Below are 112,033 nucleotides of genomic sequence, written 5' to 3'. Positions count from 1 at the left end.
CGCGACCAGCAGATAAGGCTGCCACGTCGGATCGTTGTAGGTCTCCATACGGCGCGGCATGCCCTTCAGGCCGAGCAGGTAGAGCGGCATGAAGGCCAGATAGAAGCCAATGATCCAGCACCAGAAGGCGCCGAGGCCCCAGCCGCGGTTGAAAGCGAAGCCGAAGGCCTTGGGAAACCAGTACATGTAGCCGGCGAGATAGCCGAACAACACGCCCGGGATGATCATGTTGTGGAAGTGCGCGACCAGGAAGGTCGTGTTGTGCATCAGGAAGTCGGCCGGCGGGATGGCCAGCAGCACGCCGGTCATGCCGCCGATCACGAAGGTGACGATGAAGCCGATGCTCCACATCATCGACGGATGGAAGTCGATGCGGCCGCGATACATGGTCAACAGCCAGTTGAACACCTTCACACCGGTGGGCACGGCGATGATCATGGTCATCACGCCGAAGAAGGCGTTGACGCCGGCGCTGGAGCCCATGGTGAAGAAATGGTGCAGCCAGACGGTGAAGGACAGGATGCCGATCGCCGCCGTGGCATAGACCAGCGATTCGTAGCCGAACAGGCGCTTGCGCGAGAAGGTCGACACGACCTCCGAGAAGATGCCGAAGGCCGGCAGGATCAGGATGTAGACTTCCGGATGGCCCCAGATCCAGAACAGGTTGACGTAGTTCATCATGTTGCCGCCATGCGCATTCGTGAAGAAATGCATGCCGGCGAGGCGGTCGAGGGCGAGCAGGCCGCAGGCCACGGTGATTGCCGGGAAGGCGAAGGCCATCAGCACCGAGGCGACGAGCGCGGTCCAGACGAAGGGCGTCATGCGCATCAAGGTCATCCCCGGCGCGCGGCGCTTCAGGATGGTCACGATGAAGTTGATGCCCGACAGGGTCGAGCCGACGCCCGATATCAGGATGGCCCAGATCCAGTAGTCGACGCCGACGCCGGGATTGTACTCGATGCCCGAGTAGGGCGGATAGCCGGTCCAGCCGGCGGTCGAGAACTTGCCGATGACCAGCGAAACCATGACCAGTGCCGCGCCCGCCGCGCTCAGCCACAGGCTGACGGCGTTCAGCCACGGGAAGGCCACGTCGCGCGTGCCGATCTGCAGCGGCACAATGACGTTCATCAGGCCCGTCATGAACGGCATCGCCATGAAGAAGATCATGATGGTGCCGTGCGAGCTGAATATCTGGTCGAAATGCTCCGGCGGCAGGTAGCCGCCGGCGTTGAGCGCCATCGCCTGCTGGGCGCGCATCATAAGGGCGTCGACGAAACCGCGCAGCAGCATGATCAGCGCCAGCACGATGTACATGATGCCGATGCGCTTGTGGTCGACACTGGTGAGCCAGTCGGTCCAGAGATACTTCCAAGCTCGGAGCCAGGTGAGCACGATGGCCACCAGCAGCGCGCCGCCCACGGTGACGGCGGCGCCGCCCGCGGCGATGGGGCTGTAGAACGGCAGGGCGTCGATCGTCAGTTTGCCGAACATCCGCTATCTCCGGACCGGCGCGGCATGCGCGTGGCCGCTGTGCCTGTACTTGTCGATGATCGAGTCGAACAGCCTGGGTTCGACCGTCGAATAGTAGGTGATGGGGTTGGCGCGGCTCTTGGCCGCCAGGGCCGGGTAGGTCGTGGCGTCGAGCCGCATGGCGCCCTGCTTCGCGCGCGCAACCCAGGCGTCGAAATCGGCCGGGCTCATGGCCTGGACCTCGAAATGCTGGTCCGAATAGCCGCCGCCGCTGTACTGGCTGTTGCGCCCGACGAAGGTGCCGGGCTGGTCGGCCAGCATCTGCAGACGTGTCTGCATGCCGGCCATGGCATAGATCTGCCCGGCGAGCTGCGGCACGTAGAAGGAGTTCATCACCGTGTCGGAGGTGATGCGCAGGCTGACCGGCCGGCCGGCCGGAAAAGCCAGCTGGTTCACCACGGCGATCCCCTGCTCGGGATAGATGAACAGCCACTTCCAGTCCTGCGCCACGACCTGAACGTCGAACGGCGCCTCCTTCGATTCCAGCGGGCGGTAGGGATCGAGCCGGTGGGTGCTGCGCCAAAGCAGCACGGCGACGGCGATCACGATGATCGCGGGGATCAGCCAGGTGATGGCGTCGATCCCTACCGAGTTGGCCCAGGTCGGCGTGTAGGCGGCCTTGGTGTTCGAGGCGCGATACCTGTACGCGAACCACAGGGTCAGGACGATGACCGGAACGATCACGATCATCATCACGCAGAAGGCGTCGAAGAGGAGATTCCGCTCGGCGAGCGCGATCGGCCCCTTCGGATCGATCACGGCCGCCCGCTTGAGGTCGCAGGCGCCCGTCAAAAGGGCAAAGCCGGCGGCCAACGCCGCTCCCCGCCATCGCGTAACAGCCTGCCTCACCATCCCCCGCCCGACTTATTGAATTGTCAGGGCAGAGTGAAGCTAGCTCTTGTGTTGGGCAACGATTCTTTTGTTACGTTTAGGTCTTCGGATCAGGTCTTCTGGCCGCCCGGCGCGGGCGTCGCGGCCGGAGGCGCCTTGCCCGCGGGATCTTTTATCGTGCAGACGTCGGCGCGAAGACGATCCTTCAAAGCGGCGATCTGATCCTCGATCTGCTTGTTCGCGGCCTTCTGCTTCTCGATCTGCTCCTCAAGCGCCTTGACCTGCGCGGCATCGGGACCGGCTGGCGCGGGCGGGGCCGGCGGCGCCGGCAACTGGACGGCGACGTTCACGATCGGCCGGTAGAACAGATACCAGCCCAGCCCCAGTCCGGCGGCGAGCAGGAAGAAGCCGCCCACCAGACCGCCCATGATCCACGGCCAGCGCGGCGCCGGCTGCTCTTGGACCTGTCGTTCGGGAGGCGGAAGGGCGTCGGCCATGTGCCAGTGAGGCTCCTTTGAAGATGCCAGTCAACACCCGGGGCGCGGCAAAAATTGGGCGTCGGATGGGCCGCCCGGGGGCCTTGCGCCGTTCGGTGGGCGATATATGTGTATATGCACAGAATGGCGCCTCTCGACCCGTCGCGCGGTCGCGTCTAGGGTCCCCGCCACGAACCAAGGAGAGATCGCATGACCGCCTGTATCGTCGGTTGGTCCCACGGCAAATTCGGCAAGCTCGATGGCGAGACCAGCGAATCGCTGATCGTCAAGGCGGCTTCCGAGGCCATTGCCCATGCCGGCATCGAGCCCAAGGACGTCGACGTGATCTATGTCGGCAACATGAACGGCGGCTTCGTGCGCCAGGAGTTCCACTCCTCGCTGCCGCTGCAGACCCATCCCGACCTGCGCTTCAAACCCTCGACCCGGGTCGAGAACGCCTGCGCCACCGGCTCGGCCGCGATCCACATGGGCCTGAACACGCTGGCCGCCGGCAAGGCGCGCTTCGTGCTGGTGGTCGGCGTCGAGAAGATGACCGAGCTCAATTCCGCCCAGGCGGGCGAGGTTCTGATCAAGGCCTCCTACGTCGCCGAGGAAGCGACCATCGAGGCGGGCTTCGCCGGAATATTCGGCAAGATCACCTCGGCCTATTTCCAGCGCTACGGCGACAAGTCAGACGCGCTCGCCAAAATCGCGGTCAAGGCGCACAGGAACGGTGCCAGGAATCCCTTCGCCCACTTCCAGAAGGAATTCGCCTACGATTTCTGCCGCACGCCGTCGGACAAGAACCCGTTCGTCGCCGGCCCGCTGAAGCGCACCGACTGCTCGCCCGTCACCGACGGCGCGGCCGCTGTGATCCTGACTGACGTCGGCACGGCGCTGGGCATGAAGCAGGCGATCGCCTTCCGCGCCGCCGAGCACGTCAACGACTTCCTGCCCATGAGCCGGCGCGACAACATCAAGTTCGAGGGGCCGCAACTCGCCTGGCAGCGGGCGCTGAAGTCGGCACATCTCGACCTGCTCGATCTCTCGTTCGTCGAGAGCCACGATTGCTTCACTTCGGCCGAGCTGATCGAATACGAGGCGATGGGCCTCACGGCGCCGGGTGAAGGCGAGCGCGCCATCCATGAAGGCTGGGTCGAGCGCGACGGCAAGCTGCCGGTCAACGTCTCGGGCGGCCTCAAGGCCAAGGGCCATCCGGTCGGCGCCACCGGCGTCAGCATGCATGTGATGTCGGCGATGCAGCTCTCGGGCACGGCGCCGGAGGGCCTGCAACTGCCCAAGGCGAAGCTGGGCGGCGTGTTCAACATGGGCGGCGCCGCGGTCGCCAACTATGTGAGCATCCTCGAGCCGCTGCGCTAGAACGCGTGCACGCCGTCGGCCACCGCGAGAGCGACGCCATCCTGGGCGCCATGCGCCAGGTGGCGCTGGCCGGCGGGCACACGATCACCTACGCCGACACCGCGAGCATCAGGGCGGCGGCACACTATCTCCTGCGCCGCCACGATATCGTGGATATCGGCACCTTGCCGTCGGCCGAGCCGGCCGACCTGGTCGCGATCCTGACGGACCGGTCGCTCGCCGAAGAGGCGGTGAAGTATCTTGCCATCATGGCGATGGTCGACGGCTCGCTCGACCACGGCAAGCTGAGGCGCGTGCTGGAGTATTCCCGCGCGCTCGACATCGAGGCCGACTATCTCACCGATCTCGTCGAGGCGGCCTCCGGCCATCTCGCCTGGGCTGCCGCCGACATGTGGCGCAAGAACTTTGACAGCGTGCTGAGCCGCTCCTCCGAGGGCCTCGACCCCAACACGTGGATCCGCCCTTACGCGGGTGCCAATGCCGATCCCGCGCTGGTCGAACGCTACGAGGCGCTGGGCCAGCTGCCACAGAACAGTTTCGGCAAGGCGCTGTGGGACTTCGACAAGACGAACGGTTATCCCTTCCCCGGCGATCCCATGGCCCTCAACGCTGTGTTTGGCACGGCGCACGATTCGACGCACGTGATCTCGGGCTACGACACGAGCGCGCGCGGCGAGCTGCTCGTCTCGACCTTCACGGCCGGCATGCATCCGATCAATCCGATGAGTGGCCACATCCTGCCGGTGATCTTCTTCTTTCACTTCGGCGAGCAGATGAACGATGTCGGCCATGCCGGCAAGGGCGGCCTCGATCCGGACGAATTCTGGCACGCCTGGGCGCGCGGCGCCGAGATGACGGTCGACCTCTTCGATCCCAAGTGGAACGTCTGGGACTGGGTCGAGCACGACCTCGACAAGTTGCGCCGCCAGTGGAACGTGACGCCGCCGGGGAACCGGCGTTAGAGGCTTTCGGTTTTGGCCTTGTCCAAAATCACCTCATCCTGAGGAGCACGCTGAAAGCGTGCGTCTCGAAGGATGGGCAACAAACGCGGTGCGCGCGCCCATGCTTCGAGACGGCTGCGGCGCAGCCTCCTCAGCCTGAGGTCTATTTTGATCGTCCCGTTGGCTCACACCACCGGGCTCGCGCCGCCGTCGACGTTGATGGCGACGCCGGTGATGAAGGAGCCGGCATCCGAGCAGAGGAAGCAGGCCATGCGGGCGAATTCCTCAGCCTTGCCCATGCGGCCGAGCGGGATGCGGCCCTTGGCCATGCCGGCCAGGAACTCCTCATAGGTCTTCCCCTCGCCGGCCGGTCCCTTGTGGCGGCGCGCCCACTGGTCGCTCTCGATCAGGCCCACCAGCATCGCGTTGACGAGAATGTTGTCCTTGGCGAGTTCCTGGCTCATCGCCTTTGTGAGCGCGAGGCCGGCCGCGCGGCTGACGCTGGTCGGCGTCGAGTTGGCGGTCGGGGCCTTGGCGCCGATGTTCAGCACGTTGACGATGCGGCCCCACTTGCGCTCGCGCATGCCGGGAATGGCCGCACGGCTGAGGCGGATGGCGGCGAACAGCTTGAGGTCGAGATCGCCCTGCCAGTCCTCGTCGGTCACGGTCTCGAACGACTTGGCGTGGCTGATGCCGGCATTGTTCACGACGATGTCGACCTTGCCGAACTCGGCCTCGATCTTCTTGAACGTGTCGGCGATGGGCTCGGCCTTCGCGACGTCGCAGGAATAGGCCTCGATCTTGATGTTGGCCTTGCCGGCCGCCTTCTGCACCTCGGCCTTGGCGGCATTCAGCGCGTCCTGCTTGCGCGCCAGCAGCGCCACCGAGGCGCCCGACGCGGCGAACTCCTTGGCCATGGCGAGGCCGAGGCCGGTGCTCGCGCCGGTGATCACGGCCACGCGGCCATCCATACGTACGTCCATCTTGTCCTCCCGAAAGCTCGAAAATCGGACGACACCATATCCACCGATCAGCGGGGCAGCGAGTCCGGTGCGTATTGCTGGGCGAACTCGGCACTGGGCGGGATCGGCTTGATCACGTCGATGGCGATGCCGTTGGGATCCTCGGTGATGAAGTGCCGCTGGCCGAAAGGCTCGTCGCGCAGCGGCAGATGGATCGCGAGTCCCGAGGCCTGCGCCCGGGCATAGAGCGCATCGACATCGTCGACTTCGACGTTCACCAGCACGCCCGACGCCTTCTTGCGGAACGGCGCGGGAATCGTCTCGTGGCGATAGTCGAGGATGGCGAGGTTCGCCTTGTCCGAGACCGCGCCGGTCAAGTGAACGTACCACTCGGCCTCGAAGGCGCGGCGGAAACCGAAATGCTTCTCCCAGAAGGAAGCGGTGCCGGCGACGTCGTCGGTACAGAGCACCGTGTAGAACTCCCTGAGCTGCATTGCCCTCTCCTCTGTGGCCATTTACATACAATCTGTATGTGGCGATTTAGATACAAGGTGTATGTATGTCAAGACCGCGAACCCAGGCGGAGCGGCTGGCCGTCACGCGCGCGACGCTGCTGCGTGAAGCGCGGCTAATCTTCGCCGCCTCCGGCTACGACGCAGCGGCGACCGAGGAGATCGTGCAGCGGGCCAAGGTGACGCGCGGCGCGCTCTACTATCATTTCAAGGACAAGCGCGCCGTGTTCGAGGCCATCGTCGAGGAGGTGGCGAGCGAAATCGCGGCGGCGGTCGACGAGAGGGCCGCGCCCGCCGTCGATCCGTTGCAGGCGTTGATCGAGGGCACGCGCGCCTTCCTCGATGCCTGCCTCGATCCCGCCGTGCGCCGCATCTACCTGATCGATGCGCCCGCCGTACTGGGCTGGCACCGCTGGCGCGATATCGACGCCCCGCACGGCGTGCGCACGCTGCGCGAAGGCGTGGCCGCGGTACTGGCAGCGCGTCCCGATCCGGCGCTCGGCGTCGAGCCGATCACCTTCCTGCTCTCCGGCGCCTTCAACGAAGCGGCACTTTGGGTTGCCGAGGCCAAGGACGAGAAGGCCGCGCGCCGCGAGATGGACCGCACGCTGGTCCAGCTGCTTGAGCGGCTGTTCAGGCCCGCCGCCGCGCCCGCTCGACCGCCGCGAGCACGCGCTCGGGCGTAGCCGGCGCGTCGAGCCGCACGGCAACCTTTCCGTCGCCCACCGCGCCGATCGCGTCCTTGAGCGCGGTCCAGACGGCGGTCGCCAGCATCAGCGGCGGCTCGCCCACCGCCTTGGAGCGGAAGATCGTCGCCTCGCGCGAGGGCGCGTTGTCGAGCAGCTTCACGTTGAACACCGGCGGCACGTCGCGGCTCCCGGGGATCTTGTAGGTCGACGGCCCCGCCGTGCGCAGCCGGCCCTTGGCGTCCCACCACAGCTCCTCGCAGGTGAGCCAGCCCTGCCCCTGCACGAAGGCGCCCTCGATCTGGCCGAGATCGATGGCAGGATTGAGCGACTGACCGCAATCCTGGACGAGGTCGGCGCGCAGCACGCGGCTCTCGCCGGTCAAGGTGTCGATCGCGACCTCCGCCATCGCGGCGCCGAAGGCGAAATAGAAGAACGGCCGGCCGTGCATCGCGGCGGGATCCCAATGGATCCCGGGCGTTTTGTAATAGCCGGTCGCGGAAAGCGACACGCGACCGAGCCAGCACAGGCGGGCGAGTTCGCCGAAGCCCAGCACCTGGTTGCTGCCAGGCTTCGCGATGCGCACGGTGCCGTCGGCGAATTCGATGTCGGCCTCGGCCACGCCGAAATGTTCGGCAGCATAGGCCACCATGCGGCTGCGGATCGTGTTCGCCGCCTCCCAGGCTGCCCAGCCGTTGAGGTCCGATCCGGTCGACGCCGCGGTCGGCGAGGTGTTGGGCACTTCGGCGGTCGAGGTGGCGGACGGACGGATGCGATCGACATCGACCTGGAACACCTCGGCCACCACCTGGGCCACCTTGATGAACAGCCCCTGCCCCATCTCGGTGCCGCCATGGTTAAGGCGGATCGAGCCGTCGGTATAGACATGCACCAGCGCGCCGGCCTGGTTCATGTGCGGCAGGTTGAAGGAGATTCCGAATTTCAGCGGGAAGAGTCCCAGCCCGCGCTTCAGCACCGGGTTGGCCGCGTTGAAGGCAGCGATCTCGGCGCGCCGCCGCTCGATCTCGCCGCCGGTCTTCACTTCGGCCCAGCAGCGTTCCAGGTGGTTCTCGTCGACTTTCTGCCCGTAGGGCGTTTCGTCCCGGCCTTCGGCGTAGAAGTTGAGCGCGCGTATCTCGACCGGATCGCGACCGAGATGATGCGCAATCCGGTCGAGCGCATCCTCCATCACGACGACGCCCTGGGGCCCGCCGAAGCCGCGGAACGCCGTGTTCGACTGCTTGTTGGTGCGGCAGGCATAACCGACGGCGCGGAAGTGCGGGATCCAGTAGGCGTTGTCGGTGTGCGTGAGCGCCCGCGTCACGACGCCGGGAGTCATGTCGAGGCTCCAGCCCGCGTCGGCCGCCAGCACGGCGTCGAGCGCCAGCACACGGCCCTCGCCATCGAAGCCCACCGTGTAGCGATAGTCGAAGCCATGGCGCTTGCCGGTCGTCAGCATGTCGACCTCGCGCGGCAGGCGCAGCTTGACCGGCCGGCCGGCATGGTTCGCCGCGACCGCCGCCGCCGCCGCGACCCAGGTGGCGTTGCTCTCCTTGCCGCCGAAGCCGCCGCCCAGACGGCGCACGACAGCCGTCACACGATTGAAGTCCCAGCCCAGCACCCGGGCGCAGACATGCTGGACCTCGGTCGGATGCTGCGTCGAGGAATGGACGGTGAGGTCTCCATCCTCGCCGGGCAGCGCGAAGGCGATCTGGCCTTCGAGGTAGAAATGCTCCTGCCCGCCGACGCTGAACTCGGCGGTGAGCCGATGCGGTGCGGCGGCCAGCGCTGTCTCCGGATCACCGCGCAGGACGGTGGACGGCGCCTGCACATAGGATTCACGGGCGAGCGCCGTCGCGATGTCGAGGACCGGCTCCCCGGCCTCGATCTCGACGACCACCTTCCCCGCGGCGGCCCGTGCGACATCGAGGCTCTCGGCAACGACCATCGCCAGCGTCTGGCCTGCGAACTCGATCCGGTCGACCGCGAACAGCGGCTCGTTCTTGCCGATGGCTGCGATGTCGTTACGGCCGGGGATGTCCTGCGGGCCGAGCACGGCCACCACGCCCGGCATCGAAGCAGCAGAGGCCATGTCGAGCCGCACGAGCTTGCCGCACGCGACCTTACTCAGCACCAGGGCCGCATGCAGCGTGCCCGGCGGTTCGGGCATATCGTCGATATAGAGCGCCTGCCCGGTGACATGTTTCAGCGCGCTGTCGTGGCGGCGCGCGACGTGGACCTTGCCGCTCACAGCACCTCGACCTCCAGCACGCGCCCCGGCTCGGCAAGACGCAGTTCCAGCCGCCGCAGCAGGTTCGCCGCGACCTGCCGGCGATAGGCGGCCGAGCCGCGCCAGTCGTCGACCGGCTTGAAATCGCCTTCGACGGCGGCAATCGCGGCTGCGAAACCGTCCTTCAGCAGCGCCGCCTCGGCCGCGTGCGCGCGACGCGGCGTCGCCGCCATGCCGCCGAAGGCCAGCCGCGCATCCTCGATCCTGCCGTTGCGGATGCGCACGCGGTAGGCGCCGGCGACGGTCGAGATGTCCTGGTCGCGGCGCTTGCTCACCTTGTCGCAATGGAAGGTCTCGCCCTCCCACAGGCGCGGCATCGAGAGGCTCTGGATGATCTCGTCGGGCGCCAGCGCCTTCTTGCGATAGTCGAGGAAGAAATCGTCGAGCGGGATCTCGCGCGCGCCCCGCTTCGACACGAGTGTCAGGCTCGCTTCCAGCGCCAGCAGGACCGGCGGCATGTCGCCAATCGGCGAGGCCGTGCCGATATTGCCGCCGATCGTGCCCATGTTGCGGATCTGCCGCGACCCCAGGCGAGAAAGATAGGAGCGCAGCGCGGGAAAGGCCTCGACCAGGGTCGGCGCCGCTTCCGTGTAGGTTGCAGCCGCGCCGATCGTGATCCTGTCCGCGGTCGCAGAGATCGCCGCCAGTTCGGGCACGTGCATGAGGTGGATCACGGCCTTCGGGGGCTTGCGCTCGCGACTCGCCAGCAGGCCGAGATCCGTGCCGCCGGCCAGCAGCAACGCCTCCGGATGGGCAGCGCGCAGAGCCAGCAGCTCATCGAGGCTGCGCGGTGCGAAGAAGGCGTCCTCGAAGACGGTCGACGTCGGTCGCGGCGCTGCGGGAGAGAGTGCGGGCGCCGGCTCGACGGCAAGACCGGCGATCCGCGTCATCGCCTCGACGATCGGCCGGTAACCGGTGCAGCGGCAGAGATTACCTGCAAGAACTTCGTGGATTTCCTTCGGATCGGGTGTGCCGCCGCTGCTCGCATAGGCCAGTGCCGACATCACGAAACCCGGCGTGCAGAAACCGCATTGCGTCGCATCGGCTTCGGCCATCGCAACCTGGACCGGATGCGGTCCGCCATCGGCGCCGCGCAGCCCTTCGACCGTGCGCACCGACTGGCCGTCGAGCTGGCCCAGCAGGAGGATGCAGGAATTGACCGCGTCACGGCGGCCCTCGCGCTCCAGCACCACGGTGCAGGCGCCGCAATCGCCTTCCGCGCAGCCTTCCTTGGTGCCGCGCAGGCCGCGATCGTCGCGCAGCCAATCGAGCAGGGTCGTCATCGGGGGAACGCCGACGATCTCCACTTGCCTGTCATTGAGGGTGAACCGAACGTTATCCGCCATGCGAACAGGATGCTGGGCGTTGAAGTGCAACGCAACCCGTGTTGCACTCGGCATGCCAACCCAAGAAAGAAAGTCCCCGGATGGACCCCTATCGATTCGGCTATTCCCCCATCGTCGAGCGGCCGAAACTCTCCTGGCCCAACAATGCCCGCGTCGCGGTCTGGGTCTGCCCCAACATCGAGCACTACGAATATCTCCCGGCCGAGGTCCGAGTGCGCAATCCGTGGCCGCGCATGCCGCATCCCGACGTACTGGGCTATGGCGGCCGCGACTACGGCAACCGGGTCGGCCTGTGGCGCATGTTCGAGGTGCTGGACAAGCACAGCATCCGCTGCACCGTCTCGCTCTCGATGTCGGTGATCGAGATGTATCCCGATATCCTCGAGGCCATGGAAGCGCGGCGCTGGGAATATATGAGCCACGGCTATTTCAACACGCGCTATCACTGGGGCTACGCGCCGGAGGAAGAGCGCGAGGTCATCGAGCACAGCAAGGCGACGCACCTGCGGCTCACCGGCCGCAAGCTGCGCGGCTGGTTCTCGCCTGCCGTCTCCAACACGCTGAACACGCCCGACCTCGTGAAGGAAGCCGGCCTCGAATACTTCTGCGACTTCTATCACGACGACCAGCCGACACCACTCGCCACCAAGCACGGCCCGCTGATCCACGTCCCCTATTCGATGGACCTCAACGACGCGATGATCTACCGCCAGCCGGTCGAGGCGGAGGAATTCGCCCAGATGATCATCGACCACTTCGACACGGTCTATCGCGAGGGCGGCGAGAACGGCCGGGTCATGTGCCTCGCGCTGCATCCCTACATGATGGGTGCGCCGCACCGGCTGAAGCATCTCGACCGCGCATTGTCCTACATCCGCAAGCACAAGGATGCCTGGGTCTGCACCGCCGAGGAGATCCTCGACTGGTACACCGCCAACGGGCTGAAGCCCTACCAGCAGCATCTCGGGAAGGAGGCGTGACATGAGTACCGTTCCCAAGAACCCGCCGCCGCTGCCCGCCGGGATGGACAATCCCTGGTACGACTACGCGCCCTATCCGAAGCGGCCGAAGCTCAACTGGCCGCGCAACGCCCGCGTCGCCTTCTACGTCGTGCTGCATCTCGAATACTACGAGCTGCTGCCGCCCGAGGGCATCGTGAAGGACAGCCGCTTCACCGGCGAGTTCGGCACCTACCATCCGGACTACCGCACCTGGACGCAGCGCGAATACGGCAACCGCACCGGCATCTTCCGCGTCCTCGACGTGCTCGATCGCTACCAGATCCGCGCCGGCGTGGCCGTCAACGCGATGGCGGCGGAGCGCTATCCCTTCCTGATGGAGCAGTTCCGCAAGCGGAACTACGAGATCATCGGCCATGGCGTCTCGGCCAATCGCATGATCAGCTCCAAGATGAGCGAAGCCGAGGAGAAGGCCGAAATCGCAACGTCCATAGTGGCGATCGAGAAAGCCACGGGCAGCGCGCCCAGGGGCTGGCTCGGCCAGGAATATGGCGAGAGCCAGAGGACGCCCCAGCTGCTGGCCGAGGCCGGCCTCGACTATGTCCTCGACTGGCCGAACGACGACCAGCCCTATGCAATGCATGTCGGCGACGACCGGAAATTCGTCTCGCTGCCCAACCAGCCGGAATGGGACGACGTACAGCAGCTCTGGCTGCGGCGCATCAACACCACGCGCTATCCCGACATCGTGGGCGATGCCTTCGAGCTGCTGCATCACGAGGGCGGCCAGGTCTTCAACCTGTCGATCCATCCCTGGCTGATGGGCATGGCGCACCGCATCAAATATCTCGACGAGGCGCTGCGCCGCGTCGAGCGCTTCGGCAATGTCTGGCAGGCGACGCCGGGCGACGTAGCCAGGCACTATCGCGAAACGATGATGGGCTGATCGCGTGACCAGGTTCTGGCTCGATACGCTGGCGGAGTTCATCGCCGACTTCCGCCTCGAAACGCTGCAGCCCGCCACCGTCGAACAGACGCGCTATGTCATCCTCGACACGGTCGGCGCCATCGTGGGCGGTGCGGCCGAGCCCGAGATGCAGGCGCTGACCGCCCGACTCACCGTCAGCCCGGTCGGCGAGGCCTCCGTGATGGGTACGGGCAAGACGGCCGTGTCGGCCGCCGCCGCCTTCCTGAACGGCACAGCCGGCACGTTCCTGGAAATGGACGAGGGCAACCGCTTCGCCAAGGGCCATCCCTCGATCCATGCGCTGCCCGCCGTCTGGGCCATGGCCGAGATCAAGGGCCTCTCGGGCAAGGCAGCGATGGAGGCGCTGATCCTGGGCTACGAGGTCGGCGCGCGCATCGGAATCGCGGCCTCCCTGCGACCCGACATGCATCCGCACGGCACCTGGGGCACGGTCGGCGCCGCGGGCGCCGTGGCGAAGCTGCTGGGCTACGATGCGCCGCGGATCCGCGAGACGATCAACGTCGCCTCCTCGCTGACCCTCGCCAGCTCCAAGCGCACGATGCTGGAGGGCGGCACGGTGCGGAACGCCTATGCCGGCATCTCGAACCGCATGGCGCTGATGGCGATCGATCTCGTCGAGACGGGTTTCATCGGCGAGCGCGACGGACTGTCCAGCGTGTTCGGCAAGGTCGTGTCGGAGCGCTTCGACACGGCGCGCATGACCGACGGGCTCGGCCGCGACTGGCAGATCGATCAGAACTATTTCAAGCTCCATTCCTGCTGCCGCTACAATCACGGCGCGCTCGATGCGCTCGAGAACTTGCTCGCGCAGGAAGCCGTCGCCGCCGACGCGGTCGAGCGGGTGGATGTCGCGAGTTATCTCTACGCCGCCGAGCTCGACGACCAGGCGCCGCGCAACACGTTGGCCGGCAAGTTCTCCGTGCCCTTCGCGGTGGCCACGCGCCTCGTACGCGGCTCCTCGCGGGTCGAGAACTTCACCTGGGACGCGCTGCGCGACGAGCGGGTCCAGGCGCTGGCCAAGCGCGTTTTTGTGACCGAGGACAAGGCGATGACAGCGAAGCTGCCGCAGTTCCGCCCGGCGCGGGTCGATGTCCGCCTGCGCGACGGCCGCACGCTCTCGGCTTCCGTCGAGGCCAATCGCGGCGACGACCAGGATCCCTATTCGCGCGACGAGCTCACTGGAAAGTACTTCTCGCTGACGGCACGGATGTTGCGTCGCGAAGTCGCCGACGACATGCGCAAGAAGATTCTGGCTCTGGATAGCATCGCCGACATACGCTCGATCTTCGCTCGTTGATCTGCCGGGAGGTTTTCATGGCCAAGGAACGGACGTCTGGAGTTTCGCGTCGGCTTCTCCTTGCCGGCGGCGCCGCGCTGGCGACCGGCGCGATCGGCACTCCCGGCTTGGTCCGCGCCCAGCCCGCCGCGGTGAAGGTGGGCCTGATCCATCCCGTCACCGGCTTCGTGGCCTATAACGGCCAGCAGAGCCGGCTGGGCGGCACGATGGCCGTCGAGGACGTGAACAAGGCGGGCGGCATCAAGTCGATGGGTGGCGCGAAGCTCGAAGCGCTGCTGGGCGACAGCCAGTCCAAGGTCGAGGTCGGCGTCAGCGAAGTCGAGAAAATGAACGAGCAGGGCGTGGCGGCCTATATCGGCTGCTTCCAGAGCCCGGTCGGCATCGCCGCCAGCCAGGCCGCCGCCAAGTACGGCACGCCCTTCCTCGTGGATGTGGGCGCCTCCGACCTGCTGATGAGCCGCGGCCTCAAGAACGTGTTCCGCCTAAAGCCGGGCTTCGGCGTCTGCGTCGACGACGGCATCGCCTCGCTGGCTGCCCTCAACAAGGCCGCGAACAACGTCGCCAAGACAGCGGTGATCGTCCACGAATCGGGCGAGTTCGGCACCGGCACGGCCAAGCTGCTCGCCGGCAAGCTGCCCTCGATCGGCATCACGGCCAAGGAGCTGATCGCGCACGACAATCCGACGCGCAACTTCGACAATATCGCGCTGCGCATCCGCTCGCTGGCGCCCGACATCGTCATGATGTCGAACTACGGCAACGAATACATGCTGCTGGCACGCACGCTCTTCCAGCAGAAGGTGAACGTCGCGGGCTTCTTCTCGATCCTCGGCGGCGGCTTCAATTACAAGTTCGTCAAGGAGATGCCCGACGTCTCCCAGTACATGATGGACGTGAACCACTGGTACAATCCGAAGAGCCCGCAGGCCCAGGCGCTGAAGAAGCGCGTCGAGGCCACGGGCGCACTGTTCACCTTCGAGGTCTATCTCACCTACACCAACGTCATGCTGCTGGCCGATGCACTGGAGCATGCCGGTTCGGCCGACAAGGAGAAGCTGATCGCGGCGCTGGCCGCCTCGACCTTCAAGGCCGAGCTGATGCCCTACGGGCCGACGAAGTTCGTCAACGGCCAGAACCAAGGCGGGCGGCCGGCGACCATGCAGTCTCTCAAGGGCGACATCGAGGTGATCGCGCCCGAGGAGTTCGCCTCGGCCAAGGCGGTGTTCCCCAAGCCGAAGCTCTAAGGGCTTCCGCGTGATATCGAATCGTATCGGACTCCCCAACAAATACCGCACCCTGAGGAGCGAACGCAGTGAGCGTCTCGAAGGGTGGGCACGAGCACCGCGTCTGCTGCCCATCCTTCGAGACGGCCCTTCGGGCCTCCTCAGGATGAGGAGTAAACCCGAAGCCGAAAGAAGCTGAAGGCGTGTTCGATCCCGCCTTTCTCGTCGCGGGCGTCCTGAACGGCCTTCTGGCCGGCGGCATCTATGTTCTGGTCGCGGTCGGCCTCACCCTGATCTACGGCGTGCTGCACATCATCAACTTTGCCCATGGCAGCCTGCTGATGCTGGCCATGTACGCCGTCTTCTACCTCTGGCGGCTGATCGGCATCGATCCCTATGCCGCCCTGCCGGTGGTCATCGCCGGCGCCTTCGGGTTCGGCTTCATCCTCTACCGCGTGCTGATCGGCCGCTACAATCACGGCCGCGACGAGAACATCCTGCTGATCACGCTGGGCCTCTCGATCGTGATCGACAATGTCGCGCTGCTGTTCTTCGGCGGCGACACGCAGACCATCGACGTTCCTTATGCCGGCACCTTCGTCGAGATCGGTGCAGCCTTCCTGCCGCTGCCCAAGATCATCTCGTTCGGCGCCTCGCTGGTGATCTGCGCGGCGCTCGGTCTCTACATGGCAAAGAGCGACATGGGCAAGGCGATCCGCGCCGTCGCCAAGGAGAGGCAGGGCGCGCGCTTGGTCGGCATCGACGTCGAGAACGTCTTCGCCGTCTGCTACGGCATCGGCATCGCCTGCCTCGGCGCCGCGGCGTGCCTGCTGATGCCGACCTACTATGTGACGCCGTCGTCGGGACATGCCTTCGTCCTCGTGGCCTTCACCATCGTCGTGCTGGGCGGCATGGGCAGCTTCGCAGGCGCCGCCATCGGCGGCTTCATCATCGGCATCACCGAATCGCTGGGCGGGCTCTTTTTGGGCGAGCAGCTCGGCCAGATCGGCATCTCGCTGATCTTCATCCTGATCCTGCTGCTGAAGCCCACCGGCCTGTTCGGGAGCAAGGCATGAGCCGCGCTGTGCCCCTCTGCGTCGTCGGGCTCGCCGCGGCCCTGGCCTGGCCGCTGCTGGTGCCGAACTATCTCGTCACGATCGGCATGCTGGCCTTCTTCACTGCCTTCATCGGCCAGTCCTGGAACATCGCCGGCGGCTTCGCGGGCCAGACCTCGTTCGGGCATGTCGTATTCTTCGGCACCGGCGCCTATACCTCGACCATCCTGCAGGTGACCTATGGATGGAACCCCTGGCTCGCCTGGCTCGTGGCCATGGCGGCGGGCGGCGCTGTCGGCTGGATGATCGCCGTACTCTCCTTCCGGGCCGGCTTGCGCGGTTCCTACTTCGCGCTAATCACCTTGGCCTTCGCCGAGGTCTTCCGCATCCTCGCGAACTCGGTGCCCTTCACAAAGGGCGGGCTCGGCATGCTGATCAAGGCCGACCCGCGGCCCGAGAACTTCCAGTTCAAGGACCCGATCTGGATCTACTACCTCGCCCTGCTGCTCTGCATCGTCTCGCTGCTGATCGCCTGGCAGCTGACGCGCAGCCGCTTCGGCGCACGGCTGGTGGCGATCCGCGAGAACGAGGATGCGGCGCGGGCGCTGGGCATCGACGTCTTCGCCGAGAAGGTGAAGATGCTCACCCTGTCGGGCGCGATGTGCGCGGCCGGCGGCACCTTCTACGCGCAGAAGTACCTCTACATCGACCCCGGCATCGCCTTCGGCGTCGACAAGTCGGTCGAGATGCTGCTGGTCAGCATGGTCGGCGGCGCGGGCACGATCTTCGGGCCGCTGATCGGCTCCTTCACCCTGATGGGCATCAACGAGGTGACGCGCTGGCTGGCCAGCGTCGTGCCGGCCCTCAAGAACGTCCAGCCGCTCAGCCTGATCGTCTACGGCATCATGCTGATTCTGATCGTGGCGCGCCTGCCCGACGGGCTGATGAGCCTGTTCCGAAGAAAGCCGCGCCATGCTTGAGGTGCGCGACATCTCGAAGTCCTTCGGCGGCCTCAAGGCCGTGGACAACGCCTCGCTCGACGTGGCCGCGGGCGAGATCGTGGGACTGATCGGCCCCAACGGGGCGGGCAAGACGACCCTGTTCGCGACCATTGCCGGCTTCCACCGACCCGATGCCGGCGCGGTCTCCTTCGAGGGCAAGCCGATCACCGGCCTCGCCCCGCATCGCATCTGCGCCGCCGGCATGGTTCGCACCTTCCAGATCACGCAGCCCTTCGCGGGCATCAGCGTGCGCGAAAACATCATGGTCGGCGCCTACTTCCGTACTGCCGACCGTCGCCTGGCCGCGCGCGAAGCCGAGGCCGTGGCCGGCCTGGTCGGCATGAAGGACCAGCTCGACCAGCGTGGCGCCGACCTCACCGTCGCCGGCCGCAAGCGGCTCGAACTCGCGCGCGCTTTGGCGACCGGGCCGCGGCTCCTGCTGCTCGACGAGGTGATGGCCGGGCTCAATCCGACGGAAATCGTCGAGATCGTAGGCGTGATCAAGAACATCCGCGCCGCCGGCGTCACCATCCTGCTGACCGAGCACGTCATGCAGGCCGTGACCTCGCTCGCCGAACGCGTCTACGTGCTGAACCAGGGCCGCATGATCGCCGAGGGGACGCCGGCCGCCATTGCGGACAACGCATTGGTGATCGAAGCCTATCTCGGCCACGGCGCCGCCAAGGTTCTTCGTGCTTGAGGTCTCGGCCCTGCATGCCGGCTATGGCGCCATCGAGGTGCTGCGCGGCGTCGACCTCACCGTCGGTGCTGGCGAGATCGTGGCGCTGCTGGGCAGCAACGGAGCCGGCAAATCGACCCTCAACAACAATGTCTCCGGCCTCTACCGGCCGCGCGGCGGCTCGATCCGCTTCGACGGCAGCGAGATCGCGGCCGCCTCTTCCATGCACATCGTCGAGGCGGGTCTGGTGCAGGTGCCGGAAGGCCGCCGAGTCTTTCCCAACCTGTCGGTGCGCGACAATCTGGAGCTCGGCAGCTATCGACGCGGCAAGCCCAACCGAGCCGCCAATCTCGAGCGGGTGCTTGCGACCTTCCCGCGCTTGCGCGAGCGACTGACACAGTCGGCCGGCACGCTGTCGGGCGGCGAACAGCAGATGCTGGCGATCGGCCGCGGCCTGATGGGCGAGCCGCGGCTGCTGATCCTCGACGAGCCCTCGCTCGGCCTATCGCCGCTCCTGGTCGAGGAGATGTTCGGCCTGATCGGCCAACTCAACCGGCAGGGCCTCGCGATCCTGCTGGTCGAGCAGAATGTCGTGCAGTCACTGGCCATCGCCCATCGCGCCTATGTTCTGGAGAACGGCCGCATCGCGCTGTCCGGCAGCGCCACAGATCTCGCCCGCGATCCCGACCTGCGCCGCAGCTATCTCGGTCATTGAGACGAAATGACTTGAAGCGAGATCGACCTGAAACCCAATTGCTGAAAGCAAACTCCCGTCGTCTCGACCGGAGCCGAGCGCAGCGAGGCGAAGCGGAGAGACCTTCGCTCCACCAAAAGCCGTCAAATTGTAGAGAGGAGGTCTCTCCACTCCGCACCTACGGTGCTCCGGTCGGGACGACGGATGCTTTGAACCAAATCAAGCGATCTCACTCCACAATCGGCACGAATTGTCAGACGGCCTCGCCGGCGACCCAGCCGCTCGACCAGGCCCACTGGAAATTGTAACCGCCCAGCCAGCCGGTGACGTCGACAGCCTCGCCGATCGCGAAGAGGCCGGAGACCTTCTTCGCCTCCATCGTCTTCGAGGAGAGTCCGTCGGTGTCGATGCCGCCCAGGGTGACCTCGGCCTTGGCAAAGCCCTCGGTGCCGGTCGGCACGAAGGTCCAGACCTTCAGGCGGGTCGCCAGCGTCTCGAGATCGCGGTCGCGCTGGTTGGCCATGAGTCCTTCCGGCGCCAGGCTTTGGGAGAGCCGCTGCGGCAGCACTTCCGCCAGGACAGTCCGCAGCTCGGCTTTCGGCCGCGTGCGCTTGCGTTCTTTCAGGAACGATGCGGCGTCGAGGTCCGGCAGCAGGTCGACGACGATCTCCTGTCCCGGCTTCCAGTAGGAGGAAACCTGCAGAATCGCCGGGCCCGACAGGCCGCGATGGGTGAACAGCAGCGCCTCGCGAAAGCGCGCGCGGCCGCAGCGCGCTTCGACGTCGAGCGACACGCCGCTGATCTCCGGGACAGGCAAGGTAAGCGGCACCAGCGCCGGCCGCGTGTCGGTGACGCGCAGCCCGAAGTGGCGCGCCACCTCGTGCGCGAAGCCCGTCGCGCCCATCTTCGGGATCGAGAGCCCGCCGGTCGCCAGCACGACGGAGGCCGCAGAGAAATCGCCATGGTCCGTCGTCACCGTGAAGCGGGCGGGCTTCTCGACGCGCGTCACCTTGTGCGCGACCCGCACGTCGACGCCGACCGCGGCACATTCGTCGAGCAGCATCGCCACGATCTGGCGGGCCGAGCCGTCACAGAAGAGCTGACCCAGCGTCTTCTCGTGCCAGGCAATGCGGTGCTTGTTCACCAGATCGATGAAGTCGTGCTGGGTGTAGCGCGCCAGCGCCGACTTGGCGAAATGCGGATTGGCCGACAGAAAGGCCTCGGGGCGCGCGTCGCGGTTGGTGAAGTTGCAGCGCCCGCCGCCCGAGATCAGGATCTTCTTGCCGACCTTCTCGGCATGGTCCAGCAGAAGGACCCTTCGGCCACGCTGGCCCGCTCGCATCGCGCACATCAACCCCGCGGCGCCGCCGCCCATGACGACAACGTCGAAAGCCTGCGGCTGGCTCACGCCAGCGCCTTGCCCATGATCCAGAGCGCCGCCGCGAGGCCCGCGATCGCGCCGGCGACCGAACCGCCGACATAGAGCGCCGCCATCAGATATTCGTGCCGCTCCCAGAGGAGCACGGCGTCGAGCGAGAAGGCGGAAAAAGTCGTGAAGCCGCCCATCACGCCGGTCGCCAGGAACAGGCGAAGGTGCCCGGCCGCACCGACGCGCTCGGCGAACCAGCCGGTGATCAGGCCCATCACGATCGAGCCCAGGATGTTGATCATCAGCGTGTGCCAGGGGAAGTGCGAGCCCATCAACCGCGCCACCCAGATGTTCATCCCGTGACGGGCCGCGCCGCCGATGCCCGCGCCGACGAAGACGACCAGGTAACCCATCATTGCCGGCCACCTCCGAACTTGGTCTTCCAGTCGGGCACGGCATTCGGGAAGGGCAGCGCCGTTGCCTCGTAGACGCCGCGCGCCACCGCCCGCGCCAAGCAGTCGGCCGCGACGGTGCCGAGTTCCATGAGGACCCTCGGGTCACCGCCCGGCCCGGCCCGGCCCGTCGCCGCCGCGAACACCGTGTCGCCGTCGTTCGGCGCGTGCACCGGACGCAGTGACTTCGACAGGCCATCATTCGCCATGATGGCCAGCCGCTTGCACTCCGCCTTCGTAAGCGCGGCGTCCGTGGCCACGAGGGCGATGGTGGTCGCCGTGGCCGGCAGCGCCTGCCCCTTGAAGCGCAACTTCAGCGCATCCTCGGGCAACCGGGCCGGCCAGCCCAGGCCGCCGAACTCGTTTCCCTGCTCGTAGGCGCCCGCCCAGAAATGCGGACCATTGCCGATCATGGCCGAGCCCACGGCGTTCACAGCGACCAGCGCGCCGACGGTGAAGCCCTGGCTGGTCCGGGCACTGGTCGATCCCAGCCCGCCCTTCAGGCCCGCCGTCGTGGCCCCGACGCCGGCACCCGCCGTGCCGAGCGCAAATTCCTGCGCCGCCACCAGGGCGGCGTCGCGGCCGAGCGCCCAATAGGGAGGCTCGTGTTTGACCGGCTCGCGCATCCAGTCCTTCTCGCCGCCATTGATCAGGTCGAACAGAATCGCCTGCACCGCCACCGGAATGGCGAGGCCGCCGAAGGTGCGGCCCTGGCCGCGCTGGCAGAGCACCGCCGAGGCGCCGCCCGCGGCGTCGAGCCCATAGACCGAGCCGCCTGACAGGACGACGGCGTCGATTGCCTGGCCGACCATTTCCGGCTCGAGCGAGGTGCCCATTCGGTCGCCGGGCGCACCGCCCAGGGTCGCGATGCTGGCCACCGCGCCCTGGTCGAAGATTGCGACCGTGGCACCGGTGGCGGCGCGCATGTCCTGGGCGTTGCCGACCAGCACGCCCGGCACATCGGTGATCAGGTTTCTCATGTCAGGAACTCGCCGCCGTTCACGTGAATGGTCTGGCCGGTGATGAAGGTGCCTTCCGGCCCGACCAGCAGACGCACCATGGCGGCGATCTCCTCGACCGTGCCGAAGCGCTTCAGCGGAATCGGACGGTTCTCCGCCGGACGTGGGCCTGCCGCCGCGCCGCGCGTCGTGTCGATCGCGCCGGGCGCCAATGCGTTGCAGGTGATCTTGTGCGGCGCGAGCTCGACCGCCAGCGCCCGCATCAGCCCTTCGAGGCCCGACTTCGAGGCGGACACATGACAGCGGTTGGTCGTGCCGACATGGGTGGAGATGCCGGAGAGCGCCACAAAGGCGCCGCCACCGCGCGCCACCATCTGAGGCACAATCGCCTTGCCCAGTAGAAAGGCACCGTCGAGCGCGACCGACATGATCTCGCGCCACTCGTCGAACGACATGTCGAGGAAGGAGGTTTGGCGGCGCAGGCCGGCATTGCTGATCAGGATGTCGACGCCGCCGAATTTGGCGGCCGCTTCCGCAGCCAGGCGAGGCGGTACGGACGGATCGGAGACGTCGCCCATCGCGGCCAGAGCCTGGCCACCGGCGGCCTCGATCTCGGCGACGACGGAATCGACCGCTGCTTTGTCCGACCGGCCATTGACCACGATGGCCGCGCCATCGCGCGCTAGGGCCAGTGCGATCGTGCGGCCGATATTCTTGCCCGCGCCCGTCACGAGCGCGACCTTGCCTTGCAGGGGTAATGACATGCCTTCTCCGCCCAGGGTCCGGCGGGGACCCTAGCGGAGATCGTGGTCGAACTTAAGCGCAGCCGTCAGCCGGCGACGATGTAGGCCCGTAGCGCCTCGGTCTCGTGGTGGGCCTCTTCGAGACGCGCCTTCACCACGTCGCCGATCGAGACGAGCCCCAGCAATTCGCCGTGACGCACCACCGGCAGGTGACGGAAGCGGCCGCGGGTCATGAGCTGCATCACGTGATCGATCGAATCGTCGGGATCGCAGGTGACCACGTCGCGGGTCATGACCTGACGCGCCTCCAGATCGAGGGCGGCGGCGCCGTGCCTTGCAAAGGCGTGCACCAGGTCGCGCTCGGAAACGATGCCGGCAACCGAATCGCCGGAATCGAGGATGAGCACCGAGCCGATGTGGCGTGTGCTGAGTTGCTGGGAAATCTGGCCGACCGAGGTACCCGGTGTGACCGTGTGAACGAGACCGCCCTTACGCGACAGGATATCGGAGACGAACATGAGTTCCTCCTTCTGTGGTCGATGGGTCTGCTGAACGCCAACACTGTAGCGCGGAGGGAGGTTGCGGGCGATAAAGCCCCTCATGAACGATGCCCGATCTGCCCTCGTCCTCTTCTCCGGTGGACAGGACTCCACCACGTGTCTGGCCTGGGCGCTAGAGCGATTCGCGCATGTCGAGACGGTCGCTTTCGACTACCGTCAGAGGCATCGAATCGAGCTGGAACAAAGGCTTATCGTCCTCGCCCAGATCCGGCACCGCTTTCCGAGCTGGGCGGAGCGGCTGGGCGAAGACCATTTCATCGACATGGGCGTGCTGGGACAGATCAGTGACACGTCGCTGACGCGGGACGTCGCCTTCGCCATGGAGAAGGACGGGTTGCCCAACAGCTTCGTGCCCGGCCGCAATCTCCTGTTCTTCACCTTCGCAGCTGCCGTGGCCTGGCGGCGCAACATCCGCAATCTGGTCGGCGGGATGTGCGAGACGGATTTCTCCGGCTATCCCGACTGCCGAGACAACACGATCAAGGCGCTGCAGGTGACACTGAACCTCGGCATGGATCGCGCCTTCGTGCTCCACACGCCGTTGATGTGGCTCGACAAGGCCGAGACCTGGGGACTTGCAAACGAGTTGGGCGGCCCGCCGCTGGTCGAGCTGATCCTGGAGCACACCCACACCTGCTACGACAGCGTCCGAGGCACACGGCACGATTGGGGGTACGGATGCGGCGAATGCCCAGCCTGCGCCTTGCGCAAGCGAGGCTTCGCGGTATGGCGCGAGGGAACACCCTCGATTTAGCGAGGCGTCAGCGCCCGCCCGCGAGCTGACGCGCGCCCGTCAGGTTCTGCTGGATCTTCGGAAGCTGACCCTGGGCATAGCGGCGCAGCGCACCGTTGCCGCCGTCCTGCGAGTAGGCACCATACTGCGCATTGGCATCGATGTGCGCGGCGAGCTGGGCGTTGGCGTAGGCCGTGTCGAATTCGACGCCTTCCAGCACGTTCAACCGCTGCAGCGTGGCCGTCCAGCCCGGCGTGTTGCTGGGATCGGGCGCGTAGGAGACGCCGGCTTCCTGCCGCGCCTTGCTCAGGAACTGCGCCGCCTCGGTCTGATCGGCGACCATGCGGGCCGCGAAGCCGCGGACGTTCTCGTTCGTCGACCTGGCGAGCGCGAGCCGGCCCGAGGCGATCTCGAAATCGTTGAACTCCTGAGCGAAGCCCACGAAGCGGGCGTCGGGCAGCGCGTTGACGGCGAACGCGGCGCCGGCAGAGAGGGCCGACAGGGCGGTAACGCCGAACAGGATCGAGCGGCGGGCGATGGGCTGCATCAAATTGTCTCCTGGATTGTGCGTGTTCAACGCAACCATGGCGCGCGGGTTCCCCGGGGTTTCAGCGCCGCTGCGGACCTGCTAGGAGCGCGGGCATGAATTCGACCAAGCAGGCGAAGCTCGCGGGCCTGGCCTATTTCCTGGGTTTCATCGCCTGCATCCCGCTCGCCAACTGGATGATCGGCAATGTCGGTGCCGTCTGTGTGCCGCAGGGTCCCTGCCTGGTACCGGTCTGGCCGTGGGGCCCGGACGGCAAGCCGCTGATGGCGCCCTCCGGCGTCTTGATGATCGGGCTGGCGCTGGTCCTGCGCGACCTGGTGCAGCGAAGGCTCGGGCGCGGCGTCGCCGTCGGCGCCGTCGTGGCGGGCGCTGCCCTGTCGGGCGCGGTCGCGCCGCCGCAGCTCCTCATCGCCTCGGCCACGGCCTTCCTTCTGTCCGAACTCGCCGACTTCGCGGTCTATACGCCGCTGCAATCGCGCGGCCTCGTCCTGGCCGTGCTGGCCAGCGGCGTCGTCGGCCTGATCGCCGACAGCGTCCTCTTCCTGTGGCTGGCCTTCGGCAGCTTCGAGTATCTGGCCGGCCAGATACTCGGCAAGCTCTGGATGGTCCTCCTGGCCCTGCCCTTCATCCACTGGATCCGCAAACGCGAGTTGTCGACATGAGCCTTTCCCTCCTTCCGGTCGACGACCGGGTCTCCGTTTCCGGTCAGCTCAATCCGGGTGACATGAAGGCAATCGCCGCCGCGGGCTTCGTCGCTGTCGTCAACAACCGGCCCGACGGCGAGGCCTTCTTCGGCCAGCCGAAGACGGCGGACCTGCGCGCGGCTGCCGAGTCAGCCGGACTGAATTTCCTCGACCTGCCCTTCTCCGGTCCGCGCGCGACGCCCGATCAGGTGCGCGCCTTCGCCGACCTTCTTGCAGAAGGCGACGGGAGGGTCGTTGCCTTCTGCAAGAGCGGCATGCGGTCGGCGCTACTGTGGGGCGCCGCCTCGCTGGCCAACGGTCGTTCGATCGAGGAGGTGCTGCGCGGCGCGCGCAATGCCGGCCAGGAACTGGGCGGCGTCGCCGAACTGATGACCGGCCTCGCGCAAGCGGCCCGAAGCTGAGCCGCCGACCGAAAGACTTGACTTGCACCTGAGGCGCTGCCGCTTCTTAATCGCGCGTCCTGAAGATTCGTTGGGGGAGTTTCCACATGTTGAAGTCGATTCTGGCCGTGTCCGAAGGCGGTCCCGATGCCGCGATGTCATTCCGGCTGGCCGCCCGTGTCGCCGGCATTTTCGACGCCACCGTGGATGCGCTGCACCTGCCGGTCGGTCCGGCCGGTGGCGCTGTCGGCGGCCTCGCCATGAGCGGCGAGGCGATGCCGCTGATCATGAATCTCGACGACGAGCGGCTCGAGGAGCGCGCCAAGGAATCGGAGCGCGCCTACAAGGAACTGCTCGCGACCAATTCCGGCTCGACCTATACCGCCGCCGAGACCGCGACGCTCGACACGCTGGTCGCGATGGGCCGGTGCTCCGATCTGCTGGTACTGGGCCGCCCGGGCTCCGATCCCGAGAACGTGGCGCCCGCCACCGTCGAAGCCGCGATCCATGAATGCGCCCGTGCCGTCATGATCGCACCGCCGAACGCCGGCAGCGGCAGCTTCGGATCGATCATCGTCGCCTGGAACGGCAGCTTCCAGGCCGCCCGCGCCGTCGAATATTCCCTGCCGTTCCTGGCAAAGGCGAGCGCCATCACGATCCTGGTCGTCGGCTCCAAGGCCGACGATGTCGGCGCGTCCTATCTCGCACGCAATCTCGGCCGTCACGGCATCAAGACCACCATCGACGCCATCGATCCCGGCGCTGTCTCAGGCCGCGCGCGCGGCCGTGCCCTGCTCGACTACACGCACGGCAAGGGCGCCGACCTGCTGGTGATGGGCGCCTATGGCCGCGGCCAGGTGATGAGCTTCCTCGGTCTCGGCGGCGCCACCGGCAAGGTGATCTCGTCCTGCCGCGTGCCGCTGCTGCTGGCGCATTGATCTGATTGCTTCCCCTTTGCGGACTCCGCAAAGGGGAAGTGCCCTCGTCTTACGAAGGCTATGGGGTCATGACCCCTCCGCCCCTTCGGGGCACCTCCCCATTTGAATGGGGAGGAACAAGATCGGCGCTTGATTCACCTTTTCAAGGACAGGCGCCGGCGCCCTGGGTCACGACCTGCGGATCGCTGCACGCGCTGCAGGCGTTGCTGTAGGTCTTGCGCGTGCCGTCGCGCAGCTGACCGCAGGCCGGGCGATAGTCCTTGGTGCACATCTGCGGCCGCGGATCGGCGCAGGGGCCGCCGGCCACTGGCAGCGATTCGGGCGCAAGCTCGGCGCGGGTCAGACGGAACAGGAACGGCTGTGTCCGATAGTCGCTCAGCGTTCCGAACATGAAGATGTTCGAACCCACCGCCGGCAGGGGACTGAGCGGCCGCATCATCGTCACCTCGAGCTCGACGACGTTGCGCGCCCGGGCCTCGTCCGTGATCGCGCCTTCGATACGCTCGGGAGTGGCGGTGACCACCTTGAACGGCAGTTTGAGCCGCTGGCCGCCCTGCTGCCTGTCGCCGATCGCCTTCCACACGGCGTCGGCCGCGCGCTTGTTGGCCGGGCTGACATCGCGATGGCGCAGCACGAAAACCCACTGCGGCGGCGTCAGCTTCGCCGGCTCGTTGTCTTCCAGGATCTCCAGTGCCCGCTCGGGCGGCGTCATATTGCGCGGAATCGATTTCCTGAAATTGGCCGGCGGCGCATCCTCGTTGGCGACGCGCGTCACGATTCCATCCCATCCCTGCTCGCTGCCGCGATAGACGCTGTAGCGCGAGCGAACGTACCGATCGATATCCTGCGCCGCCGAATCGTTCTTCGCTGCCTTGGCGATGGCGATCGCTCGGGCGCCGTACCAGAAACCGAGCGCATCGACCGGCGAGCCTTCGAGCTGCACCACCGAATACTGATAGACGTCCTGCAGGTTGGTCGGGTCGGCCTCCACGGCCACGCGATAGTAGTCCCGCGCCTTGTCGTAGTCCTTGGCCTGCAGCGCCGCGAAGCCCAGAACGCCGTTGAAGATGCCGGCCATCTGTTCCTTCAGCTGTGCGAATCCGGCATCGTCGAGTAAGGCAGGCTTCTGCCACTTGGGCATCACGGCCAGGCCACGCTCGGAAGCCGTGACGGCCGCCGCCAGCGCCGCGGCGTCGCCGCCCGATGCCTTGAGGCGGCCGACATAGGCCCGGTTGGCCAGCGCGCGCACATTGTCGGGATCGACCTGCAGCAGGCGCGCAACAAGCACGTCGGCCTTGGCTGGCTGGTTGGCCGCCTGCCAGGCCGATATCGCCTGCTCATGGGCGTCCAGCCGCAGGACACTGCCCGGGTACCAGGCGATAAACACCTCCATGGCCTGCGCCCGCCGCGCCGGGTCCTTGGTGTTCAGCGCCGCCATGTAGCTGTCGTACTCGGCGGGATTGGCGAAGGAACTGCGTTGAGCCGGGCTGCCGGCTGAGGAAGCGGGCGCCTGCGGGGCTGTCTGTGCGGCAGCGTTGAACGACGCGACGGCGCACGCCGTCGCGACAACGATAACCAACCACCGCCATGCCGCCATTCCCGACTCCTCCCCGATCACACGTAATGTTGCAAGGCCCATCTCGACCTGAATTGCCGTGACGATTTGGGCGAATTAAGGCACTGTTCCACCGCTGTTTTGAGTGGGGACTCGACGATGAAATACCGACGTTCGACGGCATCGATGCTCGTCGCTGCGGCGCTTTGGGCTGCCTGCAGCGCGGCGCCGGCCCTCGCCCAGCAGCCCGGCGCCCCACCGCCCGCCGTGCTCGTCCAGGCCGCCGAAATGAAGCCGATCGCCGACCAGGCCGAATTCATCGGCCGCGCCGCGGCTGTCGACAAGGTCGAGCTGCGCGCCCGGGTAAAGGGCTTCCTGGGACCGCGCAAATTCGCGGACGGCGATCAGGTCAAGAAGGACCAGGTCGTCTTCACCATCGAACCCGAGACCTACCAGGCGGCCGTCGACCAGAAGAAGGCCCAGCTCGACGCCGCACGGGCAGGGCTGGCCAATGCCGAAACCCAGCTGAAGCGCGCCGCCGAACTGCTGCGCACCAGCACCGGGACCCAGGTGACCTACGACCAGCGGCTCGCCGAGCAGCTCCAGGCCAAGGCGCAGGTCGAGGACTCCAGCGCCCAGCTTCGCGACGCCGAACTCCAGCTCTCCTACACCGAGATCAAGTCGCCGATCGACGGCCGTATCGGCCGCGCCGCTTTCTCGCCGGGCAATCTCGTCAGTCCCGATTCGGGCGTGCTGGCCACCATCGTCAGCGAGAATCCGATCCGCGTGTTGTTCTCCGTGACACAGCGCGAGCTGCTCGACGCGCGGCGGGACCAGGCCACTGACCCGAACGGCATCGCGGTGCGCATCCGGCTGGCCGACGGCTCGATTTACAAGGAGAAGGGTAAGATCGACTTCATCGACAACACGGTCGATGCCAAGACCGACGGCCAGATCGTGCGCGCCACCTTCCCCAACCCCGATGGCATGCTGACCGACGGCCAGACGCTCCGGGTCATCATCGAAGGCGAGCAGGTGCCGACGTCGGTGGCTGTTCCGCAGGCGGCCATCGCCCAGGACCAGACCGGCGCCTACCTATTCGTCGTCAACGACAAGAACGTGGTCGAACAGAAGCGCGTCAGAACCGGCGTCTCTCGCGACGGCATGGTCGCCATCACCTCGGGCCTGAAGGCCGGCGAGAGGGTCATTGTCCAGGGCCAGCAGCGCGTGCGGCCGGGCATGACGGTCAATCCCAGCGTGGCGCCGCCTTCAGCATCGACGCAGAAGCAGTAAGCCATGACGATTTCGTCGCTGTTCATCCGCCGGCCGCGGCTGGCTTTCGTCATCTCGACCGTCATCACCATCGCCGGCCTCATCGCCATGACGGCGATGCCTGTGGCGCAGTTCCCCGACATCGTGCCGCCGCAGGTGCGCGTCACCGCGACCTATCCCGGCGCCTCGGCCCAGGCCGTCGAGGAGAGCGTGGCGCAGGTCATCGAGGCGCAGGTGAACGGCGTCGAACGCATGATCTACATGAAGTCGACGTCGGGCGGCGACGGCAGCTACGCGCTCACCGTCAGCTTCGAGGTCGGCTCGAACCCCGACCTCAACACCGTCAACGTCACCAACCGGGTCAACCAGGCGCTGGCCCTGCTGCCGCCCGAGGTACAGCGGCTGGGCGTCACCACCAAGAAGCAGTCCTCAGCGCTGCTGCAGGTCGTGGCGGTCTACTCGCCCAACGGCTCGCGCGACGCGCTCTTCCTGTCGAACTTCACGACCATCACCCTGCTCGACACGCTGCGGCGCGTACCGGGCGTCGGCGACGCCACGCTGTTCGGCGCGCTCGACTACTCGATGCGCATCTGGCTGAACCTCGAGCGCATGGCGAGCCTCGACATCACCCCCAACGAGGTGGTGCAGGCGGTCCAGGCCCAGAACGTCCAGGCCGCGGTCGGCCTGGTGGGCGCCGCGCCGCTGCTCGACGATGTCAGCTTCCAGCTCAATATCACCACGCAGGGCCGCCTCGTCACTGTCGAGGAATTCGAGAACATCGTGGTGCGCGCCAAGTCCGACGGCGCGCTGGTGCGGGTCAAGGACATCGCCCGGGTCGAGCTCGGCGCCAAGACCAGCGACCAGCTCGGCCGCTACAACGGCCAGGCCGCAGCCGGCATCCAGATCTACCAGCTGCCCGGCGCCAACGCGCTGGCCACCGCCCAGGGCGTGCGCAATGCGATCAAGGCACTGGAGCCGCGCTTCCCCGAGGATGTCGCGTACAACGTGATGTACGACACGACGGTCTTCGTGCAGGCCACGATCAAGAGCGTGATCAAGACGCTGATCGAGGCCTTCGTGCTGGTCGGCATCGTCGTCTTCATCTTCCTCGGCAATCTGCGCGCCACCCTGATCCCGATCATCGCAGTCCCGGTGGCGCTGATCGGCACCTTCGCCGTCATGCTGGCGCTGGGTTACTCGGCCAACACGATCTCGCTGCTGGCGCTGGTGCTGGCGATCGGCATCGTCGTCGACGACGCCATCGTCGTGGTCGAGGCGGTCGAGCACATCCTGGAACACGAGCCCGAGCTCACGGTCGCCCAGGCGACCGAGAAGGCCATGGGCCAGGTCACCGGACCGATCATCGCCATCACCCTGGTGCTGCTGTCGGTGTTCATCCCGACTGCCTTCATCCCCGGCATTTCGGGCCAGCTCTACGCCCAGTTCGCCGTGGCCGTTTCGGTCTCGATGATCATCTCGGCGATCAACGCGCTCTCGTTGTCGCCGGCGCTCTGCTCGCTGATCCTGCGCCACCGCAAGAAGCCTACCGGCGTCATCGGCTGGATGCAGGCTCGCATCGACAGGACGCGCGATGGCTACGCCAGGATCGTGACGCCGCTGGCGCGGCGCGGCATTGTAGCCCTCCTGCTGGTCGTGGGTTTCGCCGCCGCGACTGGCGGCATCGGCTCCATGGTGCCGTCGGGCTTCCTGCCCGACGAGGACCAGGGCGCCTTCATGGCCGAGGTGCAGCTTCCCGACGCCGCGTCGACCAACCGCACGCTCGCGGCCGTCGAGGAGGTCGAGAAGACCATCGCCGACAAACCCTGGAAGCAGAGCGTCTTCACCGTCTCGGGCTACAGCATGATCGACGGCCTGGCTCTGCCCAATCGCGCCCTGGTCGTGGTCGAGCTGAAGCCGTTCGACCAGAGGAAGGATCCCGCGCTCTCGGTGTTCCACGCCCTGAAGGAACTCAACGTCGCCTTCAGCCAGATCGCCTCGGCCAACGTCTTCGCGTTCAACCTGCCGCCGATCATGGGTCTCGGCAATTCGGCGGGCTTCGAGTTCGTGGTGCAGTCGCTCGCCGGCGCCTCGCCGACCGACCTCGCGGCCGTTGCGCGCGGTGTGATGATCTCCGCGCAGGAAGTGCCGGAACTCGCGGGCGTCTACACGACCTACAGCGCCTCGACGCCGCAGATCAACCTCAAGCTCGACCGCGAGCGCGCCCAGGCGCTGGGAATCTCGATCTCCGACATCTTCTCGGCGATGCAGACGTCGCTGGGCGGCGCCTACACCAACGACTTCAACCTGTTCGGCCGCACCTGGCAGGTGAAGGTCCAGGCCGACGCCTCGGACCGCAGCAAGGTGAACGATGTGTTCCGCGTGCGGGTGCGGGCGGCGAGCGGCGAGCTCGTGCCGCTACAGGCCGTCGCGAACATCGAGATGGTCACCGCGCCCTCCTCTGTCGTCCGCTACAACAACCTGCGCTCGGTGGTGGTGAACGGCGCGCCCGCGCCGGGCTATTCCTCGGGCGACGCCATCGCCGCCATGGAGAAGCTCGCGACGCGCACCCTGCCCGCCGGCTACGGCTTCGAATGGACGGGCACGGCGCTGCAGGAAAAGGCGGCCAGCGGCCAGACCGGCTTCATCCTGGGCCTCGCCGTCGTCTTCGCCTACCTGTTCCTGGTCGGCCTCTACGAGAGCACGGCGATCCCGGTAGCGGCGCTGCTGTCGGTCATCGTCGGCCTGTTCGGCGCGGTGACGGCGCTGCTGATCGCCGGCCTCGACAACAACATCTTTGCCCAGATCGGCATCGTGGTCCTGATCGCCCTGGCCGCCAAGAACGCGATCCTGATCATCGAGTTCGCGATGGCCGAACGCGAGAAGGGTGCCGACGTCGTCACCGCGGCGACGACGGCCGCCAGCCTGCGGTTCCGCGCCGTCATGATGACCTCGTTCGCCTTCATCCTGGGCCTGGTGCCGCTGGTCACCTCTTCGGGTGCGGGCGCCGCCACCCAGCGCGCCGTCGGCACCGCGGTGTTCGGCGGCATGATCGCGGCCTCATTCCTGGGCATCTTCGTGATCCCGGGCCTCTACGTGGCGTTCCAGCGCTTCCGCGAGACGGTGAAGGGCTGGATGGGCGTCAAGCCGACGACGGCTCCGACACCGGCCAAGTCAGAGCACTGAACGCTCATAGGAGCGCGCCACTCCAGTGGCGCAATCATGATCTGAGTGCCACTCGAGTGGCGCGCTCCTATGACGCCTTGGCGGTGAGCCAAGGCGGGCATGGTTCGGCCGAAGGCGCCGCCGGACGGGCGGCGATTTCGTCGGTCTCGGCGCACTCGCTCTCCGACAATATGCGATGCGCCGCGGTCGCTTGCCGCCACGTATCCCAATCAGACGTCTCGCGTCCATTCACCGAGTGGTGGTCGCGGACGACGTTGACCCGGACGAACCATAAGCCCATTGCCTGCGAACCATGCCCGAAGGCCATGGGATCGGCCTCGCCCGCACGACAACGCCGCCACGCTTCACCGGCGGTGATGAACATGTCGTCGGGCAGTTCCGTGAGATCGAAACCGATGTCCAGACGCGGCGCGATGATGGGATCGAGCTGGGCGTCCGCACGGCACCAGCGACCGTCATGCCAGTACTCGCAGATCCAGTGATCTTCCCAGTCCCTCTTGAAGTAGGCCGCAAAGCCGCAGCGCACGCGTGCCGGCACGCCTTGCTGGCGCAGCATGCCGCACAGCATCAACGCATAGTCGCGACAGGTGCCAACCGCACGCCGGTCCGGAGCCCGCTCCTCGGTCAGCGCAGACCCGTCGAGTTCGGCGATCTGCCGGAGCCGGCCGGCCATCGGCAGGGTCTCGCGCGACACGGTCTGGAACTGCGACTCGTCTACGCCATAGGCCGCGATCCAGTCCGAATGGATCAGCACGCCCTGCGCGATCCGGCAGAGCGCCGCAACATCGACGGGCAATCCGTCGAAGTTCAATGACCCTGCGCCGGGCGCCGACATCGGGCCGTGATTTCGCCAGCGCTCGGGACTTGCCATGGTCGTCATGCCGACCATGGTAGCAGGTCGGCCGGGAAGCCGCCCTCAGGCGGCGGCCTTTACCAGGCGGTCGCTGCGGCACTTCATCAGTGGCTGGATGTGCTGGCCGAACTGGTCCATGCCGGCCAGGAAGTCGTCGAAGGTGAGCATGATGCCCTTGGTCCCGGGCACGGTGGCGCATTCGTCGAGCATCTTCGCCACGCTGGCATAGGAGCCGACCAGGGTGCCCATGTTGAAGTTGATGGCGCCCTCGGGGGCGGAAATCGCCTTGGCGGTGCCGCCCTCGGCGGCATTGGGATCGGCATCGGCCTGGCCCGACATCCAGGCCATTGCGCCCATGTCCGCGCCCTCGTTGTAGAGCTTCCACTTGGCCATCGCCTTCTCGTCGGTCTCGTCGGCGATCACCATCATCAGCACATAGTTGCCCACGTCGCGGCCGGTCTTTGCCGCGGCCTCGACCATCAGCTGGTTGGTCGGCGCATGGGCGGTCGGCGTGTTCACGCCCTTGCCCAGGGTGAAGTTGTAGTTGCAGTAGGTCGCGCCGAACTCCATGCCGCGCGGGCTCTGGCCGGCGCTGACGATCTTGATCGGCTCCTTTGGACGAGGACTCAGCTTGCAGTCCGACATCTGGAAGTACTTGCCCTTGAAGTCGGACGTGCCGGTCTCCCAGAGTTCCTTCATCACCGTCACGAACTCGGTCGAGTAGTCGTAGCGGTAGCCGAAATACGCCTCGCCCGGCCACAGGCCCATCTGCTCATATTCGTCCTTGGCCCAGCCCGAGACGATATTGACACCGAAGCGGCCGTGCGAGATCGAATCGATGGTCGATGCCATGCGCGCGATGATGGCGGGCGGAATGGTGAGCACCGCGACCGAGGCATAGAGCCGGATGCGCTCGGTCACCGCGGCAAGGCCGGCCATCAGGGTGAAGGATTCGAGATTGTGGTCCCAGAATTCGCTCTCGCCGCCGAAGCCGCGCAGCTTGATCATCGACAAGGCAAAATCGAGCCCGTAGCCCTCGGCCTTCTGCACGATCTGCCGGTTGAGATCGAAGGTCGGCATGTATTGCGGCGACGTCTTGGAGATCAGCCAGCCGTTGTTTCCGATCGGAATGAACACACCGATGTCCATGGAGCCCTCCTTGCATACGGGCTCCCGGCAGCAAGTGGCATGCCAGCCTAACAGCCGGAAATGCGCCTCTTGAGCTCGGAATCGCGCAGGGTCGTGTCCTGGCCCGGCGGCGCGATGCGCACGGCATCCTCCAGGGTCATGGTCTGGCGCCATTCCTCGGCCGGCCGCGGACGATCGTCGGAACCGATCTGGTCGACGCCCCAGTAGAGTTCGAGATGGTGGCCGTCGGGATCGAGGAACTCGACCGAGACCTGGCAGCCGGCCCGGCGGCGGCCCTCGTAGACGATCTTGACACCGTGTGCCTTGAGGTGATCGCGGGCGCGGAACACCTCGTCGAGCGTGGCCAGTTCGAAAGCAAGGTGATGCAAGGTGCGCGCTTTGGCATCCGTCGCCGGCGCGCCTCCGACCAATGCCAGGCAATGATGGTCGCCGTTGGAGCGGAGGAACACCATGCCGCCCGGCATCATGTTGCCGGGATAGACATCGGAGACCTTGAAGCCCAGCACCTCGGTATAGAAGCGCCGCGACCGGTCGAGGTCGGCGACGTTCACCACCGCGTGGCCGAGCTTCTGGACCTTGAAGGGCAAACCCTGGGGCATGACGGCTACCTTTCCGTGCGGGGCTCGGTCATCATGCGCCCAACGAACTGAAAGGGGAACGAGCGCATGGCGAAATCGCCCAACAGACTGTCGGCGAGCGAGGCGGTCCTCCGCATGTCGCAGAAGCGCCTGAAGGCGCGCGACCTCGTCGAAGCCTGCCTCGACCGCATCGAGTTGCGCGAAGGCCAGGTCCACGCCTGGGAGGCAATCGACGCCGAAGGCGCCCGCAAGCGCGCCGACGTGCTCGACAAGCGCGCCAGGCCGGTGGGACCGCTGCACGGCATCCCGCTCGCCGTGAAGGACATCATCTCGACGAAGACCATGCCGACCACCTGCGGCTCGCCGATCTACCGCGACCATGTCGCGGGCCGTGACGCCGCCTGCGTGACACAGCTCGTGAACGCCGGCGCCATCGTGCTCGGCAAGTCGGTGACGACGGAATTCGCCGGCGCCCACGCCGGCAAGACGCACAATCCGCACAACCTGCGCCATACGCCGGCCGGGTCCTCATCGGGCTCCGCGGCCGCGGTCGCCGACACGATGGTGCCCATCGGATACGGCACCCAGACCTCGGGCTCGGTGATCCGTCCCGGCGCCTTCAACGGTATCGTGGCCTACAAGGGCACCTACGGCTGGGCCGACACGACGGGCATCAAGACCTACGCCAAGAGCCTCGACACGCTGGGCTTCTTCACGCGCACGGCCAACGACCTGGCGCTGATCCGCGCCGCATATGGCCATGCCCCGGCCGATCCGCCCCTGCACGCGCCGCGGATCGGCTTCTGCCGCACCCTGTGGTGGGACCAGGCCGAGCCGTACAACAGGAAGAACATCGAGGTCGCCGCCCGCACCCTGCGGGCCGGCGGTGCCAAGGTGCGCGAATGGGAAATGCCCGAGAGCTGGGCCCCGCTCATCACCGCGCACAACCGGGTGATGACCAAGGAAGCGACCCGGCACTACGGGCCGGAACGTGCCCGCTTCCCCCATCTCCTGTCGCCCAGCCTGACGGCGGTCCTGGAGACGGGCGACAGCGTCACGCGCACCCAGCTCGCGGATGCCAGGAAGCGCAAGCAGCGCGCGCTGACCGATCTCACACAGGTGTGGGAGCGCTTCGACTTCCTGCTGGCGCCCGCCGCCCGCGGCGAAGCACCGGCAGGTCTCGGTTATACCGGCGATCCGATCTTCAACCGCTTCTGGACCCTTTTAGGCACTCCCTGCATTGCCCTGCCCTTCAATGCCGGCCCGTTCGGCCTGCCGCTGTCGGTGCAGCTGATCGCGCCGCTGCGCGACGACGACCAGCTCATCGCCTGGGCCCGCTGGGTGGAGGCCCGCCTCTCGTGACGGCGAGGCCCGCCGTTCGCCTCGGCATGATCGGCTACGGCGCCATCGGCAAGCATGTCGAGGCGGCGCTGAAAGCCGGTGGCATCGAAAACCTCGAACTGGTCTCGGCGCTGGTGAAGCGGCCGAGAACCGGAGGCTTGCTCACTCACGAGCCCGACCGGTTCTTCGTCCATGACTTCGATGCCGTTGCCGAATGCGCCGGGCACGAAGCGGTCCGCGCCTACGGGCAGCGCGTACTGGAAAGCGGCGCCGACTTCTTCGTAACCTCCGTCGGCGCCTTCACCGACACCGCCCTGTTCGAGCGGCTGCTGGCGGCGGCTAAGGCCAGCGGTGCGCGCCTCATCCTGCCGTCGGGCGGCATCGGCGCGTTGGATATATTGAGCAGCGCCGCGGTCGGCGGGCTGGACAGCGTCACCGTCACGGTGCGCAAGGACCCCTCTGCCTGGAAGGGCACGGTCGCAGAGACGCTGGTCGATCTCGACGGGCTGACGGCGCCACACACGGTCTTCGACGGTCCCGTACGCGAGGGAGCCCGCCTCTATCCGCAGAACGTCAACATCTCCGCCGCCGCTGCGATCGCCGGCCTCGGCCTCGACAGGACCCGTGTCGTCATCGTGGCCGACCCCACGATCACCACGCACATCGTCGAGCTGGAAGCCAAAGGCGCCTTCGGCCGCTTCACCTTCATGGAGGATGTGACCGTCAGCGAGGAGAACCGCAAGACCGGCAAGCTGGTCGCCATGGCAATGGTGAAGTCGGTGCGCCAGCTGGCCTCGACGCTCGTGGTGGCTGCGTAAGAACAAGGAAACGCCCAATGGAAGAGTTCGACTACGTCATCGTCGGCGCCGGTGCCGCGGGCTGCGTGCTGGCCAATCGCCTGTCCGCCTCCGGGAAGAACACGGTCGCGGTGATCGAAGCCGGCGGCAAGGACAACCATATCTGGATCAAGGTGCCGGCCGGCTTCAACAAGACGGTCTACAACGACAATCTCAACTGGGGCTACGAGACCGCGCCCGGCCCGCACATCGACGGCCGGAAGATAAGATTCCCACGGGGAAAGGTGCTGGGCGGGTCGGGTTCGATCAACGGCCATCTCTATGTGCGCGGCCAGTCGGCCGACTACGACACCTGGGCGCAGCTCGGCTGCCGCGGCTGGTCGTGGGACGACCTGCTTCCCTACTTCAAGCGCGCCGAGAGCCGCGTCGGCGGCAGCGACGAGACACGGGGCCGCTCGGGCCCGCTCTTCATCGAGGATCAGCGCGACCCGCACGTGCTGAGCGACGCTTTCATGGACGCCAACGAAGCACTCGGGCTCAAGCGCTCGCCCGACTACAACAGCGGCGACCAGGAGGGCACGATGCTCTACCAGAACATGATGAAGGGCGGCCGGCGCTGGAGCCCGGTCGACGCCTATCTGCGGCCCGCGATGGGCCGGGCCAACCTCAAGGTGATCACCCACGCGCTGGTCGAGCGCATCGATCTCGAGGGAAAGCGCGCCACCGGCATCACCTATCGCCAGGGCGGCCAGACGAAACAGATCCGCGCCCGCCGCGACGTGATCCTGAGCGGCGGCGCCATCAACACGCCGCAGCTCCTGCAGATCTCCGGCATCGGCAATGCCGACGACCTTCGCGAGATCGGTGTGGCGGTGAAGCACGTCCTGCCGGGTGTCGGCCGCAACTTCCGCGACCATTACGCGGTGCGCGTCTCGGCACTGGTCAAGGGCGCGGGCTCATTGAACGAGAAGAGCCGTGGCCTGCCGCTGGTGGGCGAGGTGCTGCGCTATGCCGTCACGCGCAAGGGCCTGCTGACCGCGGCGCCGAGCCATGCCGGCGGCTACTTCAAGACGCGGCCGGGCCTCGCCACGCCTGACATGCAGCTCTACTTCGCGCCGGCCAGCTACATGCCCGGCCGCTACGGCACCTCCGAACTGGATCGCGTGCCGGGCATGACGCTCGGCGTCTCGCAGCTGCGGCCGGAGAGCACGGGACATGTCAAGGCGACCAGCGCCGATCCCACGGCCAAGCCCGAGATCCAGCCCAACTACCTCGCCGTCCAGCACGACCGCGACGCCTTGCTGGCGGCGATGAAGTACCTGCGCAAGCTGCTCGCCACGCCGCCGCTCAGCGGCTTCGTGATCGAGGAGAACCTGCCGGGACCGGCGGTCCAGACCGACGAACAGTGGATGGCCCACGCCCGCGCCACCGGCTCGACGACCTATCACGCGGTGGGCACCGCCAAGCTCGGCACCGACCCGATGGCCGTCGTCGATCCGCTGAGCATGCGCGTGATCGGCCTGGAGGGCCTGCGGGTTGCAGATGCTTCTTGCATGCCGACGATGGTGTCGGGCAACACCTACGCCGCGACCAACGCCATCGCCGAGAGGGCGTCGGACCTGATTTCTGTGACGTAGTCTTTCAACGGAGCGCGCCACTCCAGTGGCGCAATCATGATCATGAGCGCCACTCCAGTGGCGCGCTCCAATGAATCACACGTACCCAGGCCCCTCGATGACCGGGTGGGCGATCAGGAACTGCTCGTCGATCTCGACGCCGATGCCGGGCTTGTCGAGGGGGCGGACGTTGCCGTCCTTGCCGATCTCCCACGGCGCGCTGCCCAGCTCGTCGCGGAACTTGTTGGCGACCGAAAGATCGGCCTCGAAGTAGCCGCCATTGTCGATCGACGCCAGGAAGTGGATCGACACGGCGTGATTGATCCCGGTCATCGAGCTGTGCGGATGGATCGGCAGCTTCCACATCGAGGCCGCGGCCGCGATGCGCTGCACCTCGGTGATGCCCCCGCTCTTGGAAAGGTCCGGCTGCAGGATGGTGATGTTGCCATCCTCGATGATCCGGTGAAACTCGAAGCGTGTGTAGTGGTTCTCGCCGGCCGCCAGCGGCGTCACGCCCCAGCCCTTGGCCATCGCATAGGAGCGGTGGTCGTGTGCCGGGAACGGCTCCTCCAGCCAGGCGATGCCCAGCTCGTCCATCGCCGGCATCACACGACGGACATCCTCGACCGTGTAGCCGGTGTTGGCGTCGGTCAGCAGGACCATGTCGTCACCGAAGCGCTTGCGCACCGCCGTCATGCGGGCGATGTCGTTCTTCACGCTGTCGCCGACCCTGAGCTTCAGCGCCTTGTAGCCCGCCGCCACCATGGGCCCGGCCTCGTCGGCCAGCGACTCCGGCTCCTGGTATCCCAGCGAGATGCCGCCAGCATAGGCCGGCACGGGCCTGTTAGAGCCGCCCAGCAGTCTGTAGAGCGGCCAGCCGACGGCCTTGCCCTTGATATCCCACAGCGCCTGATCGAGGCCGCTCATCGCCATGGCGGTGGCCGCGCCCATACCGTGGCTGCCAAGCTGGAATTTGTAGATCTTCGCCCAGATACCGACGGTGTCGGTCGCATCCATGCCGACGACGAAGCCCTTCAGGGTCGTGTTGATCAGATGCCCGATGCTGCCCGGCGAGCGCGCATGATGGCTCTCGCCCCAGCCCACGATCCCATCCTCGGTCGTCACCTTGACCATCACGCAGTCGCGCTTGGTCATGGTGCCGATCCCCAGCGACACCTGCAGTTCCTTGGGCACGCGATAGCTGGTCGGATAGGCCTTTACGTCGACGATCTTCATGGATGTACTCCCCGCTGGGGGCGCGCCACTCCAGTGGCGCGTCGTTGTTGCAGCAAGCGAAGACGCGTCACTGGAGTGACGCGCCCCCAGCCTAAGCCACCTTGTATTTCTTCAGCACCTCGCGATCGATCTCGATGCCGAGACCCGGCCCCGTCGGAACCTTCACGATGCCCTTCTTCTGCTCGATCGGCTCCTGTGCCAGGTGATCGCGCAAGGGATTGGGCGTCTGCTCGAACTCGAGCATCGGCGGCATCGGGCGGAAGGCCGGCGGCTGGTCCGGCAGGGCGGCGAGGAACTGCACCGTCGCCGCGAGGCCGATCGCCGAGCCCCAGGCGTGCGGCACACATTCGACGCCGAAAGCCGAAGCGAGCGTCGCGATCTTGCGGCACTCGGAAAAACCGCCGGCGGCGCAGAGGTCGGGCTGCACGATGTCCATCGCCTTCCGGGCAATGACGTCGCGAAAGCCCCAGCGGGTGAAATCGTTCTCGCCGCCGGCCACCGCCATGTCGAGGGCGCGCGTCACCTCGATGTAGCCGTCATGGTCCTCGGGGCTGATCGGCTCCTCGAACCAGAGGATGTCCTGCTCCTCCAGCATGTGGCCGAGCTTGATGGCGTTTGGTACCGAGAAGCAGTGGTTGGCGTCGACAGCGAGCTTCACGTCCGGCCCGATTGCCTCGCGTACCGCGGTCACACGCCGTGCGTCGAGCTTCAGGTCGCCCAGCCCGATCTTCATCTTGATCGCCTGGAATCCGTCGTGCTTGAACTCCAGCGCTTCCTCGACCGCCTCGTCGATCAGGCGCTTCATGTCGATGAAGTAGAGGCCGGTCGCGTAGGGAATCACCTCCGTGCGATAGGCGCCGCCGATCAGCTTGTGCACCGGCTTGTTCACGGCGCGGCCCATGATGTCCCACAGCGCGATGTCGATGCCGGAGATGGCCGAGATCGCCATACCGGTCGTGCCGTAATCCTTGATCCTGTTGTAGAGATCTTCCCAGATCGCCTCGACGTCGAACGGATCGCGATCGACTACGCGGGCCTTGAACTGCGTCTCGATGAAGGTCTTGGCGACGGCGGCCGGTCCGTAGCACTCGCCCCATCCGGTGATGCCCTCGTCCGTCGAAATCTCGACGAGGCAGGTCGAGCGCGTGCCATAGACCCAGCCGCGCGCCGAGACGAACGGCTTGTCGACCTTGCAGCTCAGGATGTGGCAGACGACGTCCGTCACCTTCATCTTCGTTTCCTCCGGATTTTTTCGTTAGCCGACTGATATCAGCAAATTGCCGAGCCTGTCCTGCCGGACCTTGTCGCCCGGTTCGACGACGGTGGTGCAGTCGAGCTGCTCGAGGATCGCCGGGCCTTCGAGCGTGGCGTCGAGCGGCAGCTTCTCGCGGGCGTAGACCGGCGTGTCGTGCCAGCCGTCGCTGAACCAGACGCGGCGGGTGCCGAGCTTCGCGGCGGCGAGCGTCGGCGCACGGTCGGTGGCGGCGAGCGCTGCGAGCGAGATTTCCGGCCGCACGCCGATCACCGCCGTGTGCAGGTTGACAAGCACCGGCGGAATCTCCGGCAGCTCGATGCCGAAACGCCGGAAATAGGCGGCGGCAAAGGCCTTGTGCAGGCCCGCGACGCCGATCTCGGCGCTGTCGACGCCGACGGAGAGGATGTGGCTCTGCCCCTGGAACTGCATGTCGGCTGAGAGCACGCGGCGCAGCTCGCGCACCGGCACGCCCTCGCGCGCGATCGTCGCCTCGCCTTCGGCCGCCTGCTCGGCATAGATGCGCGCCACCGTGGCGTCGTCGACCGCAGAGAGCGGCTTGTTCACCGTGCGCACATAGTCGTGGCGCAGGTCGGCCACGACGCAACCCAGCGCATTGGTGATGCCGGGCCGCACCGGCACCAGCACGGTCGGGATACCGAGCTCGCGCGCCAACGCCGTCGCATGCAGCGGACCGGCGCCGCCGAAGGCGAACAGCGCGAAGTCGCGCGGATCGTGGCCGCGCGACAGCGACACCAGGCGCACGGCACCTGCCATGCGGTCGTTGGCGATGCGCAGGATGGCGGCGGCGGCGGCCTCGGCGTCGAGGCCGAGCCGCTGGCCGACCTTCTCGAGCACCAGGCCGCGCACATGGTCGAGCGTCACCGGATGGTCAACACCCAACAGCTTGTCGGGATTGAGCCGGCCCAGGACCAGGTTGGCGTCGGTGATGGTGGGCTCCGAACCGCCGCGGCCGTAGCAGATCGGACCGGGCCGGGCGCCGGCGCTCTCCGGGCCGACGCGCAGCATGCCGGCCGCATCGACCGAGGCAATGGAGCCGCCGCCCGCGCCGATCGTGTGCACGTCGACCATCGGCACGTGGATCGGCATCGCATATTCGAGCTCGAGCTCGCCCGAGACCTGCGGCACGGCGTCCTCGATCAGGCCGACGTCGGTCGAGGTGCCGCCCATGTCGTAGGTGATCAGGTTGGGATGGCCCGAGGCGCGGCCGGTATAGGCCGCGGCCATCACGCCCGAAGCCGGGCCGGACATCACCGTGTTCACTGCCGCCTCGGCGATCAGCTGCGAGGAGATGGTGCCGCCATTGCCCTGCATCACCAGCAGGTCACGGTCGAAACCCTTGGCCTTCAGCTCCGTGCGCAGCCGCGAGAGATAGCGGTCGAGCACCGGCTGGACCGAGGCGTTCACCGCCGCGGTCACGCCGCGCTCGTACTCGCGATACTCCGACAGGATGACGTGCCCGGCCGTGACATAGTCGTTCGGCCACTGGCCGCGCACGATCTCGGCAGCGCGGCGCTCGTGCACCGGGTTGATGTAGCTGTGCAGAAAATGGATGACGACGGCCTCGCAGCCCGCCGCGCGCAATTTCCGCGCGGCGTCGGCGACCGCTTCTTCGTCGAGTGGCGTCAGCACCTTGCCGTCGGCATCCATGCGCTCGGGCACTTCGAGCCGCACCTCTCGGTCGATTACCGGTGTGAAGGTGCCGCGCAGGCCATAGGGCTGCGGCCGCGTGCGGCGGCCCAGTTCCAGGACGTCGCGGAAGCCCTTGGTCGTGATAAGTCCCACTTTCGCGATCTTGCGTTCGAGCACCGCGTTCGTCGTCGTCGTCGTGCCGTGCACCACCGCCTGCAGCAGCGCCGGATCGAGTCCCGCCGCCGCCAGCGCCGCCATGAAGCCGATCGCCTGGTTGTCGACGGTCGTCGGCACCTTGGCGAGCTTCACCTCGTCGGTGGCCGGATCGATCGCCAGCAGATCGGTGAAGGTGCCGCCGACATCGATGCCGACGGTGAAGCTGCTCTTGGACGCCATGGGTTCAAACCGAAAGATATTGTTCGCGGAGGGAGTCGTTGGCCGCCAGCTCTTCCATCGAGCCGCCGAAGCGGATCTGGCCCTTCTCGATGATGTAGGCGCGGTCGGCGACGCCCAGCGCGAAATGCAGGTTCTGCTCGCACAGGATCACCGACACACCCTCCCCCTTCAGCGCCCGGATCGAGTTGGCCATCTCCTCGACGATGATAGGAGCCAGTCCTTCCGACGGCTCATCGAGCAGCACGCAGCTCGGATTGCCCATCAGGGTGCGCGCGATGGTGAGCATCTGCTGCTCGCCACCCGACATGCGCCCGCCCGGTCGCTCACGCATGCGGGCGAGATTGGGAAAGAGTGCGAACAGTTTCTCTTCCGTCCAGGTCGGCACGCCGGTCCGCGCCGCCTGGCGTCCGACTTCGAGATTCTCCATCACCGACAGTTCGGTGAAGATGCGCCGCTCCTCCGGCACGTAGCCGAGGCCCAGCCGCGCGATGCGATAGGGCGGCAGGCGCTCGATGCGCTTTCCGCCGAAGCTCACCATGCCGCGCGCAGGCGGCACCAGCCCCATGATCGCCTTCATGGCCGTCGACTTGCCCGCGCCGTTGCGGCCGAGCAGCGCCACGACCTCGCCCGCGCGTGCCTCCAACGAGATGCCGTGCAGGATGTGGGCGCGGCCATAGAAGGCATGCAGATCGGCGACCTGCAGCATCAGTGGGCACTCCCGAGATAGACCGCGCGCACGTTGGGGTTTGCACGCACTTCGGGCGGCGTGCCGCCGGCGATCAGCACGCCGCGGTCGAGCACGATGATGCGATCGGCTTGGCTGAAGACCACGTCCATGTCGTGCTCGGTGAACAGGACAGCGATGTTGCGCGCCCGCGCCAGCCGCGCCGTGAGCTCCATCAGCGCGACGCGCTCTTTCGGCGCCATACCGGCCGTGGGCTCGTCCATCAGCAGCAGGCGCGGCTCGTTGGCCAGCGCGATGGCCAGCTCCACCCGCTTCAGGTCGCCATAGGCCAGCACGCCACAGGTCCGCTCCGCCTGGTCGAGCATGCCGACCTGGTCGAGCAGCGCATCGGCTTCCCCTCCGAACGCGGCGCCGAAGCGCGACAGCAGCGAGCGCAGGCGGCCGGCATGCGAGTAGAGCGCCATCTGTACGTTCTCGCGCACGCTGAGCGAGGCGAAGGTCGCGGTGATCTGGAAGGTGCGGCCGACACCCAGCCGCCAGATGGCGCGCGGGCGCAGGCCGACGATGTCGCGGCCTTCGAGGCGCACGATGCCGGAGTCGGGCGCGAGCTGGCCGTTCAGCATGTTGAAGCAGGTGCTCTTGCCGGCGCCGTTCGGCCCGATCAGCGCCAGCATCTCGCCGGCCGAGATGGCAAAGGAGACGTCGGCCACCGCCTGGACGCCGCCGAACGACTTGTGCAGTCCCTCGACCTGGAGAACGGCCCGGCTCATGCCCGCTGCTCCCTCCAGCGCACGACCAACGCCTTCAGGCCGCCCACGAGTCCCTGCGGGAACAGCAACACGATCAGCAGGATCACGCCGCCCATCACGGCGCGCCAGAACTCGGTGTTGCGGGCCACGACGTCGCGCAGCCAGGTGAAGATCGCCGCGCCCACCACCGGGCCGGTGAGCGTCTCGACGCCGCCCAGCAGCACCATGATGAGCCCGTCGGTCGACTGCGCGATCGAGATGCTGGAGGGCGAAATGCTGCCCTTGGAGAAGGCGTAGACCGCACCCGCAAGGCCGGCCAGCGCACCGACCAGCGCGAAGGCCGCCCACTGGAAGCCGCGCAGGTCGATGCCGATCGCCTCGGCGCGCAGCGGTGAGTCGCGGCCGGCCCGCAGCGCATAACCGAAGGGCGAGAACAGCACGCGCCACAGGAACAGGATGCCGGCGCCGCAGAGGACCAGCGCCAGATAGTAGTAGGCGGTCTTGTCGGACAGCCAGGCCGACGGCCAGACGCCGAACACGCCGTTGCTGCCGCCGGTCATCGAGTCCCATTGGAAGACGACCGACCAGCTGATCTGCGCGAAGGCCAAGGTCAGCATGGCAAGATAGACGCCCGACAGGCGCACGCAGAACCAGCCGTAGACGATGGCGAACAGCCCCGCGATCAGCGGCGCCAGCAGAAGTGCGGCCTCCATCGGCAGGCCGAAGCGTTTCAGCAGGAGACCCGCCGCATAGGCGCCGATGCCGAAATAGGCGGCGTGACCGAACGAGACCATGCCGGCCGGCCCCATGATGAAGTGCAACGACACGGCGAACAGCGCGAAGCAGACGATGTCGGTGAGTAGGATCGTGGTGTAGCGGTCGGCCGCCAGCGGCACGAGCGCGAGCAGCGCCAGCCAGACCAGGGCGAAGGTCCAGGATGGGACCTGCAGGCGCGGCGCCGGTTCGGCCGCCCGCTGCGCGGCCTGCGGCTTGCCCAACAGCCCGTAGGGCCGCACGACCAGCACCAGCGCCATGATCAGGAACTCGACCACCAGGGTGAGCTTGGAGAAGGAAACCTCGAAGCCGAACCAGGTCACGGAGCCGATGCCGACGCAGAAGGCCTTGGCGACGCCGATGACGATGGCGGCCAGGAAGGCGCCACCGATGCTGCCCAGCCCGCCCACCACCGTGATAACGAAGGCGTCGGCGATGATGGCGAGGTCGAGTTCGAGATTGGCCGGCTCGCGCGGAATCTGCAGCGCACCGCCCAATCCGGCGAGGACGGAGCCGACGAAGAAGACGGAAGTGAAGAGCCTGGCCTGGTCGACGCCCAGCGCCCCCACCATCTCGCGATCCTGCGTCGCCGCCCGCACCAGAGCCCCCCAGCGCGTGCGCGTGAGCAGCAGCCACAGGGCCCCCAGCACGACCGGACCGATCGCGATCAGCACCAGGTCGTAGGCCGGGATGCGCCTGCCCATGATCTCGACCGCCATCGACAGGCCGGGCGCGCGCGGGCCGACCAGATCCTCGGCGCCCCAGGTGAAAAGCGCGATGTCCTTGATCACCAGCACGACGGCGAAGGTCGCCAGCAGCTGGAACAGCTCCGGCGCGCGATAGATGCGCCGAAGCACCAGCACTTCGATCAAGATGCCGACGAGCCCGACCGCAAGGGCGGCCAGCACGACGGCGCCCCAGAAACCCAGCGGCGTGCGACCGAAGAACTGGATCAGCGAATAGGCGCCGTAGAGCCCGAGCATGTAGAGCGAGCCGTGCGCGAAGTTCACGATCCGCGTCACGCCGAAGATCAGCGACAGGCCGGCCGAGACGAGAAACAGCGACGCGGCCGCCGCCAGCCCGTTCAGCAGCTGGATGATGATGGAGGCAAGAGTCATGCGGGTGGCCTTCCCCCTCCGGCCCTTCGGGCCACCTCCCCCGTCAGACGGGGGAGGGTTGGGGAGGGGGCAAGCAACAGACGCGCTATCAGTTCTTCGGCCGCATCTTCTGGACGTCGGCGTCGCTCGGCAGGGCATCCTTGCCGTCGACGAAGCGCCAGTTCTTCATGTAGCCCTTGCCATCCTTCACGCCGATCTGGCCGACATAGGCGCCCATGGTCGACTGATGATCGATCGGCCGGTACTCGATCATGCCGAACGGCGTGATGAGCTTCAGGCCGCTCATCGCGGCGACGAGCTTGTCCTGGTCGAGCGAACCGGCCTTCTTGATTCCCTCGACAGCCGACATCACGGTCGCGTAGCCGACCACGGAGCCCAGCCGCGGATAGTCCTTGAACTTGGCCTGATAGGCGTTGAGGAACTTGGTGTGTTCCGGCGTCTTGAGCTCGCTCCAGGGGTAGCCGGTGACGTACCAGCCGTCGGGCGACTCCTCCTTCAACGGATCGAGATACTCGGGTTCGCCGGCCAGCAGGTTGAAGACCTCGACGCCCTTGAACAGGCCACGGGTCTGGCCCTCGCGCACGAACTTGGCGAGGTCGGGACCGAACAGCGAGGAGAAGATCGCGTCGGGCTTGGCGTCGGCCAGGGCCTGCGCCACGGCGCCGGCGTCGATCTTGCCGAGCGGCGTCGCCTGCTCGGCGACGAACTCGACGTCGGGCTGCTTCTCCTTCAGCAGTTTCTTGAAGGCGGCCGTCGCCGACTGGCCGTACTCGTAGTTCGGATAGACGATCGCCCAGCGCTTCTTCTTGAGCTTGACGGCGTCGGGAATGAGCATCGCCGTCTGCATGTAGGTCGAGGTACGCAGGCGGAACGTGTAGGCGTTGCCCTGGTCCCAGACGATCTTGTCGGTCAGCGGCTCGGCGGCGATGAACAGGACCTTGCGCTGCTTGGCGAAGTCGGCGACGGCAAGGCCGACATTCGACGGGAAGGTGCCGATCAGGAACGAGGCACCCTCGCGGCTCAGCAGTTCCTCGGCGACTCGCACGGCGTCACCGGGATTGCCGTTGTCGTCACGGCTCACGACCTCGATCTTGCGGCCGAGCACACCGCCCGCGGCGTTGACCTCTTCCACCGCCAGCTCGATGCCCTTCTTGTAGGGTTCGAGGAAGGCCGGAAAGACCTTGTAGCTGTTGAGTTCGCCGATCTTGATCGGCGCCTGCGCGGCAGCCGGTCCGGCGAGCGATAGCGCCACCAGCGCGGCTGCGCCGGCCAACAGGCGATTGCGAGTCAGCATGACATCCCCCTCTTCAATGAGTGAAAACACTCCCTGTGAACCGACCCTAGCGAGGCCAGCCCCTCTCCCACAAGCGCTCCGTCGGCGAAGCTCGACCGTGCCTGCATCCTTCGGTGACCGTCCTGGTTCCTCATCGTTGCCCGTCGCCCAGCTTGATCCCGTCCGGCGTCAACCCGCCCACTCTCGCATGGGGCCGCCCTCCGATCGAGGCGGCGACGATGAACACGATCTCGTCCGGGCGCGGCCCGTCGGGCACGCAGAACTCGATGGCGTCGAAATGGCTGCGCACATAGGCCGCCGTCACGTGATGCAGCGGAATGTCGATGCGCGCCCCGGCGGAAGCGACCTTCACGGTCGAGGGTACGATCGACTTGGCGCCGCCCATCGCGTGGCGGATGCCGAAGCCACTGGGCTGGTGCCACAGCGCGGCATGTTCCAGTTCGCCGTTCAGGCCGACGATGGCGCCCTTGCCATAGGCCTCCAGCTCGGAGCCTTTGACACCCAGGATCTTTATCACCCGTTCGGTCAGGTCAATTGCCAGTGGCTCCAGTGCCTTCATCATCGGCTGGATGTCGACCTCGTGCCGGCCGGCATACGGGTTGGCGATGACACCGCCGACCACCGCCTTGGTCACCGGTCGCGCCAGCGCCGGTCCGAAGTCGTGGAGCGTCTCCTCGACCGTCGCCACGTATTTGCGGATTTTCACCAAGTCGCTCATCCCGCCTCCGACAGAGCAAGCGGCGTGCCGCCTGCTTCGATTAGCCAGTGACCCCGCAACGACAGCGCCGCGCTGTCGATCAGACCGCAGAGCCTCAGCCGCCGCGCCTCCGCCGCGCCGCGATCGAGCGCCGCGTCGATGATCTCCTGTGGCAAATCACCGACCGCCACCGTCACCAATAGCTCGCCGAGATCGCTGTCCGGATCGAGCGAGTATGCGGGCCGGCGCTCGATGGCCGAATGGTCGGCGTTCACTTCGTTGGCGATCATCGTCGCTGCCGCGTCGGCCGCGGCGGCCGTCGAAGCGAGCACGGTCACAGAGTCGGCGATACCCAGCGAGAAGGATCGCCCGCCCCAGCCCGAGGTCGCGATCCCGCGCACCGGCCGCTCATGCGTCAGCAGCGCGGCGCCATCGAGTTCTTGCGCGAAAATGCCGGCGCGCAGCGACTGGCCCGGGGCGAGATGGATCGCGATGTCGCCGCCATCATTCACATAGGCCTTGTCGAGCGTGCGGCCGTGGACGAGCGCCTGCAGCATCTCGTCGGCGACGGCGCCGGCAACGGCGGCCATCGGCGTGATGAACGCAGCGCGGTGCGGCCACACCGCCTCGGCCATGCGGCGCGCCACCGGACCCTGCAGCAGCGGATAGGCCTCCGCCACCGGCCGGCGCAGCACGGCAAGCTCGCCAACGAGGGTCGGCAGGATGTCGCCGAAATGCTCGACGGCCTGCCGGCAGGCACACTCGACTTCGTCCGCCGCGCCGAACGCCTCGATGATGAGATCGATCGGACCGTGCTGCAGGTGCAGCCGTCCGTCGGCGAAGCGGGCGGCGACAACGCTCATTCGACCCGCACCTTGTGGCGGGCCAGCACGTCTTCCAGGGTAACCGCGCGCGAGGCGTAGCCGCCCAGCGCCGCGTAGTCGTCGGCGCGCAAGGTGAACTCGATGGGCGCCACCAACGCCGGAGTCGGCACATAGCCGAAGGATTTCTCCGGCATGCGCGCCACGTCGACCATCAGGGTGATGCCGCCGCCCGGCCAGATGAAGGCCGGTGCTCCTCCCAGCGTGACTTTCGTAAGCGTGTCGCGCACCGAGCGCGTGAGACGCACCGGGTTCTCGGTGACACCGGCTCGCAGCGAGCCGCCGGCGCCGGCCATGAACAGAACGGTGCAGAGAGCGGGCTCGCAATTCTCGGCGATGCGCTCAACCACATGACGCACCGGCGCCGGCATCTCGGCCGGCTGCGGCTTCAACTGATCGTCGAGCGTGAACCAGGCCGAATGCTCGCCGGTCGTCGAAACCATCAGCAGCTTGAGCCCCGGCCAGGCCTGCCTGGGATCGATCTTCTCGATGATCTCCAGCGGGTCGCTGACATTGGTGCCGCCCCAGCCCAGTCCCGGCTCGGCGACCTGGAAGTAGCGGCCCGGCGTCGAGCGGCGGCCGCGCACGCGGATGCCGGCGGGTTTCATGTCGAGGAAAACGCCGCCCTGATGCTCGCTCAGCACGCCGGTGATGTGGTCGTCGACTACGATCACCTCATCGACATGGTCCTTCCACTGCGGCGCGAACATGCCGATGGCGGCCGAGCCGCAGCCGACCCGCATGCGCTCTTCGAGTGCGCCGTTCACGACCGGCGGACGGTCGGCCTGCACCACCACCGTCGAGCCGCCGTCGATGCTTAGTTCGACGGCCTCGCGATTGCACAGCGCCAGCAGCGCGTCGCAGGTGACGACGCCCTCCTTCTTGCTGCCGCCGGTGAGATGATGCACGCCGCCCAGCGACAGCATCTGCGAGCCGTACTCGGCGGTGGTGACATGGCCCACCGCCTCGCCCTTCATCCGCACCGTCGCCTGCTCGGGCCCGAGATAGCGGTCAGTGTCGATCTTCACCTTGACGCCGCAGTAGCTGAAGATCCCCTCGGTCACGACCGTGACCATGTCGACGCCGTCATGCTTCGAGGAGACGATGAAGGGCGCCGGCTTGTAGTCGGGATAGGTCGTGGTGGCGCCGATGCCGGTGACGAAGGCGCCTTCTCCTTTGCCCAGCTCACCGCGCCAGGCTTCGCTGCCTTCAATGAAGGCGACGCGCGCGAGATCGGGCTTGGCCAGCAGGACCAGCGGATCGACCCGCACCAGCGCGCCATTCTCGTTGGCATAGCGGTCGCAGGCGCCGGCCCTGCCCGGACGGATGCGGCACAGGACGGGACAGGCGTCGCAGCGCACGATGCCGGCGCTGCGTTCGGCCTCCGAGAGCGAGATGTCTTCGCTCATTGTGATTTTCCCTTCAGAGCGACAATGCCCTCGTGCAGGCGGTGCGGCAGCAGGGGGACGCGATGGACGCGCACGCCGGTCGCATGATGGACCGCGCCCAGGATGGCCGGCGCCGTCGGCACGAGGGCCGGCTCGCCGATGCCCTTGGCGCCCGAGGGACCCAGCGGCTCGCGATCCTCGATAAGGAGGCACTCGATTTCGGGAATGTCACCCACGGTGGGGATGAGATAGTCGTGCAGGTTCTCGGTGCGGCCCGGCAGATACTCTTCCATCAGCGCGAGGCCGAGCCCCTGCGCCACGCCACCCTGGATCTGGCCCTCGACCAGGGTCGGATTGATCGCGCGCCCGACATCGTGCGCGGCCACGATGCGCAGGACCTTCACCGTGCCCAGTTCGGTATCCACTTCGACCTCGGCGAGCTGGGCCGCGAAAGCATAGGTCGCATAGGGCACGCCCTGTCCGTCGGCATCGAGCGGCGTCGTCGGCGGATCGAACGTCCCCTCGCCCATCAGCGGGCCGGCGGTGGCGAGGTCGATGGTGCGCACCTCGGCGCCATCTCGGACCGAGAGCGTCGCGCCGTCGAGCGACAGGACCGCATCGGGGCCGGCATTGGCCAGCCGCAGGATCTGCTGCCGCAGGTCCTGTCCTGCCTTCTCGGCCGCCTTGCCGGACACGAAGGTCTGGCGCGACGCCGAGGTCTTGCCGGCATCGGCCGTGAGATCGGTGTCGCCCGTCACCAGCGCGAACTGCGACGCCGGCAAGCCGACCGCGTCGGCGGCGATCTGCACCATGATGGTGTTGCTGCCCTGCCCGATGTCGAGCGCACCGCTATAGAGCGTGAGCGTGCCGCCGGGCGACAGGCCGACCCGCATGCGCGACGGATTCGACATCGAGGTATTGCCGATGCCGTACCACATGCAGCCGATGCCAATGCCGCGACGGCGCGAACCGCCCGTCGCGTTGAAGGCGGCAATCTCCTCGTGCGCCTTGCGCCAATGCGGCCGCAGCGCGTCGAGGCACTGTGCGAGACCGGCGGAATGGGTGAGCGTCTGGCCGGTCGCCGTCGTGTCGCCGGCGCGCAGCGCGTTGCGATGGCGGAACTCCAGCCGATCGATGCCCAGCCTGTCCGCGAGTTCGTCCAGCATCGCCTCGTGGGCGATGGCGGCCTGCGGCACGCCGAAGCCGCGGAAGGCGCCGGCCGGTGGACCGTTGGTGAAGAAAGCCTCGCCCCAGGTGCGCACGTTCGGAATGGCATAGGGGCCCATCGCATGCACCGGCACGCGGTTGGCGACGGTCGGCCCCCAGGACGCGTAGGCGCCGGTGTCGAAGAGAGCGGTCACGTCGCAGGCGAGGAGCTTGCCGTGGGCATCGCAGCCGAACCGCGCTCTCACCCTGGCGGGATGGCGCTTGGTGCTGGCGGCCATGCTTTCGGGCCGCGTGTAGACCAGGGCCACCGGTCGTCCCAGAGTCCACGCCGCGACCGCGATCAGCGGCTGCACCGAGAGATCGAGCTTGCCGCCGAAGCCGCCGCCGCAGGCGGTCGGCACGATGCGCACCGCCTCGGGCTTCAGCCGCATCAGGTTGGCGATCTCGTCGCGATCCATGTAGGGCGTCTGCGTCGTGGCGTGGATTTCGATGCGGTCACCGATCCGCCGCGCCCAGCCGGCCTCGGGTTCGATATAGGCGTGCTCGACGAACGCGGTCTCGAACGTGCCTTCGGCCACGGCCGCGCAACCCTCGAACGCGGCGGCCATATCGCCGCGCTTCACGCCACCCTTCAGCAGCAGGTTGCCCGGCCTGTCGGCCTGGACCAGCGGCGCGTCGTCGGCCATCGCGGCATCGACGCCGAACAGGGGCGTCTCGGGCATCCAGGCGATCGGCACCTCGTCGTCGCAGATCGCCATCACCTCGGCCCGCTCGCCGACAAGCGCCACGACCGCCTCGCCGCGATAACGGACCAGCCCGTCCGCAAGAACCGGCTGATCCTTGATGTCGGGATAGATGCCGTAGCCGTTGAACGGCACGTCCGCCGCGGTCAGGACGGCCGCGAGACGCCGGCGCAACGGTTCGAGATCGCCCAGTTCGAAGCGCGCCCGTGCATGGGGCGAGCGCACGACGCGGATCCAGAGTGCGTCCCCGGGGATGCCGTCGGCGCCGAACAGATCGCGGCCCGTGACCTTGGCCGGACCGTCGACGCGGACGATACGCGCACCGACGGCTTCGCCCGCCGGCGGTGCGGTCACCGGCGCCGAGGCGACGACATCCATCACCGCATCGACGATCTTGCCGTAGCCGGTGCAACGGCACAGCACGCCGCCCAACGAGTCCTCGACCTCGGTCCGGGTCGGCTTGCTGTTCCGCCGCACCAGCTCCTGGGCGGCCATCAGCATGCCGGGCGTGCAGATGCCGCACTGGGCCGCGCCATGATCGAGGAACGATTGCTGGAGTGCGGCGACAACCTCTCCGTCGGCGGAAAGACCCTCGACCGTTTCGACGCTGCGGCCTGAGACCTGGCCCATGGCGACGAGGCAGGAGCAGACCTGGCGCCCGTCGAGCAGGACCGTGCAGGCGCCGCAATCGCCGGCATCGCAGCCGATCTTCGTTCCAGTCAGGCCAAGATCGTCGCGCAAGGCCGCCGCCAGCCGCGTGACCGGCGGGCCGTCCCAGCTCGCCGCGTTTCCGTTGAGAGTGAATTCGAGCTTCATGCGGCCACCTTCGACAGGAGCCGCCGCAGCAGGACCAGAGCCACGTCGCTGCGATAACCCGCACTGCCACGCACATCGTCGATCGGCGACAGCGGCGCCAGGTGGGAAGCGGCGACCCGTTCGCCGAGGCGCGCGTCGAACCGAGCGCCCGTCAGCGCTTGCTCCAAATCCGGCAGCCGCTGCGCAACGGGAGAGCAGGCACCCACGGCGATACGCGCCGCCGCAACCTTTCCATTCTCGACTTCGACCACGACCGAAGCCATGGCGATCGAAATCACGAGGTAGCGCCGTGCGCCGAGCTTCAGGAACGCACTCCTCGCGTCGTTCAGGGGACGCAGCACATGGAGCGCCACGACGAGTTCACCCGGACGCAGTTCGGTCTTGCGCACCCCTGTGATGAAGGCGGAGAGCGGGATCCGGCGCGTGCCATGCCGACTGGCAAGCTCCACCTCGGAATCGAGCGCCAGCAGGGCCGGCACTCCATCGGCCGCCGGCGAGGCGTTGCAGATGTTTCCCGCGATCGTGCCGGCATTCTGGATCTGCCGGCCGCCAACCTCGCGCGCCGCCTGCTTCAGCCCGTCGAACAGAGGCGGCAGGAGCGCTTCGCCCAATTCGGCCCAGGTCGTGGTAGCTCCCAGCCGCCAGCCACTCTCCGTCTCGGAAATCCCGCGCAAAGTCGCGATTCCCGCAATGTCGAGAATATCCTCGGTGACGGAACGCCCCACACGTGCAGGATAGAAGTCGGTGCCGCCGGCGAGCACCGTGAAAGGCCGGGTCAGTGCCTGGAGCGCCTCTTCAAGGCCTCGGGGTCGGAGATAGTCGCCCATATCGTTCGTGTACGTACGATGACACAGGCCGCGTGCGAGTCAAACAAATGAGTCGGATTCAGATGATCCGTGACAGGAGATCGAGGAGCTGCTTCTGCTCCTGGGCATTGAGCGGCTTCAAGGTCTCGCGCGAGACGGCAGGCCCGTTCAGCAGCAGCTTGCCGACCAGTCTCTGCCCTTCAGTCGTCAGGCTGAGCAGCGTGCGGCGCGCATCACCGGGATCTGGACGCGAATCGACGAGGCCGCGTTCCTTCAGCCGGCGCACCACGCCCTGCATCGTGGCCTTGTCCATGCCGACGAGCCGGCCCAGCAGGTTCTGCGACAGTTCGGTATATTCGTCGAGCTTGGCCAGGCTCGAATACTGGGTCGGCGTAATGTTGGGATCGCCGATCCCGCCCTGGAAGATGGCACTCGCGCGCTGATGAGCGCGGCGCAACAGGTAGCCGATCTGGTCTTCGATGCGATAGGGCCTGGATGCCGCACTCGACGCAGTCTTCGACTCAAGCTGCTTCTTTGCAACGTTGCTTCGCATCGCCCCCCCGGCTTGCTGCTCCTTCGCTACACCGCCAAAGCGCGTCGCACAACGGCCACATAACACTCTTTGCCGAAGGTGAATGAGCGCAGCTCCTGACTCCCGGACTCGGAATCTGAAAGCGCGAACTTCTCGTGTCGTTGCAACCTCGCGCCCTCATGATCGAGGAGCCCATCGCAACCATCGGGCATTATCTCGCGGCTTCAAGGATTTCCGGCAGCGTTTTGCGACGCAATGGCAAGGACGATGACGAGCGGGCAAGGCGATGGCAGTGTGATCGGACACAGCCACGACACAGGACAAGGCAATGCCCGGCGCGCTCGAAGGCATCAGGATCGTCGACCTCACCAACATCATCCTCGGCCCCTACGGCACGATGATGCTGGCCGACCAGGGCGCCGACGTCATCAAGGTCGAGGCGCCGGAAGGCGACGCGGTGCGTCACATCGGCAAGCCCGGCAGGAACCCGGGCATGGGACCGACTTATCTGTATGTAAACCGCAACAAGCGCTCGCTCTGCCTCGATCTCAAGAACAAGGACGCGCGCGACGCCCTGCTCAAGGTCGTGGCCACGGCCGACGCCTTCGTCCACGCGTTGAGGCCGCAGGCCATCGAGGCGCTAGGGCTGGGCTACGAGGAGATCCGCAAGGTGAAGCCCGACATCGTCTATGTCGGCGCTTACGGCTATTCGGCCGACGGTCCTTACGGAAAACTGCCGGCGTACGACGATGCCATCCAGGCCCGCTTCGGCATCGCCGACCTGATGGGCCGCGCTGCCGGCGACGACGTCCCGCGCTATCCGCCGACCATCATCGCCGACAAGACGGTCGGCCTCACCTTCGCCTTCTCGACTCTTTCAGCGCTGATGCATAGACAGCGCACCGGCGAAGGCCAGTTCGTCGAAGTGCCGATGTTCGAGACCATGTCGGCCTGGCTGATGGTCGAGCATATGTGGGAACGGACTTTCAGCGACAAGGGCGAGGTCGGCTACACGCGCCTGCTCGCCCGCACGCGCAAGCCCTACCGCACGCTCGACGGCTGGATGGCGATCCTGCCCTACAACGACAAGCACTGGCGCAACTTCTTCGAGCTGGTCGGCCGCTCCGAGGTGCTGCAGGACCCGCGCTATTCGACCATCAACGCGCGCTCGATGCATATCGGCGACATGTACGCCATGGTCGAGGCGCTGGCGCCGTCGAAGACCACGGCCGAATGGGTGAAGCTGCTCGACCAGGCGCAGATTCCCAACGCCCCGGTCTCGAAGCCGGCCGACCTGTTCGAGGACCCGCACCTCGTCTGGCGCAAGCTTTTCAGGATGTATCCGCACCCGTCGGAGGGCGAGATCATGATGGTCGAGCCGCCGATGACCATGAGCAGGACGCCGCCGTCCATCCGGTCCCTGGCGCCACTGCAGGGACAGGATTCGCGCGCCGTCCTGGCCGAGGCCGGCGTCAGCGCCGACGACATCGAGGCCCTGAAGTCGTCGGGCGCGCTTATCGAGCCGTAGCTTCGACCGCCATTTCCACGGCCAGCTCGGCGGCAGCGAGATCCTCGAGCGCCGCGCCGACCGACTTGAACAGCGTGATCGAGGTGACGTCGCCAGCCGCACGGCCGGCCTGCTGGCCGCGCGTCAGTTCGAACAGGTCGGCGATCACGTGGGCATCCGTGATGGCGCCGCTGCCGATCGGCTGGACGATGTCGCCCCCCTCCTTCAGCGCCCCGGCACGGGTATCGACATAGAGGCGGGCCCGTTGCACGGCCCGATCGTCGCTTTCGCGCATCTGCAGCGTGTAGGCGCCCACCAGGTCGACATGCTGGCCCTCGCGCAGCCATTCGCCCTCGACCAGGGGGGTGTTCGAAAGCGTGGCGCAGGAGATGATATCGGCGTCGCGCACGGCAGCCGCGCGGTCGCCGACGGCACGGACGGTGATGGGTCGACCGATCGCTTCGGGTAGCGAAGCCGAGAGTCTTGCGGCAAGCGCCTCGGCCTGGGTGGCCGTGCGGCCCCAGATCGCCACCTCCTCGAGGGGCCGCACCTTGGCATGCACGCGGATCAGCTCGGGCGCCAGCGCGCCGGTGCCGATCATCAGCAGCCGCGCGGCGTCGGGGCGCGACAGGTAGCGCGAGGCGAGGCCCGAGGCGCAGGCGGTACGCCGCTTGGTCAGCATCGTGCCGTCGAGCAGCGCCAGAGTCGCGCCCGTGCTGCCGTCGAGCAGCAGGTATTGACCGTAGATCGAGGGCAGCGAGCGCTTGCCGTTGTCCGGGAACACCGTCACGACCTTGACGCCGACGCGGCCCGAGGAGCCCCCCGACTGGCCCGTCGTCCAGGCCGGCATCAGCAGCAGCATCGCATCGGCCGATCCGGGGCCCAGCGGCTCCCGGATCGGATGATGATGCCGGATGGGCATCTCGCAGCCCGCGCGGAACAGCGTATCGAGCCGGTCGATCAGCGCGAGGTCGTCCAGGGCGGCGTCGATCTCGGCCGCCGACAGGACCTTCATGAAAACGGACCCCGCCGGGCCTGCGAGCCGAGTTCGGGTGCCACCAGGGCGCTCTGCCGCTCAAGGGCACGCTGGTCGCGCGGCGCAGGACCGGCCGGCGCCGGCTGTTGCACCGCCTGCGCGGCCTTGAGGCGTGCGACTTCCCGATCCAGCCGCGCCGCCTCTCCGCCGGCCTCGCGAGCCCGGCGGCGATGATGCCGCCCGGCCCACCAGCCCATGCCGAGCCCCGCCAGGACGCCCAGCATCAACATGGCGATGACCAGGAGATAGACCGGCATCACGATGATATGCGGCAGCGGCCACAGCGCGAGCTGCACGAGCTGCGCATTGCTGACCGCGACCAGGACGCCGATCAGGATGAAGAGCAGGAAAAGGACACGGGAAAGGATTTTCATGCGGGGCGGAGCATGCCACACCACGCCCCCGCGACGCGAGGCGGACAATCGGTCCGGTGCGCTACTTCTTGCCGTCGTCAGCGGGTTCCGGCGGCAGCAGGCCGGCCGCGCGCGCGGCCTCCTTGTTCAGCCGGTCGCGCAGATCCTTGCCGGTCTTGAAATAGGGAACGCGCTTTGAGGCGACCGCCACCTGCTCGCCGGTACGCGGATTACGGCCCGTGCGTGGATCCCGCTGCTTCACGGAGAACGCGCCGAAGCCGCGCAATTCTACGCGATGGCCGGTTGCGAGAGCCTTGGAGATCTCGTCGAACACGGTGGCGACGATCCGCTCGACGTCCCTCTGGTAGAGGTGCGGATTCCGGGCCGCCAAGCGGGCAATCAGCTCGGACTTGGTCATCGCGTTTCCATGAACGGGGCGATTCAGCCCCTGAGCACAATGATTAAGTCTTTGATATTAAACCGGATAACGGGTTCGTCAAGCCTAACCCCTTGAAACCAAAAGAAAAGGCCGACCCTTGCGGGCCGGCCTTTTCGTAAACCTTGATGAAGACGGCTTACTTCTCGTCCTCGTCGGCCTCGGCCCTCTTCTTGAGGGCCGCGCCCAGGATGTCGCCCAGGCTGGCGCCGGAGTCGGACGAACCAAAGTCGGCCATCGCCTTCTTTTCCTCGTCGAGCTCGCGAGCCTTGACCGACAGCACGACCCGGCGCGAGGCCTTGTCGATGTTGGTGATCTTGGCATCGAGCTTGTCGCCGATCGCGTAACGGTCGGGACGCTGCTCGGAGCGGTCGCGGCTGAGCTCCGTCTTGCGGATGAAGCCCGGGATGCCGTCCTGCACCGTGACGTCGATACCGTTGTCCTGGATGCCGGCCACGATGACCGTGACCACGTCGCCCTTCTTGGCGACCGCCCCGACCTTCTCGAACGGATCGTTGGCCAGCTGCTTGATGCCGAGCGAGATGCGCTCCTTGTCCATGTCGACGTCGAGGACCTTGACCTTGACCTGGTCGCCCTTCTTGTAGTCGCGGATCGCCTCTTCGCCGGCCTTGTCCCAGCTCAGGTCGCTGAGATGGACCATGCCGTCGATGTCGCCGGGCAGGCCCACGAACAGGCCGAACTCGGTGATGTTGCGGACCTCGCCCTCGAGCTCCGTGCCCGCCGGATACTTGTCGGCGAAGCTCTCCCACGGGTTGGCCATGCACTGCTTGAGGCCGAGCGAGATGCGGCGCTTGGACATGTCGACGTCCAGCACCATCACTTCGACTTCCTGCGAGGTCGACACGATCTTGCCGGGGTGCACGTTCTTCTTGGTCCAGCTCATCTCGGAGACATGGACCAGACCCTCGACGCCCGGCTCCAGCTCGACGAACGCGCCGTAGTCGGTGATGTTGGTGACGCGGCCCTTGAGCTTGAGGCCGACCGGGTACTTGGCGCCCGCGCCGTCCCACGGATCGCTCATCAGCTGCTTCATGCCGAGCGAGATGCGCTGCGTCTCGGGATTGAAGCGGACGACCTGCACCTTGACCTGCTGGCCGATGGTGAGGGCTTCCGACGGATGGTTGATGCGCTTCCAGGCGATGTCGGTGACGTGCAGCAGGCCGTCGACGCCGCCCAGATCCACGAACGCGCCGTAGTCGGTGATATTCTTGACGACGCCGTCGAGCACCTGGCCCTCCGACAGCGCGCCCATCAGGCGCGTGCGGTCCTCGGCGCGGGTTTCTTCCATCACGGCGCGGCGCGACACGACGATGTTGCCGCGGCGGCGGTCCATCTTGAGGATGGCGAACTGCTGGGCCTGCCCCATCAGCGGGCCGACATCGCGCACCGGGCGCACGTCGACCTGGCTGCCCGGCAGGAAGGCCACGGCGCCCGACAGGTCGACCGTGAAGCCACCCTTCACGCGGCCGAAGATCGTGCCCATGACACGCTCCTGGTCGGTGAACGCCTTCTCGAGAACGGTCCAGGCCTCCTCGCGGCGAGCCTTGTCGCGCGACAGGACGGCCTCGCCCTCCTTGTTCTCCATGCGATCGACGAAGATGTCGACCACGTCGCCTTCCTTGACCTCGGGGGCGCCGGTGCCACCGTTGGCGAACTCACGCAGTGCGACTCGGCCCTCGGACTTGAGACCGACATCCACCACGACGAAATCGTTGGCTATGCGAATGACGCGGCCCTTGACGACCGTGCCTTCGAAGCTCGACGAACCGCCCAGCGATTCATCGAGTAGTGCTGCGAACTCGGCGCTTGCGGCGTCGTTCGGGGTACGCAGGGCGCTGCCCTTGGCCATTCAAACTCTCCTTCATCGATCCCGGGCGAAACGCTGCCGCCCGTCGGCCAACCGGTTAAGTCCGGCGGATCCACTGCCTTGAAACACCGACGCAGGGACGACTCGTCCCGGCGCAGTCGCCGCTGGAAGTCTTCGATCCGCCGGCGGCGACTTACGGCCCGGAGGATCGAAAGCCCTTGCGCTCGATGAACGCCAAAGCGGCGGCGAAGGCCGCGTCGGCATCCATGTCGCTGGTATCGAGGTGGTAAGCATCGGGTGCGGCTTTGAGTGGTGCTGCCGCCCGTTCGCTGTCGCGACGGTCCCGCTCCGCCATCTCGGCAAGAACGCGCGGCTTTATAGTGTCGACACCCTTGGCGCGCAACTCCCGGTACCGGCGTTCGGCCCGCGCCTCGACACTGGCCGTCACGAATAATTTCACCTGCGCGTCGGGGCAAATTATGGTGCCGGTATCCCGCCCGTCCAGGACGGCGCCTGCCGCCTGGGCGGCGAATTTCCGCTGGAAATCCAGCAGGTTGGCCCGAACCTCCTGAATCACGGCGACTTTCGACGCGGCCTGGCCCGCCCCGTCGGTCCGGAGTTCGGGATCGGCCAGGTCCGACGGCTCCAGTCCGGCGGCGATCTCGACCGGCGAGCGGCCGGTCTTCTCCGCCTTCAGGCCGACCGCCCGGTAGAGCAGGCCGGTGTCGAGATGGGGCAGGCCGAAATGGTCGGCCAGCCGGCGGGCGAGCGTGCCCTTGCCGGCTCCCGCGGGCCCATCGATGGTGATGACCGGCCTTCTGGTCACGCCGCCTCTATCCTCGCCCCGAGCGCGCCCATCAGCCGGGCGAAACCCGGGAAGCTGGTGTCGATCGGCGAGCCGTCATCGACCGCCACGCCGTCGCGCGACGCCAGTCCCAGCACGAGGAAGGACATGGCGATGCGATGGTCGAGGTGGGTGACGACCGTTCCGCCACCGGCCGGCGCCGCGCCGGTGCCGTGCACGAACAGCGTATCCGCGCCCATCTCGTGGCGAACGCCGTTTGCTGCCAGTCCCGCCGACACGCTGGCCAGCCGGTCGCTTTCCTTGGCCCTCAGTTCGGCCAGGCCCAGCATGCGCGTGGTGCCGCGCGCGCAGGACGCGGCGACGGCCAGGATCGGATACTCGTCGATCATCGACGGCGCCCGCTCCGGCGGTACCTCGACCCCGGTCAGTTCGCCGCCCCGGACGCGCAGGTCGGCCACCGGCTCGCCGCCGACCTCGCGCTGGTTCTCCAGCGTGATATCGGCACCCATCTCGCGCAGCGTGTCGTAGAGGCCGGCACGCAGCGGGTTGAGGCCGACATTCTCGACCGTCACGTCGCTGCCCGGCCGGATGGCGGCCGCCACCACGGCGAAGGCCGCCGACGAGGGATCACCCGGCACGACGATGTCGCGCGCCTTGAGCTCGGGCCAGCCGACGACGGTGATGCGCTTGCCGCCGCCCTCGGCCGGCGCCACCCGCACCTCGGCGCCGAAGTGCCGCAACATGCGCTCGGTATGGTCGCGCGTGGCCTCGGGTTCGATCACGGTCGTCTCGCCCGCGGTATTCAGGCCGGCCAGCAGGATGGCGCTCTTCACCTGCGCCGAAGCGACCGGGAGGCGGTATTCGATCGGCACCATCTCGTCGGTGCCGACGATGGCGAGCGGCATGCGGCCACCCTCGCGCGCCTCGAAGCGGGCGCCCATCTGCGACAGCGGCGCGATGACACGCTGCATCGGCCGGCGGCGCAGCGAGGCGTCACCGGTCATGAAGCTGGTGAAGCGATGGCTGGCCAGGATGCCGGACAGCAGCCGGGCGGACGTTCCGGAATTGCCGAGATCGAGCACATTGTCCGGCTCGCGCGCGCCACCGACGCCGAATCCGCGCACGCGCCATGCACCGCCGCCTTCATGCTCGACCTGAGCGCCGAGCGCGCGCAGGGCGGCGGCGGTCGCGAGCACGTCCTCCCCTTCCAGCAGACCGGTGATCTTGGTTTCGCCAAGCGCAAGGGCACCGAACATCAGGGAGCGATGGGAAACGGACTTGTCGCCGGGCGCCCGGACGCGGCCCTGCAACCGGTCCACGGGGCGGGCGATGAACTTCGCCGGAGCGGCATGAGCGGACAGGGCGGTCTCCACGGCAGAAGTAGGGAAAGGGCGGTTGCGGCGCGGCGCCCTCGTAGCATGCCCGAATTTGGTTTTGACAGGGTGAAAGACGCGTGACATACGCGCTCCCTCGCGGCCCGTTCGGCCGATTCCAGCTTATTTGCAGGAGATTCAGCGTGGTCAAAGCGAGCTGGGGCACCAAACGCACCTGCCAGAGCTGTGCAGCGCGCTTCTACGACCTGAACAAGAGCCCGATCAAATGCCCCAAGTGCGGGCGTGAGCACGATCGCGAGGACTTCGTGAAGGTTCGCCGGGGTCGCGGTGCGGCGGCCGCGACGGCAGCAGCGGCGGCGGCCGCAGCAGCCGCGGCAGCCAAGGCGGCAGCGGCCAAGAAGAAGGTGGACGATCTGGACGGCGACGAGTTGCCCGACGTGGACGGCGACGAGGCGCTGGCGGCGGACGATCTCGATGACGACGAGGACGATATCGAGGTCGAAGTCGAAGTTGACGACAAGGAGGAGGGTGACCGCTAGAGGCTGTTGCCAGCGCGCGAGGCAGGAACTATAACCTCGCGCCTTCCCAAGGAATTCGGGGCCATAGCTCAGCTGGGAGAGCGCTACAATGGCATTGTAGAGGTCAACGGTTCGATCCCGTTTGGCTCCACCAAGTAACCCAAGGGCTTTATGCCCTTGGGAAGCTGACTAGGTAGCACGCAACTAGAACGCTGCTCCTGGTTGACGACAGGTCCAAGGTGTCCGCCGCCAAGCAAGGCACCGAGGTCCGACCAGTACGCTGAAACCGCCCGGACCACCCCGCGAAGGTGCTCCGGGCGATTTTTTGCGTAACCTTCTGTAGTCCTGTAGCCGGTCGAGTGTCCAAGGAAGCCGGACAGCTCCCATGGCTGGACACCGCGGCCGCGCAGTTCCGTCGCGACGGTGTGGCGCAAGGTGTAGGCGCTCACCGTCAGCATGGCGTCGGCCATCTCCTTGGCCTGCTGCAGGATCTTCGCCGCGCCAGACTTGTCCCCAGCACGCCACGCCGCCAGGACGCGGCCAGCGGCATCGTGCCGGATCATCAATCGGGCGCGCTCGCGGACGCGCTCGATCGCCGACCGGATCGACTTCAGCGGCTTGTCGTTGAACAGGATCACCCGGCCAGGCGGGACGCTCACCAGGAAGGGCACCAGGAAGTCGGCCATGGGAATCGCCGGCCGGTATTTCTTGTTCTGGCGGCGGCCAGGCGGGTTGAGATCGATGACGCCGGCTTCGAAGTCGAGTTGGCGAAAGGTCGACAGCTCCAGGATCGAGCTCGGCCGCGCCGCGGTGCCGAACGCCAGCGCGACATACAGACGGACATGCGGGAGATCGTCGGCCGCGGCACGGATGAACCATGCCGCCTCCATCATGGTCATCGCACGCGATCGCGCCTCACCATCGGCCGGCAGCTTCACGAAGGGCGCGCGATCCAACAGCTCTTCCTCGACGGCCCAATTCAAGGCGCGCTTGCCGATGGCGAAGATGCGGCGGATGTAGGCGTCCGAATAGCCCTCGCCGTGCAACGCCTTGGCGAAGGTGCGCAGCGATGCCGCGTTGACCTCAGACACCAGCGCACCCGGAAACTGATCGGACCATTTGGCGAGGGCGTAGCGATTCGGAACGGCGCTGGCCTGCAGCCTGCCGACGGCATTGAACCACCGCACCAGGATCGTTTCGAGCAACACCGCCTGCGGCTTCTCGCGATCCATCTTCGCGTTCTGCTGCACCCATGCCGCTAGCTCGAGCTTCGCGGCTTCAAAGTCTGCTGCGCCAAGCGATGCGCGGCGTGTCTGTCGAGACTGACTATCGAACCAGGTCCGGCACCATGCCGGGCTGTTGGGCCGCTGGCTGAGCCAGAAACCTCCGATTTCGAAGCGCTGTTGCTTTCCACGTCTCGACATGAAGGCACCCGGATGGACTCGACATAACCGGCGAGATCGCCGGCAGTGTAGCGCACGCCGCGCCGCATCTTGCGATAGGCGATGCGGCCGGCCTTTCGTTCGCGGGCCAGCGTGTAGATGCTGAGCCCCAGCCTGTCGGCCGCCTCGGCTTCGGTGAAGAGCTGCGGCAGCTCGACGATGTCAGCCAACAGCGGCCTCCGTAGGTGTCGGCGCCGCCGGCTTCTCGGCGAAGGTGTCGCCGTCCGGCCGCGCGTTGTAGCCCTCGGTTTCGCGGACTTCGTTTGGCGTCAGGATCCTCGCGTCCACCGCGATCTTGTGCGCGTTCCAGCGCGCCGCATAGTCGCCGCGGGTCAAGCCGGAGAGATCGATTTCGAGCGAGTAGCCGGAGCCCAACACCGCACGGGCGAACTCGGTCTCGACCTTCCTGATCCAGGGCGTCAGCGTGAAGATGGCGAACCACCGGCCGGCCGTCTCCGAATTCGTGAAGGACGAGTGATCCCAGATACCGACGATCGGCGGCGGCACGTTGAAGAGCCGGGCCAGTTCCTCCGTCGTGAAGCGCCGCGACGCCAGCAGCTCGGCATCCTCGGGGCTGACCGAGATCGGATTGAACGTGCCCTCCTGGTCGAGGATCAAGGTCTTGGCGGCCTGGTCGGGGCCGACGAAGAGTTGCTTCCACATCTCTTTGACGCGCGCGAGCTGGTCGCTGTTGAGTTTCGACTTGAAGCTGAGCACGCCCTTCGGGGTGGCCTGGTTCGCATAGGTGGAACCGGCGAAGGTCTGCACGGCAAGGGCGGTGCCGATCGTCTCGCGCGCGCGGGACAGCCGCGACCGGCCAAGCACGCCGTCGTCGGACCTGTCCTTGACGTGCACCACCTCGGAATTCAGCAGCCGGCGCATGACGCCAGGTGCGCCGCGGGTCCCGTAGGTATCCGTCCAGTCGAAGACCAGCCGACCGGAATTCAGCAGCCGCGGCGATACCCATGCCCATGGCACACCATGAAGCTCGCGAAGCCGGCCGCGATCATCGGCGACGACTTCAGCGAGGCCGTTGCCGCGCAACAGCGCGTTGGCCAGCAACGATTCGAGGAAGTCGGGCCAACTCTCGCGATCATTCACACCGTCGCGGATCAGCCGGGAAAGCGGATGGTCCGGCGCTTCCTCGCGACCATCCTCGGTCTTGCGATAGACCAGCGCCGGCAGGCTCGCGATGCCGGCGGTGATGGCCTGCACGCAAGCGAACAGGGTCGACAGGTTCTCCGCCGTCATCGGTGTCACCGTGGCGCCGGACGTGCTGCGGATAACACCGAAGGCCTCAGCGAGGCGAGGATCAAGGCTGCCCCATTCCTCGCGCTGTTCCGGTTTCCGCTTGCGGTTCCAGAAGGCCATCAACGCGCCTCCGCATAGTAGCGCGACCACACCGCCGGCAGCATCGGCCGGGCTGCATCCAGGGAGCGGCGGGCGACACTGGTGTCAGGATAGGCCGGCAGGGGCGTGACGGTGATGTCGAGCAGGTCGACATCCAGAAGCTCACGTTGTGCGGGCCCATCCTTCGCGAAGGTCCATCGGTCGCCGCCCTTCGGCGTGGTGAAGGCGAAGCTGGCGCCGGCGACGTCGCCCCGCTCGACGCTGACCAGCAAGTCGCGCGCGGCCGATGTCGGCGGCAACTGGACATCGAAGAGCAGGCCTTTGCCGTCTTCGCTGACGGTCAGTGTGCCGGCGCCGGTGCGGCCCAGGATCATGCGGGTATCGTGGGATACCAGGGCGATGACATCGGCGCCCGCGGCCAGGGAACGCTTGAAGGCACCCGGCCGCACGAACTCGACGAAGCCGCCGAGATCCCGTGACGGCTTGTCGAATACCGCGGCATATCCCACCAGCCGGGGCTTCTCGCCCGAGACGGCGCGCAGCTCGAATGCCGCGCGCCTCTCCGTTCCGGGTGCCGTCACCATCAGACCACCGCCGCCGCGCCGAAGCGCTGCGTGATCGGTCCCCGCGCGTCGCCTCGCATCAGCAGGGCCGCCACGCCGCCGTTACCGGTCGACGTGATCTTGCAGCCGATGTGGGTGAAGCCGGCGGACAGCGGCAGGCCGTCGAGGTCGACGTAGGCCTGTGCCTTCGTGGTGGCGATGGTGAAGGTGCTCGCCGCACTCGAGGCGGTGATCGTCGTCTCACCGGGCACGGTCGACTTCAGGGTGATCGTGCCGGTGCTTGCCGTCGCCGTGATGCCGGGGACGCCGTAGGTCTCGTCATTGATCAGGCCGGCGAGCGCGGCAGCATCGGCGGTGTTGTCGCCATCGATCGCGAATTGCCGGCTGGCGGGTGTCGTGGTGTCGGTATGCGCCGTGAAGACCACGCCGTTGATGGTGATGGCCTCGCCGTTCGCGACCGACGCCAGCGCGATCGTCATTTCGCTGACGGCGGTGTTGGCCGCGATCGTCGCCGCGGCGCCGGTGATGAGCTGGGCACCGGTGCCGGCGGCATCCTGCGCTTCGAAGACTTCGATCTTGGCGGTCTTCGTTGCAGCCAGGGCGCCGACCTGCAGGACGGCCAGGGCGCGGCGGTAATCCTTCGCCGCGTAGAAGCTGCCGGTGACGTTGGAGTTGTTCAACGTCTGCGGCACGACGCCAAGGTCGACCTTGGCCGATTCGATCATGCGTTCCATGTGGGTGATCTCCTCTTAGGCCTTGATGCCGACGATCTTGGTGAAGTGAGACGGACGGAAGACCGCGACATCCGCTCGGAGATACGCCCTCACCAGGACCTGCATCTTGGAGAAGGTGCCGGTTCCGCCGACGCGGGTGGCTTCCATGGTCAGGCCGGTGCGGAGGGCGATGGCCATCTGCGAGAAGTCGCCGACGAAAGCGGTCGACGTCGCATTGGACGATCCCTGCACCAGATTGTTCGGCACCTGGTTGGACACCAGCCGCTTCAGCGCAGTGAAGTCGGCCGGCGGAACCAAGGGCGTCTTGTCGCCGGAGAGGCCGGTCTTCAAGCCGGCCAGGGTGCGCTTTGTGCGGGGCGAGTAGATCGCCGCGCTCGCGACGCCGTTGTTGTTCTCGATCGCGGCGATCGCGTCGAGATATTCGTCGTAGTCATCCGGCGTCGCGCCGTTCGTGCCCATGCTGACCACGTTGACGCCATCGGTGTTGAAGAGGCCGCGGGGCTCATCGGTGCCGGTGCCGAAGAGGGCAACACGATCGAGCCCGAGCGCCAGGCCGGCCGCGATGATCTCTTCCACCTTGGAGCCCGCCTGCGGTGCATCCTCGAGCAGCTCGACACTGAAACGGGAGAGCGTGGCGATCACCATGGCGCGGAGCTTGATCGGCCCGAACGTCGCCTCGGACTCGGTGATCTCCTGGTGCTCGCGGCGCCACATCGGCGACGGCTCGGTCAGGACCTTGATCGCGGTCATCTCGGAGGTTTCCATCGGGATCGTCAGCGCGCCGGCCGGCACGATCACCGACTTGTTGCGGGCCAGGTCGATCAGCGTGGCGCTCGTCACCGACGGCACCATGAAGCCGCCGAGCGATCCGGTGTTCTCGCCCATGGCGCGGCGCTCAACGTCGGCGCCCTCCCAGTTGCCGAGCACCATCCCGCGCAACATCTTGGCGGTGTTGGGTCGCGGCCCTTCGTGCTGGACGAAGCTCGCCATGCGCTGTTCCGGCAGCAGGGCGCGGACTTCACCCTCGCCGAGCTGGCGATGCTCGTTGAGCTCGCGGCCCTCTTCGCGGCGCTCGCCTTCCTCCGCGGCCTCGGCATCGGCGATGCGAGTGGTGAGCGCGTCCTTCTCGGCCTTCAGGCCGTCGAACTTGGTCCGCTCCTCGGCGTTGAAGTCGCGGTTTTCGGTGGCAAGGCCGTCCACCATGGTCTGCATCGTGGTCGACAATTCGACCCGACGCGCCTTCAGCTTGTCAGACAGTTTCATGGATAAGCTCCATCAGAGGGAAATTGCCGTCATCGCGACGGTTAGCGGTCCATCGGGCCGGCTGTTTACGGCTCGGGGATATGCCGCCTCACGGCGGGAAAAGGTGTCGTCTCGCCACGTGCACTTGCATCCGTGCGCAACGGATGCGCCACCATCCCAGGACGAGACGACAGGCCGGACTTGGCCGTTCGGGTCGTGGTGGATCGCTGAATTCACTTGTCCGCCTTGACTTCGTAGCGGATGACCGGGCCACCGGCCTTTTCGACGATGAGCCGAGCAAGGTTGTAGCAATCGACCACCGCCACGATGGGCCGCACTTCCTCGTCCAGCCTCGCTTCCAACGTGGCCAGATCGTCAGTGCGGCAAACGTCGTATTCCCCCCTCCCGAAGGAAGCGAGGAATCGCCCGGCGGTGTGCGAAGGATGGGTCGTTCGGACGGTTGCGGACCGAACGCGCTCCTTCTCGGTCTCGCCGATGTCGTCGCCGTCGAACTCCACGGCTTCGTCAATCAGCGCGAGCGCACTCATAGTTGGCATCAGCGCCATACCGGCGATGGTGGTGGTGCTGGAAACCTCCATCCCCGCATCGGAGAAGAGCTTCATTACACTGAGGCTGATGATGTCGGTCAGCGACCAGCGGGTCCATTTTCCCTCTGAATTGGGTTCGCCCTGGACGATCTTGCGACGGCGCCAGTCGCGCTGCAGGGCCGTCGATACCCCCGTGATCGCGGCGGCCTCAGCCGGCGAAAACTCACGACTAACTGTCCTTACCGAGAATCCCATGGGCGCACCCCGTTTCTACCGTGAGAGATAACACGGTCCGGGAAGCGCGGCAAGTCTCACGCTATCCCGGGGCGAGCACCGCGCCCGCCCCGGTCGTCGTCTTGATCAGCAGTCCCTGTTCAGGACCTCGACGCCGAGCGCGTCTGTGACCTTGTCCAACTCCTCCTTGGCCACGATCTCGAGGTGCGTGGCGGTGGTGGCGTCGTCCTTTCGGGCTCCGTCACGCTCGGCAATGCTGGCCAGCGCCACGATGAACGCCCGGACCTTGCCGAGCCGATGCTCTACGGTTTCGGCGCCGCTCATGCTGCACCTTCCTTCAGGATCGCCGCAGCCTTCTTCCTGAGTTGGAACGCCTCTTCCGTGAAGCCACCCGCCTTGTCGGCGTAGTCGTCGATCACCTGCGCGCAGAACATGAGCCGGTCGAAAAGGTCCTCCGGGATGTTGGCGCCGGTCGCCGTATCGATCACGATGTCGGCCGCGCCTTTGATCTTGCCGAGGCAGCCGTCGATATCGTCGATGACGGCGTCGAGCGTGCGTTCCTCCGTCATGATGCACCACCTGTCGCCGCCGCAGGCTGTGTCCCGTGGATGCTGCCGGTGTTGACAAGGTTCCGGAGCTCCTGTGCGCGCAGATACAGCTTGTAGGTCAGGCGATCGCGAGCGCACGCGAACTCAGCCGGAGAAGCATCGTGCTTGCCGCCATCATCCTCGATGAGGAGCAGCGACATAGCGAGGGCGAAGACGTCGTCGGCGGCACCGCTCAACTCGACTTCGCAGATGTCCGGACGATGGGCGACGCTCATCGTGCACCGCCTTCCGGCCGGATCAGCACGAAGCCGCGCTCGACGGTCGCCGCCCAGGCGCCGCCGTGCGCCTCGGTCAGCATGGCGGCCAGCAGGTCCGCCTGTCGCCGGATGACGTCGAGCGGGTCGGGAGCCGGAATCCGGCTCGGGACGGTGGCGATCGTCGGGATGCACAAGGCGCCGGCAAAGGCAGCCAGGATTTCCCGGCGGATTGCCGGCGGTGATGACGCTGTTCGTGTTGTAGACTTCGAAGTAGCCATGATCCCGTTCCTTTCAGGGTGTCGGGTTTGTGGTCAGAGCCGAGCGGGAGTTGCACCTTCCGTTCGGCTCGCCTTTACGGTAGAACCTAAATCATGGCGAAGTCAATAAAGGTTCAACCTAAAAAGCGCGGCCGACCAGCGACGGGAAAAGACCCGCTTGTAGGCGCACGTTTTCCACAAGACCTCATCGATGCGATAGACGCATGGGCGGCCAAGGCGGGCGACGATGTCTCGCGCTCCGAGGCGATCCGCCGGCTGGTCGAGATCGGCCTGAAGGCCAAGGGAGGGAAGCGATGAACGACGTAGCGGAGTATCTGACAGCGGCTCAAGAGTTCGCGAAAGCCCAGAAGAAGGTGCACGAGTTCTACAGGCTGGTGTCACAAGTTCATTTCTCCCTCGATGCGAGTCGTCGTTTCGACTTTGCAAAGCGGTAGGCGGGCGACCGCCTTGTTGTCGCCAGCCCCTACAGTCCCAAGGAACAGTACGCTGACTGGCCCAGCGAGAGCGAACTTCTTGAAGCACTGAAGAGCTACCGCGAGGCCGCTGAAAAGGCGCTGGACCTGTTCAACAAGATCCCTGCGGAGTCGAGAGCGGGCCTCAAGAGGATCGACCCATCGGGCAAACCCTAGGCGCTGACCACCAGCGCCCGGTCGAAATCCAGCGTCACCGGCGCCGGCTGCCGCGCGTGTAGCCCCACCGCCATCGTCAAGGCCACAATTCCGTCAATGCGACTTGCCGACTTCAGTTTCGAAGGCTTCCGGGCTCCGCTCGGATCGATCTCGGCGACGGTGTTGCGGGCATGCCACCGCAGCACCGGGTGCGCGCCATGCCGAAGCTTGCCGGCCAGGATCACGGTCTCCAGGGCGTCGACCGCCGGTCCCATGGAAATGTAGCCCTGCCCAAAGTCCGCCATGGGCAGCTCGATCCCCTCGTCATCCAGGAGCTTGCGGAGATCCGCCATTCTCCACCTGTCGAAGGCCAGGGCCTGCAGGTCGAAGGCCGACGCGATCTTGGCGAGCTGCATGACGATCGCCCGCTTATCGATCGCGCGACCGCTGGTGAACGTCACCAAGCCCTTATCGCGCCACTCCCGATACGGCACCCTCTCGCGCTCTTCGCGTTCGGCGATCTGGTGATCCGGCAACCAGAACCAGGCCAGCACGGCGCCGTTATCCTCCGGGAAGTACAACACCAGCGCCGTCATGTCGGTGGTCGACGACAGGTCAAGCCCGCCCCAGCACGGCCGGCCGCGCAACTTCGTGACGTCGACCTCGCCGGCGCATGCCATCCAGTCGGCCGGGGCGAACAACGCCGCCTGCAGGTCAACGGGCTGGTTCAAGAACAGCAGCCGGAAACTTGCCTCGAGGGCTGGCGTGCGTCTTGCTCGAGCTGCCAGCGCCCGCATGTCTGCCAGGCTGCGGAAGTCGCCCAAGGCAGGATTGCAGGCCCGCCACGTCGCCTCGTCCCAAGGATCCGCTTCCATCGGCGCGGCGTAGATTGTCGCGTGAAAGGTCGGGTCGACGATGCTGCCGTCGATCACGCCCTCGCCGTATCGGACCAGCTCGGTCATGACGCTATGCGGGTCGGCCGACTGCGTCGAGATCGCCAGCAGTAGCGGCTCGCCGCGACCACCCTGCGACGTCGCCAGGGCATCGTAGAGCTGCCGGCCGTGCCACTGTGCGACCTCGTCGGCGATGACGACGGACGGGCTCAGTCCATGGACCCTATGGGCATCACTGGCCAGGGCCTCGTAGGTGCTGCCGGTCTCCAGGTCTTCGATCTGCTTCGCGTGCCTGATTATGTTGCAGCGGTCGACCAGGTCATCGTCGGCCAGGATCATCGCCACCAGCTCCTTGAACACGATGGCGGCCTGGTTCCGGTCCGCCGCGGCCGAAACGACCTGCCCGCGCGATTCGGCCTCGGGGCCGACCAGGTGTGTCAGCGCCAGCGCTGAGGCGAGGGCCGATTTGCCCTGTTTCCTCGGGAACGTCAGGAGCGCGGTCCGCACGACGCGGTGCCCGCCGTCGTCGGTCCGGTAGATCGCCCGCACGATGTCGCGCTGCCAGGGCCGCAGCTTCAGCGTCCGGCCGGCGTGCATGCCGGAGGTGATCTTCAGCGTCTCACAGAACGCGATGACGCGATCGGCGCGGCTCAATCCGGGCTTCAGCCACGGCGGGCGACGGCGCTTGGCCTTCTTGCGTTCCGGCTCAGCACGCCGCAGCGGCCGGGCGCCGGGTCCACGAAGGCCCATCAGCCGCCCCGCCCGTTCCGAAACTTACTCTGAGCGACTACCCCCGCACGGTCTGCCGCCCCCGACGCTGAGAGATTTTCCGTCGTCTCGTGCCAGGGGTCGGCGGGGTCGAGCGGCCGGCCTTGGGCATCGCAGCCCACCGCCCGCAGCTCCCCATTGCGGCCACCAGCCGAGCGCCTGTTGTGGCAGCTCGTGCATAGGCCTCGGCAGTTATCCGCGGTGTCGGCGCCGCCTCGGGAGCGCGGCACGATGTGGTCGGCGTGGGTGGACGGCCGCCCGCAACCCCTCGTCTTGCACACCGGATCGCGTGCCAGGACGGCCTTGCGCAGCGCCCGCCACGCTGCCGAACGGTAGAAGCTCGAACTCATGCCGCCGCCCTCATTGCCTGCAGGTCCCTCGCCATCCCGTCGCGCATGTTCTCCATGGCGTAGGCCGTGGCCGGGATACGCCTCGCCTCGGACACGATGCGGTCGAGGGCGAGCCCGGTATCGAAGCCCCGCTCAACCAGGCCGCCATGCCATTCGGCGATGACTGCCACGAACTCGGCCTCGGCCTTGCCCGTCGTCTTCGACAGCACCCGCAGGTGACTTGCCAGGCGAGGCGGCAGCTTGGCGACCGCACCTTCCTGGTTGGCCTCATGCTGGGTCTGTGCCCCGGTCTCGGTGGCTGCCCTGACCTTCCCGATATCCCCTTCAGCGTCATCTGATGCAGCAGCGGCACGCGCGAGCGTGCCTGCTTCAGCAGAAGGATCATTCAGTGGGTTAGAACAGGTGGGATAGTTAGGGTGACACTTGGTGTCACCGGGGTCGACACCATGTGTCACCCCTCCCCCGACATCATGTGTCACCCCTCCCGCGGGCGTTCCGGGGCCGTTCGCGACATCATGTGTCACCCCTCGACCTTCAGGGGTGACATCATGTGTCACCCCTGCGTCAGAGGCCATTACAGGCCCGCCAGGCGCTTTCTGGGTCCGGCTGGCCTCTTCCTCGGTCTGGGGCGCCGCCTCCCTATCAGCAAGGGCCGGCACGTCGCCGTAGAGCACGTAGTACTGATTGCTGGTCTGCCTGCCGGTCGCCCGGTTGCGGCGCTCCACCACCACGACGTGGCCGCACTTGATCAGATCGGCCATGTGTCGCTGGACGGACCGCGCCGAGACCCCGAGGTCGAGCGCCATCGTCTCGATGGCCGGATAGCACTCTCCGGTCTTCGTGTTTCGGTATTTGCACAGCCACGCCAGAACATGGAGGGGCGTGCACTGACCGAGGGAACGATCGCAGACCGCGGCAGCGGGCAACATCGACCAGGTGCCGGGCCGGGGCTGAGTCAATGTCTCGATGCGCTGGCGAGCCGCAGCACTGCCGTCGAAGCCTCGCGCCTTGGGCTGCGGCCGGGGTTTCGGCTTCTTCATGCCCGGCCTCCCTCAAGACGGCGGGCCAGGATCAACAGCTCGCAGGCGATGTCATCTTTCGCCGTGGCGATGGCCTCGGGATCGTGCCGGAGGCCGTCCCCGATTCGCCGCACATCACGGGCAAGGGCGCGCAGCCGATCGGCCGGCCGATGCTGCGGGTCTTGCGCCGCAGCTCGCACGCAACTAGAACGCATGGATAGCTAACTCCAGCTAGGAGCTGCCTCCAGTTGCGCGCTTCGGCCTAGCCAAGCTCTTGGAATCATTGCCATTTCGAGACGATGGCATTGTAGAGGTCAACGGTTCGATCCCGTTTGGCTCCACCAATAAAAACAAGGGCTTAGCTGGAAACGGCTAGGCCCTTTGTTTTTTGGATCGCCGCAGACCTAACAGGCTGTTGGAATAGGTTTTCAGGAGTACCGGCAATCAACGTTGATTCGTCAACGGTCAACACGACACATGATTCAGGAATCGCCGTTTTTCGATTCGTCTGATTCGTTTACTTCGTTTGTTTCGTTTACTCGCCAGAATTTCGACTATTTCAACGGCCTGCCAGAGCCCAACCCTAGTCGCCCAAGATGGGATCCTGGGTCACCGTATGGGCTCGTGCCTGAGGCTTCGAAGCTGCGGTCAGGCTTTCGACCCACTGATCGTCGTTCTCGTATCCAAGCGTCTGCAAGGCGTCAGGAAAGCGGCAAAGGAAATCATGTGCCAGTTCCGGCGTGAACTCGCGCTTCCACTGTGCCACCTCGCCGGAACGAGCATGACGCCGATTGGTCCGGGAGGCCTTGCCGAACAGGCTGTGCTCCCAGAAGCACTGTCGACACACCTCCAGTTCGGAACCTTCGAAACCCAGGAACGATGCAATGTCCGACCAGCGAGACAGGGATCGGTCGACCCACAGGTCTTCGTAGCGGACCTCCAGGCAGTTCGCCCTGTCATATTGCCAATCGAGCATGGCTTCTATGGTGTCACCGGTCGCATTCTCCAACTCGAACATGTATTGTTCGTGCGGTGTGGCGAGCGAATTGAGCCTTTTCTGGTACGGGACATCCTTGCTGCCCGATACCCTTTCATGAAGCCAGGGTTCGCCGGCCTTCTTGTGGTAGTGCATGGCCGAGATGAGCACGTCCCGCGGGTCGCGAATGAGATGAAGGATTCGAACGTCTTCCCGGCGAAGCTCGTTCGCATGCCGTGAAAATATCGAGTTGTGATTCAGAAGAATGAATGGCGTCTTCAGAACGCGATCCAGCCGTCCATAGTGTGACCAGAAGTCGAGGTAGTTGGCGCCCAGTCTTCGAGCGATCGCCCTGAACACTGTGGACATCCAGACGGTGCCGGTCTTGTGATGCGTCGCGACCACGATGTTCTGCTTCACGCTATTCTCCCAGCTCGGGCGACGACCCCAAGAATGTGCCAGCGAAGGTCATGCCAAGTTCGCGGCGGCGGCCGCCAGCGCACGACAGGACTGGACGTCCTGCCCGGAGGCCTCTCCTCCGCTCGACGATTCAGAGGCACACGATTGAAGGCAACTATGCACTGCCGGAAGTGGTTGCATCCGCCTGAAACGCTGCCGCTGCTGGCGGTGCCTCGAAATACGCCGTGTTCACGCCCATCGAAGCGAGCAAGGCCAAGGCCTCGCGGCGCAGGGTCGGATCCCTGGCGGCCTTGACGACCGACTCCGGCACGGACCATGTCGCAGTCCTGCGGCTGGCGCGGGAACCGGTCAGGCTCCGCCCGAGTTCCCTCTCTACAGCCATGATGTGCTCGCGCCGCGACAGGTCGACAACGGCGTCGATCATAGCCGTTTGCCAGCGATCGAGCCTCAGGTGCGCCAAGATCGAAGACAGGACGCGAACAGGCTCCGCTCGCAGGACGTCTTCTGCCACGATGTGGACCGCTCCCGGTACCGCCTCCGCCATTGCCTGATAGGAAATGATCAGTTTGGCATAAGAGGGTAGTGCTTGCTGAAACACATACTCGTCGAACGGCAACTCCACCGGCCGTCTACCGGGTCGGTTGTAGGCGCGTCGGATTTCATTCTGACTGTAGCTGAAACAGCCGACCGCTTGTTCGATGGGGTCGCCGTAGACGAGGACCATGCGCTGTCCGGCGTGGGTCCAGGCGGCGGCATCGACATCGGCGACAGACACCGGAACAAAAGCGTGGGGCGCCAGATCGACCGGCACATGCCCGTAGTTCATTCCATCGTGGAGATAATCATACCCCGGCGCGGAAAACCTGGTGCTCGCCCACCAATCGAACTTCGAGGAGAGTCTGTCGAATCCAGGACAAACCGTGTGTCCGATGAAAAGATGGCGCGACGGCACCAGATCAGGCGCCCAAAGGAGTGGCCCGCCGCTCATATGGTCGAAGTTGAACGAAGGACCTGCGGAATTGCCGATACGCCGTCCGCTCAGCCGGTCGACGATATGGCCGCCTTGCTGAAGATGCGACAGGAACGCGAACGTAAAGCGAAGAAACCAGACATCAGTGCCCGGCACGCTGGCCACCACCGGAAGTATTTTGACAGGACGATGAGCATGTCGCGTTAGAGCTTGCAGCATCCGTTCGAGCATTTACACCGACCACTACTTGGCAGGTCTCAAAGCATTGATTGCAGGAGGTGACCATGTCGCTCATAGAAGCCACATGATGCGGGCGGTTGCAATCGGGCAGGGTTCTCACTTTTTCTTTGGTTTTGGGCGCCTCCGACATGCGGAGGCAACGACAAAAGGGGGGGGGGCTGCCGTACAGGCAATGGTCACTCGATGCCCGCAGCGTCAACGGTCCGCCGTCTTCGTCAGGAGCCGCCGGTTGACGAGTTCGCGCAGGACGAGATCCGCCACCGTGCGATTGCCCTCGGCCGAATGGTGGTCGGAGCGGTAGAGCGCGTCGGCGCCGCGGGCGTCGACGGCCGTCTTCAGCGTATCGGACAGATCGAACGGGATGAGGCCCGCGGCGGCCGCACAGCCCAGCACCTTCTGGACGGCGCGATGATCGGCGGTCCCGTACAGCCCGTTGTCCTTCCAGTAGCCGCGGCTGTACTGTGCCATGACGACAACCGGCACGCCGAGGGCGGCGAGCCTCGGCATCAGCAAGCAGGCGATCGCCTCGCCGCTGCCGGCCGGCGCCCCCCGGACCTCGCTGAAATACCAGCCCTGCTGCAGGCCGAGCCGGTCGACCACGAGTTCGGCCAAGGCGGACCGTCCGAGCCACTCGGCCGCGACGGGAAAGCGGATCGGCTCGCCCGGCTTTCCGGGGACCGGCACGTTATGCAGATCGAGCCTGCCGTCCGTCGCGGTGAAGTATGGCTTCTCACGGCTCCAGGCGACCTTGAGTTCCGATCGCTTGATATCGCCGGGCGTGAAACTGGCGACGACGAAGAGCGGCTTCACTTTCGGGACGAGCTGCTCGGTGCTGAGCACCATCTGGTCGAAGGCGTATCCGCTCACGCCCGCATTCACGACCTTCCGGCCGACCATGTCCTGAAGATAGGCAGGCCACGTCTCATCATCCTTCACCTCGTCACCCTTGGCGAAGGACGAACCGGTGACGAGGATGGGCGGCTCGGCGAGGGACGCCTGCGGAGATGAGCGGCGGAATCCGTCAGAATCGGAATTGTAGGGAGCCGACACGCAGTTCGCCGGCGCAGTCCAGCCGATTGCTGCACTATAGACGTACTGGCACCTTTCGCCGCCCGGGCCGGTGCCCATGCGCCGGTGAGCCAGGTTGGGCCAATGCACGAGCCCCTCGGAGCCCCACAGGACCAGCCGGTACCCCACTTCGAGCAGCGCCAGCGACACCAGGACCGAAACGGTCACCAGAGCGATGCGTGCCACCCAACCTGTTGTTTTCGAACGGAGCTCTCGCTCGCCTTTCGGGACAGCACCAGCTGCCTCTCGATCGACGCTCATCCTTACCCAACCTCCAGACGCGCCAGTTTATCATCGGGGCGCGCCGAGGGGGATGTGACGCTGCGTCGTAGAAATCCGAGGACCGGAACGCGGCACCGGGCCGTCGAAGGTCCATGATCGTCAGATAGGGAACGGACGACGTGACCGCCGCAGCTCGGACAGGTTCCAGTGATTCTCAGCGACGGACGATCGGGCCCGCTGCCTCCTCGAACGGTATCGCATGCAGACAGGCGAAACCCTCATCCGTGAGCTGCGGATAGTCGCGGTTTCCCGTGACAAGGCCGAGCCTCGCCAGTTGCGAGAAGTCCTGCCGGACGCCGAGGCCGCTCAGCGACAGGCCGAGGGCCAGTCGTCGAACGATGATCTGCTGGGGAACGCTGAGTTCGGAAAGCGTCATGGGCATCGAGACCCTAGACGCCCTTGCTTACGCACCCCTGACGGACCCAGGACTCCAGGCATCGGCGCGCGACTCCTCAATCGCCGCGACGCGCCAGACGTGCCGCTGTCGTCGCAAGCGCCCCGTCGGGCGCCTCGAGTTCGTCCATGATGGAGAAGTGGTTGAGTCCCGCGAGTGGCAACAACTCACTCGGGAGCCCCGCCTCGCGACGCGCCTCGTGATAGGCGACCGACTGGCGCTGCAGCTCGGGCAGCTCGCCGGTTCCATAGGCCAGGACGACCGGCGCGCTTTTCTTCGGCAAGTGCAGGATCGGACTGGTTTCCGCCGCCTGCGCCGCGGTGAGCAACAGCTTGTCGTTGAGATAGTTCAAGCGACAGGGCTCGACGTCGTAGATGCCACTGATGGCCAGGCCGGCATCGACCTCGTCCATCGCCAGCGTCGTCGCTGTCAAGTGCCCGCCTGCCGACCAGCCCGAGACGACCAGCCGATCCTGCCCCACGCCATGGCGCGGCCCTTCCCGGCGCAACCAGCGCACGGCTTCGGCGATCTCCGCGACGATGGCCGGCAGGGTAGCCTCGGGTGCCAGCGTGTAGCCGAGGAACGCGACGTCCATGCCGTTTGCCAGGGGCCCCGCCGCCATGCAGGCGAACGTCTCCCTGGCGTTGCGCTGCCAGTAGCCGCCATGAATGAAGGCGAACAAGGGCGCCTTGGCCGCGCCGCATCGGAACAGGTCGAGCTTGTTGCGGGGCAACGGCCCATAGGCGAGGTCGAGGCTTTCGGCGTGGCTCGCCCGGAAGCGTTCGCTGCGCGCGATCCAGCCATCGCGGCGCGGGCCCGAATCGGCCACTGCGTTGGTATTGTCGTAGGCCTTGTCGAGTTCAGCCCGCGTCATGCCGCGCCACACGATCTCACTCATCGCCGAATCTCCCGTTGCAGGCCTCCCCTGTACCACACCCCTTCCCCGCTTTGCCGTTCGGTGCGAACGTCGGCTCGATGTCTTCCCCCAACCGACCGACCGCCATACGCGGCCCGGCCCTCACCTTCACCGGTGATCCGTTCCGCGACGGAATCGAACGGACACTGGTCCACGAACCCGATGCGATCGTGGCCATGCGGGACGGGCGCATCACGCATTTCGGACCGGCCGCCCAGGTTGCCCCGCTGCTGCCCACGGGCATCGAGATCAGGGATTTCGGCAAGGACGCGCTGATCTCGGCAGGCTTCATCGACACCCATGTGCATTTTCCGCAGACGCCGATGATCGCGAGCCATGGCGCCCAGCTCCTCGACTGGCTCGACCGCTACACTTTTCCGACCGAGCTGAAATTCGCCGACCGCGCCTATACGCGGCGCGTGGCCCGTGCGTTCCTTCAGGAGAACCTGCGCAACGGCATCACGACCAGCTGCGTCTACTGCACCGTGCATGCCCATTCCGCCGACATCCTGTTCGAGGAGGCGGAGGCGCTCGGCCTGCGGCTCGCCGCCGGCAAGGTGCTGATGGACCGCAACGCGCCGGACGGGCTGCGCGACGGCGCCCAGTCCGGTTACGACGATTCCCTGGCCCTCATCCGCAAATGGCATGGCCGCGGCCGCCTGCTCTACGCCATCACGCCGCGCTTCGCCGGCACGAGTTCACCCGAGCAACTCGCCGCCGCCGGCGCCCTCTGGCGCGCCCACCCGGACTGCCTGATGCAGACGCACATCGCGGAAACCCAGGCCGAGGTCGCCTGGATCAAGGAACTGTTTCCGGAGCGCTCCGGCTATCTCGACGTCTACGATCATCACGGACTTTGCGGCAAACGCGCGGTGTTCGGCCACGGCATCTGGCTGGGCGACGACGAGCTGGAGCGCCTGCACGCCGCCGACGCCGCGATCGCCCATTGCCCGACCTCGAATTTCTTCCTCGGCAGCGGCATGTTCGACATCGCGCGCGCCAAGCACGCCGACCGGCCCGTCCGCGTGGGCCTCGGCACCGATATCGGCGCCGGCACGTCCTTCTCGATCCTGCAGACGCTCAACGAGGCCTACAAGGCGGCGCAGCTCAACCGTAACCCGCTGTCGGCCGCCCACGCCTACTACCTCGCGACGCGCGGCTCGGCCGCGGCCCTGCATCTCGAAGACAAGGTCGGCAGCATCGCGCCCGGCATGGAAGCCGACCTCGTGGTGCTCGACATGCGCTCGACGCCCCTGATCGCCTTCCGCATGGACGAGGCAAGGGACTTCGCCGAACAGCTCTTCATCCAGATGATCCTGGGCGACGACCGGGCGGTCCAGGCGACCTATGTCGCCGGCCGGAGGGTCCACGGAAGTTGAAGACGGATTGCTTTCCCTAGGGTGAATTTTCGGCGACAGACCATAAATATGGTGGCCGAGGGGCCAAATTGGGACTAGGCTTTCTTTGGTAACTGAGGGAGGGTTTTTATCCGTTCGAGGACATGTCCCCCGACGGAAACTGGTTCACCGGTGGAGTATCCGCCGCGTGCCCTATCGGCCTCACCCTTCAGTCAGACCACCGATCGCCAACGCCTCCGCTCGCCGGGGGCGTTTTTGTTTTGGGCGATCGCTCCCGCTCCTCTGACCATGACACCGGAGTACGAATATGGCCAAACGCGCCGCACGCCGAGCCAAGCTGCACGCTATCGATAGCGCCCGTATTCACAGCGTCGTTTTCGACCAAACTCCGGCCAACGATCGAGACCAGAGCTACATCAAGAAGATCCGACCGAGGAGCGACAACCAGCGGGTATTGATGGAGGCGATCGAGGCGAAACCCCTCACCGTGGCCCTCGGACCCGCCGGCACCGGCAAGACCTACCTGGCGATCGCCGCTGCCGTCGAAGCCTTGGAGAACGGCACGGTCTCGCGGATCGTGCTGTCGCGGCCGGCTGTGGAAGCCGGCGAGAACCTGGGATTTCTCCCGGGCGACATGCGCGAGAAACTCGACCCCTACCTGCGCCCGCTGTGGGACGCGCTGAACGACCGGATGGGCCCCAAGCGTCTTGCCCAGCACCTCGACGATGGCACGATCGAGATCGCCCCGGTCGCCTTCATGCGCGGCCGGACACTGAACAATGCCTTCGTCCTGATCGACGAGGCCCAGAACTGCACCTATGGCCAGCTCAAGATGCTGCTGACCCGGCTCGGCTGGCACTCCACCATGGTTATGACCGGCGATCCGGACCAGACCGACCTGCTGCCGGAACTGTCCGGACTGGCCGCGATCGGGACCCGGCTGGAGGGGCTCGACGACGTCGCCGTGGTGCGACTCACGCAGGAAGACGTGGTTCGCCATCCGCTCGTCGGACGCATGCTGTCGGTGCTGTAAAGCCACCGAATTTATCCACATATCGAAGCGCGGCGGCCGATTGGATCGAAAAGGGAACAAAAAGGTTGGCCAGCTTTTTCTGACTGAAGCCAACGCCGCCAAAAAGCAAATCGGAACAGCAGGTTGAGCGAGGGGTGGCGGGCGACTGCCACCCCTCCTACATTGAGTCAATATAATGACTCTGGCATAACGGCCGCGCGACGTACGGCTTCTGCACAGACTTCCCCACATGCCCCTGATCGCCTTGTGCAGACGCCCGGGCGGGGCCATTTTCCGCGTCCCAGATGACCGACGAAACCGACACCGACCTGCCTCCCAGCGAAGGTTCGCTCTCCGACGGAATGCGGATCATCGCGGACTTCGTGCGGACCCTGCCGCGCAAGCCGGGCGTGTACCGCATGATCGCGGCCGACGGCGAGGTTCTGTATGTCGGAAAGGCGCGCTCGCTGCGCAGCCGCGTCGCCGCCTATACACAGCCGACCCGGCTGGCCACGCGCCTGATCCGCATGGTCTCCGCGACGCGGACCATGGAATTCGCCGTCACCGACAGCGAAGCCGAGGCGTTGCTTCTTGAGAACAACCTGATCAAGCGCTTCCGGCCGCGCTTCAACGTGCTGCTGCGCGACGACAAGTCGTTTCCCTACATCGTCATCCGCCGCGACACAGACTGGCCGCAATTGGCCAAGCATCGCGGCACCCGCGAGCCGGCCAACGAATATTTCGGACCCTTTGCCTCGGCCACCGCGGTCAACCGCACGCTCTACGCCCTGCAGCGCGCCTTCCCGCTGCGGTCCTGCTCGGACGGCGTCTTCTCCACCCGCACGCGGCCCTGTCTGCAGTACCAGATCAAGCGCTGCACGGCGCCCTGTGTCGGCCGCATCGGCAAGCCCGAGTACGATGCCATCGTCGAGGACGTGCGCGGCTTCCTCGGCGGCCGCAACCGCGAGATCCAGCAGACCCTGTCGCAGCGCATGGAGCAGGCTTCGGCCAACCTTGAATTCGAGGCCGCCGCCATCCTGCGCGACCGCATCCGCGCGCTCGCCCACATCACGTCGCACCAGTCGATCAGCCTGCCGTCGATCGACGAGGCCGACATCTTCGCCGCACATGCCGAAGGCGGGCAGATCTGCATCCAGGTGTTCTTCCTGCGCGCCGGCCAGAACCTGGGCAATCGCGCCTACTTCCCGAGTCACGGCAGGGAGCTCGACGAGGCCCAGGTGCTGGAGGCCTTCATTGGCCAGTTCTACGAAGCCCGGCAGGCGCCGAAGCTGATCCTGACCAGCCACGACGTGGCCGAGCGCGAGCTGATGGAAAGCGCGCTCGCTCTGTCGGCCGGCCACAAGGTCGAGATCCGCCAGCCCAAGCGCGGCGACCAGAAGGACGTGCTCGACCAGGCGGTGAACAATGCGCGCGAGGCGCTGGCCCGCCGCATGGCCGAGCGCGGCACGCAGCGCACCCTGCTCGAAGGCGTGGCCCGCGTGTTCGGCCTCGATGCGCCGCCCGAGCGCATCGAGGTGTACGACAACAGTCACATCCAGGGCACGGCGGCGATCGGCGCGATGATCGTGGCGGGTCCGGAGGGCTTCAACAAAAACGCCTACCGCAAGTTCAACATCAAGACCGAGGGCGCCGCGGGCGACGACTTCGCCATGATGCGCGAGGTGATGACCCGCCGCTTCGGCCGTGCGCTGAAGGAGAATCCCGAGCGCGACGACGAGCATTGGCCGGACCTGCTCCTGATCGACGGTGGCCAGGGCCAGCTCGAAGCGGTGCGCCAGGTGATGACCGAGCTCGGCCTCGAGGACATCGCCCTGGTCGGCATTGCCAAAGGACCCGACCGCGATGCCGGCCGCGAGCGTTTCTTCATGACCGGCAGGCCGCCCTTCTCGCTCGAGCCGCGCGATCCCGTCCTCTACTTCCTGCAACGGCTACGGGACGAGGCGCATCGCTTCGCGATCGGCACTCATCGCACGCGTCGTGCGGCAGACATGACGCGCTCGGCGCTCGACGAGGTTCCCGGCATCGGCGCCGGCCGCAAGCGTGCACTGCTCAATCATTTCGGCAGTGCCCGCGCTGTTTCGGGCGCAACCTTGGAAGACATCAAATCGGTGCCGGGAATCTCCGATGCACTCGCCCAGAAAATCCATGACCACTTCCGGGGCGGCCGGTAATGTCCGGGTCGATGCTGTTCAACCTTCCCAACATGCTCACCCTGTCGCGCATCGTCGCGATTCCGCTGGTGGTCGCGTGCTTCTGGCTCGATCGCGGCTGGGCGCAGTGGCTATCGATGGCGCTGTTCGTGGCCGCCGCGGTGACCGACTGGTTCGACGGCTATTTCGCGCGGCGCTATCACCAGATCTCACGCTTCGGCCGCTTCCTCGACCCGATCGCCGACAAGCTTCTGGTCGCCGCCGCCCTGGTCATGCTGGTCGACAACAGCACGCTCGCCGGCCTGAACGTGCTGGCCGCTCTCATCATCCTGGCGCGCGAGATCCTGGTCTCCGGCCTGCGCGAGTTCCTGGCGGAACTGCGGGTCGGCCTGCCGGTGAGTGCGCTCGCCAAATGGAAAACAGCGGTGCAGATGGTCGCGATCGCGGCGCTGCTCGTGGGCGACGCCGCGGCGCACTGGGTGACGCAGGCCGGCATCGTGCTGATCTGGATCGCCGCCGCCCTCACGCTCATCACCGGCTACGACTATCTGCGCACCGGCCTGCGCCACATGGCAGAGGACGCCCCTTCATCGGGTGGGCAGAAGTGAAGATCCGTTACTTCGCGTGGATGAAACGCACCGTCGGGGTGCCTGAGGAAGAGGTCACGCCCCCGGCCGACATCGACACAGTGGGCGACCTCATCGTGTGGTTGCGCGCACGCAGCCCCGGCCATGCCGAGGCGCTGGCCGAAGGAGCTGCCTTTGGCGCCGCGGTCGACCAGCGCACGGCAACCTTCGACGTGAAGCTGGCCGGCGCGCGCGAAGTCGCCTTCTTCCCCCCCTTCACCGGCGGCTGACACCATGACGGTGCGCGTCCAGGAAACCGACTTCGACATCGGCGCCGAGCTGGCCCATCTCACCGACGGCAACAGGCGGATCGGGGGGCTCGCGGTGTTCGTCGGCCTCGTGCGCGAGATGCATGTGCGCGAGGGTTATCATCGCGACCGCATCGACGCGCTGACGCTCGAACACTATCCGGGCATGACCGAAACGGCGCTGCAGGAGATCGAGACCGAGGCGAACCGGCGCTGGCCGCTTGAGGCAACCTTGATCGTGCACCGCTACGGCCGCATGGAACCGGGCGAGCGCATCGTGCTGGTGGCCGTCGGTTCACCGCACCGCGAAGCCGCCTTCGAAGCCTGCGAATTCCTGGTCGACTGGCTGAAGACCAAGGCACCCTTCTGGAAGCTGGAAGACACGCCGAAGGGCGAGCAGTGGGTCGGCGCCCACGAAGGCGACGACGCAGCGGCGGCGCGCTGGGAGAAGAAGTAGGTCCCCAACCATCAAAGCCCGTCGTCTCGACCGTAGCCGCGCAAAGCGCGGCGAAGTGGAGAGACCTTCTCTCAACAATCAGCTGGCTTTTGGTGGAAAGAAGGTCTCTCCACTCCGCGCCTTCGGCGCTCCGGTCGAGACGACGAATCTAATGACTATTGCTTCCTCTCGGCCGCCTCGTTTATCGCCTCCAGCACGCCGTGGATCTGGGCAACCACGTTGGCGCCTTCGCCGATCGCCGCGCCCACGCGCTTCACCGAGCCGTAGCGCACGTCGCCGACCGCGAAGACGCCCTGCACGTTCGTCTCGTAGGCGAGCGGCGGACGCTCGGGACAGGGTGCCTCGACGTCGGTGCCTGTGCGGATGAAGCCGGTGCGGTCGACGTCGATGCCGCAATCCCTCATCCACTCCGTCGCAGGTTCCGCACCCAGGAACTGGAAGACGTGGCGGATCGGCCGGTGCGTATCGTCGCCGCTGGGACGGTGACGCCACTTCACGCCGCGCAAACCGGTCTGCTCTGAGCCGACGAGCTCGACGATCTCGGTTTCCGCCAGTACTTCGACGTTCGGCGCCGATGCGATGCGATCGATGAGATAGCGCGACATGGTCTCGGCGAGGCCGGGGCCGCGAACCAGGACCCAGACCTTTGCGGCATGGCCCGACAGGAAGACCGCCGCCTGACCCGCCGAATTGCCGCCGCCGACGATGACGACCTCGGCATTGATGCACAGCTTCGCCTCGATCGGCGAGGCCCAGTACCAGAGGCCGCGATTGAGGAAGTGATCGAGGTTGGGCAGCGAGAGCTTGCGGTAACGCGCGCCCGAGGCGATCACGACGGTCTTGGCCTGCACCTTCCAGCCGTCGGTCATTTCCAGGGTCATCGGCCGCTCGAGGCCGCCACCGCAATCGAGCCGCGCCACTTCGAGCGGGATGACGAACTGCGCGCCGAACTTCTGCGCCTGCACGAAGGCGCGCGCGGTCAGCGCCTGACCCGAGATGCCGGTCGGGAAGCCGAGATAGTTCTCGATGCGGGCGCTGGCGCCGGCCTGGCCGCCGAAGGCGCGGGTTTCGACGACCAGCACCGACAGGCCTTCGGAGGCGGCATAGACGGCCGTGGAAAGACCCCCGGGGCCCGAGCCCACGATCGCGATGTCGTAGATGCGCGGCTCGGCGCTTTCCTGCAGCAGGCCGATGCAGAGGGCCAGCTCCTGCTCGCTGGGATTGCGCAGGATCGTGCCGTCGGGACAGACCACCAGCGGATAATCCCCGGCATCGGGCGACAGGCGCTCGATCATCTTCGCCGCGTCGGGATCGGTCTCGGGATCGAGGATGGTGTGCGGCTGGCCGTTGCGCGTCAGGAATCCCTGCAGGCGGATCATACCCGGCTGGGTGAGTTCGCCGACCAGAATCGGCCCGACCAGATTGACCTCGATCAGGCGCACGCGGCGCAGGATCAGCGCCCGCATGATGCGCTCGCCGAGTTCCGCCTCGGCGACCATCAGGGCGCGCAGCCTGTCGTGCGGCACGATCAGGGCCTCGACATCCTCTTCGGCGCGGACGTCGACCATCGCCGGCTGGCCCGAGAGCTCGGCCAGCTCGGCCGCGAAATCGCCCGGTCCCATTTCGACGATGGGCGAGACATGACCCAGACCGTCATGGCCGAGGATGGCGATCCTGCCGGACAGGATGACCGACATGCCGGGACTGTCCTCGCCCGTGCGCGCCAGCAACTCGCCCGCCTTGAAATGCTGCTTCCTGCCGAAGCGTTCGATGCGCTTCAGCTCGGCCATCGTCAGCATGGGATACATCTGATGGCGGCGAGTCTCTTCCATCGTCGGGGGAACGGGATTGGCCACGCCGGAGCTCCTCTGGTGCGGGGCCAGTTTGACTTCCCTAGCCCAAGGCCACCAGCGCAAGATTCGTGACACCCCGTTCGCGCAGCCGGTCGGCCGCCATCAGCGCCCGCTGTCCGCTGCGGCAGGCCAGCACGACCCGGCCCTCGGGCGTGCCCAGCTCGTCGATCGTATCGACGACCAACCTTCGCGCGCCGGCGAAGGGTGAGACCGGTGCCTCGTCGAGGCCGCGCAGGTCGACCACGATGTCGTCGGATTTCACCTGATCGGGCGCGATGAACGCCACCTGTTCGTCGGGCTCGGGACTGCCGGCAAAGCCGAAGCCGCCAAAGGCTACGCGCTTCGCATCGAAAGTGACGACGCGGCCCAGCACCGAAGGTTCAAGACCCAGCAGATGATGAAGCGTGAGATGCGCCTGCAGGCCACCCAGCACCGCGACCGCCGTGCCGATCACGCCCACCGTGGCGCAGGTGCCGCCATCGACCGAGACTTCGGGGAACACGGCACGATAGCTCGGGCCGCCGCCGCAGAAGGCGCCGGCATAGCCGGTCATGCCGATCACCGAGGCGCTGACCAGCGGCTTGCCGACGGCGTGGCAGACGTCGCTCAGCATGTAGGTCACGGCAAAGCTGTCGGCGGCATCGACCACGATGTCGGCATCGGCGATCAGCGTCGCGGCATTCTGCGGCGTCAGCCGCTCGGCGACCGTGTCGACGCGAACATGCGGATTGAAGCGCTGCAGCGTGGCGCGCGCCGCCTCGGCCTTCAGCTTGCCGATGTCGGCCATGCCGTAGAGCGGCTGGCGATGCAGGTTCGTCTCCTCGACCGTGTCGTGATCGACGATCGTGAGCCGGCCGACGCCGGCACCGCTGAGATACTGCAGCACCGGACAGCCGAGGCCGCCGGCGCCGACGACCAGTACCGACGCGGCGGCAAGGCGCGTCTGCCCCTCTTCGCCGATCTCGGGCAGCACGGCCTGGCGGGCGTAACGGGTGGTCATGGCTTTCTCGTCGCCGCGATCCAGGCCTTCGCCTGACCGATCGGATCGGCATGGTTCACGATGTCGCCCACCACCGAGGCGATGTCGGCGCCGGACTTCAGGCACAGCAGCGCGCGTTCGAGCGTCAGTCCGCCGATCGCGACCAGCGGCCGATTGCCTACAAGCTTCTTCCATTCGGCGAGACGCTCGGTGCCCTGCGGCGCCCACGGCATCTGCTTCAGCACGGTCGGCCAGATCGGGCCCAGCGCGACATAGTCTGGATCGATGGCCAGACCCTTGTCGAGTTCGGCATGGTCGTGCGTGCTGACACCGATCCTGATGCCGGCGCGGCGCACCGCCTTCACGTCGGCATCGACCAGGTCTTCCTGGCCGAGATGGACCCACGAGCAGCCCTCGTCGATCGCGACCTGCCAGTAATCGTTCACGATCAGGTCGGCGCCATGCTGCGCGCAGACGGCTTTCGCCTCGCGCACCTGGCGGCGGATCTCGGTTTCGGGCTGGTCCTTGATGCGCAGCTGGATGAGCTTCGTGCCGACCGGCACCAGCTTCAGCACCCAGCTCGAATCGGGCACCACGGGATAGAATGGATCGAGCATCTCTCTAATCTCCAAGCGCGGCCTTGCCGATCACCGGCGTCGACGGCACGGCCATGTCACGCGGTTCCATCGGCCGCGCGAGATAGGCGGCGCGGCCGGCTTCGACGCCGAGCGCGAAGGCGCGCGCCATCTCGACCGGATCGCCCGCTTCGGCCACCGCCGTATTGAGCAGAACCGCGTCGTAACCCAGCTCCATCGCGGCGGCGGCATGCGAGGGCACGCCCAGTCCGGCATCGACCACCAGCGGGATGTCGGGGAAGTGCGCGCGCATCGACCGCAGGCCGTAAACGTTGTTCAGGCCGCGCGCCGAACCGATCGGCGCGCCCCACGGCATCAGCACCCGGCAGCCCGCCTCGACCAGCCGCTCGGCCACCACGAGATCCTCGGTCGTGTAGGGGAACACCTCGAACCCGTCCTCGGAGAGGATGCGCGCAGCTTCCACGAGACCGAACACGTCGGGCTGCAAGGTGTCGGCTTCACCTATCACCTCGAGCTTGATCCACGGCGTGTCGAACAGCTCGCGCGCCATGTGGGCGGTCGTCACCGCCTCCTTCACCGAGTGGCAACCGGCCGTGTTGGGCAGCACGCGCACGCCCATCGACTGGATGAGAGACCAGAAGCTCTGGCCGGCCCGCCCCGCGCCGCTCTCACGCCGCAGGGAGACGGTCACCACCTGCGCGCCTGACGCCTTGACCGCGCGTTCGAGGACCGCCGGCGAGGGATAGCGCGACGTGCCGAGCAGCAGCCGCGACTTCAGCTCGACGCCATAGAAGGACGACATGATCATCCTCCCTGCATCGGCGCGACGACTTCGATCCTGTCGCCGTCGGCCAGCTCGGTGCGAGGTCGCGCGGCCGCGGCGACGAAGCGGCCGTTCACCGCCGTCGCAATCTTGCGGCCACCGAAGCCCAGCGTTTCGAGCGCCGCGGCCAGGGTGCCTGGCGCGACCTCATGCATGTCGTCGTTCAGGAATATCCGCATCTCTCGTCTCCAGAAGTACGGTATCGGCCACCTGCCGTGCCAGCCAGGGCGCGAGCAGGAAACCATGCCGGTAGAGCCCGTTGGCGTGCAGTACACGGCCCGTGCGCCTGACGCAGGGCAGGTTGTCGGGAAAGGTCGGCCGCAGATCGGCACCCAGCTCGACGATCTCGGCTTCGCCGAAGGCCGGATGCAGCGTGTAGGCCGCATTCAGCAACTCGACCGCCGAACGCACGCTGACGGCGCGGCGTTCCTCGCTCTCGATCATCGTCGCGCCGATCATGAAGACCCCGTCGCCGCGCGGCACGATGTAGAGCGGGATGCGCGGATGCAGCAGCCGCACCGGCCGCGACAGCGACACGTCGCGGGTCCGCACCACCAGCATCTCGCCCCGCACGCCGCGCAGCTCGGGCAGCGCGTCGCGGGCGGCCATGCCGCGGCAATCGACGACGAAGTTCGCGTCGACTTCCGACGTTTTGCCCTCCACGCCGAACCGGATCGGAACGCCGCGCGCTTCGAGACCCGCGGCGAGCGATGTCAGCGCCTTGCGCGGATCGAGATGCGCCTCGTCGGCAAAGAAAAGCGCACGGCGGAACCGGCCGGCGAGATCGGGTTCGAGGGAAGCGATGCGGTCGCCGTCGATCCAAGCGTAGCGTTCGGTCCGTGCGGCGAAACGCGTGAGGTCGGCGGCATCGCGCGGCGGCGTGAGGACCAGGCTGCCCTGGCTGACGGTCCCGGGAAAATGACGCCGCCACCAGTCGATCGACGGCTCGCCCAGACGGGCGACGATCTCGTCGGTGGTCGCCCGCTCGCACCACGGCGCCAGCATGCCGCCGGCCATCCACGAACAGGCGCTTTCGCCCAGTTGACCGGCGCGCTCCAGCAACTCGACGGCGACACCACGCTCGGCAAGCTCCGTGGCGCAGGCCAAGCCTGCGACCCCGGCTCCGATGATTGTTACGACAGGTCGATCCAACACCGCTGACTCCCGTTCCTTCGCCGGCATGACCCGGATCAGGTTCAAAGGGTTCAGCCGTTAAGGCTGTCTCAGCCCGTCTCCCGCAGGAAGATCAGGCACCCCTCGGACGCCATCGAGAAAAGGGGATTGCGGACCCCGATGTCAAGACATCCCGGTCACGCCGCCAGCGACGGGGCCGGCGTCATGAGATGCGTCGCCTCGCCGAAGCCTTCGCTGTCGGGCTCCCGCACCAGCGTCTGGAAGTCGGCCATCAAGGTCTTCGCGATGGGGCCGGCCTGGAAGTGGTGCTGGTCGATCGAGCCGACCGGCACGATCTCGGCCGCGCTGCCGCACAGGAACACTTCGCTCGCGGCGCCGAGCTCTTCGGGCATCACGTCGCGTTCCTCGACCGTCCAGCCACGCTTCTTCGCCATGCCCATCACCGCGCGGCGCGTGATCCCGTCGAGGAAATTGTGCGGCGTCGGCGTCACCAGCTTGCCGTCGATCACCAGGAAGATGTTGGCACCCGTCGTCTCCGCGATGCGGCCCTTCCAGTCGAGCATCAGCGCATCGTCGAAGCCGGCCTTGAGCGCGCGGTCCTTCTCGATGCCGCAGATCACGTAGAGACCAGCCACCTTGGCATGGCCCGGTGCCGTCTCGGGCGAGGGCCGGCGGTATTTGGCCATGGTCACGTTGATGCCGGCATCGCGCGCCTGCACCGACAGGCGGCCTTCCTGAGCCCAGGGGGCGATGGCGAGATGGACCGTCGTGCCGATCGCCGACACGCCCAGCACTTCCGAGCCGCGCCAGGCGATGGGGCGGATGTAGCCGGCAGTGAGATTATTGGCCTTCACCACGGCGCGGGTCGCCTCGTCGATCTCTTCGCGCGACCAGGGCAGGTCGTAGTCGAGCAGATTGGCCGAGCGGATCAGGCGCGCGCTGTGGGCGGCGAGGCGGAAGACGCGGCCGTCATAGATGCGCTCGCCCTCGAAGACGGCCGAGCCGTAGTGCAGCGCGTGGGTCAGCACATGCATCCGGCTCTCGCGCCACGGCACCAGCTTGCCGTCCAGCCAGATGAAACCGTCTCGGTCGTCCATGGTTAAGGACATTGCGATATCCTTCATAGATTGATTCCAAATAGGTCTCTGAGGCAATCCCCAGAACAACTATCTGGCTTGATAGGTCAATATTATTGACCTTGTCAATTGCGCTGACCTTGCGCGCTTTTCGCCCACCGGGTTTCAGGTGAGGAGAAGGGGCATTCCCGGGTCGCCCTTCTGCATTGCCCGCTGGTAGGCAGGACGGGCCGCGATGCGCTGCAGGTAGGCGCGAATCGCCGAATAGGATGCGAGATCGTAGGGCAGGAAGTAGCGCATGGTCGTCAGGGAGAAGACGGCCATGATGTCGGCTGTCGTGAACTCGGCCCCGGCCAGGTTATCGGCTTTCCCTAGGCGCGCCTCGACGAGACCGAGGGCCAGATCGAGACGGCCCTTCATCGCGCGAAGTATGGGATTTTCCGCCGGGAGGTCGAGCCGGCCCAGGATCATGTTGCGGCCCGTCGCCGGCTGGAGCGTGCCGTTCGCGAAATGGAACCAGTAGAGGAACCGCGCGAAGTCGGGATGGTCGGGCGCCAGCACCAGCCGGCCCTTGCCATAGCGGGCGACGATGTATTCGACGATGGCCCCCGATTCGGCCAGCAGAACGTCGCCATCCTGGATCACCGGCGCGGCCCCGAGCGGATGCAGGGCCTTGTACGCCGGCGGCGCGAGCCGTGTGACGGCGTCGCGATCATAGATCTTCAGCTCGTAGGGGATGCCGAGTTCCTCGCAGAGCCAGACGATCCGCTCGGACTGCGACATGCCGAGATGATGGACGGTGAGCATGGAGCCCTCGCATGGTTTGAGAAAATTTCCGAAGGGAGTTCGCAAGGCCAGACCGGGTCGCACGGGGTGTCAACGCAGCCCGCCCGCACTATAAAGGATGGCGTGGAATCCAGAGCCCCTGCCAATCCCCTGTTCCTGCGCGACGAAGAGCTGCGCCAGGGCATCGAGCTGATGTTCTATGCCTATCGCGACTTCACCTTCGAGTCCGACCAGCAGCTCCGGCACTACCAGCTCGGTCGCGCCCATCACCGCGCCCTCTATTTCATCGGCCGCCATCCCGGGCAGACGGTCGGTCACCTCCTGTCGATCCTGAAGGTCACCAAGCAGTCGATCAGCCGCGTGCTGAAGGACCTGCTCGAGCAGGGCTATGTCGAGCAGAAGAGCGGTGCACGCGACCGCCGCGAGCGCCTGCTGTGGCTCACACCCAAGGGCCAGGAGCTCGAGCGCGACCTGACGGACCGCCAGAGCCAGCGTTTCGCGCGCGCCTATCGCGAGACCGGCGCGGAGGCGGTCGAGGGCTTCCGCAAGGTGCTGCTCGGCCTGCTCGACCCGGCGGAGCGCCAGGTGGTCGACAAGCGATTGCGCGGCGGCGGCCGCTAGCGCGCCATGGACGCGTCGACCGAAAAGCCGCACATCCTGGTCGTCGACGACGATACGCGCCTGCGCGAACTCCTGAAGTCGTTCCTGTCGCGCAACGACTTCCGCGTCTCGACCGCGGCCAGCGCTTCGGAGGCGCGCCAGCGGCTGAGTTCGCTCGATTTCGACCTGATCGTGCTCGACGTCATGATGCCCGGCGAGACCGGACTCGAATTCGCGACCGAGCTGCGGCGCACCGACGACGTGCCGATCCTGATGCTGACGGCGATGGTCGAGACCAAGGATCGCATTGCCGGCCTGGAGCGGGGCGTCGATGACTATCTCGGCAAACCCTTCGAGCCGCGTGAACTCCTGCTGCGCATCCAGAGCGTATTGCGCCGGGGCCGGCCGGCCGGCACGGCCGCCGCCTCCGAAGCCCAGCGCCAGGTTACGTTCGGCCCCATGCAGTTCGACCTCGAACTGGGCGAACTCACCGTCAAGGGCAAGCGCATGGCGCTGACTGACGCGGAGATTGCCCTGATGCGCGCCTTCACCGGCCGTATCGGCGAGGTGCTGAGCCGTGAGACGCTTTGCAAGATCATCGGCGCGTCCGTGAACGAGCGCGCCATCGACGTGCAGGTGACGCGGCTGCGGCGCAAGATCGAGCCCGACCCGTCGTTCCCGCGCTACCTGCGCACGGTGCGCGGCCAGGGCTACCGGCTGGTCGACGCATGAAGTGGAGTGCCGTCGGCGACATTTTCGAGCGCATCGCGCAGTGGTCGGACAGGCATTCGCCGCAAACCCTGTTCGCGCGCGCCCTCATCATCATCGTCGTGCCGATGCTCCTGCTGCAGGCGCTGTCTGCCTGGTGGTTCTACAGCCAGCGCGGTGACAACGTCACCAACCGCCTCGCCATCCTGCTGGTCCGCGACCTGCGCCTGCTGATCTCGCTGCGCTCGGACTTCCCAGACGACGAGCATCGCGACTGGATCCTGCGCCGCTCCGCGCAGGATCTGCTGCTGTTCGTGTCGTTCCGCAAGGGCATCGTGCGGCCCTTCAAGGAGCCGGAATATTTCGACATCGTGGCGCGCGAGGTGCAGGGCGCGCTCGAGGCCGACCTGAAGCGGCCCTTCTTCCTCGACAACAATATCGGCGGCGGCCAGCTGCTGGTCGAGATCCAGCTCTCGGACGGCGACGTGATGGACATTCTGGTGCCGCATGTGCGCCTCACCTTCGGCTCTAGTTTCGCCTATGTCCTGGCCCAGCTCGGCCTTGCGCTGGTCCTGTTCGGCCTCGCGATCTGGTTCATGCGGCGCGAGCTTGTGCCCATCGAGCATCTCGGCGTGGCGGCCGACGCCCTGGGCAAGGGACGCGACGTGCCCGACTTCGCCTTCTCCGGTGGCACCCGCGAGGTGCGCAACGCCGCCACCGCCTTCCACACGATGCGCATCCGCCTGCGCCGCTCGATCCAGCAGCGCACCGAGATGCTGGCCGGCGTCAGCCACGACCTGCGCACGCCGCTCACACGCATGAAGCTCTCGCTGGCGCTGCTGCCGGACTCGCCGGAGGTGCGGGAGTTGTCCGACGACGTCGACGACATGCAGCGCATGATCGAGGGCTATCTCGCCTTCGCGCGCGGCGAGGGCGACGAGGATCCGGTCATGTCGGACCTCTCCGAGATTCTCGAGGATGTCGCAGCCGGCGCGCGCCACGGCAATGCCAGCCTCGAGCTCTCCTGGAAGGGCGACATGAACGTCGAGCTGCGGCCGATTGCCATCAAGCGCTGCCTGACCAACATCGTGTCCAATGCGCAGCGCTACGCCAGCGAGATCCGGATAGAGGCCGTGCGCGGCCGGACGTCGGTCGAGATCACGGTCGACGACAACGGTCCCGGCATCCCGCCCGAGAGGTACGAGGACGTGTTCCGGCCCTTCCTGCGTCTCGACCAGTCGCGCAATGCCGCGACCGGCGGGGTGGGGTTGGGCCTTAGTATCGCCCGCGACGTAGCGCGCAGCCACGGCGGCGACGTCACGCTGGCGGCCTCACCGCTCGGCGGTTTGCGCGTGATCGTGCGAATTCCGCTGTGAGCGGCGCCCCGGGACTTGCGGCCCGGCCGCCTGTGGTAGACTGAAGGAAATACTTCAGAGAGAAATGTCCAAGACAATGTCCAAGACACCGCTTCAGTTCACGCACGTTCCCCATCCGTCGCCGCTTCCCGCCGAGAAGCGCGCGGAACTCCTCAAGAATCCGGGTTTCGGCCGCGTCTTCTCCGATCACATGGTCACCATCCGCTACCATGAGTCCAAGGGCTGGCACGATGCGAAGGTCGAGCCGCGCGCGCCGATCCCGATGGATCCTGCCGCGGCCGTGCTCCACTACGCCCAGGAGATCTTCGAGGGGCTGAAGGCCTATCGCACGGCCGACGGCGGCGCGACGCTGTTCCGCCCGCTGGAGAACGCCCGCCGCTTCCAGCAGTCGGCCGAGCGGCTCGCCATGCCGGTCCTGCCCGAGAACGTGTTCCTCGAGGCCGTCGACCAGCTGGTGAAGATCGACCGCGCGTGGATTCCGGAGGGCGACGGCAGTCTCTACATCCGGCCCTTCATGTTCGCCAACGAGATCTTCCTCGGCGTGAAGCCCTCGTCGGATTACCTCTTCATCGTCATCGCCTCGTCGGTCGGCGCCTACTTCAAGACAGATGCGCCGGCGGTGTCGGTCTGGGTCTCCGAGGATTTCACCCGCGCGGCCCCCGGCGGGACTGGCGCGGCCAAGTGCGGCGGCAACTACGCCGCCAGCCTGCAGGCGCAGGCCGAGGCGACGCGTCACGGCTGCGACCAGGTCGTGTTCCTCGATGCCGTCGAACAGCGCTGGATCGAGGAGCTGGGCGGCATGAACATCTTCTTCGTGTTCGACGACGGCTCGATGATCACCCCGCCGCTCGGCGGCACGATCCTGCCCGGCATCACGCGCAGCTCGCTGCTCACTCTGGCCAAGGACAAGGGCATCAAGGTGAGCGAGGAGCGCTATTCGATTGAGCAGTGGCGCAAGGATGCCGCCAGCGGCCGCCTGCGTGAGGCCTTCGCCTGCGGTACCGCCGCCGTCGTCACGCCGATCGGCACGGTTCGCAGCAAGGACGGCGAATTCAGGATCGGTAATGGCGGTTCGGGCGCAAAGACCGAGGAACTCAAGGCCGTCCTCGTCGACATCCAGCGCGGCCGCACGGCCGACCCGCACGGCTGGATCCACAAGGTCTTCTAGGCCGCACCTAGAACAGCTTGCCGCCGTTGGGCACGGGCTTGGTCGGTGCGATCAGCACGACGCTGCCATCGGCGGCGGGGAAGCCGAGCGTCAGGACTTCGGACATGAACCTGCCGATCTGGCGCGGCGGGAAATTGACCACGGCGGCGACCTGACGGCCGACCAGTTCTTCCGGCGTGTAGTGGATGGTGATCTGCGCCGAGGATTTCTTCGTGCCGATCCCACCACCGAAATCGATCAGCAGGCGATAGGCGGGTTTGCGCGCGCCTTCGAGGGGCGCGGCTTCGAGGATCGTGCCGACACGGATGTCGACCCGTTCGAAATCTTCGTAAGCGATGTTTGCCATGATGGGCCGAAACTAGAGCGGTGGGCGCAAAAGAAAAGGGGCCGCGAATGCGGCCCCTTCCCGATCGGCGACTGGCCGATCGACGCTTACGCTGAAACGCTTACTTCTTGGCGATCGCGGCCTTGACCTCTTCGGTCAGCTCGGCGACGCGGGCGCTGAGCGCCGTCACGGCATCGGCCTGGCTCTTGGTGTAGAGGTCGGCCAGTTCCTTGGTGTTGGTGATGGCCGAGTCGTAGGACTTCTTGATGAAGTCGATCTGCTTGGCGGCCTTCTCCTCGACGGTCGCGGCGGCGAGGACTTCGCTGCCGTGCTTGGAGAAGTCTTCCATCGCGGCGCGGACCATGTCGCCCTGGCGCTGCGCGATCGTCTTCATCTGCTCGACGGCGGCGGTGTTGAGCGAGGTGATGGTCGCGAAGTTCTTGCGAGCGGTCTCGACGAATGTCTCGACATTCACGGTCGGGAGCTTGAACTCACCGGCGACCTTGCTGAAGTCGAAGTCGGCGAAGGGGTTCTTGAAGGCACCGTTGGCGTACATGGATATCTCCTTGGGGGACAAAGCAAGGCTGAGCTGGGGTGCCCCGCTTTGCTGCGGTGCACAATGAAGCTCAATTTAGGGATGCATTGCAGTGAGTCAAGGGGAGTTTTTGTGCACTGCACAAAATCCTCACGCCTCGGGCGAAACCGGAGATTCGGGCGGCGCGCTGGCGCGCGGAGATTTCACATATTTGTCAAAGAGTTGCGACCAGCGCTCGGCCGTCTTCAGGCGGTTGTCCAACGCCGCCATCGTCTTGGAGAGATCCTGGGTGTCGTCCCGGTCGAACACCCGCGATACGGCGTAGTGGATGGCCAGCAGGCCATTCTGCCGCAGCGCACCGGGGACCCCATCGCTGGCCAGCGACGCAGCTTCCAGCATCGCCGCCATCGAGCGGCGAAGGCCCGGTCCCATCGCCATCGCGAGCATCGGGTCGCGCGTCCCCGCGCGACGCAGCGCCCGCAGCGCCGCACGGTAGGGCCGGAGTGCGTCGTAGCGGCGCATCATCACGTCGAACAGGCGATCACGTGCCGTCTCCTCCGGATCGACCGAGGACGGCGTTCCCGCCATCACCTCCGCGTCGATGCGCGCCATGAAGGCCGCCGCCAGCGCGGTCTTGTCGGGGTAGAGGCGATAGAGATCGGCGAAGCCCAGCCCCGCCGCCTCGGCGACGTCGCGCAACGCCACGTCGGCATAGCCTTTCTCGGCGATCAGGCCGAGGAAGGCGTCGAGTGCTTTCTCGCCATCCGCACTCATCCCGCCAGTTCCTTCGAACGATGAGAGGCGGCCGCGAGAGCCTTGTCGAACACCGGTTGGATGCCGTCGCTTGCCATCAGGACCTGCAGGGCTGCGGCGGTCGTGCCGCCGGGACTGGTGACGTTAACGCGCAGCTGCGACGCCGGCTCCTTCGATTGCTTCAGCAACTCCCCGCTGCCCGCCACGGTCGCGCGGGCGAGCTGCATGGCCATCTCGGCTGGAAGGCCGGCCTTCACGCCCGCCGCGGCCATCGCCTCGACCAGCAGGAAGACATAGGCCGGGCCACTGCCCGAGAGCGCCGTGACCGGATCCATCAGCGCCTCGTCGTCGGCCCACAGGACCTGGCCGACCGCTTCGAGCAGCTCGTGGCAGCGCTTCCGCTCCGCCGCCGTCACGCTCGCCGCCGCCGTCGCCACGGTGATGCCCTGGCGAACCGCCGCCGGCGTGTTGGGCATGGCGCGCACGATCTTGGCCGTGTGGCCGAGACGGGCGGCGAAGTAGCCCAGCGTCTTGCCGGCCGCGATCGACAGGAACACCGCGCCCTGCCCGGCAAACCGCCGGAGATCGGTCAGCGTCTCGTCCATCGACTGCGGCTTCACCGCCAGCACGACGATCGCCGGCGCCTCCGTCACCTCGGCCGAGGAGGAGACGACGCGGACGCCGGCGTGCCGAGGGCGGATCGCCTCGACCGGCTCGGCCACGACGATGTCGGCGGCCGGGAGGCCGCGCGCCAGCCAGCCGTCGAGCATGGCGCCGCCCATCTTGCCGCAACCGACCAGCAGCAGCTTGCCCATTGTCCTAGCGTCCCTTGAATTTGGCGGAGCGCTTCTCGCGGAAGGCGGCGGCGCCCTCCTTGCGATCCTCCGAATTGGCGATGGTCTCGAGCTTGTAGCGCTCGGGCACGAAGACCTCGGCCGGGCCGCGCGGCAGGGTCTGGTTGGCGAAGTCGCGCAGGGTGCGGATCACCAGCGGCGCGGACTGGGCGATGACCGAAGCCATGCGGCGCGCCTCGGCGCGTTCCTCGCCGAGCGGCACGACCTTGTTCACGAAGCCGACGTCATAGGCGCGCTTCACGGAGATCTCCTCGCCGAGCAGCAGCAGTTCCATCGCGACCTTGTGCGGCATGCGCGAGACAATGCCCGGCATCAGACCACCGAACACGCCGACCTTGGCCTCGGGGTACATGAATTTCGTCGTATCTGCAGACACCATGAGATCGCAGGTCATCACGAGGCAGATGCCGCCACCGATCACCCAGCCCTGGGTGGCGGCGATCACGGGCTTGGTGAGCGCGTGGCTGACATGCGGCACGGCCTTCCACATGGCGGCGGGTGGATTGGTGAGGTCGGCACCGACGCAGAAGGCCGGTCCGTCGGCCTGCAGCACCGCGACCAGGTCGTCGCCCGCCTCGAAGGCGCGATAGGCCTCGTAGAGCCCGTCGCACAGCTCCTGGGTGAGCGCGTTGCGCTTCTCCGGGCGCGCCATGGTGATGGTGGTGATGCCTTCGCTCGACTCGACTTTGACCAGACTCACGGCGTCCTCCAGTGCTTCTTGCGCCGGATGCTACCAGCCGCCCATACTCGCCGCATCAGGAGACCTGCCATGCAAACCCGCAATCCGTTCATCGACGACCTCACCAAGGTGGCCAACGGCGCCATGGGCGCGCTGACCGGCATGAAGGACGAGGTCGAGGCCCGCTTCCGCGACCAGATCGCCAAGATCCTGGACGGCATGGACATTCCGCGGCGCGACGAGTTCGATGCCGTGAAGGCGATGGCCGCCAAGGCGCGCGAGGAGAACGAGGAGCTGAAGAAGCAGATCGCCGATCTGCAGGCCAGGCTCGGCAGCCCTTCCGGCCCCGAAGCCTAGGCGCGCGGACGATGCGCGTCGGCGTCGAGGTTGGCGGAACGTTCACCGACCTCGTCGCCGTCGAGGGCGGCCGGGTCGTCGTCACCAAGGTGCCGAGCACGCCGAAGTCGCCCGATGTCGGCGCCTTCGCGGCCCTCACCGCGTCGGGCATCGATCTCGCGCGCATCGAAGATCTCGGCCACGGCTCGACCGTCGCCACCAATGCCGTGCTGGAGCGCAAGGGCGCGACCGTGGCCTTCGTCGCGACGGCGGGCTTCCGCGACCTGCTGTTCATGCAGCGCCACGACCGGCGCAACATCTACGATCTCTTCTATGCCAAGCCCGCGCCGCCGGTGCGCCGCAAGGATTGCTTCGAGGCGGTCGAACGCTTGCGCGCCGACGGCTCCGTCGAGACGCCGCTCGACGAAGCGAAGGTGAAAGCCCAGCTGCTGCCCGCCCTCAGGGACGGCGGCTATCGCGCGGTCGCGATCTGCCTGCTGAACGCCTATGCCGATCCGGTACACGAGAAGCGGCTCTCCGCGCTGATCGCCGAGGCGCTGCCCGGCGTGCTGGTGACCTGCAGCCATCAGGTGGCGCGCGAGTTCCGCGAATTCGAACGCGCCTCGACGACCCTGCTCTCCGCCTATGTGCAGCCGGTGATCGACGGCTACCTGCATCGCTTCGAGAACAAGCTCGCCGAGGCCGGCTTCAAGGGCCGCTTCACCGTGATGCAGTCCAACGGCGGACGCCTGCCTGCCGAGGCGATGCGCCAGAGCGCGATCACCGCGCTCTATTCCGGTCCCGCGGCCGGCGTCGTCGGCGCGACGCGCCAGGCGGCGCGCTCCGGGTTCAAGGACCTCATCACCTTCGACATGGGTGGCACTTCGACCGATGTCTGCCTGGTGCAGGACGGCCGCCCCTCGCTGGCGGCCGAGACAGAGATCGACGGGCTGCCGATCCGCACGCCCGTGCTCGACATCGTTTCCGTGGGCGCCGGCGGCGGCTCGCTCGCCTGGGTCGACGATGGCGGCATGCTGAGGGTCGGCCCGCAGAGCGCCGGCGCCGATCCCGGTCCCGCCTGCTACGGCCGCGGCGGCACCGAACCGGCGACGACCGACGCGCATATCGTGATCGGCACGATCCGGCCGGGCGCCTTCCTGGGCGGCCGCATGAAGCTCGACGGCGAGGCCGCACGGCGCGCCTTCGAACCGCTGGCCGAACGCTTCTCTCTCAGTGTCGAGCAGGCCGCCTCCTCGGCGCTGCAGCTCGCCGACGCCAACATCGTGCGCGCCATCCAGCTCGTCTCGACCGAACGCGGCCGCGATCCGCGCGACTATGCGCTGGTGCCGTTCGGCGGCGCGGGCCCGCTGCATGCCGCCCGCATCGCCGAGGAACTCGGCATCTCCACCATCGTGGTTCCGCCCAATGCCGGCGTGATCTCGGCCTACGGGCTGGTCGCCTCCGACTACACCAAGTTCGACGCCGTCACGCGCAAGATGAAGCTCGACGACACCGCGGCACGCGAGGCCGACCGCGTCTTCGGCGAGATGCGCGAGCGACTCGCCGCGCAGTTCGCCGAGATGAAGCTGCCGGGCACGCTGGACTACACCCACACGCTCGATATGCGCTTCGTCGGCCAGGCCTTCGAGGTCGGCGTCGAGATTCCGGCCGATCGGCTGGGCTCGCTCGACGCGACCTATCTCGCCGGACTGTTCGCCGACGCCCATCACCGCACCTTCATGCACGGCGCCAATCTCGACCGTCCCGTCGAGATCGTGACCCTGAGGGTCGGCGCCACGCTCCCCATCGGCGGCGCCCCGAAGCTCGACCGCGAGACGCTTGAGCAGCGCGCGCCCGAACAGGCGAAGATCTTCCATGGCGAGGCCTGGCTCGACTGCGACCGTCACACGGCCGAAGCGCTGGCCGCGGGTCAGGCGATCACGGGCCCGGCAGTCATCGAGGGCTACACGGCCACGACCTGGGTACCGCCCGGCTGGACGGCCGGGCTCGACGAAGCGGACAATCTGATCCTGCGGAGGACGTCATGATTCATCGGAGCGCGCCACTCCAGTGGCGCATCATGATTCTCGAGCGCCACTGGAGTGGCGCGCTCCCATGACCATGAACCCGATCGACTATGCCGTCATCAGCCAGGCGCTGATCGCTGCCGCCCGGGAAATGGGCGTGAAGCTGATCCGCTCCGCCTACTCGACCATCCTGCGCGAAGCGCGCGACGGCTCGGCCGGCCTGATGGACCGCGACGGCAACACGGTGGCGCAGGCCGAGCTGATCCCGATGCAGCTCGGCCCCATCGGCGAGACCCTGCGCGCCTGCCTGCGCCGTCATCCCGTCGAGACGCTGAGGAAAGGCGACTTCCTGATCAACAACGACCCGTTCGAGGGCGGCCAGCACATTCCCGACGTCTTCATCTTCACGCCGATCTTCGTGGACGGCCGGGTCGTTGGCTTCGGCGCCTCGGTGGCGCACCATCTCGACCTCGGCGGCGGCGCGCCCGGCCTCAACATCCATGCCTCCGACGTCTACCAGGAGGGGCTGCGCTTCCCGCCCTCGCGCTACAGTTTCGAACACGACTGGAACGGCGGCTCGTTCGAGCGGCTGGTGACGGCCAACGTGCGCGTGCCCGACCTCACCATCGGCGACTTCAACGCCCAGTTCGCCGCCAACGCGATCGGCGTGATGCGGGTGAAGCAGCTCTGCGAGCGCTACGGCACCGACAAGGTCGAGGCGGCGATGCACGAGATGCAGGATTATTCCGAGCGTCGCGTGCGCGCCGCCATCGCGCAAGCCCCCAAGGGCACCTTCTACGGCGAGGATGCGGTCGACGACGATGGCCTCAGCGACGAGCCGCTGGTGGTGAAGGCCAAGGTCACCATCGCCGACGATTCGGTCGAGATCGATTTCGAGGGCACCTGCGCGCAGGTGAAGCGCAACCTCAACTGTCCCTACTCCAGCACGCTGTCGGCGGCGCTCGCCTGCGTGAAGTCGGTGCTGACCAGTCCCGACATTCCCTACAACGAGGGCATGGCACGGCCGATCGCGATCAAGGTGCCCTACGGCTCGCTGCTCAATCCCAGGCCGCCGGCGCCGGTGCGGGCGCGCATGATCCCGGCCTATCGCGTGTTCAACGCGGTGATGAAGGCGCTGGCGCAGGCGCTGCCCGACAAGGTGATCGCCACCGGCTTCGACTGCACCACCGCCTTTTGCCTGAGCCACCTCGGCGAGAAGGGCTACAGCGTCTATCTCGAGATCTTCGGTGGCGGCTACGGTGCCTCGAAGGACGCCGACGGCTGCGATGCCGTCGATTCGCCGCTCAGCAACTGCTCCAACGCGCCGGTCGAGTCCCTCGACATCGACTACGGCTTCTTCCGCATCGTCGGCTACGAGCTGGCACCCGATTCGTTCGGCCTGGGTGCCCGGCGCGGCGGTGCGGGCTTCACGCGGCGCTGCGAGATCCTGCACGACGATGTGCAGCTCGCCATCTACTCCGACCGCTTCCGCCTGGCGCCTGAAGGCCTTCTGGGCGGTGAGCCCGGCCAGCGCGGTTCCTGCCGCGTCTTCCGCGCCGACGGCCGCGTCGAGGAGCTGAAGAGCAAGGCCGCGATTGACCTCGGCAAGGGCGACATCGTCGAGATGTTCGTGGGCGGCGGCGCCGGCTTCGGCCGGGTCGTCGAGCGCCCCGACGCGATGATCGAACGGGATTTGGCCGACGGCCTGCTCACGCGCGATCCACGCGATGCACGGAAGCTCGCGGCGGAGTAAAATCTAAAGCCTCCCCATTCAGATGGGGAGGAGGTTCGAGCGTTTTTCCGTTTCATTGGTTTCGTATATTTCGTTTATTTCGTGGCCATTGCGCGCCAATGTCGCCAGGTAAGGGCCTGAACGAGCTTACGATTTCGCCGCTGACCAGCGGTCCCTGCCCAATCGGGATGACAGCATTGCTGGCACGCTAGCAACGCTGTCCCTTCACAGCGCTCCGACCGATTTCAGGTAGAGGTCGCTCGCTTCCTTCGTGACCTTGCCCGCCTTGCCATCCGCAATGAGCCGGCCGTCGACCCTTGTCACCGGCGTGACGCCGCCGAGGGTGCCGGTCACGAAGGCTTCGTCGGCGGAATAGACCTGCGCGAGCGTAAAGTCGCATTCCTTCGCGACGTTGCCGGCCGCGCGCCAGGCGTCGATCACGTTCTGCTGGGTGATGCCCTTGAAGCTGTAGAGGCTGGTGGAGGTCCACAGCTCGCGGCCGCGCACGATGAAGAAGTTGGTCGAGTTGCACGAGGCCACGAAGCCGCGCGGGTCGAGCATCAGCGCCTCGTCGGCGCCGGCCTTGATGGCCTGGATCAGCGCCTGGATGAGGTTGAGTCGAGAGTGCGAGTTGAGGCGCAGGTCGAACTGGTCGGGTTGGGTCGTGCGGAAGGTCGAGGTGAAGAGCGCGTAGCCCTTGGCTTTCGCTTCGGGGATCGGCGTCTTGTATTCGGCGACGCAGACGATCGTCGCCTTGCCGATCACGAAGCGCGGATCCTGGTTGGGCGTCTTCTTGAGGCCGCGCGTGATCATGAGGCGGATGTGCGCGCCGTCGGTCATGCCGTTCTTCGCCAGCGTATCGGTCACGACCTTCGTCACGCCGGCGCGGTCGAGCCCGATGTCGAGATCGATCGAGCGCGCGCCCTCGAACAGGCGATCGAGATGGGCGTCGAGGCTGATCAGGCGGCCCTTCACGAGGCGCAGCCCTTCCCACACGCCGTCGCCCAGCACGAAGCCCGAATCGAACACCGAGACGCTCGCCTCGCCCCGCGGCACGAACGCGCCGTTCACGTAGACCAGCACCTGGTCGTTGCGCGCATCGGCCAGATAGGCCTGGGCGCTCGCCTGTTCCGTAGTCATGGCATGTTCCCTAGATCAATGAGAATTCAGGTTTAGCAACACAAACCCGTCGTCCTGAGCGGAGCGAAGCGAAGTCGAAGGACCTCTTTTCGCTTCGACACACCATGCGCCGGAAAAGAGGTCCTTCGACTGCGCCGCCCTGCGGGCGGCTTCGCTCAGGACGACGGGGATTTTTGGGATCGCCGGCACTAGAAGCTGAATTGCTTGTGGCTGGCGAGGAAGGCGCGGGTGCGGTCCTTCTTCGGGTTCTTGAGGACCTCGTCCGGCATGCCTCATGACGTTTCCCTAGATCAGTACGAGTTCAGTTTTGACAACACGAACCCGTCGTCCTGAGCGGAGCGAAGCGAAGTCGAAGGACCTTTCTTCCACTTCGACACACCGTGCGCCGGAAAAGAGGTCCTTCGGCTGCGCCGCCCCATGGGCGGCTCCGCTCAGGACGACGGGGATTTTTGGGATCGCCGGCACTAGAAGCTGAATTGCTTGTGGCTGGCGAGGAAGGCGCGGGTGCGGTCCTTCTTCGGGTTCTTCAGGACCTCGTCCGGCGGGCCCTGTTCGTGGATGGCGCCGTCGGCCAGGAAGATCACGCGTGTCGCGACGTGGTAGGCGAAGCCCAGCTCGTGCGTCACCAGCAGCATGGTGCGGCCCTCCTCGGCGAGCGCCAGGATGACGGCCAGCACCTCGCCCACCAGCTCGGGATCGAGCGCCGAGGTGGGCTCGTCGAACAGCAGCATCTCGGGGTCCATGGCGAGCGCGCGCGCGATGGCGACCCGCTGCTTCTGGCCGCCCGAGAGATGCGCCGGGTAGGTGTCCGCCTTCTCCGCAAGACCGACCCGGGCCAGTTCCTTGGCGGCCCGCGCCTCGGCCTCGGGCTTGGGCATACCGCGCACGGTGCGCAGCCCCTCCATCACGTTGCCGATCGCGGTCATGTGCGGGAAGAGATTGAACTGCTGGAAGACCATGCCGACCCGCTGGCGCACCTGGATCAGCTCGCTTTCAGGATAGCTCCGCTCGCCGGCCCGACCCTCGCGGCCCAGCACCTGGCCGTCGAGCGCGATGGTGCCGCCGCCGGGCCGCTCCATGAAGTTGAGGCAGCGCAGCAAGGTGCTCTTGCCCGAGCCCGAGGCGCCGAGGATCGCGATGCGTTCGCCGCGCGCCACCTCGAGATCGATGCCGCGCAGCACGTCGGTGTTCCCGAAGCGCTTGGTGAGGCCGGTGACTTTCAGGATCGTCATTCGTCCCGTCTCAGGCGGCGTTCGAGGAAGTAGCTGAACTGAACCAGCGGCCACAGGAACACGAAGAAGATCACCGCCACCGCGGTATAGGCTTCGATCGGATTGTAGTTGAGCGAGGCGATCAGCTTGCCCTGCTGCAGCAGCTCGACATAGGCCACGGCCGAGGCGAGCGTCGACATCTTGAAGATCTCGATGGCGCGGTTGGTCAGCGCCGGCAGCATGCGCTTCAGCGCCTGGGGCAGAATGATGCGCCGCATCGCCTGGCCCCAGCGCATGCCGAGCGCCCGCGCGCCGTCCCACTGGCCGGTCTCGATCGACTGGATGCCGCCGCGATAGATCTCGGCCGAGAAGGCCGCCGAGTTGAGCGAGATGCCGAGCGAGGCGGCGGCCAGCGGCGAGATCTGGAAGGGCAGCAGGATCGGCAGGGCGAAGTAGAACCACAGGATCTGCACGAGCACCGGCGTGTTGCGGAAAAACTCGACGAAGATCGTGGCCGGGATGTGGAGCCAGCGGTTGCGCGAATAGCGGCCCAGCCCAACGATCAGCCCGAGGCTCAGGCCCAGCACCAGGCAGATGGCGAAGATGCGCAGGGTACCGGCGGCGCCGACCAGCAGCGCGTCGGTATTGTCGAAGACGGAGGCGAAGTCCCAGCGCATCAGTGCCCCCCGCTCAATGCACTGTGCTCTCGCCGCTGCGCGCCAGCCGCAGCTCGACCAGGCGCGCGACCTGGCTCGCGAGGAAGATCACGACGAAATAGATCAGCGCCACGACCGTGTAGGTCTCGAGCGGCCGGAACGTCTTCTGCGAAACCTCGTTGGCGGCGAACAGCAGGTCGGCATAGGAGATGGTGGCGATCAGGGTCGTCGTCTTCATGAGCTCGATGGCGCGCTCCATGAAGGCCGGGATCATGCGCTTCACCGCCTGCGGCAGGATGATCCGACGCATCGCCTGGTCGTGGCGCATGCCGAGCGCCCGCGCGCCGTCCCACTGGCCGCGCTCGATCGACTGGATGCCGGCGCGGAAAACCTCGGCGAAGAACGAGGCCGACTGGATCGAGAAGGTGACAGCGCCGGCCACGAACGGCGTCATCTCGATGCCGACCAGGATCGGCAGGGCGAAGAAGAACCAGAAGAGCTGGACCAGCGGCGGCGTCGTTCGAAACACTTCGATGACGAAGCCCGCCGGCCACGACAGGAACCGCCGCGGCGACAGGCGCAGCAGCGCCAGTCCCAGCCCCAGCGCGACGCCGAACGCCAGCGCCGTGCCCGTGATCCGGAGCGTGTTCACCAGCCCCTCGACCAACAAAGGTGCGTTGGCGAGGACCGGCGAGAAGTCCCACTGATAGGCCAAGTGGCGCGGCCGCCTACTTGATCATCTCTTTCATGACCGGCGGCGCGGACTTGGGATCGAGGCCGAAGTCGGCGATCGCCTGCTCGTACCACTTCTGGGTCTGGCCGCTCTTGTAGTAGTCGGCGAACTGCTTATCGACCCATTCGGTGAAGGCGGTGTCGCCCTTGCGCAGGGCCGCGCTCGACGGCTGCGATTCGGCGGGCAGCGGCACCACAATCTTGCCCTTGCCGAGGCGCTGGCGCGCGGCCAGCAGCGGCGGATGGAACAGCAGCACGGCATCGACGCGGCCCGACTGGAAGGCGGCGATCGCCTCGGCATTGCCGGGGAAGCGCTGGATGTCGGCCTTGGGCGTATGCTGGGTCGCCCAGCGGTCCATGGTCGAGGCCTGCGGCACGGCGATGCGCACGCCCTGCTTGTTGAGGTCCTCCCAGGTCTTGGCGTTGAGGTCGTCGCGCGCCAGCACCGCGAGCGAGTACCAGAGGAGCGGCGATTCGGGGAAGTTGGCGGCCTGTTTGCGCTCGGCCGTGGCGTCGAGCATGAACATGATGTCGATCTTGTCGCCCTGGAGGGCTGCGATCGCATTGCCCCAGGTCACTTCGACCGGCTCGAACTTTACACCCAGCTTCTGCGCCATCGCCTTGCCCATCTCGATGCCGAGGCCCGAGGCCCATTGGCCGGTCTTGGGATCCTTCGAATACCAGGGCGGCGCCTGGGTGACGCCGACCCGGAGCACGCCGCGCTTCTTCACCTCGTCGAGCGTGCCCTCGGCGCGCGCGGCGAACGGAATGGCCAGCGCGGCGGCACTCGCGGCCGCGACGGCGAACAACGAACGTCGATTGATGGTCATGATTTGACTCCCCTCTTTGGCTTCCCCGACAGATCCGGCATCGAGCGCAGGAATTTCTCCGTGGTCTCGACGCCGCGACGCATGTGATCGGCGATCTCGGCCTTCATCGCGTCGAACTCCGCGCCGAAGGCTGCCTCGATGTAGCTGTCATGGCTGTCGCGCTTCGGGCCCCGCCGTCCGTGCGCGCGATGATGCGCCGCCCAGTAGAGCTGCAGCCGGCCGCGCAGACCGTGCCAGGCGCGCTGCAGGAGCTTGTGCCCGCTCGCCTCGTAGACGAGGCCGTGGAAGTCGAGCTCGTTGAGGATGCTGGCGCGGTCGTCGTCGGCATCGATCGAGGCGATCAGCACGTCGTTGCGCCGCCGGAGCTCGGCGCGGAACCGGTCGTCGCGGCGCGGCCAGACCTGCTCGAAGGCGAAGGTCTCGAGCACGGTGCGCAACGAGTAGATCTCGTGGACATCCTCGACCGAGAGCTCGGCGACGTGCGTGCCGGTATAAGGCACGGTCACGACCAGCCCCTCCTCGATCAGCTGCCGCAACGCCTCGCGCAGCGGCCCGCGACTGACGTCGAACCGCTCCGACAGCGCCGTCTCGACCAGCGGCGCCCCCGGCGGAATGTCGCCCGCCAGGATCGCATGCCGCAGCCGCTCGACGATATGCGCGCGCAGCGTCGCCTTGGGCACCCGCTCGAAGAGCGCGCCGACATCGCTCGTCGAGAGATCGGAAAAAGCCAATTACCACCCCTTGCATCTGAATCGTCGATTGTTGACAATCTGGCACAAGGAAGGGCCGCCGCACAAGGAGTGCGACGGTCGGCCTGATCGCAAACTCACCCGGATAGAACACGCTTGAGCTGCTGCCTCGCCTCAACGATGTCCAAGGCGTCATGACCTTCGGTGAACCAATCGAGCGGCGGCGCCAGGACAGCTTCCGCCGCTCTATGGTCGCCATCACCAGCCAGCAATTTCGCCAAGTCGCTACAGGCCCGAAGCTTGTGAAGGTTAGCCGATTGCATATCCGCGAAGGCAACCGCTTCCCGATACTTCGCGGCAGCCCCCATGCGGTCGCCGTCAAGTTCCAGGATCCGTCCGGACATGCGGAGGTACTCCGCGTATCCAGTCCGTTCCGCGACCTCGCCGTACAAGGCTTTCGCCTGCACTACGTAACGACGGGCCTGTTCGAGGTTGCCCATCCGGAAGAACATATTGGCTGCTTCTACGAGAAGCATATCGAGCGAGAAGTTGTTGCCGGTCCTGCGCCAAAGTGCGAGGCCGCTATCGAGTTCGGCGGCACCACCTTCTGAGTCGCCCGTGGCTACAATGGCAATGCCATGCGCCGCCCTCGCTTGACCAAGGCGACTCCCATAACCGTATCTCTCACAAAGCTCGATGCTTTCCCGTATCGGGCGCAAGACCTCCGAGTACTCACCCAGAACAAGCGCGTTGCGCGTGACCGTCACGAGGCACCACGCAATGGAATATGGGTGACTAATCGCCCGTGCGCGATCGAGCGCCTTGTGAGCCAGGTCCCTGGCCGTAGTGGGAAGACCGTAGATGAGCTGCGACCGCGCGAGGTAGCTCATCGAGGAGCAACGCGAGTCGCCGCCGCCAAAGGAGCTGTCGCGGCTTTCGTCGTCCTTGAAATCGAGAATGGCCGACAGATCCTTGCAGGCATCTGCGATGTAACCGGCATGAAAGCGGCAGACTCCTCGAATTGAATAGTATTGGGCGCGAACGATCGGCGGCAGATCGTCGATCTGGGCCGAAGAGACGTAGGCCAGCTCGCGCTCCACCCGGTCAAAGTCCTGGCGGGCAAAATGCGTCGGCGCGTTACTGGCGCAGACACCAACGTAAAGCTCGCTATCGCCACTCTCTATAGCGGCTTGAAGCGCAGCCTCGCCGGCCTCGAATGCCTCCAGTGACGAATATCCATTCTGCAGCAGCGCCGCAGACAGTTTCTGCAGCAGACCGATGCGAGCACGTCGGCCATCGTCATCCGACGCCACGAGCGCGAGTGCCCGTCTCCACAACACCAACGCTTCCTTGTGAGATGCCGATGCAAACGCCACATCACCACCTCTCTCGAGCCAGATCGCCGCATCGCGAACTTGGGCGGCCGCCTCGAAATGATGGGCGATCAGTTCAGGTCTCTGGTCGGATCCCCCACCGATAAGAGCTTGCGCAATCCGGTCGTGCACCTCTTTCCGACGCTGCCGCAGCATCGTGCCATAAGCGGCATCCTGGATGAGCGCATGCTTGAAAATGTACGTTGTCGTCGCGCCTTGTTGACGCGAGAAAAGAAGTCCCGCGCCCAACAGCTGCTCGAGCCCCTCAGCCACCGCATTGGGTTGCAAGCCTGAGATGGCGAGCAGGAGACCGAGATCGAACTCACGGCCAATCGCTGCGCCGAGCTGGGCGACCGTCTTGGCAGGCGCCAACCGGTCAAGGCGCGCCATAAGTGAATCCTGCAGGGTCGCCGGAATTTCGGTACCAGTCAGCGGTCGCGTGAGTTCGTATTGGTCCTCACGATCGACCAACGCACCCGAATCGCACATGGCCTTGAAAAGCTCTTCCATGAAGAGGGGCACGCCATCAGCGCGGCTCGTGATGTATTCAGAGGCCTCCGCGGGAAGAGGTTTGCCGTTGGCCAAGCTTTGCAGCAGCAAGGCCGAGCTCGTGCGCGAAAGCCGACTAAGCGGCAGCGCGGTCGCCATCGGATGCGAACCCCAAGGCGGCCGGTATTCGGGACGATGAGTCACCACCACCATCAGACGCTGCCTGCCGGCTCCATCAAGCACTCGCGAGATCAGCGCCTCGGTCGTGGGATCGATCCAGTGCGCATCTTCAATGATCCAGAGAACCGGCAATCGGCGGCAATCGGCTGCTATCTGATCGGCAAAAGCATCGAGCACAAGCTGTCGTTTGCGTGCCGGCGTCAAATCGTCGAGCGTGCCATCGCCCGTGTCGTAGCCAAGCATCGAGGCGATCAACGCGATCTGCTGCGCATTGGTTTCAGGCAGAACAGTCGCGAGTTTGATCAATGCACCGGCATTGTCGCCGGGAAGCAGCCCGGCCACGGCACTCAACTGCGCAAGGGCCGGATAGAACGCAGAGTTGATATGGTGCGGGGTGCACTGGTACCGCAGGCGGATCTGCGGCTCGGCGGCAACGGCCTGCCAAAGAGAATCCGTGATGCGCGATTTGCCAATGCCCGCCTCACCGCTGAGCAATACAAGCTGATCGTCGAACACGCACGCTTGCTGCCAACGATCCAGGAGGAGTCCAGCTTCCTGTCCGCGCCCCACAAAGGCCGATCCTCGGTTTCGGCGCGTCGCCTCGAAGCGGCTGATACCCTGCCGCTCGTCTATGACCTCGAAAACCGGAACGGGTTCGGGAAATCCCTTGAAGGTCTGCGGCGGCAGGTCACGCAGCGCAAAGAGGTTCCCGATCAGCCTCCGGGTTGGGCCCGCTATCACGACACTACCGGGATCGCCCACGCTCAGCAGGCGGGCGGCCAAATTTGGCGTCTCGCCCACGACATTGATCTCGCGCGCGATGTCCTCGCCCAGGATATCGCCCACCACGACGGGACCGGTGGCAATACCGACGCGAGCCTCCAGTTGCCGACCATCGCGAGCTCGCAGCGTCCTCAGTACCGCGGTGATGCGGAGGCCTGCTCGCACCGCGCGTTCAGCGGCATCCTCGCTAGCGGTCGGATAGCCAAAGTAGGCAAGAATGCCGTCGCCCATGAACTTTGCCACGAACCCGCCGGCATCGCGAATCGTCGTGGCAACGGCCTGATGATATGTGGAGAGCAGGTCCCGCAAGTCCTCAGGATCGAGGGTACGCGACAATGCCGTAGAGGCGACAAGGTCGGCAAACAAGACGGTGAGCTGGCGCCGCTCGGGTGCCGCAATCGCCGGCAACGGGAGTTGTGGAGGAGATGTCGCAGGAGCCGGCGCGGCACCGGCTTCCTTCTCGTTGAGTGCGCGCCGCAACCGCTTGCGGTCTCCCAACGAAACTCCGAGTTCCTTCAGCTCGTCCTCGGTTAGAGAGGCGAGGACATCAAAGTCGATATCGTGGTCGCGGAACGCCTTTTCGTATTTGGACAGTCCGCGCTCACCCAGCCAGGTCGCGATATCAGTCATTGGCCGAATGCATACCTTGTCGGCGCGCATTCGTCACGATCTGCCAGATACTCAACCTTCCCGAGCGACGTGGAGCAACCCGGCCCGTCAAACGGCCGAGGGCAGACCTCCGGGCATGCTGTTGATTGGATCCGCGCTATCCTGAGCCTGATGGTCGGCCCCTACGCGGTTGAACAACACCGCCCGGAGAAAACGTTGAAACATTCGGCCTCGCACGCTTCCGCGAGTACCCGCTCGATCAGTAGCTCTTGTACCCCAGGAACTTGCCCGACATGGCGATCTTCACCCGGTCGCCCTTCTGGTCGGGCTGGCGCTCCATGGTCATGTCGAAGTCGATGGCGCTCATGATGCCGTCGCCGAATTCTTCCTGGATCAGTTCCTTCCAGGTCGTGCCGTAGACCTGCACCAGCTCGTAGAAGCGGTAG

112 protein-coding genes, 1 tRNA gene, 1 pseudogene and 1 riboswitch (1 of these 115 cut by a window edge) are annotated in these 112,033 nt (G+C 66.5%); of the genes and pseudogenes, 38 read left to right on the top strand and 76 right to left on the bottom strand.

What is annotated here, in order from left to right:
- The 3 genes from cyoB to EPO41_RS15785 all read right to left on the bottom strand — a co-directional run.
- Window positions 1-1,491, bottom strand: partial view of a cytochrome o ubiquinol oxidase subunit I gene (cyoB, locus tag EPO41_RS15795; RefSeq protein WP_296326791.1) — the 5' portion only. It extends 483 nt beyond the left edge of the window; the window shows 1,491 of its 1,974 coding nt (coding positions 1-1,491); the start codon lies at window positions 1,489-1,491; the stop codon falls past the left edge of the window.
- Window positions 1,492-1,494: 3 nt separating this feature from the next.
- Window positions 1,495-2,343: a ubiquinol oxidase subunit II gene (cyoA, locus tag EPO41_RS15790; protein WP_296326789.1), complete on the bottom strand. Its 849-nt coding sequence runs from the start codon at window positions 2,341-2,343 to the stop codon at window positions 1,495-1,497.
- Window positions 2,344-2,471: 128 nt separating this feature from the next.
- Complete coding sequence (locus EPO41_RS15785; protein WP_296326787.1) at window positions 2,472-2,858, bottom strand: hypothetical protein; 387 nt, start codon at window positions 2,856-2,858, stop codon at window positions 2,472-2,474.
- Between the two features lie 189 nt (window positions 2,859-3,047).
- Here EPO41_RS15785 and EPO41_RS15780 point away from each other — a divergent pair, with 189 nt between their 5' ends.
- Both EPO41_RS15780 and EPO41_RS15775 read left to right on the top strand, forming a co-directional pair.
- A complete protein-coding gene (locus tag EPO41_RS15780; RefSeq protein WP_296326785.1) occupies window positions 3,048-4,217 on the top strand; it encodes an acetyl-CoA acetyltransferase in 1,170 nt (389 codons plus the stop codon).
- A 5-nt stretch (window positions 4,218-4,222) separates the two neighbouring features.
- On the top strand, window positions 4,223-5,179 hold the full coding sequence (locus EPO41_RS15775; RefSeq protein WP_296326784.1) for a hypothetical protein: 957 nt from the start codon (window positions 4,223-4,225) through the stop codon (window positions 5,177-5,179).
- A 164-nt stretch (window positions 5,180-5,343) separates the two neighbouring features.
- Here the strand turns inward: EPO41_RS15775 and EPO41_RS15770 are convergent, their stop codons facing one another.
- Window positions 5,344-6,141 (bottom strand): SDR family oxidoreductase, encoded by a 798-nt coding sequence (locus EPO41_RS15770; RefSeq protein ID WP_296326781.1) that lies wholly within the window; start codon window positions 6,139-6,141, stop codon window positions 5,344-5,346.
- 47 nt (window positions 6,142-6,188) lie between these two features.
- Window positions 6,189-6,614, bottom strand: a complete 426-nt coding sequence (locus EPO41_RS15765; protein WP_296326779.1) for a VOC family protein — start codon at window positions 6,612-6,614, stop codon at window positions 6,189-6,191.
- Between the two features lie 65 nt (window positions 6,615-6,679).
- On the opposite strand from EPO41_RS15765, the gene EPO41_RS15760 reads away from it, so the two are divergent.
- Window positions 6,680-7,318 carry a TetR/AcrR family transcriptional regulator gene (locus tag EPO41_RS15760; RefSeq protein WP_296326777.1) on the top strand — a complete coding sequence of 213 codons (639 nt, stop codon included), beginning with the start codon at window positions 6,680-6,682 and terminating at the stop codon, window positions 7,316-7,318.
- Here EPO41_RS15760 and xdhB read toward each other — a convergent pair.
- Window positions 7,266-9,569, bottom strand: a complete 2,304-nt coding sequence (gene xdhB, locus EPO41_RS15755) for a xanthine dehydrogenase molybdopterin binding subunit (protein WP_296326775.1) — start codon at window positions 9,567-9,569, stop codon at window positions 7,266-7,268. The two genes, EPO41_RS15760 and xdhB, sit on opposite strands and share 53 nt — an antisense overlap.
- Window positions 9,566-10,954, bottom strand: coding sequence for a xanthine dehydrogenase small subunit (gene xdhA, locus EPO41_RS15750; protein WP_296326773.1), 1,389 nt, complete (start codon window positions 10,952-10,954; stop codon window positions 9,566-9,568). The genes xdhB and xdhA overlap by 4 nt, the downstream gene beginning before the upstream one ends.
- An 80-nt stretch (window positions 10,955-11,034) precedes the next feature.
- Between xdhA and EPO41_RS15745 the strand changes: the two genes are divergently transcribed.
- The 8 genes from EPO41_RS15745 to EPO41_RS15710 all read left to right on the top strand — a co-directional run bounded on the left by EPO41_RS15745 (window position 11,035) and on the right by EPO41_RS15710 (window position 18,871).
- Entirely contained in the window at window positions 11,035-11,934 is a 900-nt protein-coding gene (locus EPO41_RS15745; protein ID WP_296326771.1) for a polysaccharide deacetylase family protein, read from the top strand.
- Window position 11,935: 1 nt separating this feature from the next.
- Window positions 11,936-12,859 (top strand): polysaccharide deacetylase family protein, encoded by a 924-nt coding sequence (locus EPO41_RS15740; protein ID WP_296326769.1) that lies wholly within the window; start codon window positions 11,936-11,938, stop codon window positions 12,857-12,859.
- 4 nt (window positions 12,860-12,863) lie between these two features.
- Window positions 12,864-14,198: an MmgE/PrpD family protein gene (locus EPO41_RS15735; RefSeq protein ID WP_296326767.1), complete on the top strand. Its 1,335-nt coding sequence runs from the start codon at window positions 12,864-12,866 to the stop codon at window positions 14,196-14,198.
- A 17-nt stretch (window positions 14,199-14,215) separates the two neighbouring features.
- The gene (locus EPO41_RS15730; RefSeq protein ID WP_296326765.1) at window positions 14,216-15,442 is read left to right on the top strand and encodes an ABC transporter substrate-binding protein; all 1,227 of its coding nucleotides are present in this window, start codon (window positions 14,216-14,218) and stop codon (window positions 15,440-15,442) included.
- 182 nt (window positions 15,443-15,624) lie between these two features.
- Window positions 15,625-16,497 (top strand): branched-chain amino acid ABC transporter permease, encoded by an 873-nt coding sequence (locus tag EPO41_RS15725; protein ID WP_296326763.1) that lies wholly within the window; start codon window positions 15,625-15,627, stop codon window positions 16,495-16,497.
- Window positions 16,494-17,456, top strand: coding sequence for a branched-chain amino acid ABC transporter permease (locus EPO41_RS15720; RefSeq protein ID WP_296326761.1), 963 nt, complete (start codon window positions 16,494-16,496; stop codon window positions 17,454-17,456). Before EPO41_RS15725 ends, EPO41_RS15720 begins: the two co-directional genes overlap by 4 nt.
- A complete protein-coding gene (locus tag EPO41_RS15715) occupies window positions 17,449-18,177 on the top strand; it encodes an ABC transporter ATP-binding protein (RefSeq protein WP_296326759.1) in 729 nt (242 codons plus the stop codon). Before EPO41_RS15720 ends, EPO41_RS15715 begins: the two co-directional genes overlap by 8 nt.
- Entirely contained in the window at window positions 18,170-18,871 is a 702-nt protein-coding gene (locus EPO41_RS15710; protein ID WP_296326757.1) for an ABC transporter ATP-binding protein, read from the top strand. Before EPO41_RS15715 ends, EPO41_RS15710 begins: the two co-directional genes overlap by 8 nt.
- Before the next feature lie 232 nt (window positions 18,872-19,103).
- Here the strand turns inward: EPO41_RS15710 and EPO41_RS15705 are convergent, their stop codons facing one another.
- The 5 genes from EPO41_RS15705 to EPO41_RS15685 all read right to left on the bottom strand — a co-directional run bounded on the left by EPO41_RS15705 (window position 19,104) and on the right by EPO41_RS15685 (window position 22,891).
- On the bottom strand, window positions 19,104-20,258 hold the full coding sequence (locus EPO41_RS15705) for an NAD(P)/FAD-dependent oxidoreductase (RefSeq protein WP_296326755.1): 1,155 nt from the start codon (window positions 20,256-20,258) through the stop codon (window positions 19,104-19,106).
- The gene (gene crcB / locus EPO41_RS15700) at window positions 20,255-20,632 is read right to left on the bottom strand and encodes a fluoride efflux transporter CrcB (RefSeq protein ID WP_296326887.1); all 378 of its coding nucleotides are present in this window, start codon (window positions 20,630-20,632) and stop codon (window positions 20,255-20,257) included. The genes EPO41_RS15705 and crcB overlap by 4 nt, the downstream gene beginning before the upstream one ends.
- Window positions 20,632-21,651 carry a P1 family peptidase gene (locus tag EPO41_RS15695; protein WP_296326753.1) on the bottom strand — a complete coding sequence of 340 codons (1,020 nt, stop codon included), beginning with the start codon at window positions 21,649-21,651 and terminating at the stop codon, window positions 20,632-20,634. The genes crcB and EPO41_RS15695 overlap by 1 nt, the downstream gene beginning before the upstream one ends.
- Complete coding sequence (locus EPO41_RS15690; protein ID WP_296326750.1) at window positions 21,648-22,394, bottom strand: SDR family NAD(P)-dependent oxidoreductase; 747 nt, start codon at window positions 22,392-22,394, stop codon at window positions 21,648-21,650. Before EPO41_RS15690 ends, EPO41_RS15695 begins: the two co-directional genes overlap by 4 nt.
- Window positions 22,395-22,459: 65 nt before the next feature.
- Window positions 22,460-22,891, bottom strand: a complete 432-nt coding sequence (locus EPO41_RS15685; RefSeq protein WP_296326748.1) for a CBS domain-containing protein — start codon at window positions 22,889-22,891, stop codon at window positions 22,460-22,462.
- Window positions 22,892-22,973: 82 nt separating this feature from the next.
- Between EPO41_RS15685 and queC the strand changes: the two genes are divergently transcribed.
- On the top strand, window positions 22,974-23,687 hold the full coding sequence (gene queC / locus EPO41_RS15680; RefSeq protein ID WP_296326746.1) for a 7-cyano-7-deazaguanine synthase QueC: 714 nt from the start codon (window positions 22,974-22,976) through the stop codon (window positions 23,685-23,687).
- A 7-nt stretch (window positions 23,688-23,694) separates the two neighbouring features.
- On the opposite strand, the gene EPO41_RS15675 is transcribed toward queC, so the two are convergent.
- On the bottom strand, window positions 23,695-24,213 hold the full coding sequence (locus tag EPO41_RS15675; RefSeq protein ID WP_296326744.1) for a DUF4142 domain-containing protein: 519 nt from the start codon (window positions 24,211-24,213) through the stop codon (window positions 23,695-23,697).
- Between the two features lie 95 nt (window positions 24,214-24,308).
- Here EPO41_RS15675 and EPO41_RS15670 point away from each other — a divergent pair, with 95 nt between their 5' ends.
- From EPO41_RS15670 to EPO41_RS15660, 3 genes are all read left to right on the top strand, one after another.
- On the top strand, window positions 24,309-24,875 hold the full coding sequence (locus tag EPO41_RS15670; RefSeq protein ID WP_296326742.1) for a VUT family protein: 567 nt from the start codon (window positions 24,309-24,311) through the stop codon (window positions 24,873-24,875).
- Window positions 24,872-25,318 carry a TIGR01244 family sulfur transferase gene (locus EPO41_RS15665; RefSeq protein WP_296326740.1) on the top strand — a complete coding sequence of 149 codons (447 nt, stop codon included), beginning with the start codon at window positions 24,872-24,874 and terminating at the stop codon, window positions 25,316-25,318. The genes EPO41_RS15670 and EPO41_RS15665 overlap by 4 nt, the downstream gene beginning before the upstream one ends.
- An 86-nt stretch (window positions 25,319-25,404) precedes the next feature.
- Entirely contained in the window at window positions 25,405-26,235 is an 831-nt protein-coding gene (locus tag EPO41_RS15660; RefSeq protein WP_296326738.1) for a universal stress protein, read from the top strand.
- A 142-nt stretch (window positions 26,236-26,377) separates the two neighbouring features.
- On the opposite strand, the gene EPO41_RS15655 is transcribed toward EPO41_RS15660, so the two are convergent.
- Window positions 26,378-27,832, bottom strand: a complete 1,455-nt coding sequence (locus EPO41_RS15655) for a hypothetical protein (RefSeq protein ID WP_296326736.1) — start codon at window positions 27,830-27,832, stop codon at window positions 26,378-26,380.
- Between the two features lie 117 nt (window positions 27,833-27,949).
- On the opposite strand from EPO41_RS15655, the gene EPO41_RS15650 reads away from it, so the two are divergent.
- Together EPO41_RS15650 and EPO41_RS15645 are read left to right on the top strand one after the other, a co-directional pair.
- Complete coding sequence (locus EPO41_RS15650) at window positions 27,950-29,083, top strand: efflux RND transporter periplasmic adaptor subunit (protein WP_296326734.1); 1,134 nt, start codon at window positions 27,950-27,952, stop codon at window positions 29,081-29,083.
- 3 nt (window positions 29,084-29,086) lie between these two features.
- Window positions 29,087-32,245 carry a multidrug efflux RND transporter permease subunit gene (locus EPO41_RS15645; protein WP_296326733.1) on the top strand — a complete coding sequence of 1,053 codons (3,159 nt, stop codon included), beginning with the start codon at window positions 29,087-29,089 and terminating at the stop codon, window positions 32,243-32,245.
- A gap of 67 nt (window positions 32,246-32,312) precedes the next feature.
- Here the strand turns inward: EPO41_RS15645 and EPO41_RS15640 are convergent, their stop codons facing one another.
- From EPO41_RS15640 to EPO41_RS15630, 3 genes are read right to left on the bottom strand one after another with little or no spacing between them, the layout of a single operon-like run.
- A complete protein-coding gene (locus EPO41_RS15640; protein WP_296326731.1) occupies window positions 32,313-33,125 on the bottom strand; it encodes a transglutaminase domain-containing protein in 813 nt (270 codons plus the stop codon).
- A 36-nt stretch (window positions 33,126-33,161) separates the two neighbouring features.
- Window positions 33,162-34,247, bottom strand: coding sequence for a pyrimidine utilization protein A (rutA, locus tag EPO41_RS15635; RefSeq protein WP_296326729.1), 1,086 nt, complete (start codon window positions 34,245-34,247; stop codon window positions 33,162-33,164).
- A gap of 47 nt (window positions 34,248-34,294) precedes the next feature.
- Window positions 34,295-34,846 (bottom strand): VOC family protein, encoded by a 552-nt coding sequence (locus tag EPO41_RS15630; RefSeq protein ID WP_296326727.1) that lies wholly within the window; start codon window positions 34,844-34,846, stop codon window positions 34,295-34,297.
- 66 nt (window positions 34,847-34,912) lie between these two features.
- Between EPO41_RS15630 and EPO41_RS15625 the strand changes: the two genes are divergently transcribed.
- From EPO41_RS15625 to EPO41_RS15615, 3 genes are read left to right on the top strand one after another with little or no spacing between them, the layout of a single operon-like run.
- Window positions 34,913-36,187 (top strand): amidase, encoded by a 1,275-nt coding sequence (locus EPO41_RS15625; protein ID WP_296326725.1) that lies wholly within the window; start codon window positions 34,913-34,915, stop codon window positions 36,185-36,187.
- Window positions 36,184-36,984, top strand: coding sequence for an aspartate dehydrogenase (locus tag EPO41_RS15620; protein WP_296326723.1), 801 nt, complete (start codon window positions 36,184-36,186; stop codon window positions 36,982-36,984). The genes EPO41_RS15625 and EPO41_RS15620 overlap by 4 nt, the downstream gene beginning before the upstream one ends.
- Before the next feature lie 17 nt (window positions 36,985-37,001).
- Window positions 37,002-38,600, top strand: coding sequence for a GMC family oxidoreductase N-terminal domain-containing protein (locus EPO41_RS15615; protein WP_296326721.1), 1,599 nt, complete (start codon window positions 37,002-37,004; stop codon window positions 38,598-38,600).
- A 75-nt stretch (window positions 38,601-38,675) separates the two neighbouring features.
- On the opposite strand, the gene EPO41_RS15610 is transcribed toward EPO41_RS15615, so the two are convergent.
- The 13 genes from EPO41_RS15610 to EPO41_RS15550 form a co-directional block, all read right to left on the bottom strand.
- Window positions 38,676-39,815, bottom strand: coding sequence for a mandelate racemase/muconate lactonizing enzyme family protein (locus tag EPO41_RS15610; RefSeq protein WP_296326719.1), 1,140 nt, complete (start codon window positions 39,813-39,815; stop codon window positions 38,676-38,678).
- 91 nt (window positions 39,816-39,906) lie between these two features.
- The gene (locus EPO41_RS15605) at window positions 39,907-41,046 is read right to left on the bottom strand and encodes a mandelate racemase/muconate lactonizing enzyme family protein (RefSeq protein WP_296326717.1); all 1,140 of its coding nucleotides are present in this window, start codon (window positions 41,044-41,046) and stop codon (window positions 39,907-39,909) included.
- Window positions 41,047-41,070: 24 nt separating this feature from the next.
- Window positions 41,071-43,116: a hydantoinase/oxoprolinase family protein gene (locus EPO41_RS15600; protein WP_296326715.1), complete on the bottom strand. Its 2,046-nt coding sequence runs from the start codon at window positions 43,114-43,116 to the stop codon at window positions 41,071-41,073.
- 4 nt (window positions 43,117-43,120) lie between these two features.
- Complete coding sequence (locus EPO41_RS15595) at window positions 43,121-43,825, bottom strand: ABC transporter ATP-binding protein (RefSeq protein ID WP_296326885.1); 705 nt, start codon at window positions 43,823-43,825, stop codon at window positions 43,121-43,123.
- Entirely contained in the window at window positions 43,822-44,571 is a 750-nt protein-coding gene (locus tag EPO41_RS15590; RefSeq protein WP_296326714.1) for an ABC transporter ATP-binding protein, read from the bottom strand. The genes EPO41_RS15595 and EPO41_RS15590 overlap by 4 nt, the downstream gene beginning before the upstream one ends.
- On the bottom strand, window positions 44,568-46,442 hold the full coding sequence (locus EPO41_RS15585; RefSeq protein WP_296326712.1) for an ABC transporter permease: 1,875 nt from the start codon (window positions 46,440-46,442) through the stop codon (window positions 44,568-44,570). The genes EPO41_RS15590 and EPO41_RS15585 overlap by 4 nt, the downstream gene beginning before the upstream one ends.
- Before the next feature lie 88 nt (window positions 46,443-46,530).
- Entirely contained in the window at window positions 46,531-47,736 is a 1,206-nt protein-coding gene (locus tag EPO41_RS15580) for an ABC transporter substrate-binding protein (RefSeq protein ID WP_296326711.1), read from the bottom strand.
- A 130-nt stretch (window positions 47,737-47,866) separates the two neighbouring features.
- Entirely contained in the window at window positions 47,867-48,454 is a 588-nt protein-coding gene (locus EPO41_RS15575; RefSeq protein WP_296326710.1) for an amino acid synthesis family protein, read from the bottom strand.
- Window positions 48,451-49,296 (bottom strand): UPF0280 family protein, encoded by an 846-nt coding sequence (locus EPO41_RS15570; protein WP_296326709.1) that lies wholly within the window; start codon window positions 49,294-49,296, stop codon window positions 48,451-48,453. Before EPO41_RS15570 ends, EPO41_RS15575 begins: the two co-directional genes overlap by 4 nt.
- Entirely contained in the window at window positions 49,293-50,723 is a 1,431-nt protein-coding gene (locus tag EPO41_RS15565; protein ID WP_296326707.1) for a 6-hydroxynicotinate reductase, read from the bottom strand. The genes EPO41_RS15570 and EPO41_RS15565 overlap by 4 nt, the downstream gene beginning before the upstream one ends.
- Window positions 50,720-53,428 carry a molybdopterin cofactor-binding domain-containing protein gene (locus tag EPO41_RS15560; RefSeq protein ID WP_296326706.1) on the bottom strand — a complete coding sequence of 903 codons (2,709 nt, stop codon included), beginning with the start codon at window positions 53,426-53,428 and terminating at the stop codon, window positions 50,720-50,722. Before EPO41_RS15560 ends, EPO41_RS15565 begins: the two co-directional genes overlap by 4 nt.
- Window positions 53,425-54,255 (bottom strand): xanthine dehydrogenase family protein subunit M, encoded by an 831-nt coding sequence (locus EPO41_RS15555; RefSeq protein WP_296326704.1) that lies wholly within the window; start codon window positions 54,253-54,255, stop codon window positions 53,425-53,427. Before EPO41_RS15555 ends, EPO41_RS15560 begins: the two co-directional genes overlap by 4 nt.
- A gap of 58 nt (window positions 54,256-54,313) precedes the next feature.
- Window positions 54,314-54,787, bottom strand: coding sequence for a MarR family winged helix-turn-helix transcriptional regulator (locus tag EPO41_RS15550; protein ID WP_296326702.1), 474 nt, complete (start codon window positions 54,785-54,787; stop codon window positions 54,314-54,316).
- 307 nt (window positions 54,788-55,094) lie between these two features.
- Here EPO41_RS15550 and EPO41_RS15545 point away from each other — a divergent pair, with 307 nt between their 5' ends.
- The gene (locus EPO41_RS15545) at window positions 55,095-56,294 is read left to right on the top strand and encodes a CoA transferase (protein WP_296326701.1); all 1,200 of its coding nucleotides are present in this window, start codon (window positions 55,095-55,097) and stop codon (window positions 56,292-56,294) included.
- Here EPO41_RS15545 and EPO41_RS15540 read toward each other — a convergent pair.
- The 6 genes from EPO41_RS15540 to aroA form a co-directional block, all read right to left on the bottom strand.
- On the bottom strand, window positions 56,281-57,288 hold the full coding sequence (locus EPO41_RS15540) for an ornithine cyclodeaminase family protein (protein ID WP_296326699.1): 1,008 nt from the start codon (window positions 57,286-57,288) through the stop codon (window positions 56,281-56,283). The two genes, EPO41_RS15545 and EPO41_RS15540, sit on opposite strands and share 14 nt — an antisense overlap.
- Window positions 57,285-57,683 carry a lipopolysaccharide assembly protein LapA domain-containing protein gene (locus EPO41_RS15535; protein WP_296326697.1) on the bottom strand — a complete coding sequence of 133 codons (399 nt, stop codon included), beginning with the start codon at window positions 57,681-57,683 and terminating at the stop codon, window positions 57,285-57,287. Before EPO41_RS15535 ends, EPO41_RS15540 begins: the two co-directional genes overlap by 4 nt.
- 61 nt (window positions 57,684-57,744) lie before the next feature.
- Window positions 57,745-58,107, bottom strand: coding sequence for an integration host factor subunit beta (gene ihfB / locus EPO41_RS15530; protein WP_296326883.1), 363 nt, complete (start codon window positions 58,105-58,107; stop codon window positions 57,745-57,747).
- Window positions 58,108-58,237: 130 nt separating this feature from the next.
- The gene (gene rpsA / locus EPO41_RS15525) at window positions 58,238-59,968 is read right to left on the bottom strand and encodes a 30S ribosomal protein S1 (RefSeq protein ID WP_296326696.1); all 1,731 of its coding nucleotides are present in this window, start codon (window positions 59,966-59,968) and stop codon (window positions 58,238-58,240) included.
- Window positions 59,969-60,119: 151 nt separating this feature from the next.
- The gene (locus EPO41_RS15520; protein ID WP_296326693.1) at window positions 60,120-60,752 is read right to left on the bottom strand and encodes a d(CMP) kinase; all 633 of its coding nucleotides are present in this window, start codon (window positions 60,750-60,752) and stop codon (window positions 60,120-60,122) included.
- Window positions 60,749-62,104 (bottom strand): 3-phosphoshikimate 1-carboxyvinyltransferase, encoded by a 1,356-nt coding sequence (gene aroA / locus EPO41_RS15515; RefSeq protein ID WP_296326691.1) that lies wholly within the window; start codon window positions 62,102-62,104, stop codon window positions 60,749-60,751. Before aroA ends, EPO41_RS15520 begins: the two co-directional genes overlap by 4 nt.
- 143 nt (window positions 62,105-62,247) lie before the next feature.
- Between aroA and EPO41_RS15510 the strand changes: the two genes are divergently transcribed.
- Together EPO41_RS15510 and EPO41_RS15505 are read left to right on the top strand one after the other, a co-directional pair.
- Window positions 62,248-62,604: a TIGR02300 family protein gene (locus tag EPO41_RS15510; RefSeq protein ID WP_296326689.1), complete on the top strand. Its 357-nt coding sequence runs from the start codon at window positions 62,248-62,250 to the stop codon at window positions 62,602-62,604.
- Window positions 62,605-62,661: 57 nt separating this feature from the next.
- Window positions 62,662-62,737: transfer RNA gene (locus tag EPO41_RS15505), tRNA-Ala, on the top strand.
- Here EPO41_RS15505 and EPO41_RS29765 read toward each other — a convergent pair.
- The 11 genes from EPO41_RS29765 to EPO41_RS15450 form a co-directional block, all read right to left on the bottom strand.
- Window positions 62,688-63,473 (bottom strand): site-specific integrase, encoded by a 786-nt coding sequence (locus EPO41_RS29765; protein WP_363246976.1) that lies wholly within the window; start codon window positions 63,471-63,473, stop codon window positions 62,688-62,690. The genes EPO41_RS15505 and EPO41_RS29765 overlap by 50 nt on opposite strands.
- 368 nt (window positions 63,474-63,841) lie before the next feature.
- Window positions 63,842-64,195 (bottom strand): helix-turn-helix domain-containing protein, encoded by a 354-nt coding sequence (locus tag EPO41_RS15495; RefSeq protein WP_296326686.1) that lies wholly within the window; start codon window positions 64,193-64,195, stop codon window positions 63,842-63,844.
- The gene (locus EPO41_RS15490) at window positions 64,188-65,396 is read right to left on the bottom strand and encodes a phage portal protein (RefSeq protein WP_296326684.1); all 1,209 of its coding nucleotides are present in this window, start codon (window positions 65,394-65,396) and stop codon (window positions 64,188-64,190) included. The genes EPO41_RS15495 and EPO41_RS15490 overlap by 8 nt, the downstream gene beginning before the upstream one ends.
- Window positions 65,396-65,959: an HK97 family phage prohead protease gene (locus EPO41_RS15485; RefSeq protein ID WP_296326683.1), complete on the bottom strand. Its 564-nt coding sequence runs from the start codon at window positions 65,957-65,959 to the stop codon at window positions 65,396-65,398. Before EPO41_RS15485 ends, EPO41_RS15490 begins: the two co-directional genes overlap by 1 nt.
- Complete coding sequence (locus EPO41_RS15480; protein WP_296326681.1) at window positions 65,959-66,672, bottom strand: hypothetical protein; 714 nt, start codon at window positions 66,670-66,672, stop codon at window positions 65,959-65,961. Before EPO41_RS15480 ends, EPO41_RS15485 begins: the two co-directional genes overlap by 1 nt.
- A 15-nt stretch (window positions 66,673-66,687) precedes the next feature.
- On the bottom strand, window positions 66,688-67,935 hold the full coding sequence (locus EPO41_RS15475) for a phage major capsid protein (protein WP_296326680.1): 1,248 nt from the start codon (window positions 67,933-67,935) through the stop codon (window positions 66,688-66,690).
- Between the two features lie 212 nt (window positions 67,936-68,147).
- Window positions 68,148-68,717, bottom strand: coding sequence for a hypothetical protein (locus EPO41_RS15470; RefSeq protein WP_296326678.1), 570 nt, complete (start codon window positions 68,715-68,717; stop codon window positions 68,148-68,150).
- Window positions 68,718-68,822: 105 nt separating this feature from the next.
- Window positions 68,823-69,020, bottom strand: coding sequence for a hypothetical protein (locus tag EPO41_RS15465; RefSeq protein ID WP_296326676.1), 198 nt, complete (start codon window positions 69,018-69,020; stop codon window positions 68,823-68,825).
- Window positions 69,017-69,265: a hypothetical protein gene (locus EPO41_RS15460; protein ID WP_296326674.1), complete on the bottom strand. Its 249-nt coding sequence runs from the start codon at window positions 69,263-69,265 to the stop codon at window positions 69,017-69,019. Before EPO41_RS15460 ends, EPO41_RS15465 begins: the two co-directional genes overlap by 4 nt.
- On the bottom strand, window positions 69,262-69,519 hold the full coding sequence (locus EPO41_RS15455) for a hypothetical protein (RefSeq protein WP_296326672.1): 258 nt from the start codon (window positions 69,517-69,519) through the stop codon (window positions 69,262-69,264). Before EPO41_RS15455 ends, EPO41_RS15460 begins: the two co-directional genes overlap by 4 nt.
- Window positions 69,516-69,779 carry a hypothetical protein gene (locus tag EPO41_RS15450; RefSeq protein WP_296326671.1) on the bottom strand — a complete coding sequence of 88 codons (264 nt, stop codon included), beginning with the start codon at window positions 69,777-69,779 and terminating at the stop codon, window positions 69,516-69,518. The genes EPO41_RS15455 and EPO41_RS15450 overlap by 4 nt, the downstream gene beginning before the upstream one ends.
- 93 nt (window positions 69,780-69,872) lie before the next feature.
- Here EPO41_RS15450 and EPO41_RS15445 point away from each other — a divergent pair, with 93 nt between their 5' ends.
- Entirely contained in the window at window positions 69,873-70,076 is a 204-nt protein-coding gene (locus EPO41_RS15445; protein WP_296326670.1) for a ribbon-helix-helix protein, CopG family, read from the top strand.
- On the top strand, window positions 70,073-70,213 hold the full coding sequence (locus tag EPO41_RS15440; protein WP_296326669.1) for a hypothetical protein: 141 nt from the start codon (window positions 70,073-70,075) through the stop codon (window positions 70,211-70,213). Before EPO41_RS15445 ends, EPO41_RS15440 begins: the two co-directional genes overlap by 4 nt.
- Before the next feature lie 191 nt (window positions 70,214-70,404).
- Here EPO41_RS15440 and EPO41_RS15435 read toward each other — a convergent pair whose 3' ends face one another.
- The 8 genes from EPO41_RS15435 to EPO41_RS15405 form a co-directional block, all read right to left on the bottom strand.
- Window positions 70,405-71,934, bottom strand: a complete 1,530-nt coding sequence (locus tag EPO41_RS15435; protein ID WP_296326668.1) for a terminase TerL endonuclease subunit — start codon at window positions 71,932-71,934, stop codon at window positions 70,405-70,407.
- Window positions 71,935-72,029: 95 nt separating this feature from the next.
- On the bottom strand, window positions 72,030-72,398 hold the full coding sequence (locus tag EPO41_RS29760; protein WP_363246975.1) for an HNH endonuclease signature motif containing protein: 369 nt from the start codon (window positions 72,396-72,398) through the stop codon (window positions 72,030-72,032).
- Window positions 72,395-73,438: a helix-turn-helix domain-containing protein gene (locus EPO41_RS15430; RefSeq protein ID WP_296326666.1), complete on the bottom strand. Its 1,044-nt coding sequence runs from the start codon at window positions 73,436-73,438 to the stop codon at window positions 72,395-72,397. Before EPO41_RS15430 ends, EPO41_RS29760 begins: the two co-directional genes overlap by 4 nt.
- Window positions 73,439-74,000: 562 nt before the next feature.
- The gene (locus EPO41_RS15425; RefSeq protein WP_296326664.1) at window positions 74,001-74,813 is read right to left on the bottom strand and encodes a sulfotransferase domain-containing protein; all 813 of its coding nucleotides are present in this window, start codon (window positions 74,811-74,813) and stop codon (window positions 74,001-74,003) included.
- Between the two features lie 154 nt (window positions 74,814-74,967).
- Window positions 74,968-75,948: a hypothetical protein gene (locus tag EPO41_RS15420; protein ID WP_296326663.1), complete on the bottom strand. Its 981-nt coding sequence runs from the start codon at window positions 75,946-75,948 to the stop codon at window positions 74,968-74,970.
- A gap of 270 nt (window positions 75,949-76,218) precedes the next feature.
- The gene (locus EPO41_RS15415; protein WP_296326661.1) at window positions 76,219-77,277 is read right to left on the bottom strand and encodes a hypothetical protein; all 1,059 of its coding nucleotides are present in this window, start codon (window positions 77,275-77,277) and stop codon (window positions 76,219-76,221) included.
- Window positions 77,278-77,527: 250 nt separating this feature from the next.
- Window positions 77,528-77,749 carry a hypothetical protein gene (locus EPO41_RS15410; protein ID WP_296326659.1) on the bottom strand — a complete coding sequence of 74 codons (222 nt, stop codon included), beginning with the start codon at window positions 77,747-77,749 and terminating at the stop codon, window positions 77,528-77,530.
- A gap of 76 nt (window positions 77,750-77,825) precedes the next feature.
- The gene (locus EPO41_RS15405) at window positions 77,826-78,665 is read right to left on the bottom strand and encodes an alpha/beta hydrolase (RefSeq protein ID WP_296326657.1); all 840 of its coding nucleotides are present in this window, start codon (window positions 78,663-78,665) and stop codon (window positions 77,826-77,828) included.
- A 77-nt stretch (window positions 78,666-78,742) separates the two neighbouring features.
- Here EPO41_RS15405 and guaD point away from each other — a divergent pair, with 77 nt between their 5' ends.
- The 6 genes from guaD to EPO41_RS15375 all read left to right on the top strand — a co-directional run bounded on the left by guaD (window position 78,743) and on the right by EPO41_RS15375 (window position 84,555).
- Entirely contained in the window at window positions 78,743-80,062 is a 1,320-nt protein-coding gene (guaD, locus tag EPO41_RS15400; protein ID WP_296326655.1) for a guanine deaminase, read from the top strand.
- A 286-nt stretch (window positions 80,063-80,348) separates the two neighbouring features.
- Window positions 80,349-81,074 (top strand): PhoH family protein, encoded by a 726-nt coding sequence (locus EPO41_RS15395; protein ID WP_296326653.1) that lies wholly within the window; start codon window positions 80,349-80,351, stop codon window positions 81,072-81,074.
- 284 nt (window positions 81,075-81,358) lie between these two features.
- Window positions 81,359-83,245: an excinuclease ABC subunit UvrC gene (uvrC, locus tag EPO41_RS15390; protein WP_296326652.1), complete on the top strand. Its 1,887-nt coding sequence runs from the start codon at window positions 81,359-81,361 to the stop codon at window positions 83,243-83,245.
- Entirely contained in the window at window positions 83,245-83,832 is a 588-nt protein-coding gene (gene pgsA / locus EPO41_RS15385) for a CDP-diacylglycerol--glycerol-3-phosphate 3-phosphatidyltransferase (protein WP_296326650.1), read from the top strand. The genes uvrC and pgsA overlap by 1 nt, the downstream gene beginning before the upstream one ends.
- Window positions 83,829-84,080 (top strand): MoaD/ThiS family protein, encoded by a 252-nt coding sequence (locus EPO41_RS15380; RefSeq protein WP_296326648.1) that lies wholly within the window; start codon window positions 83,829-83,831, stop codon window positions 84,078-84,080. Before pgsA ends, EPO41_RS15380 begins: the two co-directional genes overlap by 4 nt.
- Before the next feature lie 4 nt (window positions 84,081-84,084).
- Window positions 84,085-84,555: a molybdenum cofactor biosynthesis protein MoaE gene (locus EPO41_RS15375; RefSeq protein WP_296326647.1), complete on the top strand. Its 471-nt coding sequence runs from the start codon at window positions 84,085-84,087 to the stop codon at window positions 84,553-84,555.
- Window positions 84,556-84,710: 155 nt separating this feature from the next.
- Here EPO41_RS15375 and EPO41_RS15370 read toward each other — a convergent pair whose 3' ends face one another.
- The 8 genes from EPO41_RS15370 to EPO41_RS15335 form a co-directional block, all read right to left on the bottom strand.
- Complete coding sequence (locus EPO41_RS15370) at window positions 84,711-86,411, bottom strand: FAD-dependent oxidoreductase (protein ID WP_296326646.1); 1,701 nt, start codon at window positions 86,409-86,411, stop codon at window positions 84,711-84,713.
- A 37-nt stretch (window positions 86,412-86,448) separates the two neighbouring features.
- Entirely contained in the window at window positions 86,449-87,408 is a 960-nt protein-coding gene (locus EPO41_RS15365) for a HesA/MoeB/ThiF family protein (protein WP_296326645.1), read from the bottom strand.
- Window positions 87,405-88,004, bottom strand: coding sequence for a thiamine phosphate synthase (locus EPO41_RS15360; protein ID WP_296326643.1), 600 nt, complete (start codon window positions 88,002-88,004; stop codon window positions 87,405-87,407). The genes EPO41_RS15365 and EPO41_RS15360 overlap by 4 nt, the downstream gene beginning before the upstream one ends.
- 4 nt (window positions 88,005-88,008) lie before the next feature.
- Window positions 88,009-88,785 (bottom strand): thiazole synthase, encoded by a 777-nt coding sequence (locus EPO41_RS15355; protein ID WP_296326641.1) that lies wholly within the window; start codon window positions 88,783-88,785, stop codon window positions 88,009-88,011.
- Between the two features lie 2 nt (window positions 88,786-88,787).
- A complete protein-coding gene (gene thiS, locus EPO41_RS15350) occupies window positions 88,788-88,985 on the bottom strand; it encodes a sulfur carrier protein ThiS (RefSeq protein ID WP_295144617.1) in 198 nt (65 codons plus the stop codon).
- Window positions 88,954-89,988, bottom strand: coding sequence for a glycine oxidase ThiO (gene thiO, locus EPO41_RS15345; protein WP_296326639.1), 1,035 nt, complete (start codon window positions 89,986-89,988; stop codon window positions 88,954-88,956). The genes thiS and thiO overlap by 32 nt, the downstream gene beginning before the upstream one ends.
- A riboswitch (TPP riboswitch) is annotated at window positions 89,957-90,074 on the bottom strand. (Overlaps the previous gene by 32 nt.)
- A 42-nt stretch (window positions 90,075-90,116) precedes the next feature.
- On the bottom strand, window positions 90,117-91,037 hold the full coding sequence (locus tag EPO41_RS15340) for a branched-chain amino acid aminotransferase (protein ID WP_296326637.1): 921 nt from the start codon (window positions 91,035-91,037) through the stop codon (window positions 90,117-90,119).
- 144 nt (window positions 91,038-91,181) lie between these two features.
- Complete coding sequence (locus tag EPO41_RS15335) at window positions 91,182-91,823, bottom strand: glutathione S-transferase (RefSeq protein WP_296326635.1); 642 nt, start codon at window positions 91,821-91,823, stop codon at window positions 91,182-91,184.
- Window positions 91,824-91,925: 102 nt separating this feature from the next.
- On the opposite strand from EPO41_RS15335, the gene EPO41_RS15330 reads away from it, so the two are divergent.
- The 4 genes from EPO41_RS15330 (at window position 91,926) to EPO41_RS15315 (ending at window position 95,654) form a co-directional block, all read left to right on the top strand.
- The gene (locus EPO41_RS15330; protein WP_296326633.1) at window positions 91,926-92,423 is read left to right on the top strand and encodes a MarR family transcriptional regulator; all 498 of its coding nucleotides are present in this window, start codon (window positions 91,926-91,928) and stop codon (window positions 92,421-92,423) included.
- 6 nt (window positions 92,424-92,429) lie between these two features.
- Window positions 92,430-93,134 (top strand): response regulator, encoded by a 705-nt coding sequence (locus tag EPO41_RS15325; RefSeq protein ID WP_296326632.1) that lies wholly within the window; start codon window positions 92,430-92,432, stop codon window positions 93,132-93,134.
- Window positions 93,131-94,486: an ATP-binding protein gene (locus EPO41_RS15320; RefSeq protein WP_296326630.1), complete on the top strand. Its 1,356-nt coding sequence runs from the start codon at window positions 93,131-93,133 to the stop codon at window positions 94,484-94,486. Before EPO41_RS15325 ends, EPO41_RS15320 begins: the two co-directional genes overlap by 4 nt.
- A gap of 76 nt (window positions 94,487-94,562) precedes the next feature.
- Entirely contained in the window at window positions 94,563-95,654 is a 1,092-nt protein-coding gene (locus tag EPO41_RS15315) for a branched-chain amino acid aminotransferase (protein ID WP_296326628.1), read from the top strand.
- Window positions 95,655-95,661: 7 nt separating this feature from the next.
- Here EPO41_RS15315 and EPO41_RS15310 read toward each other — a convergent pair whose 3' ends face one another.
- The 5 genes from EPO41_RS15310 to EPO41_RS15290 all read right to left on the bottom strand — a co-directional run bounded on the left by EPO41_RS15310 (window position 95,662) and on the right by EPO41_RS15290 (window position 98,821).
- Window positions 95,662-96,000, bottom strand: coding sequence for a tRNA-binding protein (locus tag EPO41_RS15310; protein WP_296326626.1), 339 nt, complete (start codon window positions 95,998-96,000; stop codon window positions 95,662-95,664).
- Between the two features lie 100 nt (window positions 96,001-96,100).
- Complete coding sequence (locus tag EPO41_RS15305; RefSeq protein WP_296326625.1) at window positions 96,101-96,535, bottom strand: phasin family protein; 435 nt, start codon at window positions 96,533-96,535, stop codon at window positions 96,101-96,103.
- 129 nt (window positions 96,536-96,664) lie between these two features.
- Complete coding sequence (locus tag EPO41_RS15300) at window positions 96,665-97,288, bottom strand: TetR/AcrR family transcriptional regulator (protein ID WP_296326623.1); 624 nt, start codon at window positions 97,286-97,288, stop codon at window positions 96,665-96,667.
- Window positions 97,285-98,082, bottom strand: a complete 798-nt coding sequence (gene proC / locus EPO41_RS15295) for a pyrroline-5-carboxylate reductase (protein ID WP_296326621.1) — start codon at window positions 98,080-98,082, stop codon at window positions 97,285-97,287. Before proC ends, EPO41_RS15300 begins: the two co-directional genes overlap by 4 nt.
- Window positions 98,083-98,086: 4 nt before the next feature.
- Window positions 98,087-98,821 (bottom strand): enoyl-CoA hydratase-related protein, encoded by a 735-nt coding sequence (locus tag EPO41_RS15290; RefSeq protein ID WP_296326619.1) that lies wholly within the window; start codon window positions 98,819-98,821, stop codon window positions 98,087-98,089.
- A gap of 69 nt (window positions 98,822-98,890) precedes the next feature.
- Between EPO41_RS15290 and EPO41_RS15285 the strand changes: the two genes are divergently transcribed.
- The 3 genes from EPO41_RS15285 (at window position 98,891) to EPO41_RS15275 (ending at window position 102,916) form a co-directional block, all read left to right on the top strand.
- Complete coding sequence (locus EPO41_RS15285) at window positions 98,891-99,157, top strand: accessory factor UbiK family protein (RefSeq protein ID WP_296326617.1); 267 nt, start codon at window positions 98,891-98,893, stop codon at window positions 99,155-99,157.
- A gap of 11 nt (window positions 99,158-99,168) precedes the next feature.
- A complete protein-coding gene (locus EPO41_RS15280) occupies window positions 99,169-101,184 on the top strand; it encodes a hydantoinase/oxoprolinase family protein (protein ID WP_296326614.1) in 2,016 nt (671 codons plus the stop codon).
- Between the two features lie 67 nt (window positions 101,185-101,251).
- Window positions 101,252-102,916, top strand: a complete 1,665-nt coding sequence (locus EPO41_RS15275; protein WP_296326612.1) for a hydantoinase B/oxoprolinase family protein — start codon at window positions 101,252-101,254, stop codon at window positions 102,914-102,916.
- 204 nt (window positions 102,917-103,120) lie between these two features.
- On the opposite strand, the gene EPO41_RS15270 is transcribed toward EPO41_RS15275, so the two are convergent.
- The 8 genes and pseudogenes from EPO41_RS15270 to EPO41_RS15235 all read right to left on the bottom strand — a co-directional run.
- Window positions 103,121-104,035, bottom strand: a complete 915-nt coding sequence (locus EPO41_RS15270) for an aminotransferase class IV (protein ID WP_296326610.1) — start codon at window positions 104,033-104,035, stop codon at window positions 103,121-103,123.
- Between the two features lie 464 nt (window positions 104,036-104,499).
- A complete protein-coding gene (locus tag EPO41_RS15265) occupies window positions 104,500-105,267 on the bottom strand; it encodes an amino acid ABC transporter ATP-binding protein (protein ID WP_296326608.1) in 768 nt (255 codons plus the stop codon).
- Complete coding sequence (locus tag EPO41_RS15260; protein ID WP_296326607.1) at window positions 105,264-105,923, bottom strand: amino acid ABC transporter permease; 660 nt, start codon at window positions 105,921-105,923, stop codon at window positions 105,264-105,266. The genes EPO41_RS15265 and EPO41_RS15260 overlap by 4 nt, the downstream gene beginning before the upstream one ends.
- A gap of 13 nt (window positions 105,924-105,936) precedes the next feature.
- Window positions 105,937-106,617 carry an amino acid ABC transporter permease gene (locus EPO41_RS15255; RefSeq protein ID WP_296326605.1) on the bottom strand — a complete coding sequence of 227 codons (681 nt, stop codon included), beginning with the start codon at window positions 106,615-106,617 and terminating at the stop codon, window positions 105,937-105,939.
- 13 nt (window positions 106,618-106,630) lie between these two features.
- Complete coding sequence (locus tag EPO41_RS15250) at window positions 106,631-107,464, bottom strand: transporter substrate-binding domain-containing protein (RefSeq protein ID WP_296326603.1); 834 nt, start codon at window positions 107,462-107,464, stop codon at window positions 106,631-106,633.
- Window positions 107,461-108,195 carry a GntR family transcriptional regulator gene (locus EPO41_RS15245; protein ID WP_296326601.1) on the bottom strand — a complete coding sequence of 245 codons (735 nt, stop codon included), beginning with the start codon at window positions 108,193-108,195 and terminating at the stop codon, window positions 107,461-107,463. The genes EPO41_RS15250 and EPO41_RS15245 overlap by 4 nt, the downstream gene beginning before the upstream one ends.
- Window positions 108,196-108,290: 95 nt before the next feature.
- Entirely contained in the window at window positions 108,291-111,638 is a 3,348-nt protein-coding gene (locus EPO41_RS15240) for an adenylate/guanylate cyclase domain-containing protein (protein WP_296326600.1), read from the bottom strand.
- A gap of 208 nt (window positions 111,639-111,846) precedes the next feature.
- Window positions 111,847-112,033 (bottom strand): annotated as a pseudogene (locus EPO41_RS15235) (cyanase); the annotation flags it as partial.

The organism is Reyranella sp. (genome assembly GCF_004297265.1).
Classification (GTDB): domain Bacteria; phylum Pseudomonadota; class Alphaproteobacteria; order Reyranellales; family Reyranellaceae; genus Reyranella.
Note: the sequence above shows the minus strand (reverse complement) of the source record. Positions and strands in the feature narration are given on the sequence as shown.

Coding starts and splice junctions, on each gene's coding strand:
- rpsA (WP_296326696.1), bottom strand. CDS start 59,968: ATGGCCAAGGGCAGCGCCCTGCGTACCCCGAACGACGCCGCAAGCGCC.
- EPO41_RS15640 (WP_296326731.1), bottom strand. CDS start 33,125: ATGACGACCATGGCAAGTCCCGAGCGCTGGCGAAATCACGGCCCGATG.
- EPO41_RS15310 (WP_296326626.1), bottom strand. CDS start 96,000: ATGGCAAACATCGCTTACGAAGATTTCGAACGGGTCGACATCCGTGTC.
- guaD (WP_296326655.1), top strand. CDS start 78,743: ATGTCTTCCCCCAACCGACCGACCGCCATACGCGGCCCGGCCCTCACC.
- EPO41_RS15240 (WP_296326600.1), bottom strand. CDS start 111,638: ATGCGCGCCGACAAGGTATGCATTCGGCCAATGACTGATATCGCGACC.
- EPO41_RS15460 (WP_296326674.1), bottom strand. CDS start 69,265: ATGACGGAGGAACGCACGCTCGACGCCGTCATCGACGATATCGACGGC.
- EPO41_RS15655 (WP_296326736.1), bottom strand. CDS start 27,832: ATGGCGGCATGGCGGTGGTTGGTTATCGTTGTCGCGACGGCGTGCGCC.
- EPO41_RS15685 (WP_296326748.1), bottom strand. CDS start 22,891: ATGTTCGTCTCCGATATCCTGTCGCGTAAGGGCGGTCTCGTTCACACG.
- thiO (WP_296326639.1), bottom strand. CDS start 89,988: ATGCCGGCGAAGGAACGGGAGTCAGCGGTGTTGGATCGACCTGTCGTA.
- xdhA (WP_296326773.1), bottom strand. CDS start 10,954: ATGGCGGATAACGTTCGGTTCACCCTCAATGACAGGCAAGTGGAGATC.
- uvrC (WP_296326652.1), top strand. CDS start 81,359: ATGACCGACGAAACCGACACCGACCTGCCTCCCAGCGAAGGTTCGCTC.
- EPO41_RS15285 (WP_296326617.1), top strand. CDS start 98,891: ATGCAAACCCGCAATCCGTTCATCGACGACCTCACCAAGGTGGCCAAC.
- EPO41_RS15480 (WP_296326681.1), bottom strand. CDS start 66,672: ATGGAACGCATGATCGAATCGGCCAAGGTCGACCTTGGCGTCGTGCCG.
- EPO41_RS15485 (WP_296326683.1), bottom strand. CDS start 65,959: ATGGTGACGGCACCCGGAACGGAGAGGCGCGCGGCATTCGAGCTGCGC.
- EPO41_RS15355 (WP_296326641.1), bottom strand. CDS start 88,785: ATGTCGTCCTTCTATGGCGTCGAGCTGAAGTCGCGGCTGCTGCTCGGC.
- EPO41_RS15300 (WP_296326623.1), bottom strand. CDS start 97,288: ATGAGTGCGGATGGCGAGAAAGCACTCGACGCCTTCCTCGGCCTGATC.
- EPO41_RS15605 (WP_296326717.1), bottom strand. CDS start 41,046: ATGAAGGTGACGGACGTCGTCTGCCACATCCTGAGCTGCAAGGTCGAC.
- EPO41_RS15690 (WP_296326750.1), bottom strand. CDS start 22,394: ATGTCATTACCCCTGCAAGGCAAGGTCGCGCTCGTGACGGGCGCGGGC.
- EPO41_RS15770 (WP_296326781.1), bottom strand. CDS start 6,141: ATGGACGTACGTATGGATGGCCGCGTGGCCGTGATCACCGGCGCGAGC.
- EPO41_RS15560 (WP_296326706.1), bottom strand. CDS start 53,428: ATGAAGCTCGAATTCACTCTCAACGGAAACGCGGCGAGCTGGGACGGC.
- EPO41_RS15280 (WP_296326614.1), top strand. CDS start 99,169: ATGCGCGTCGGCGTCGAGGTTGGCGGAACGTTCACCGACCTCGTCGCC.
- EPO41_RS15720 (WP_296326761.1), top strand. CDS start 16,494: ATGAGCCGCGCTGTGCCCCTCTGCGTCGTCGGGCTCGCCGCGGCCCTG.
- EPO41_RS15305 (WP_296326625.1), bottom strand. CDS start 96,535: ATGTACGCCAACGGTGCCTTCAAGAACCCCTTCGCCGACTTCGACTTC.
- EPO41_RS15670 (WP_296326742.1), top strand. CDS start 24,309: ATGAATTCGACCAAGCAGGCGAAGCTCGCGGGCCTGGCCTATTTCCTG.
- EPO41_RS15625 (WP_296326725.1), top strand. CDS start 34,913: ATGGCGAAATCGCCCAACAGACTGTCGGCGAGCGAGGCGGTCCTCCGC.
- EPO41_RS15490 (WP_296326684.1), bottom strand. CDS start 65,396: ATGGCCTTCTGGAACCGCAAGCGGAAACCGGAACAGCGCGAGGAATGG.
- EPO41_RS15675 (WP_296326744.1), bottom strand. CDS start 24,213: ATGCAGCCCATCGCCCGCCGCTCGATCCTGTTCGGCGTTACCGCCCTG.
- proC (WP_296326621.1), bottom strand. CDS start 98,082: ATGGGCAAGCTGCTGCTGGTCGGTTGCGGCAAGATGGGCGGCGCCATG.
- EPO41_RS15540 (WP_296326699.1), bottom strand. CDS start 57,288: ATGAAGGTCCTGTCGGCGGCCGAGATCGACGCCGCCCTGGACGACCTC.
- EPO41_RS15740 (WP_296326769.1), top strand. CDS start 11,936: ATGAGTACCGTTCCCAAGAACCCGCCGCCGCTGCCCGCCGGGATGGAC.
- EPO41_RS15665 (WP_296326740.1), top strand. CDS start 24,872: ATGAGCCTTTCCCTCCTTCCGGTCGACGACCGGGTCTCCGTTTCCGGT.
- EPO41_RS15475 (WP_296326680.1), bottom strand. CDS start 67,935: ATGAAACTGTCTGACAAGCTGAAGGCGCGTCGGGTCGAATTGTCGACC.
- EPO41_RS15335 (WP_296326635.1), bottom strand. CDS start 91,823: ATGCTCACCGTCCATCATCTCGGCATGTCGCAGTCCGAGCGGATCGTC.
- EPO41_RS15360 (WP_296326643.1), bottom strand. CDS start 88,004: ATGCTCGATCCATTCTATCCCGTGGTGCCCGATTCGAGCTGGGTGCTG.
- EPO41_RS15555 (WP_296326704.1), bottom strand. CDS start 54,255: ATGGGCGACTATCTCCGACCCCGAGGCCTTGAAGAGGCGCTCCAGGCA.
- EPO41_RS15375 (WP_296326647.1), top strand. CDS start 84,085: ATGACGGTGCGCGTCCAGGAAACCGACTTCGACATCGGCGCCGAGCTG.
- EPO41_RS15455 (WP_296326672.1), bottom strand. CDS start 69,519: ATGAGCGTCGCCCATCGTCCGGACATCTGCGAAGTCGAGTTGAGCGGT.
- EPO41_RS15315 (WP_296326628.1), top strand. CDS start 94,563: ATGTCCAAGACACCGCTTCAGTTCACGCACGTTCCCCATCCGTCGCCG.
- EPO41_RS15745 (WP_296326771.1), top strand. CDS start 11,035: ATGGACCCCTATCGATTCGGCTATTCCCCCATCGTCGAGCGGCCGAAA.
- EPO41_RS15260 (WP_296326607.1), bottom strand. CDS start 105,923: ATGCGCTGGGACTTCGCCTCCGTCTTCGACAATACCGACGCGCTGCTG.
- EPO41_RS15545 (WP_296326701.1), top strand. CDS start 55,095: ATGCCCGGCGCGCTCGAAGGCATCAGGATCGTCGACCTCACCAACATC.
- EPO41_RS15785 (WP_296326787.1), bottom strand. CDS start 2,858: ATGGCCGACGCCCTTCCGCCTCCCGAACGACAGGTCCAAGAGCAGCCG.
- EPO41_RS15465 (WP_296326676.1), bottom strand. CDS start 69,020: ATGAGCGGCGCCGAAACCGTAGAGCATCGGCTCGGCAAGGTCCGGGCG.
- EPO41_RS15320 (WP_296326630.1), top strand. CDS start 93,131: ATGAAGTGGAGTGCCGTCGGCGACATTTTCGAGCGCATCGCGCAGTGG.
- EPO41_RS15695 (WP_296326753.1), bottom strand. CDS start 21,651: ATGAGAAACCTGATCACCGATGTGCCGGGCGTGCTGGTCGGCAACGCC.
- EPO41_RS15645 (WP_296326733.1), top strand. CDS start 29,087: ATGACGATTTCGTCGCTGTTCATCCGCCGGCCGCGGCTGGCTTTCGTC.
- pgsA (WP_296326650.1), top strand. CDS start 83,245: ATGTCCGGGTCGATGCTGTTCAACCTTCCCAACATGCTCACCCTGTCG.
- EPO41_RS15450 (WP_296326671.1), bottom strand. CDS start 69,779: ATGGCTACTTCGAAGTCTACAACACGAACAGCGTCATCACCGCCGGCA.
- EPO41_RS15365 (WP_296326645.1), bottom strand. CDS start 87,408: ATGACCACCCGTTACGCCCGCCAGGCCGTGCTGCCCGAGATCGGCGAA.
- EPO41_RS15730 (WP_296326765.1), top strand. CDS start 14,216: ATGGCCAAGGAACGGACGTCTGGAGTTTCGCGTCGGCTTCTCCTTGCC.
- EPO41_RS15630 (WP_296326727.1), bottom strand. CDS start 34,846: ATGCCCCAGGGTTTGCCCTTCAAGGTCCAGAAGCTCGGCCACGCGGTG.
- EPO41_RS15610 (WP_296326719.1), bottom strand. CDS start 39,815: ATGAAGATCGTCGACGTAAAGGCCTATCCGACCAGCTATCGCGTGCCC.
- EPO41_RS15615 (WP_296326721.1), top strand. CDS start 37,002: ATGGAAGAGTTCGACTACGTCATCGTCGGCGCCGGTGCCGCGGGCTGC.
- EPO41_RS15760 (WP_296326777.1), top strand. CDS start 6,680: ATGTCAAGACCGCGAACCCAGGCGGAGCGGCTGGCCGTCACGCGCGCG.
- EPO41_RS15410 (WP_296326659.1), bottom strand. CDS start 77,749: ATGACGCTTTCCGAACTCAGCGTTCCCCAGCAGATCATCGTTCGACGA.
- EPO41_RS15340 (WP_296326637.1), bottom strand. CDS start 91,037: ATGGACGACCGAGACGGTTTCATCTGGCTGGACGGCAAGCTGGTGCCG.
- EPO41_RS29760 (WP_363246975.1), bottom strand. CDS start 72,398: ATGAGTTCGAGCTTCTACCGTTCGGCAGCGTGGCGGGCGCTGCGCAAG.
- EPO41_RS15715 (WP_296326759.1), top strand. CDS start 17,449: ATGCTTGAGGTGCGCGACATCTCGAAGTCCTTCGGCGGCCTCAAGGCC.
- EPO41_RS29765 (WP_363246976.1), bottom strand. CDS start 63,473: ATGGAGGCGGCATGGTTCATCCGTGCCGCGGCCGACGATCTCCCGCAT.
- EPO41_RS15765 (WP_296326779.1), bottom strand. CDS start 6,614: ATGCAGCTCAGGGAGTTCTACACGGTGCTCTGTACCGACGACGTCGCC.
- EPO41_RS15265 (WP_296326608.1), bottom strand. CDS start 105,267: ATGACGATCCTGAAAGTCACCGGCCTCACCAAGCGCTTCGGGAACACC.
- EPO41_RS15660 (WP_296326738.1), top strand. CDS start 25,405: ATGTTGAAGTCGATTCTGGCCGTGTCCGAAGGCGGTCCCGATGCCGCG.
- EPO41_RS15445 (WP_296326670.1), top strand. CDS start 69,873: ATGGCGAAGTCAATAAAGGTTCAACCTAAAAAGCGCGGCCGACCAGCG.
- EPO41_RS15405 (WP_296326657.1), bottom strand. CDS start 78,665: ATGAGTGAGATCGTGTGGCGCGGCATGACGCGGGCTGAACTCGACAAG.
- crcB (WP_296326887.1), bottom strand. CDS start 20,632: ATGGGTTACCTGGTCGTCTTCGTCGGCGCGGGCATCGGCGGCGCGGCC.
- EPO41_RS15650 (WP_296326734.1), top strand. CDS start 27,950: ATGAAATACCGACGTTCGACGGCATCGATGCTCGTCGCTGCGGCGCTT.
- EPO41_RS15275 (WP_296326612.1), top strand. CDS start 101,252: ATGACCATGAACCCGATCGACTATGCCGTCATCAGCCAGGCGCTGATC.
- EPO41_RS15780 (WP_296326785.1), top strand. CDS start 3,048: ATGACCGCCTGTATCGTCGGTTGGTCCCACGGCAAATTCGGCAAGCTC.
- EPO41_RS15580 (WP_296326711.1), bottom strand. CDS start 47,736: ATGCTGACTCGCAATCGCCTGTTGGCCGGCGCAGCCGCGCTGGTGGCG.
- EPO41_RS15430 (WP_296326666.1), bottom strand. CDS start 73,438: ATGAAGAAGCCGAAACCCCGGCCGCAGCCCAAGGCGCGAGGCTTCGAC.
- EPO41_RS15585 (WP_296326712.1), bottom strand. CDS start 46,442: ATGACTCTTGCCTCCATCATCATCCAGCTGCTGAACGGGCTGGCGGCG.
- EPO41_RS15395 (WP_296326653.1), top strand. CDS start 80,349: ATGGCCAAACGCGCCGCACGCCGAGCCAAGCTGCACGCTATCGATAGC.
- EPO41_RS15575 (WP_296326710.1), bottom strand. CDS start 48,454: ATGAGCGACTTGGTGAAAATCCGCAAATACGTGGCGACGGTCGAGGAG.
- EPO41_RS15440 (WP_296326669.1), top strand. CDS start 70,073: ATGAACGACGTAGCGGAGTATCTGACAGCGGCTCAAGAGTTCGCGAAA.
- EPO41_RS15470 (WP_296326678.1), bottom strand. CDS start 68,717: ATGGGATTCTCGGTAAGGACAGTTAGTCGTGAGTTTTCGCCGGCTGAG.
- thiS (WP_295144617.1), bottom strand. CDS start 88,985: ATGCGGATATTCCTGAACGACGACATGCATGAGGTCGCGCCAGGCACC.
- EPO41_RS15565 (WP_296326707.1), bottom strand. CDS start 50,723: ATGAGCGAAGACATCTCGCTCTCGGAGGCCGAACGCAGCGCCGGCATC.
- queC (WP_296326746.1), top strand. CDS start 22,974: ATGAACGATGCCCGATCTGCCCTCGTCCTCTTCTCCGGTGGACAGGAC.
- EPO41_RS15250 (WP_296326603.1), bottom strand. CDS start 107,464: ATGACCATCAATCGACGTTCGTTGTTCGCCGTCGCGGCCGCGAGTGCC.
- EPO41_RS15535 (WP_296326697.1), bottom strand. CDS start 57,683: ATGAAAATCCTTTCCCGTGTCCTTTTCCTGCTCTTCATCCTGATCGGC.
- EPO41_RS15590 (WP_296326714.1), bottom strand. CDS start 44,571: ATGAGCCGGGCCGTTCTCCAGGTCGAGGGACTGCACAAGTCGTTCGGC.
- rutA (WP_296326729.1), bottom strand. CDS start 34,247: ATGGACATCGGTGTGTTCATTCCGATCGGAAACAACGGCTGGCTGATC.
- EPO41_RS15550 (WP_296326702.1), bottom strand. CDS start 54,787: ATGCGAAGCAACGTTGCAAAGAAGCAGCTTGAGTCGAAGACTGCGTCG.
- EPO41_RS15325 (WP_296326632.1), top strand. CDS start 92,430: ATGGACGCGTCGACCGAAAAGCCGCACATCCTGGTCGTCGACGACGAT.
- EPO41_RS15600 (WP_296326715.1), bottom strand. CDS start 43,116: ATGGCGTCCAAGAGCAGCTTCACCGTCGGCATCGATGTCGGCGGCACC.
- EPO41_RS15270 (WP_296326610.1), bottom strand. CDS start 104,035: ATGACTACGGAACAGGCGAGCGCCCAGGCCTATCTGGCCGATGCGCGC.
- EPO41_RS15570 (WP_296326709.1), bottom strand. CDS start 49,296: ATGAGCGTTGTCGCCGCCCGCTTCGCCGACGGACGGCTGCACCTGCAG.